The organism is Peribacillus acanthi, from assembly GCF_003073175.1.
Lineage (GTDB): Bacteria > Bacillota > Bacilli > Bacillales > DSM-1321 > Bacillus_BN > Bacillus_BN acanthi.
In genome coordinates this window covers 15,654-110,085 of sequence record NZ_QBBX01000006.1, presented here as the reverse complement: position 1 = coordinate 110,085, position 94,432 = coordinate 15,654, and the positions used below count along the sequence as shown (strand labels likewise).

Sequence of the window (94,432 nt, the reverse complement as noted above, 5' to 3'; positions counted from 1 at the left end):
CATCCCTACTAAAGGGAGAGCTAAGAGAAGATGATGAAGTCATCTACTTTACATCCAAAAAGGTCAACATTTCTTCGAACCAAACACTTGTCACAAATGTTGATGGTGAAGAAGGTGAACAGTTGCCTGTAAAACTTGAAGTTCTTCGTAAGCATATTGAAGTAATCGTGCCAAAGTGACAATATAGCTGCTGACATTCTGCTTGTGATTGGATGATAGAATCCTTATCCAAAATATCAAGAGCAAGTTTAAGAAAATATAAAAAAAATAATAGAATTTCGAAAGATAGTAGAGGTAAGATTCTGGTAATCTAGCTTCTACTATTTTTAGCTTATTGTTATAGTTCTTTTATATCATTGTAAGAAGTAATAGTTTCCAGTAAAATAGGTCTATAAATTTATACTATTTTAAATATACATGATGAATTCGAAGAGTTTATGCAAGGGGATTATAAAAAGTAGGTATATAGTATGAAAGTGTCTGGGGATTCGACCCCATTACACTTCCTAAGTTAATAAAAGAATTTGCTAGTCTTCCAGGGGGATTATACTATGAGGAGATTTTTAAAGGTAGGATCAAAGCTTGCTAGTTCCTTCGCAATTATAATGATTATGATGTTGATTATGGGGTTAGTAGGTTTATTCAATATGAACAAAATGAACCAAAAATCCAAAGAAATGACGGAAGAATGGCTTCCAAGAGTAGAACAAGTCAATCGCATCAACTATTTAACTGAACATATGTTAGCCATAGAATTAAAGTATATAACTGAATCTGATGTAAACAAAAGAACACGTCTTGATAGTGATATTCGAGTCACGACAGCATTAATGAATCGTTCGTTAAAAGAATATTCCGATTCTGCAACTTCAAGAAGGGAACAAGAATCGATTGCAAACTTATCTAATGCTTGGAATGATTACTTGAAGTTTCATGATGAATTCATGACGTTGGCGCTTTCTAAGGATTTATTGGCTCCTGAAAACCGTTCAGAGCTATCTAACCAATATATTAAATCAGAGGCTATTTTTAATAAGATAGAAGAGCATATAAAAGAACTTATTGTTATTAATACTAATGGAGCATTAAAGGCAGGGAATGAGAGTGAAAAGTTATTTCAAGCCACAAGAGTAAATACAATCATTATGCTGTCAGTGGCAATTTTGCTTGGAATCATCCTTGCTACATATTTGACTAGAAATATCCGTATACCATTACAAAAGCTAAATAAAAATGTTCGAATCGTTGCTGAAGGGGATTTTACAATCGATCCAATAGATGTCAAAAATAGAGATGAGATTGGTGAACTTGCTGAATCATTCAATACAATGGGCTTTAATTTAGCACGGTTAATTCGTGAAGTTAGCCTAACGTCAGAACAGGTAGCTGCATCAGCGGAACAGCTAACGGCAAGTTCCGAGCAAACAAGCTTAGCGACGCAGCATATCGCATCTACGATACAAGAGGTAGCGTCTACAACTGATATGCAGTTGCAGAGTGTCGAAGAAAGTTCCAAGGCGGTATCCAATTTATCTAACGAGGTATTCCAGGTCGCCAAAAGTGCACAAACAGCTTCGCAAATTTCAGAGAATGCCTCAGGACTTGCAAAAGAAGGTGAAATGTCCATCAAACTGGCTGTCACGCAAATGAATTCCATTTACAATACTATCGATGAATTGGCAACAGTGATTCAAAACTTAGGGAAACATTCCCTAGAAATTGGACAAATCAGTGGTGTCATTACTGGAATTGCGGATCAGACGAATCTTTTGGCTCTTAACGCAGCGATCGAAGCTGCTCGTGCGGGAGAACAAGGTAGGGGATTTGCTGTAGTGGCCGATGAAGTTAGAAAATTGGCAGAACAATCTTCTTTATCAGCACAAAAAATTGGGGATTTAATAAAAACCATTCAACTAGAATCTCAAAATGCAGAGACTGCTATGAGATTAGGAACCCAAGAAGTTAATGAGGGTATCCAAGTAGTCAATAAAACGGGTAATACCTTCAACCATATTATTGAAGCAGTTGAGCAAGTAGTAAAACGAATTCAGGAAGTCTCACAAGCTTCTCAACATATGTCAGTAGGTGCTTCAGAAGTAGATGCATCGATTAAAGAAATAGCCGGAACTGTTGCTAATACTGCATCAGGAACTGAAGCTGTTTCTGCATCCACAGAAGAACAGTTAGCATCGATGGAAGAAATTTCAGCTTCAGCATCGTCCTTATCTCAAATGGCTGAGAACATGCAAGATTTAATCAAAAAGTTTAAAGTATAAACCAAAACAGCCGTACAAGGAATATATCTTGTCGGCTGTTTTGTTAATCTTTAAAAATGTAATATTGAAAGCAAGAACTAAGGTGAGCTCGTGGACAATTAATTGATTAAGGAATAAATACAACAAGACTATCGCCACTTTAGACTTGGTGATTGCCTAGTTTTCTAAAAACGTAACTCTTCTGGGTCTCCATCTATATTCATCAAACGAATATATTGGGGTTGGATTTCAAGGATGATGAGATTCGGATCATCTTTTCCATCAAACCATTTTTCCAATTCTTCATTCCAAATCTTATCGATCGTTTCTTTAGAGTCTGTCAAGTGAGCTTTTCCTTCGTACTCAATAAAAGAATCACCAAGACCTTCCCCGTTATATCCTAACAAAATATGAACGAATGGATTCTTCTCCAGCTCTTCCACTTTATGCGTCAGTTTGCTGGTTGCTGTATATAAAACCAATTCGTCATGAAAAAAAGTCATATACCTAGAATGTGGCTTATTGTTCTGTACGGTTGCTAAAGTCCCGACCTTATTAGCTTCTAGTACCTTTAACACATTTTCTTTTGTATTAGTCATGCAAAGACCTCCTCATAAATTTACATAATATTACTGTTCCTTTAAGTGGAGGAAAGTAAACATGATTTTGTTCTTCCAAAAAAAAAATGAGGTTAATCACCCTCATTCGGTAATCATCCTCATAATTTATTTTTATAATTATTCATCCTCATTTTCTTCGTCATCCTCAGGTTCAACGGCGTAAACAATCAAGAATTCGTGCTCTTCTTCTTCTAGTTTGTTTAATTCATTTTCATTTCCACGTTCAAGGGCATCATGAACCTTTTTACAAATATAATGAACCGTGCCGTCAACTTTAGCTAGTTCAACAGTTTCTTGGTTGTCAAATTGAAGAACTAGAAGGCTATTACAAACCCCGCACTTTCCGATGTCGTAATGACCAAATCCTGTTTTTACACCTTCAATGAAGCAGGAGGAACAGTAGGATTTTACACCAGCGTCATCTTTGAATTCATCCGTCAATATTAATTCACTATGATCAAAGTCTTTATTACATTTTGCACATACAGCCATGAAATATCACCTCAAATTAAAATCGTACAAATAGAATAACACAATAGAGTGGCAATCATGAAATGAAAGCTATGACGATTTAGGAACAATTTGAGTAGGAGAAAGAGATGTTGCTGACGTGCTTATTAAGGAGCCCCTAGATTTTCATTGGAAATTTAATAGAGCGATTACATTAAATAACCCTGAATCGCCAGAAAGCTCTTCAGGGTCTAAAATTATTTCTTGTTTTGAATGCTTTCCAGCATTGCCCACATATTTGGACCTAATCCTTCTGCAGCCTCTTTAGCAGGGAGAAACACCGTCAACACATATGGGTGATTGTTAAATTTCTTTCCTACATAAATTACGGATGTTCTGACATCTGAATTTTCTTCTGTAATGATGTAGAACTCTGCATCATGGAAAGACTTAAGGAAAAGTTTCTTTGGATCTTCCTCAATGGCTTTGCCTTTATAAGAATCAAGAAGGTTTTTCTTGATTTTACTTAAATCAGTGTCAGGCGACAGTTTTTCAATTCTAGCAAAAAAAGAATCATCGTAAGTAGATGTGAGTATGTCTTTATTTGGTTCTTCAGCGTCTAGGTTAAAGTTATCTAATACATAAATATAGTAGCCTAGTTCACTTTCATTTAAAGTAGCTGGCCGCTTTTCTATTTGCCCTTCAACGTGAACCTCAAGGTCCTTAGTCTTTGGTAATGAGGAATCAGAACCTACAGCTTTCTCACTATCATTTTCTGTTACTTCTTCAGAATCTTTAGAAGAAGAGTCTTCCCCGCTAGTTTCTTTATCGCTTGAATCGGAATCCGTTTCCTCATTAGTTACTGGTTCTTTTGATATTACTTCTTTCTGTACGTCTTCTGTTTGTTCAGATCCACATGCAGTTAACAATAGAGCAGCCAATATGCTAATGGAAATTTTATATAAACCTTTCATTTCAGTAACACTCCTTAGTGAAATTTCTTTTTTCCGGAAAAAGAAAATTGTTATGCATTCAAGAGGTTAGACGGACGGTTACTTGAAAATGTTTCTATAAATCGTAAAATAATCAAAAAATAGGAAATTAGGAGGGGGCGACAATTTCTACTTTCATCCGTTCTGGATCTTCAAAATAAACTGCATAATGGGAAGGACCACCTGCGTAGGGGTGCTTGTCCTTATACAGGATGGTAATGTTTTTATGTTTTAATTTTTCTGTGAACCTATCAACCTCCTCACGACTCTTTGCCCAGAAGGCAAGATGATTTAAACCAGGTCTGCAACGATGATAGGGGATATCCAAAAAACGATCTTCGGCTTGTACAAATACGAGATATGTACTGTCCATTTTATAACTAAACCCTTGATCCCATTCTTGAAATAAACTATAGCCTAACTCTTCTAATAGCCACCCCCAGAATCTTTTTGAATCAGGAAGAGATCGTACATAGAGCTCAACATGATGAAGCATAACAACACTCCTTATTTTGGTATATACCCATATTAACATGAAAAATTCGTCAATTTGGAAGAAGTCCTTCACTAATGAAAGAAGGACCCGAATAGATTCAGGCCCTTCGCTAACGTCATTGTAATAAGGAATTTAGTGTTGATAAATGTCTGTGATCACGATCAATAATCTCTTGCACAATCCTGTTGCTTTCAGGATCTAAATCACCTTGTACCATTTTCTCTGAAAGACTAATACCATAATAGCCTTCACCAACAATTGCTTTTTTGATTAGCTCATTCCGGTTTTTTGGTGTGGTGAATTTACTTATGAAATCAGCAACAGAACCGATGATCCCCTCGTCCGTAACAGGTGTCCCACCAAGATTCTGTATTCGTTCTGCTACTCTCATCGCATGGAATTTATGTTCTTGCTGAATTTTTTGGAAGGCTCTCTTTACATCGTGGTCGTCTGTATTTTGGATGAAATGTTCATACGCATGAATTCCCATGTATTGTCCTTTTAAAAAGCTATTCAATTCATCTATAACATCTTGATTATCGTTTTGCACAACCATCACTTCCTTTCCTCATTATTATCTTTTGGTTTATGGAAGTTATCCAAGTTTTTCAATGGTTGCATCTTGAATTTCAACAATTTCATGAAAGTATTGACTAATTTGTCCCCATCTTTCTGGGTAAAGCTGTTTGAAAGAAGCGGTTGCATCTGAAGAGTATGTAATAAGATAGTCATAGGTTTTATTTTTTTTATGAAGGTCATGATGTAAGGCATGAAGAAGGGTATAATGGCTATGAATTTGGTATGGATTGATTGTTACCTGTTCGATACCGTACGCGTGTATATATTGCTGAATAGAAGATAATTGAATCTCGACACTTTTTTCTCCAGATTCACCGTTAATCGGTAATTTCCCGTTAATATAAGTAATGCCTTTCATTGTAATCACCTCAACCTCCATTGTTGACGGAGAAAGGCTTCAATATACCAGTAACTGTATTCTTCATACTCGGATTTCGTGGATAATTCTTTTTTACTACATGGATGTTCTTTAATGCTTAGTTAATTTATATACTGTAGTAAGTAAAAAGGAGGTGGGATAATGGGGATTAAGTTAATCAAAATATCAACTTTGTATTTTGTGATTGGTGTATCGCTTGGCTATTATATGTCTGTTGCGCATAACTATGAATTAACTGGAGTGCATGTTCATATTAATTTGCTAGGCTGGACGGCACTAACATTAGCAGGACTCATTTATCATACGTTTCCTAACCTTGCGAACAGCAAATTAGCCAAGTGGCATTTCTGGCTTCATAATCTGGGTCTACCCATCATGATGATAGCCCTAGCTTCATTAATTCTTACTGGAAATACAGCACTGACAGCAGCAATAGCTACAGGTGCTACACTTACCGTTTTAGGGATTTATATATTCGCATACAATGTATGGGCCAATTTAAAGAGTGAATAAAACATAAGAAAGGAGATGCCACCTAAGCATCTCCTTTTGTTATTTACCTAATGTGAATCCTTCAAATAATCTGTCGCCATATGGTTGTAAAGCTTGATCAACTAATTTTTATGATGAGGTCTTTATTGTCTGTTCCATAAAACGTATCAAATGCTTTAACGTATTCACCTGATCAATTGATTTTAACCTCTTCATATTTTATATTCTCCTCGTTCTGTATTTCTCAGGCGGAAACCTGTTTTGGATGTTTTCTTGTGTTTGAGAATCGGAACTGTGGAATGACAATGCCAATTACAATTAATCCAATCCCAAACCATTGTAAAGCTGAAATATGTTCATGCAAAAAAATCATCGCACAAATGATCGATGCTGGAAGTTCAGCAGATCCAATGATGGATGCATGACTAGCCTCGACTTTTGGAGCAGCAATGGCAAACAAAGCTACCGGGAATACGACACCGAAAAGTCCGGTTAAAAAGGAGAATTTCCATAAACTTGTTTCAAAAAGGGTACCGTCAAAAATAAAAGCTGGGCTAAAAACAACTAAGACTAAGAGAGACCCTCCCATCGTCAAGATCACACTACGTTCTAAACTCGGTATTCTTTTGGCTACTTTTCCTCCGGCAAAAAGGTACAATGAAAAACAAATTGCTGATAATAACCCATAAATTAGACCATCAAGAGAGACGTTACCAATGCCTTCCGTAAATAATTGTCCTGCAAATCCTGTACCTATTAATAAGAGTAGAATAGCAATACCTTTTTCGATGGAAGGAAGCTTTTTTTCCCAAATGGATTCTAGTAAGATGCCTATCCAAGAAAATTGGAATAGTAAGATGATAGATAATGAAGCAGAGTTTCTTTCTAAACTTAATGCATACATAATCCCTGTCATGCTTAAAAAGGTACCTACAAGCATGAGCATAGATAGCTCTTTTTTGGTTGGCTTGATTTTTTTGAAAAATGGCAACATAAATACCAGCATGATCAAGCCGAATAAATATTGATTTCCTGTCACATGTTGAATGGAGAAACCTTCATCAAGTGCAAGTTTAACCATGGATGCATGTACCCCATAGCTAGAGGCACCAAGAAGTAATAAAAAGGGGTATAGCATCTTATTCATATGTACGACTCCTTACGTGATTATGCTCCTTTTATTATAGTACAAGAATGTTTCGGATGGCGTAAAAAGTTTGAAGCTCATAATCCTCCTTAAGCAGAACATATTAACGATAGAGAAAAAAATGATGAGGTGAGAAAATGGACCTTCAAACTGGGAAGTTCTATTGGCCAGAAACAATTAAAAATAAGCCTGCATTTCCTGTACTTAAGGAGGATATTGAATGTGATGTGTTGATTATAGGAGGAGGAAGTTCAGGTTCTCAATGTGTATTCTATCTTATGGACAAAGGATTGGACGTGGTTGTTGTTGAGGCAAACCATGTCTCATCTGGAAGTACTGCTACAAACACGGCGTTGATTCAATATTTAGGAGAGAAGTTTTATCATGAGTTAGTTCATACGTTTGGTGAGGAACGTGCTACTAGGCATGTAAAGCTATGTGAACAAGCCATTACCGATTTAGAGACTGCTAGTAAGACTATACCAAGAGATGCTCAATTTGTACGTAGGGATAGCCTTTACTTTGCTTCAGATGAGGAAGGCGCTATCAAGCTTGAAAAGGAATATGAGTTGCTAGTCAAACATGGTTTTAATGTGGAGATGTGGGATGAAATTAATATAGAAAGCCACTATCATTTCAAAAAACAAAAAGCCCTATACCTAAGTGATGATGCCGAGTTGAACCCTGTTGCATTGACCTATGGATTGTTCGAAATGGCACGAGAAAAAGGTGTTCGGATTTTTGAACAAACCTTAATTAACGGGAAGAAATATGAAAATGGTATTTGGACCTCTTACACAGCGAATGGCAACACCATTAAGGCCAAACACTTAATTATTGCGGCAGGGTACGAAACGCTAGAATTTAAGAAACATAAGAATTTAGCGATTGAAAGTACATATGCAGTTGTGACAAATGTAATAGATGATCTATCATCCTGGCATAATCGGACTTTAATATGGGAAACGGCTAGACCCTACATTTATTTGAGGACCACTCCAGATCAACGTGTCATCATCGGAGGATTGGATGAAACAACAGATATTGCGGAAGAAAGAGACTCAAAACTACATAGCAAAAAAGAAAGGTTAATTGTGGAATTTAATAAGCTTTTCCCTCATATCCAAGCAAGGGCGGAATACTTCATAGGTGCAGCATACGGCGGGACAACCGATGGGCTTCCAATGATTGGTTGTTACGATGACATGCCGAATTGTTATCATATTTATGCCTATGGTGACAACGGAACGGTCTACAATATGGTTTTAGGAAAAGTTGTAGGGGAGATGATTGTAACTGGACATAGTCCTAATTTTGATTTGTATGTCCAGACACGGAGTACCATAAATGGGTATTAATTGGGGTATGGGACTTAACTTGGTACGAACATGAATAATCTGCAAGTGGGGGATATTTTTCACTACCTCTTTTAGCAATGCGATTATAGTACATAACATGCGGAAAAGAAATTTAAAAAGTTTCATTTCACCAAAAATGGGTTTTTGCATACACATAGAGAGAACATTTGAGGTGAGGTGTATATCATGCAAGATGATCGACAGATGTTACCACCATTTGGTCCTGGAGGATTTCCATCACTGCCACCTTTTGGAGGAGGAGGGCCTTCTCAACCACCTTTTGGAGGGGGAGGATTCCCGTCTTCACCCCCATTTGGAGGAGGACCGGGTCAAGGTCCGGGTGCAGGTCAAGCTGCACCACCACAAGGACCACCGCCTTCATTCGTTCCTAATCAGACTACTGCAATGTCCGGTCCTAGTGCCTTTGCAGTTGATCCTGGAGCAATGAGGGGATGTCTATTCCGATTTACGTATGTTTGGTTAAATAATGGAAGTTCATTTTGGTTTTATCCAACCTTTATTGGTAGGAATTCCGTAGCTGGATATCGTTGGAGAAGAAGGCAAAGAAGATGGGTTTATTTCGGGATCGATACAAGACAAATACGTAGTTTTCAATGTTTCTAATATTAAACAAGAGGGTGACCGCCCTCTTGTTTATTTATACCATTCAGGATAATCTGTAGCAATTCCATCTACATTCATTTGGTGAATTTTTTTCTTTACATTTTTTGTACGTACAGTCCAAACAATACATTTCATGCTGTGTTCATGGATAGTTTGGATGAATCTCTTTGTTACAATGGTGTATTTGGGATTGAGATAGGAAATGTAGCCACTTAATCGTTCTATTTCCTTTAAATTTGGGAGTTTCTTGATCAATAATCCTAACGGAAGATTTGGCATCATTTTATTGAAACTCAGTAAAAACTCCTTATCGAAGGATTGAACAATGATTAGGTGTTTTCCTTTTTTTCTTCCTGAAAAATCCTCTAAGGTCGTTTTTAGTTTTTGCCCAATTTCAGGTTGTTCTTTTGGGTATTTTACTTCTATTAGAAATCCAATTTTTCCATTATATTTTTCTAATACCTCATCTAAAACAGGTATTCTTTCCTCGCAAAATACCTTTGAAAACCAAGTCCCTGCATCTAGTTTTATAAGTTCATCTTTTGTATAATTATCGACTAGTCCTTCGCAATTCGTAGTTCTTTCAAGTGAACGATCATGTATGACCATCAGTTCTCCATCCATAGAAAGCTGGATATCGAGCTCAATCATTTCAGCCCCATCTTCAAGTGCTTGATCAAATGCAGAATAGGTATTTTCTGGACAAGCCCCACTTGATCCGCGATGAGCGATGATTATAGGAGGGGACACAGGTTCAATACTTCTATTATTCAACTTATTAACCAATATGTAGAGGACTAGTAATAAAGCTAGACCTAATGCTATCCATTCCATCTAAACCTCATTCCTTTCTATCCTCCTATTTTAACCCTATCTATCGGCTATTTACCTCTCCATGAAAAAAACAAACAAAATTTTAGTGGCGACGCCCCTTTTTGCTATTGAAAGTATATAACAATAGCGAAGGAGGTGATACAAATGGCAACTAAAACAATCGTTTCATATTCACTTCGATTAACGTTTGATGGTGGAGTAGACGGAAAAGGAAATCAAATCTTCAAGAGAAAAAGCTTTTCAAACATTGATGTGACTGCAACACCTGATCAGCTTTTTGCAACTGGTAATGCAATTGCGGTCCTTCAAGGATATCCGCTATTATCGATTGACAGTCAAGAATTACATGAACTAATGGCGTAGGAGGTAGGTTTCTAGTCTAGCAGAGAGGAGGAGAAATGAAATGGCAAAAACACTAGAATTATTGTTTGTATCGGAACAAGGAAAAAATTTAACTATCGCTATAGATAACCCTAAGGAGCCAATCGATGTTGAAACTGTAAAAAGCTCCATGGATACGATTATCGCACAGCAGGTTTTCACTTCTGCAGTAGGAAAACCAGCTGCCAAAAAAGGGATCAGAGTTGTGGAACGTAATGTTAATGATTTAGAAATGTAATACTGAAGGAGGGTGACTCTTAGTTTTGAGTCATCCTCTTTTTTAAAAAGAAAGGAGTGAGAGGAGATGGAGCAGTTATTTCCGTTCATTAGCGATGTGGGATTTCCAATTGTCGTGACTCTTTATTTACTTCATAGAATTGAAGGTAAACTAAATGTGCTCATTGAAACGATGCAAACCCTGCCAAGCAAAATGAAAGAAGAGCTCTCAGGTCGTGATATTTAATTGTTGTTGAGGGATTGTCCATAGCATTTGCTATTGGAGATAACCATAAATTTATTGACTATCCAACTAATTATTAATGATTGGGCCCCTGATGGTATCTCGCTGTCAGGGGTTGCGTATTTTATTGTTAATTTTGAAAGCATTACAGGATTTTTTATGTACGAAACGGAATAAATATAACATATAAAAAGAAAGGATGTGGAATATGGAAATTAGCCCGAATACTAACAAAACAAAACCAAAAAACAATCTAGGTCTTTATTTATCTTTACCTGTACTATCCTGGGCATTATATGATTTTGCTAATACGATATTTTCATCAAACATTAATACCATTTTCTTTCCATTTTATTTAGAAGAGACGATAGGGAAAAACGAAGTCCTCGATCAAATCGCCAGTACCTTCATCTCGTATTCGAATGCTTTGGCTAGTTTGTTTCTTGTCCTATTCTCACCACTATTTGGAGTGTTAATTGATCGTACAGGGAAGAAGAAAAAGTACATCGGGATATTCACACTGATTACAGTTGCTTGTACATTCTCAATGGGTCTTGTTGCAGCTTCTTCTATGAAAGGGGAGATATTTGGAATTCCCATAGTATTAGCCATGGTCATATTACTGTTTGTGATTGCGAAATTCTTTTATCATTCAAGTCTAGTCTTTTATGACACCATGATTTCTGATATTGGCAATAAAGAAACACTTCCGTTAATCTCAGGTTTCGGTGTGGCAGTAGGGTACGTAGGAACATTAGTTGGTTTATCGGTGTATCCGTTTGTGGGGGATAATGGCTCACATGTAGCTTTTATTCCAACTGCTCTATTATTCTTGGTTTTTTCCCTTCCTTTGTTCTTCTTTGTTAAAGAGCCGAAGGTAGTCCCAAAGAAAAAGGAATCATTCTTATCAGGGTATAAAGAAATTTATACAACGTTCAAAGAAATGCAGAATCATAGAAAGGTATTTATTTTCATGATTTCTTATTTCTTTATCAATGATGCCATTTCTACAGCAATTGCAATGATGGCGATTTATGCTAAAACGGTTGTTGGTTTTTCAAGTGGTGCATTTATTTTGCTCTATCTCGTTTCTACAGTTTCAAGTATTATTGGTTCCTTTATCTTTGGTCATATTACAAAGGCAAAAGGAGCTACGAAGTCTTTTGCTTATGTGGGAGTCTTGTTGCTGGTAGCATTGGCTGTGGCGACATTTGCGTTCCATCCTGGTCTTTTCTGGATTGCAGGCAGTTTATTTGGGGTAGCACTCGGATCTATGTGGGTTACGTCTAGGACATTAATTGTCGAATCCACTCCAGAAGAAAAAAGAGGTCAGTTTTTTGGGTTGTTTGCCTTTTCTGGTAAGGTTTCTGCCATCATTGGCCCACTAGTTTATGGAACAGTAACGTATCTGTTCGCGGACTATGGAACTTTGGCCAGCAGAATGGCTCTCGGTTCATTGATGGTTATGGCACTGATAGGGTTGATGGTTCATAGAAAAATAATTGATTTAAAAGTTTAATAGATTAGCCCCAGTTTGTTTTGCTGGGGCTTTTCCTATTCTAAAACATATAAAGCAGAAGAGAAAAAATTGACAAACAAAAAGGTGCTACCGGAAACCGGTAACACCTTGATCATTTGTATGGTTAGAATCGAGAATTAAAGTTTTACCACGTTTTTAGCTTGTGGTCCACGGTTACCTTCTTCGATTTCGAACTCAACTTCTTGACCTTCGTCAAGAGTTTTGTAGCCTTCACCTTGGATAGCAGAGAAGTGTACGAATACATCGTTGCCACCTGGTACTTCGATGAAACCGAAACCTTTTTCGCCGTTAAACCATTTTACTTTACCTGTTACTGTCATACTGTGAATCCTCCTAAAAGTTAAACAAAAATTAATATGTAATTTATTTCCTATAAGGAAAATAAAATTCACACATTATCAAGCATCAGAGTTTTACATATTATCCTTTGGTGTTTGATAATATGTGAATTTAGAATAATTAATTTTGTTCTTATATTTTAATATAACTGATTATATCGTACAAATCGAAAAATAACAAGAATATTAATGAAAATTTTCCAAACTGATGCATATATTTCTAAACAATGTGAACAGCTATTTTTAAGTATTTTTATTAAAAAAAACGAGTAATAATCATGTATTTGGACACACTTCTAACGAGATATACTTTAGAAAAGGAGAGTAATTTTACAATGGGAAAATATATATTAGCTTTACCCCTACTATTATTTATTTGTGGATGTACATCAGTTGATAGAGAGGTAGAAAAAGAGGTAATTGAAACTTCTCTATCAAATAAAGATGTCCAAGCTAGCTTGTCAGAAATCATAGAAATATTGAATCAATTCGAAAAGGATCTAGAAAAGAAAGCAGACAAAGAGATTATCAATAAATATGGACAACAAATAGAAGAGAAGTGGGATAGCATAGAGAAACAAGTCGAAACAAAATACCCCGATGAATATGTAAATGTAGAAAAAAGTCTTTATCCACTAATAGGTGAGGCTAAATCTCCTGAATTTAATCTAGAAAAAGTAAAGGTTTATTTAAAGGAATCAATATTTAAAATAAGTAATCTAAAAGAAAAATGGGGATCACATTAAGTTGAAATTGACAATTTTGCATTCGCATCCAATTATAAAGATTAAAATTCATTTTAATGGCCATCTGCACGTGGGCCATTTTTTTTTACCTCATGGCTTGAAGTGTTAGTAGTAAACGAACCCCAAAAAATAGTTGTTAAAAAAATCTGTTTCCCATACAATTATTGGTAACTGATATGAATGGAGGAATGTTGTGAAATGGAGTAGATATCTTATCTTTACACGGCAAAGCAATAAACCGAGAGTCAAAGATAGGATTAGTCTGACCCTTTTCATGCGTTCAAGGTTTGGATTGGAGAAGGAATATTGCTTTGCCCATTTTTATAAAAATGGGGAGGTATTTTCATGAGAGAAACTAAACTGATTATCGTTGAAGGAATTTGGGGCTCTGGTAAAACAACCACGGCTCAGAATATACAAAAAAAGCTTTTAAATCGTGGGAAGAATCATGAATTATTTGTAGAAGGCAATTTAAAGCACCCGGCAGATTTTGATGGAGTAGCTTATTTAAGCGGAAATGAGTACAGAGAATTAACAAAACTATTCCCAAATTATGTGAGGGTAATTGGAAAATACACGGAAGAAGAAGGAGGATATCAGTTAGTACATTATAAAAAGCTGCTTCAAGAAAATAATGAAGTAAATCAAGAATTTACTTCATACATTTCTCAATTCGATGTGTACGATGGCAATCTATCCATGGAAACACATATCCATGTGGTACTTTCGCAGTGGAGAAAGTTTGTCGAGAACGCAAAAGTTTCAGATAATATCTGGATTTTTGAGTGTTGTTTCTTGCAAAATCCTTTGACTGCCATGTTAGCAAAGTACAATGCGACGGATGATACAATTAAAAATTATATACAAACCTTGGCTAAAACTATTGAACCATTGAATCCCACTGTCATTTATCTTTACCAAACAAATATTAATGAGACATTTGATAAGGCATGCCAAGAAAGATCGCTCGAATGGGTTGATGGAGTGACTCATTATGTAACGAGCCAAGGGTATGGGAAAGCAGCAGGTTTAGCAGGGAAGAGTGGAACAGTTGCATGGTTAGAAAAACGAAAACAATTAGAGCTCGAGGTCCTTACTGTTCTACCATTTGAATCTTTTATCATCGAAACTAGTGATCAAAATTGGTCTCGTATTGATATAGGAATTGAACAATTTTTATCCCTATAAAGATTTGGAGGATAGGCTTAAATTATGGCCTATCCTCTTCTATATTTATATCTTTTTTTCAAAGCATTCGACAAAGGTATTCTTGAATGGTTTATCTGTATAATAGTTGAAGCCTAGACGTTTCCAAAAGTTCTTCGCAGAGTCATTTTCTTTTAGAACTGCTAAACGAATGATTTCCACGCCTCTATTTCTCATTTGTTGTTCATAAAGCAGATAAGCACTTGTACCATATCCATAACCTTGATAGTCCCCGTGGATCATTAAGTATCCAAGCCATGGATAGCCATCTTTTTCATTTAACATCATATAGTCAATCAAGCCAATATAGGTATCATCGGCTTTAATAAAAAAGGCTTCGGATTTTTCATTTAATAAATCTTCTTTAACCTCTTCAGTCGATCTCGATTCACAGCCATTTTCCATTTTATTATAGGCAGGATTAGAATTAACAATTTCCTCGGCAATGTAAATGTTTTCTACGGTTAACTTTTCAAACGTGACCATTTGTAGCTCCTTTCATATCCAACACCAATTGTACACAGATTCGATGGACGAGGAAAGGAAATTTCAGATAACTGGAATATTATACTACGTCTCCATCTGGTTTTTAATGGTTTTGGAGGGATATATATATGGTAGAACAAAAACAAAGGAAGTGATCTCAATGAAAAGAAGATTATTGAAAAGGGTTGCGGTCGCAGTTATGCCTTTTGTCATTAAAGGGGCAAAGAATTACTGGAGAAAACGTAAAATGACAAAATCATTAATGAAATAAAAAAAACGAGTCGACAAAAATTCGTCGGCTCGTTTTTATTTTTGTAGGTACACTTTCCAATGTAAAGAAACCAGTTAAAGTTTAACCATACAGAATTAAGGAAACAATTATGAAAAAACAAAGTAATGAGGGATCAATATCTATGGATGAATACTGTACTGATTTGAATTTGTTTAAAGGCTTACTTTGGGGAACGGCTTTAAGTATCCCACTTTGGTTATCGTTTTTTGGGTGGCTTAAATTATTTATTGGATTTTTAGAATAATCCTTTACGCTTTATACAAACACTGATTCACTATTCCATCTGGTTTTTTTCCATATATTCAAATAAAAAAGATTGACCGTTTCGATAAAATCTGGGGTCATAAACTCCAAGAACATTGTCATCATTTACGATTACTACAAATGGTGACCATTCATACAAGGTTTTCGCTTTTGGATTATGCTTGAATAAATCATCTAGTTCAGCTTGTTCATAAGAGTGCAATTTGTATTTTATGATTGGATCAGAAAGTAATGAATCTCCATAGATAACTACATCTTCACCATTTTTCGTAATAACATCATACTTCCATGGAAGGAAGGTAGCCGAAAGTGCTACCTCATCATGTGATTGTTGATAGGAATGAAATAAGGTGTACCCTTGAGCAGATTGCAGAAAAATATGGAGCAGGATAGCGATCCAAGCATATTGATAATACCTAGGCGCATTTAATTTGTTTCGTTTACTGAGAACAAAGGTCACAAAAATAATGAACCATATCACAAAATCAATGATAGGAATGGTTCCGAATGTGATACGGACTTGAGAAAAAGGTTCCAAGTAGCCTGTACCCCAGGCATTGAATAAATCACTAGTGTCATGGATGAAGACTCCAATTAAGGAAAGCCAAAAAATTTTCTTGTCCTTTATCTTAAATATAAGAGCAATGAGAAAATAGATTAGTAATGCCCAAAGAGGGGCCATTAGGATAGAATGGGTAATACCACGATGCCACATTTGGTATTGACCAGCAGTATCCCAAAGCCTAGATACCACATCAATTTCAGGTATTTGGTTTGCGACCAGGGAAGCGGTCAGGAAGGCACGTCTCTCACGTTTTGACAGCTTCTCTTTTTTAATGACGCCATATTGGCAGATTCCAAATAGTGTGTGCGTAATTGAATCCATTGTAACAATCTCCGTTCTATCTGTAGACATTGAGTAGCCAATGTATAAGTGTATATGATATATTTTTTAAGTTAGTAATGTATCAGAATCAACATGATTACTATTTATTTTATATGATAAAGGATGTTATGAATGAAGTCTTCTATAAAGGATGAAGTGCAATCCAGAAAAACGTTTGCAATCATTTCCCACCCGGATGCAGGGAAAACGACGCTAACAGAAAAGCTACTACTATTCGGTGGAGCTATTCGTGATGCCGGAACAGTAAAAGCAAGAAAAACAGGGAAATACGCGACTTCCGACTGGATGGAAATTGAAAAGCAAAGGGGGATTTCCGTAACTTCTTCTGTAATGCAGTTTGATTATGACGGATTCCGCGTCAATATATTAGATACCCCTGGTCACCAGGATTTCAGTGAAGACACGTACCGTACATTAATGGCAGTAGACAGTGCTGTCATGATTGTCGATTCTGCAAAAGGTATTGAGGATCAAACCATCAAGCTATTTAAAGTATGTCGCATGCGTGGAATTCCTATTTTTACATTCATTAATAAAATGGACCGTCAAGGTAGAAATCCGCTTGATATTCTTGCTGAATTAGAAGAAGTATTAGGAATTGAATCGTATCCAATGAACTGGCCAATAGGAATGGGGAAGGATTTCCTTGGTATATATGATCGTTTTAACAATCGAATCGAGCAATTTAAGGAAGAGGACAATCGTTTCGTACCTTTAAATGAAGAAGGTGAAATCGATGGTGAGCATCCAATCAAGCATTCTCCACTTTACGAGCAAACATTAGAAGAAATCATGCTGCTGAGTGAAGCTGGGAATGAGTTTTCTGAGGAAAGAATCGCAAACGGGTTATTAACACCAGTATTCTTTGGTAGTGCATTGACTACATTTGGTGTGCAAACCTTCCTAGATGCATATTTAAAATTTGCTCCATCTCCACAACCGAGACAGTCCACTAATGGTGAAATCGATCCATTATCAGAGGATTTCTCAGGATTTATTTTCAAAATCCAAGCAAACATGAATCCAAAGCACCGTGATCGAATTGCATTTTTACGTATTTGTTCTGGTAAGTTTGAACGCGGAATGAGTGTGAATTTGAGTCGTACTGGAAAAGCCATTAACTTATCTTCCTCGACTCAATTCATGGCGGACGATCGTAATACAGTTAATGAAGCGGTGAGTGGTGATATCATTGGACTATATGATACCGGGAATTATCAAATTGGGGATACATTGACGACTAGCCGGGATATGTTCCAATTTGAACGTCTACCACAGTTCACACCTGAATTATTCGTAAAAGTTTCAGCAAAGAATGTCCTGAAACAAAAGCACTTCCATAAAGGAATCCACCAGCTTGTACAAGAAGGTGCAATCCAGCTATTTAAGACGGTTACAATGGAAGAGTATTTGTTAGGTGCAGTTGGTCAACTACAATTTGAAGTGTTCGAACACCGTATGCGTAATGAATACAATACAGAAGTCATCATGGAACGTGTCGGTTCTAAAATCGCACGTTGGGTTGAAGACGAAAAAGTTGACGAAAGACTAACGAACGCAAGAAGTATATTAGTAAAAGACCGTTATGAGCAATATGTATTCTTGTTTGAAAATGAATTTGCTTTAAGATGGTTCTCTGAAAAGAATCCAGATGTGAAGCTTTATAATCCAATGGATACAAAATAATATGAAATCCCCTCTGCCATAACTAGGCTAGAGGGGATTTTTTGTTAGGTATTAATTCAGGACTATACTTTGCAACAAATGGAATAATAGAAAGTGTAAACACCGCAATAGAGGTCATCACTCCTATATCTATGTAAATGGAAAATGGCATTCTAGGTGCCACCATAAACCCATAAATATATAAAGGAACAACAGTATAAATCGAAATCCATAATCTCGAGAACCCCGTTACTGCATATGATGTGCCACATTTTTCACAATCGATGGGCTTATAAGCTAATAATATTGACCAAAAAAGCGTTTTCCAAGAGAATTGAAAGTTGCATTTTTGACATTTTTGCATGCTAAGTTTTCCTCCTTTGCGTAAAAAATTGAATAAAATCCATTAACCATCAAACACTATAATGACTTAAATATGGGAGGTTACTTGGATGGAAGTTAACAGAGTAAAACAAATTCTATCTTCTTCAGCTGATATTGATGTAAGGTACCATGGCGCATCAGTCTGGATTGATCAATTACATGAGGATGGAAGAACGGCAACTGTACACTTACGAGGTCCTTTAGAAGAACGGACCCAAGTTGATATAGCTGAACTGGAAGAAGCTTAAACATTCCACCACCCTTTAATTTCAAAAAGGGTGGTTTTTTACTTAATAAACGCACCGACAAACGAAGTCACTGTGATTACTAAAACAAAATATATTAATTTAATTTCCCTGTTATATCTACCGATTAGCTTATCAATAACAATCTGAAGGATTCTGGAAATAACCAAAACTCCTAAAAAGTATGGAAGTATTAAAATAGGATGATTTAATATAAATTTTGGATTAGTTATATTTATTAGTACTAATAAGATAAGGATTACTAATAATTCACTTAAATCTCTTCGAATATTCCGCTTAAAAAGCCAAGCTATCCATTTAATCGAAATCACCTCTTAAATGTTATTCTCTTTAGGTGAAAGAAAATCCTTTTTGTACTTCTAGGGAAAACTTCAATAATGAAGTTAAAGGATTAATCATAGCTATCCTTTTGACTCAATCTCTGCAGTGGGTGTGTTAATTTGTGAGGCATTTATTTTCTTCATATTAAACGTATGAGCAATTATTCCGATGATAATTAAAAGAATTCCCAAAATAGTAAGACCAGAAGGTAAGGGGCTTGCTAAAAGAATAGACTCCCCTCCAATAACAAAAAGTATCTGAGAAGATTGTGTAGACTCCACAGATGCAAGTTTACCTTGATGATTCCTTACACGATTCGTGGCAATAAAGAATAAAGAGGTAGCAATTACTCCTGAACAGATTGCCACAATCAATGATTGAATCACTTGGTCTGAGCTTGGTGGACCCACTTTTATGTAAGCTATACTACTGATCAATAACCACACGGGTAAACTTGCTAAAGTCATTCCTAATATCCTCTGAAAGGTATCTAGTTTCCCATTGCAAAGTTCCATCATCTTTCGATTTCCAAGGGGGTAAGCAAATGCAGCAATTACAACGGGTAGAATTCCTAATACCATTTCAGATAAGGATAAAGTACTGTTATTTTGTAACTGTATGAACATAACACCTACCAAAATTAAAGTGGATATGGCTAAAGCTCTTTTATCAATTGAATATCTTTGTTTGACTGTTCCTGAAGAAGTTTGAATAACAGTATAAAATAATGGGGCTATTAAAATCCCTGCTACAATCGTGAATTGCCAAGTACCTGCTATTAACCAACCAGGTCCATATGATGCAGCAAAAGTAATCGGAGCGTAAAAAAGCACAAAGCCAACACAGCTCCATCCAAACCATTCTATTGGTGCTTTATTTATCTCTTTAAAAACTTGTGTACCATTTTTTCTTATAAATACAATCAAGAATAAAAATGGTAGCATGAACAAAAATCTTAAGGAGGAGCTCCACATCCAACTTCCTCCTGACAGTTCCATGGATCGATTTAAGACGAATGTAACTGCAAAAAACATCGATGAAACAATGCCAAGGGTCAGCTCTTTCAAAAAAAATTCCTCCTTTCTGAAATGGAAATGCCATCCTATTAATAAGGTACAATATAAAGGTTTTATCAGTATATATAAAGTTCATCTTCTGGGGAAAATTTTAAAATTTGATTAGTGTTTCAGCTTTTGCTAAAAAAATTTCTTGACCACTTGTAGGATATCAGCTATATTACTAATATGCTTTACCGCTTAAAAGCGTCTAAGTGTAAATGAATATCTTTCTTGTTAGCAGTTTGAAGTAATGATTCTGGATGCAGCAAATAGAAACCGGATGGGTGATGGAAGTCCGGGCAACAGATGATTGAAATACACCTGCATGCAATTGAACAAGATTTTAAAGAGTGGTTGCTTCAATTTGAAGTAGCAATTAGGGTGGTACCGCGAAGCTTCTTCGTCCCTATGTGGAGATGAGGCTTTTTTGTGTTTTTTGCTTTTACTAGTGGGGCAACAGATGCAAAGGCCAATTCTACTTTTATTAATACATCATAGAAGGGTTGGTTTGTCATGCAATTAGCAGATGCAAAAATTAAGCTTACTACAATGGAAGCAAGTATATTAATTTTATTGATTTTAGGAATCATCAGTAGTGGGATCATTTTTCTTGGTGTTGTTCCACATTTGCCAATAATAATGTCTATAGTTCTATTAATGGTTTATGGAAGAAGGAAGGGCTTAAGCTTTGAAGAATTAGAAGGTGGATTAATTAAAGGTGCCACCACTGGATTGGGAGCAGTATACATTTTCTTCTTCATTGGAATGTTAATCAGTAGCTGGATGGCCAGTGGAACGATTCCAACTTTAATGTATGGTGGATTTAAGTTATTTTCTGGTACTCCTATTTATCTAGCTGCTTTTATCATTTGTTCTGTCCTTGGTATAAGTATTGGTAGTGCTTTTACCACTGCAGCCACAATTGGTGTAGCTTTTCTCGGAATGGCTGCTGCAATGGATGCCTCATTAGCCATTATGGCTGGAGCGGTTGTTTCAGGAGCGTTTTTAGGAGATAAAATGTCACCAGTTTCCGATACTACAAACTTAGCTTCTGGGACATTTGGTGTTTCACTCTTTGAACATATTAAAAATATGCTTTGGACAACTGTCCCTGGATTTATTATATCCGCAATATTATTCTGGATTCTCTCACCAGGAACTGAAACGAAAACAGGGGAGATTAAAAACTTCATACAAGCACTACAAGCCGAAACTTCAATTGGTTGGACAAGCTTAATTCCATTTATTTTGGTAACAGTATTTGCCATTAGAAAAGTTTCTGCCATTCCAACATTGTCGGTTAGTATTTTAAGTGCAGTGGCGATCAGTTTTATGAATACGAAAGAAATGACACTTGCAAAAATGTCTTCTATTCTTTTTTCAGGCTTTGTTATGGAAAGTGATTTCGAACAGCTAAATACGATTCTCTCAAGAGGTGGAGTCGAGAGCATGATGTTCTCTATTTCATTAGTGCTTTTAGCTTTAGGACTTGGCGGATTACTCTTCATGCTTGGAATCATTCCTGCACTATTAAAATTTATCGAAAGATTTTTAACGTCAACACTTAAATTAGCTGCATCAACTGTAGCAACAGCTATTTCTATTAATGTTTTAATTGGTGAACAGTATTTATCTATCCTTTTAACAGGAAGCACCTTCCAAAGTCATTTTGAAAGGTTAAAGCTTTCGAAAAAGACTTTATCCAGGATTTTGGAAGATTCAGGAACTGTTATCAACCCTCTAATTCCTTGGGGGGTGTCAGGAGTGTTTTTGACAGAGGTTTTAGGAGTATCCACGCTTCAATATGTACCATTTACATTCTTCTGCCTACTTTGTCCAATTCTGACATTAGTCAGTGTGTCTACAAAAATAGGTATCTCAAACACTGAATCATAAACATTAGGAGCTATTCCTTCGTCAATCAATTGGCTTAAGGTAAATTAGCTCCTTTTTTAGATTTGACTATCAAGTCACTGACTTTATAAACCCCCAACAGGTATCCCTCATTGAAATCAACTATCACTTTAGATATAGTTAATTTAATATTTCCCAAAAATGAATTGACTTAATGGTCAAATACATCATGTACCAAGAAAGGTGACTCAGCTTTGAAAATAAGCGCTTTCTCTATTAGAAGACCAGTTTTCACACTTGTAACGATGGTGTTATTACTCGTTTTAGGTGCGGTATCCTTATTAAATATCCCAGTGAAATTAATTCCGGAAATCAAACCTCCCGTTGGAGTAGTCGTAACCACCTATGAAGGTGCGAGCCCTATAGAAGTTAACGAGAAAATTACCAAGCCTTTAGAAGCAAATTTGTCGACACTACCTGGATTAAAAACCATTACTTCCACATCACAGGAAGGCGCAAATTTTACCCTTTTACAATTTTCTTGGACTACTGACATTGATGAGGTGCAGTCAGATGTTCTACAGAGAATCGATGGAACTCCTCTACCAGATGATGTAGAAAAACCAAGATTTCTAAAATTTGATCCGGCACAATTCCCTATCATCCAACTTTCTTTGCGTTCTGAAAGTAATCCAAAGGCTCTACGAAGCCTTGCAACGGATTTGCAAAAGGAATTAACGAAAGTAGAAGGTGTAGCAAGTGTTACAATCTCAGGATCACTGACAGAACAAATTAGAATTAATCTCAACCAAGATAAGCTAAAGACCTATGGACTAAGCCAAAGTGACTTAGTAGCAGTAATCCGTTCCAATAATGTTTCGATGCCAGGAGATCCAGTACTTACAGATGGCAAACAATTAACAACAAGAATTATTAGTAGCATTTCTTCTATTGAAGCAGTCAAAAATTTGGTTGTAACAGTAAACCCAATCAACGGTAATAAAGTCACCATTAAGGATGTTGCCTTAGTAGAATTGGTTAATACATCTGATGGAACTATGACAAGGACTAATGAAACTCCTTCTGTCCTTATAAGTGTATTACAACAATCAGATAGCAATACGGCGACAGTGTCCAAAGCGTTCCAACTGAAGCTGAAAGAGCTATTGGAAAAAGATAAATATAAGGACATTGAATCTGATGTATTATTTGATCAAGGAGATTATATAAAACGTGCCATCGGAAACATCTCTACATCCCTTGTCTTGGGGGGAGCACTAGCGATGGTCGTATTATTCTTATTTCTCCAGAATGTAAAAAGTCCAATTATTATCGGTATTGCCATCCCATATTCAGTAATCGTCACTTTTGTCCTCATGTTTTTCTCGGATTTCACATTGAATATCATGACACTTGGTGGATTGGCACTTGGAATTGGGATGCTAGTAGATAACTCAATTGTGGTTATTGAAAATATTTACCGTCATCTTTCAATGGGTAAGAATCCAAAAACCGCTGCAGCTGATGGAGCGCGTGAAGTTGGAGGGGCAATTACCGCTTCCACATTAACCACTGTTGCTGTTTTTTTACCAGTAGTGTTCGTATCAGGTATCATCGGAGATTTGTTCACTGAATTTGCTCTTACGATTTCATTCAGCTTAGTTGCATCTCTATATGTGGCTCTGACGGTCGTCCCAATGTTAGCAAGCCGCTGGTTAAGAGGGGGAAACGATAGGGTAGAGGAAAAAAGGAAACATTCTTCATTTATGAAAGGACTGGATCGTTCTATTAGATGGTCGCTACATAATAGAGTAAAGGTATTACTAATCACCGTTCTATTTTTGGTGATGGGGGGATTCGGATTAACGACAGTAGGAACCCAGTTCTTGCCTAGTACAGATGAAGGATATTTTTCAATCAAGATTAAGCTTGAAAATGGTGCTGCGATAAGTGAAACAGATAAAGTTGTTTCGGCATTGGAATCACAATTGAAGAATCAAGAGGATGTAGATGTGTATGTTGGGCTGATTGGTACGACTCAAGAAGAATCTTTCCGAGGAACAACAAAGGCAAACACAGCTGAAGTTTATGTCAAATTAAAACCTTTAGAAAAAAGGGATAAAAGTGTTTTCCAATTTGTCGATGATGTGAAAGCGAATCTTGAAAAGGCTGCCCTTGATGCTAATCCAACTACAGAATTAAAGTTCATTTTGCAATCTACTACCGGATCTGAACAATATACATTGACCTTTAATGTAAAGGATACTGATCCTATTCGTCTAAAAGAAACGGTGAAGAGGATAAGTTCTTCCTTAAAGGAAATTAAAGGTGTATCTGATCTGTCTACCGATTTGAATGAGACTGTTGAGGAGATTCAAATCCAAGTCAATCGGGATAAAGCACTCCAGGCTGGAATGCCCCCTGCAAGGATTGCGATGTTGGTTAATGATGCGACAAGGGGAGTCACTGCAGCTCAAATCGTCGATGAAAATGCAAATGTATATTCCATTTTAGTGGAGTATGATCAGAATATCACTCAAAATATCAATAAATTGAAAACACTCAGTATAAAAAAACCTAATGGTACGTTCACCACATTAGGTGAATTAGCTTCATTTACAATTGGAAAAAGCCCATTAAAAATACAAAGGATTAATCAGCAGGATGCTATCCAGTTTACTTTGAAATATAAAGCAAAAACGAATTTAGGGGACATATCCGATGCAGTAGATAAAAAAATTAAACAATTAAAGCTGCCAGATGAAACTGAAATCGTCTTTTCAGGAGACCGTGAACTATTGGATTCGTCCATGAATGACCTATTCTTAGCTTTGAGCTTAGCAATTTTATTTATCTATTTAGTCATGGCTGCTCAATTTGAATCGTTAAAATACCCATTCGTGATAATGTTTAGTGTTCCACTTATCATTATTGGTGTATCCATTGCCTTGACGATCACTAGGACCCCAATTGGCTTGACTGCTATTATTGGTGTGATTGTACTTGCAGGAATAGTAGTAAACAATGCTATCGTCATCGTTGAATATATCAACCAACGAAAGGGAATGGGCATGGTCACCTTTGAAGCAATCGTAGCATCTGTACTTGATCGTGTTCGCCCCATCCTTATGACTGCACTTACTACGATACTTGGTCTCATCCCGTTAGCGCTAGGAATAGGGGAAGGAGCAGAAATAAACCAACCAATGGGAATAACAGTCATTGGAGGACTGATTAGCAGTACGTTCTTGACCCTGTTTATTATCCCGATTATTTATAGTTATTTTGATAAAGAAACTAGAAAATCAAAGAAAAGATTCAAAAGGGCTAACCAAAAGGTATTAATAAATGAGGAAAGAGAATTGGAAGACCTATTCAGACTCCTTAAGAAATAAAGAGCATTTGATTAGTCCACTATTAGGATGTGTAAAATAGATGAATGATAAAAAAGCATTAATTCTTGATACGGCATTGGAGCTGTTTTCAGAAAAAGGATACCATTCTACTTCCATGCAGGATATTGCATCGAAATGTAAAATTGCTAAGGGTTCCTTGTATACGTATTTTGAATCAAAAGATGAATTGTTTATGTCGATCATAAAGGAAAGCTATCTAACCTTTACCGAAAAAATGATGGATGTTGATCATGAAGCAGGCTTAACGGTACGTGAAAAATTCGAGAAACAACTATATTTACAATTGAACAATTTCATGAAATATCGGGATTTCATTCAAAAACATATGCATGATCCATCCATTTTTAAGAATAAAGAGATGGGTACTTATATGATGGACATGAGGACTAAATCCTTAAAATGGACCGTTGAAAAAATAATTAAGTTATATGGTAAAGAAGCAAGGGAAGTATCCTTTGATGCTGCTGTTATCTTCAGTGGCATAATGAAGGAATATGTTTTCATCCTATTATTCGAAGTCAAGGAACAGGATTTGTATCGACTTGCCCGTTTTTTGATGAGCAAATTGGACGATATTATAGCAGGTTCATTGAAGAAAAAAGACCAATATCTTTCTGAAGACAATTTCTTGCAATCCCTTCAAATTGAAGAGAACCACGAACCTTCTAAGCAAGAGCAAATGAACAAGTTAATACTTGAATTGAAAGAATTGTCTCAATCTCTGAACCTTGGCAAGGATAAAATGGAATTTGTCCAGACCGCCATCAATCAAATTGAAGATCAAGTTCATGCACATGGAATCGATAAAGAAGTAATCCTTGAAGGCATGTTACTTTACTTAGAAAAGTGGGACATCCCTGAAGTAAGCAACTGGGTCACTTTGTTTCGTAAGTATAAATAAGAAATCTTGCTAATCCTCTGATACTAGAGGATTTTTTGTTTTTATGAAGAATAGATTTAGAACAGGTTATTTTAATGGGGAAGAAGGGTGAAGGATGTCTCATGTTTATTTCATGACTGGTTTTCCAGGATTCATTTCCAATCAGTTGATTAGGCAATTGATTAAAACGGATCGAGAATTTTATAAAGCTTATATGCTGGTAATGCCATCAATGATAGATAAGGCGAATGAAGAAATTCGAATGATTCTGAGGGAGTTCAATTTACCTGAGGGCTCTATTAAAACCATCAAAGGGGATATTACAAAGAAAGACTTGGAGTTGCAGGAAACCATTAATTCTAATCACATCACCCATGTATTTCATCTGGCAGCCATTTATGACTTGGCAGTGCCTGAAACAGTAGCATACAACATAAATGTCAATGGTACTAAAAATGTAAATGAATGGGTAAAATCCTTGACGTCATTAAAAAGGTATGTGTATTTTAGTACGGCATACGTTGCTGGAATGCGGGAAGGGAAATTGTATGAAAACGAACTCCTAAGGCCACCAACATTCAAGAATCATTATGAAAAAACCAAATACGAAGCAGAAGTTTTGGTGGAACAACTGAAATCTCAACTACCTGTGACCATCATCAGACCCGGTATTGTAAAGGGGCATTCTGTTACAGGGGCAACCAATAAATTTGATGGTCCTTATTTTATATTAAATTTTTTAGATTCATTATCCTTTCTTCCAATCAAGCCTTATATAGGAAAAGGAAATGCAAAAATCAATCTTGTTCCGATTGATTTTATTATCCAATCAGTTGCTTATGTGTCCTTTTACGATGGTGGGAAAGGAAAAACATATCACTTAACCGACCCAAATCCATATACAGCTTCACAAGTGTATGATATGTTCGTTCAAGAATTATTTGAGCAACGGCCTATAGGGAGGCTACCTCTTTCATTAAGTAAAGCGTTTCTTTCGATTTCAACCGTTCGTAAATGGCTTCAAGTAGAAAAAGAAGCATTAGATTATTTTACATGGAAAGGTGATTTTGACTGTCAACAAGCGAAACGGGATTTAGCCACGGCAGGAATTATTTGTCCTGATTTTAAAGACGGTGTACCAGCTATGGTAAAGTTCTTTTTGGAAAATAAAGAAAATAAACAGTATCAAATTCAAATTAGATAAAGGATGTTCACATGAAACAACAAGGAATATTAAAAGTACAGTCTCCTGCAACGGGTGAGTTTTTTGCCGAGATGTTTGAGACAACTATAGAAGAAACCTCTTTTATATATGAAAAGTCAAGGAAGGCATTTCCTACTTGGTCAACCATGACCATTGATGAAAGGTTGGTTTATTTTCATAATCTTCGAAGAATCATGGTTGAGCAAATGGATGACCTGGCTAAAAAGATTTCTTTAGACACTGGCAAGGTAAAGCTTGAGGCTTTAGTGGCAGATATTATGCCTGTGTTGGATTTCTTAAAGTCACTTGATAAAACTGCAAAAAAAACCTTGGTAAGACAAAAGGTTTCTACCCCGTTATTGTTAATGGGAAAAAAATCTTATATTGAATATATGCCAAGAGGAACTGTGCTCGTCATATCACCATGGAATTACCCTTTTCAGCTAGCGATGATTCCAATTTTAAGTGCATTAGTAGGTGGAAACTGTGTCATTTCAAAACCGTCTGAAGTTACTCCTTTTGTTGGTAAAGTGATGGAAGACTTGTTTAAATTGGCTGAATTCCCAGAGGGTGTCGTTTCATTTGCTCATGGGGGGAAGGAGCTTGGGGCTACCTTGACTGAACATGGGCCGGATTATATCTTCTTCACTGGATCTGTCCGTACGGGTAAAATCATAGGGCAAGTAGCTGCGAAAAAGCTGATTCCAACTACGCTTGAATTAGGTGGAAAGGATCCAATGATTGTCCTTTCAGATGCACATTTGAAGCGTGCAGCAAAAGCGGCCGTATGGGGTGCATTTACAAATAGTGGCCAAGTTTGCATGAGTGTTGAACGGGTATATGTGGACCGTTCCGTTTACAATGAATTTTTACGTCTTGTAAAGGTAGAAGTATCACAAATGAAACAAGGACAAAGCAATTCAGATGATGTGGGTTCCATGACCTTTCCTGCACAAATTGACATTGTAAGAAACCAAATTGAAGATGCATTGTCACAAGGCGCTACTCTGGAAACCGGTATAGAGCCTAGGCATTGGAAAGAGGGAGAAATGCATGTACCGATGATGGTACTCTCTAATGTCTATAAAGGAATGAAAGTCCTTAACGAAGAGACTTTCGGTCCCATCATGCCCATCGTGCCGTTCGACACAGTGGAAGAAGTGATCTCACTTGCCAATGATAGCGAATATGGGTTGAATGCAAGTGTATGGTCAAAGAATATACAACTAGCGCAAACAGTCGCCTCACAAATTGTGTCTGGTGCTGTTGTCATCAATGATGTCATTGTGACTGCCGCAAACCATCATTTACCTTTTGGTGGAGCCAAACAAAGTGGGGTTGGCAGGTATCATGGAGAAGCAGGATTAAAGATATTCTGCCATGAAAAAGCCGTCATGGTTGATTCAGGTTGGAAATCAAGTGAAATCCAATGGTATCCCTATCATGGAAAGTACGAACTCTTTTTAAGCCTATTTAAAAGCTACTTTAAAGATCGAGTAAACTGGTTTACGTTTTTACAATCATTCCAAAAATTAATCAAGCTTTCAAAAAATAAATAATTAATAAAATATGATGTTTTTTGTTGCATGGACCTTCCACACTTAATATACTAAGAGTATAATCAAATATAATTTATTCCTTTAACAAAGGGGAGTAGCGTTAGGGTTCGCCCTAAAACAAAGTCGTCATTTCATGGAATTGTTTCCATCGGCTTTGTTGGCATATAAAAATGTGCTCAGCAAGACCTTTGCCACTAGCGGCATCGGTCTTTTTTGTTGTTTTCAAAACAGATTGGACTCATTCTCCCAAGTTTTGGATTGCAGCTAGTGGGAAAAAAGAAGAACACTAACTACAATTGGAGGTTGATTGAGAAATGGATGCTTCATTACTGTTAGAGTATGGATGGGTATTACTCGTATTAGTTGGGTTAGAAGGGATTTTAGCTGCCGATAATGCAGTAGTAATGGCTGTTATGGTCAAACATCTGCCTAAGGATCAACAAAAAAAGGCATTATTTTATGGTTTGCTGGGGGCATTCGTCTTTAGATTTGCAAGTTTATTCTTAATTTCCTTCCTAGTGGATGTATGGCAGGTTCAAGCGGTAGGTGCAGCGTATCTATTATTTATTGCCATTCATCACTTGTATAAGAAATACACTCATAAAGAAAAATTGTATGATGAAGAAAAACCACATAAGGGATCAGGTTTTTGGATGACAGTACTTAAAGTAGAGTTAGCGGACATTGCATTTGCTGTTGACTCAATGCTAGCAGCGGTTGCATTAGCAGTAACACTACCAAAAGCAGGTTGGTTCGAAATTGGTGGCATCGATGGCGGACAATTTACGGTAATGTTCCTTGGTGGTGTAATAGGCCTTGTCATTATGCGTTTTGCGGCCAACGTATTTGTTAAACTGCTTCATGATAAGCCTTCTTTAGAAACAGCAGCTTTCTATATTGTTGGATGGGTAGGAGTTAAATTAGCAGTGTTCACACTTGCTCACCCTTCTATCGCAATCCTCGATGAGCACTTTCCAGAATCTAAACCTTGGAAGATTGTATTCTGGGGTGTACTAATTGCAATCGTCGTTGCCGGCTTATTACTTTCAAGTAGAAAGAATGAAGAAAGAGAAGAAGGGTTAATGGAAAAATAGAGTGACAAAAGCTGACTATGACAAGTCAGCTTTTTCTTTTGATCTAGACTTTGTTTTGTCTTTAAATATTTCAATTATATAGACAGTAATTTACAAAAGCAGTAATATACTTAGTATTACGAAATAAAAAAATAAGGCTGTGATACGGAATGTTTCGAAATAAAAATATATGGATTTTAATGGCGGGAGAGTTCATAGCCAATCTTGGAATGTGGGTAGGAATTATTGGGAATCTTGAATTTTTACAAAAACTAGTACCATCAGATTTCCATAAATCTTTAATATTGTTTGTAGGGTTGTTCATTGGGGTGCTTTTTGGACCGATGGCAGGAAGAATCATTGATCGATCATCGAAAAAGAAGGTCATGATTTATGCAGGAATGGCACGTATTTTAGCTGTTGTATTTATGTTTGTCGCAATATGGACAGAACAGGTACTCTGGATGAGCGTTTATATGTTGGTGCTTGGAATTTCAGCTGCCTTTTATTTCCCTGCTTTACAGGCAGCAATTCCGCTAATTGCTAGAGATGATCAACTTCTAAGTTTAAATGGTTTACATATGAATGTAGGAACCGTTGCAAGAATCTTTGGTACTGCGTTAGCTGGAATGCTTCTATTGTATATTTCCTTATTCAATATGTATTTTCTAACGCTACTCTCTTATGTTCTAATACTTATTTGTACTTTAATGCTCGACATTAAGGAGGACATTCCTAAACAAAATCCAAACAAAGCACAAAAGCAAAAGGGTGGATTCAAGGAGGTATGGCCGATAATCAAATCCAATCCTCCAGTGGTGCTAGGATTGGTACTAATGCTTGTCCCAACTATGTTTATTGGAAGTTTTAATTTGATGGTTTTAAAAATCAGTGAAATGCAGCATGACCCTACAATCAAAGGCTGGTTATATACAACCGAGGGAATTTCTTTTATGATCGGGGCCTATTTCATTAAGCGCTTTTCACCAGGTCGTGATTCTGTGAAAATTCTAATGGTATGCGCAGCAGGAATCGCATTTTCACACTTGTCTCTCTTTTTTGCAGATGACAAAATCCCATCCATCATTTCTTTCGCAATATTTGGAATAGCGGCAGGCTCATTTTTTCCTGTAGCCGCCACCATGTTCCAAACCATGATTAACAGAGAATTTCATGGCCGCTTTTTCTCATTCCGAGGTATGATGGACAGAATTCTCTTCCAACTTATTCTGGTGAGTGCAGGATTCTTTTTAGATACAATTGGCTTTAAGAAAATGGTGCTCTGTTACGGAGGATTGTCGATGGCACTTGTCATTGCATTTGCAATTCGTCAAAAACAGACGAAAACAGTAATAGATAATCAATCTACTTCCATATGATAAATTGACCCTTTACCAACAGGTAAGGGTTTTTTTGTATAAAAAGTATTCTCAAAGAAAATTTCCTGATTTTTATTTAGTAAGAATCTCCCAAATGAAAAAAGAATTATTTTTAATATTTCTTTTGAAAACCCTTATATATCAACGATTTTACCTATAGGAAAATAGTTGCCATTATTTTTTGACAAACTTTTACCCCCATAAAAAATTTGTCACATAGCGTATTAGTTTCATGAAATATATTTCATACAAAAATTACAAAATTCTTATGAGGTGACACAATCATGAAAAAAGATCCTGTACGCAACGTGAAAAATTTAAATAAGCTAGCAAAGTCTACGTTAGCTTTAGTAATGGCTGGAACATTTACATTCTCTGGAGCATTTTCTGCTTTAGCTGAAGAAAACACTGCAACAAATACGGTGGAAACTGTAGACTTACAGAATATCGATTTAACAGAAACAACTGAGAAATACGAAGCTCCAGCTTTAGTACCGGGAGATTTCTTATACTTCACAAAAACGATTATCGAAAAAATCCGTTTAGCATTAACAGTTAACGATGTAAAGCAAGCAGAATTACTCTCAGAATTTGCATCTGAGCGTCTTGCTGAAGCACAAGCATTATTCGCTGAAGGCAAAAAAGAAGAAGCAATTGAAACAATTAAACTAGCAATGGGCAATATGGAAGCAGTTGAGGAAGTTGTAAAAACTGAACCAGCAGAAGAGCCAAAAGCTGAAGAACCAAAAGCTGAAGAACCAAAAGCTGAAGAACCAAAAGCTGAAGAACCGAAAACTGAAGAGCCAAAAGTGGAACAACCAAAAACAGAAGAGCCGAAAACTGAAGAGCCAAAAGTGGAACAACCAAAAACAGAAGAGCCAAAAACAGAAGAACCAAAAACAGAAGAACCAAAAGTAGAAGATGGAACGACTTCAGACGATACTGCTAAGGTAGAGGAAGATAAAGAAACAACAGAAGCTACACCTACTGAAGATTTGGCAGAATTGAAAGAATTAGAAGAAATGATGAATCAAAATTATTTCGCTTTAATGGCAGTATTGAAAAAGATGGAAGAAAAACAAATTGGTAGTCCAAAAGCATATGATGCTATAGAAAAGAACATCAAGAAAGCTTTCGATAAAGTAGCAAAGAAACTTGAAAAAATTGAAAAGAAATATGCTGAAAAAGAAGAAGAAAAACAAGAAGATCAGGCTACTACCGCACCAGTAACGGAGGATACAACTAAACCTGAAGAAACTACTTCTGAAGATAAAACAAAAACAGAAGAAACTACTGTAGTACCAGTGGTTGCTCCGGTGAAAAAAGACATACAAAAACCAGTAAAAGTTAAGCATGAGCATAAGAATGAAGAAAAACCAGCTAAAGAAAAAGTAAAGCATGAAAAAGTAGTAAAAGAAAAAGCCGTAAAACCTATAAAACCAGAAGTGAAAACACCTACAGTGCCAAAGCATGAGAAACATGAAGACAAAGGCAAAAAATATGATAGAGACCATAATAAACAACACAATCATAAACAAAAAGATCATAAAGAATCTAAATACCAAGGTAATCAAAAAGGCAAAGAGAACAGACATGATGACCACAAAGGTAATGGACACTCAAATAGAGACAAGCATGACAATAAGTAAGGTATAATTGGCCTATAAGCAACTGAAAAGATAGTCCATTTGGAACTGTCTTTTCAGTTGCTACCCCTTACAATGATAATATCGAAACTTTTGATGTTGCAATGAATTGAGGTGAGGCCAATGCTAAGTTTATTATTTTCAGCTTTAAGTAGTAAAAAAAGAAATCTAGAAGAATCCATATTCAAGATACAAGATGGCGATCTTCATCTAAGGAATGAAATCATCAAATCGTTTAAGCCCTTTATCGCGAAAACGGCATCTTCGGTGTGTAGAAGATATATTAGAGAGTCAGATGATGAATTTAGCATTGGTCTTATCGCTTTTAATGAAGCACTGGATAAATATGACCGTGAAAAAGGTAGTTCACTCATCTCTTTTGCAGAAACGCTAATAAAACGTAGAGTCATTGATTATTTACGTAGTCAGTCGAGGAAGCAACAAGATCTGCTGATGGACATGCAAAGCAATGATGAAGAGGAACAAGCACAAAATTACCTCGAAGCGGAACAATCAATGCAACAATTTCAACTGGAACTAGAGTCACAGAAACGGAAAGATGAAATTCTTCAATATACAAAAAACTTAAAGGAATTTGATGTTTCTTTTTCAGATTTGGTGGAATGTTCACCAAAACATGTGGATTCTAGGCAAAGTGCCATTTTTATCGCGAAAACCTTAATTAACGATCCAGAGATGCTTCAGGCATTATATGAAAAAAAGAGATTGCCAATTAAGCAGCTGGAAAGCAAGGTAGACGTTAGCAGGAAAACGATTGAGCGCAATAGAAAATATATAATAGCGCTAGCCATTATTTTATGCGGGGATTATATCTATTTAAAGGATTATTTAAAAGGGGTGCAGGATTAATGAGAAAGGGAATTATCATGGAAGTTGACAATCATTTTGTCACTTTACTTACCCCTGAAGGTGAATTTCTAAAATCAAAAAAAACTTATAGAGAACAACCATACATGATTGGAGAAGAAATTACTTTTTCTCCCGTTTTGAAAAATAAGGTTAATAAATGGAGTCATTTCTCCGGAACTAAAACACTAATTGCCGGAATGGTAGCATGTATGATCTTATTTTTCTCCTTATTCCCAGCGTTTAACAAAGATGAAGCATATGCTTATATGACCATCGAAGTGAATCCTGGTGTTGAAATGGCACTTGATAAAAATCTTCACGTGATTAAGTTAAGAGCACTGAATAAAGAAGGTAAAAGCATTGTCGAAGGGATAAAAGATTGGGAGGACAAGAGTGCAACTACAGTCTCTCATTTAATATTAAATTCAATGAAGGACAATGGTTTTTTAAAGAATCCTGATCAAGTGATTTTATCCACTGTTGGATTAAAGGATAAGGAAAAGAAGCAACAACTTGTTCAGTCCGTACAAAAAAGCTTACCTGTCAAAAGTGAAGTGACTGTAGTGGAAGCTACAAAAAAAGAGCGGAAAATAGCTAAAAAGCAAGGTGTTGCGACTGGTCAGTATGTAAAGTCTAAGGCAGTTGAAAAAAGTAAGCCAGAAATTAAGAAAGAACCACAAACAAAGCCGGCTTCTTCTTCAACTAAGACAGAGGAAAAAAATATACCAGTTAAACAATCATCCATTGTTAAACAAAAGAATGCTGAGAAGAAGGAAAAACCAGTTCAGCACCCTGGAAAACCTGCTACTATTACACATCCTAGGTCAAATGATTCGCATAAGAAAAATGTTCCAAATAATAATGAAAGACCTAAGAGTAATGGTGTTCGTGTTAATGAAAAACAGGATAAATCTAAGTTTAACCATTCTAATAAGGTAAAAGAAAACCGTGAAAATGATGTAAAAAAAAATAGTCATATGAATCCTCATGGAAATAAAGAAACAAATTCCCATGGCGATAGGCGCTCTGATCATAAAAGAAATTATCATAATAAAAACAAACAATCCAAAAACAACGATCCGGACAAAGAAAATCATGATTCCGGCCGTGAAAAGAAAAAAGATAATAATAGAGACTAAAACAGACAAGACCCCGGCAATCGCTGGGGTCTTTTTGCCATTGTATTCAATTATTGTCCGCGAAGTTGAGACTGTGCTTGTTGCACTAAACGCTTTGTAATTTCTCCACCTACAGATCCATTTGAACGAGAGGCAGTGTCAGAACCTAAAGAAACACCGAATTCTTGTGCAATTTCATATTTATATTGATCTAATGCTTGTTGAATCCCAGGGACTAATAGTTTATTTGAACTTCTTGCCATGATTTTTCACTCCTAAATGTTATTGACAGGTATGTAACCTGTATCCCTAGTATGAGAGGAAAGAATCTTGATTATGTTTCATTAAAAACGATGTTTGGTGGAAGGATATCCTTATATTGTGAAAGCTGGAACGTTTTTGTGTAGTTTGAAAACAGGTTAGTTTAGGGTAGATAAATTGCATTATTAATATAGGTAGGGGAATGAAAATGGATTTAAAAGATGGAAAAGCTTTATGGCCCAATATTTATAAACCATATACTGGATTCAGCCCGCTGGAAGAAGATATAGAATGTGATGTATGTATAATCGGCAGTGGGGCATCCGGAGCGCATGCAGCCTATTTTTTGGCCGATACTGGTTTAAGGGTGGTAGTTGTTGATAAACGTGGAATAGGCGAAGGAAGCACTAGTGCTAATACAGGCTTGCTTCAGTATTCTAATGATAAAACTTTAACGTCCACCATCCAGAGCTTTGGAGAAGAAATTGGTGTTCGTCACTATCAATTGTGTTTTGATGCCATTGAAATTTTGAAAAATAAAGTCGTTCCAAGCTTTGACGAAAATCCTGATTTTATAATTAGGAAAAGCTTGTATTTAGCATCCTCTGAAAAAGGAAAGCCGTTGTTGGATAAAGAATTTGAACTATTTAATAAATACGGTTTTCCAACAGAATATTACGATAAGGATATGATTGAATCAAAGTTTGGATTTTCCCGATGTGCAGCTTTAGTTACTCATAATGATGCAGAAGTCAATCCATATCGACTAGTTCATTCTTTATTGCAGTATGCCCATACTAGGGGCACTCGAGTTTATCCTCATACTCGCATCAATGGTAAGAAACTGGGGAAGGATCAATCCATCCTATACACCGAAAACGGAAATGAAATTAAAACGAAATATATCATTTTCTCAACTGGTTATGAAGCACAGGAGGAAAAGCGTGACCCTAATGCCATGATTGTTTCTTCTTATGCAATCGCAACCAACTCTCTAAAAGAAAGTGATATGTGGTATGACAAAATGATGATATGGGAAACTGATCGACCTTATATGTATGCAAGAACAACAAAGGATAACAGAATCATCATGGGTGGATTGGATGTGAAAACACCATTTCCTGAGAAACGAGAGTCGATGTTACTAAGGAAGCGTGATATTTTGCTTGAAATGATTGGTAAGTACTTTCCGAAACTATTAGGAAAAATTGAAGCAGAATACTACTGGGGAGCTTTTTTTGGAGAAACACATGATGGTTTGCCTACAATAGGTATGTATGAAGACTATCCGAATAGTTACTTTATGCTTGGCTACGGAGGAAATGGAACGGTCTACAGCATAATTATGGCGCAAATCATACGTGATTTAATCACTAAAGGCTCAAACAAAGATCTTGAGATGTATTTAAAAGAAAGACCAGCCTCAAAAGGATCAGTTTTAAGACATGAGTAAAATGAGGCTAGCACTAAGAAAAAATGATAGTGTTATCCTCATAATGGTTAATACTTTAATTTGGCATTAATTGGCAGTAAAGAGGTATGGCGGCGCAGTGGCCAATTTTAGGAATAAAGGATAAATGCAACAAGGCTTTCGCCAGCGAAAGCCTTGTTCTCTATGGAGTAATTGCTTCAACTAAAAAATCCACAATATGAAGGGCACGGACCTTTGCACTCAATCCTTCTCTTTCGATCCCTAGTTTCATTTGTAATAGACATCCCGGATTAGCAGTAATGACTGTATTAGCGATAACGGCTTTCGTTTTCTGCATCTTGTCTTCCAATATTTTCATCGACATTTCGGATTCAACTATATTATATATCCCGGCAGATCCACAACAACGGTCTGCATCTTCCATTTCCCTAAACTCGATACCATTTATGGAGTTTAGAAGTTGACGAGGTGCCGAGGATGTTTTCATCACATTTCGCAAGTGACAGGAATCTTGATACGTAACAATCTGATGTGGTAGTGACAATGAGTATTTTTGATGTAAATTCATTTCCATTAACATTTCGGAAATATCCTTTATTTTTGACACGAATTCTTGCGCTTTTTGCTGCCATTCTGGTTCATCATCCAATAAATGATCATATTCAACAAGGAAAGCTCCACAGCCACCAGCATTAGTGATGATGTAATCAACTTCCAACTCTTGGAATGCTACAATATTCCGTTTGGCTAATTCCTTTGCACCTAATTTCTCACCACTGTGACTGTGCAAAGCCCCACAACATGCTTGAGTCTTAGGGATAACGATTTCACAACCCGCTAATTGTAATAGCTTTAATGTATTATTGTTGGTCTCTAAAAACATCGTATCCATCAGACAGCCTGAAAAGAATGCCACACGTTTTTGTTTTGCACCAATGGGTGTTAGAAAATCAGGGCGATTTTTCATATCTTGCATGGATGGGACCTGTGGTAGAACTTTTTCCATTTGGGCAAGGTGTTTAGGGAACAACTTCATAAAGCCAATTTTTCTAACGGCTGTTTGAAGGCCAGATTTTTGATATAAACCAAGCAAACCGGTCATAGTCCTCATCCGATCTTGATTTGGAAACAATCCATCAAAAACAGCTTTTCGAACCAGCTTTGTTGAAAATGAGTGTTGTTTGTTTTGGTGGATGATATCCCTTGCTTCCTCTAATAGGTGGCCATATTTGACTCCCGAGGGACAAACAGGCTCACATGCCCTACATCCAAGACACAGATCTAAAGACCGTTCAACATCCTCGTCAGGTGTAATAATACCATCTACAATTGCTTTCATTAGAGCTATCCGACCTCGGGGGGAATGAGACTCTTTAAAACCAGATTCAATGTAGGTAGGGCACGATGGCAGACAAAATCCGCATCTCATACAGTTTAATAATTCATCTTCATTCATTCGTTCCTTGAATTGGTCCTGGATGATTTGCTTTTCTTTGACTGTCGTCATTTCGTTAACACCACTCTTTTACGAGTTTCTTTTGCAAATACCTTACCGGGATTCATAATATTATTGGGATCAAAACTCGTCTTAATGGCACGCATGATGGTCATGCCTTCAGCACCGAGCTTCCATTCTAAGTATGGAGCTTTCATCATCCCAACTCCATGTTCTCCAGTAATGGTTCCTCCTAGATCAATCGCAGCTTCAAATATTTCAGCGAATGCTGCCTCCACTCGCTCCATTTCGTCATGATCCCTTGCGTCAGTAGGGCAGGTAGGATGAAGGTTACCATCGCCAGCATGTCCAAAGGTACAAATCTTTACATTGTATTTTTCCGCAATTTGATTAATAGCAGCTACCATTTTGGCAATTTCGGACCGGGGAACGGTAGCATCTTCTAAAATGGTAGTAGGTTTAAGTCTTGCAAGAGCAGACAACGCATTTCTTCGAGCTGTTCGAAGTCCTTCTGCTTCGGCTTCGGAACTCGCAACCTTAACTGATATTGCCTTTTGCTCCTTGCATATATCTGCCATCCTTAACATATCTCGCTCCACAACCTCTAAAGGTCCATCTTGTTCTATTAGCAGAACGGCTTTGACATCAGTTGGCAAACCAATTTGAGCATGGGCTTCAACAACTTCAAGAGTTGGCTGATCTAAAAATTCAAGTGTAGCAGGGATAATTTTGTTTGCAATAATCTTTGACACAGTTAGTGCTGCAGCCTCTAAATCTTGGTATAGAGCCAGCATGGTTTTCTTCGTTTCAGGCAATGGAATTAGTTTTAAGGTCGCCTCAGTGACAATTCCTAGTGTGCCTTCGGAACCAACCATTAATCGTGTAAGGTCATAGCCGGCAACGTCTTTGGCTAGCTTTCCTCCTGTACGAATGATATCTCCATTAGGAAGTACAACTTCAAGTGCCAATACATAGTCTCTCGTTACTCCATATTTCAATCCGCGAAGGCCACCGGAGTTTTCGCTAATATTTCCAGCAATAGTGGATATTTTCATCGAGCTTGGATCGGGTGGATAGAATAATCCTTTTGCTTCGACTGCTTTTATCATATCCAAGGTTATGACTCCAGGTTGTACAGTGACGGTCAGATTTTCTTCGTCAATTTCAAGAATATGGTTCATGTGCTTGAAAACTAGGACAATGCCTCCCTCTGTTGGAGTGGTACCTGCACACAAGTTTGTGCCTGAACCTCTAGGAACAATCGGAACTTTATGGTCATTGCATATCTTAACTATCCGAGATACCTCTTCGGTGCTTCTGGGACAAACGACGGCATCTGGCATTGCTTGAAAATTAGGAGTAGCATCATATGAATAAACCAATCTTTCAACCTGTGTATCACTATAATTATCAGGACCAACAACGTTTATTAATTGTTGCTTAATATTTTGCAACAGCATTACATTCCTCCTCATTCATGACATAACATTGTTTATTAGGAAACTGCCATAGGGCTGCTGGCGAAATCTTAATCTCACTTTATTACTAAAATTGACCAATACGTCAAAATTACTTCTATATTGCCATTTAAACTACTTAAAGTATAAAAAAAACAGATGAAACTAACTATGTAGTTTCATCTGAATAATCGAGTTGTATTGGTTTTATTTTTGTATCTTTATCCAATAATTGAATGGCGATATACAGTGTGGCTAAATCTTTTATATGTTTTGGATTTAAGTTACATATGTCTTCAATTTTTTTAAGTCGGTAATGCAAAGTATTAATATGGATATTAAGATTTGATGCTGTTTTTTTCAGTGAAAGATTATGATGAAAATAGCTTCGTAAAGTTTCAATCAATTCCTCATCAACATTTAGAGGGGAGAGTGTGCGTTCTAAAAATTCATTTCTAGTCGTGAATTGGATATCGTCTAGTAACATCTCTAGAGTTAAATCCTCATCCATAATTATAGAATGGTTAGTACTTGCAACATTTAATGCCCTTTCAGCTTTTTGGAACGAAAGTCTAACTTCTATTGGTGGTACGATTGGTCCAATACCAATCGAGATGGTAGTATTCAATTTTTCTTCGAGATAGCCTTTAAAAGCATCCATACGATTTTTTACACGATCCTGTTTAGGGTATAGAGACGCAATTAGTAAAACAAATCGATCGTTTCCCCATCTTACTATCAGATCTTCTTGTTCTTGAAAAACCCATTGAGAAATTTGACGCCATAAGTGTCTATCGACATTACCTATTCCATCTACTTTCCCAATAACAACTTGTCGATTGACCTGTAAATTGATTTGTAAGAGGCTTGCTCTATTTACAAAAGAGTCATCCCACTCCTTTTGCTGAACCCAATCGAACACAAATGATTCAATCACCCGAATCCTACCTTCATCTTGTTCCATAAGATAGTTTTCTTGAATCATAAGTTCTGTCATCTTTTTTACTATCTCCCCATAGGAAGCCACTTTTTCTGGCAAACCAGTAATTCCTAGAACACCAACTACATCATGATTGACAAAGATAGGTAAATTAATTCCAGCTTTCACTCCCGTAAGTCTTTTCTCATCTTCAACTGTAATGATACGTTTTTGTTTGTCTTTAGAAACTAAATAAGCACCTTCATGAAAGGAACCTATTCTCTGCTTATCCGAACTAGCTATTATCGTTCCATCAATATTCACGATAATCAGCTCTTCATCCAATAATTTCCTTACATCATGGATGATTTTATTAGCTAGTGATTGGGGTAAAAACATACAAACCTCCAAAAAACCATTTTTTTCATTATATAACTGTCATCATGACATGGACAAACCCTATTGTGATTCATTACAATGGAAGAGATGTTTTCGTTCGGAAAGGATTAGTGATATGTGGAAAAAAACAAAGGAAATAGTAAATAAACTAACTCCAGCACAAATGATCGTCATTTATTATTTCCTCGCCGTTACCATTTCTACCATCATGCTAAGGATTCCATTAGCGTTGAACCCCGGTGTTAAACTTGAATGGATTGATGCATTATTTGTAGCGGTCAGTGCGGTTAGTGTGACAGGATTATCTACAGTGGATGTATCACAAACATTTAGTGTGCCAGGTATATTTATATTAATGTTTGTATTACAATTTGGTGGAATTGGTATTATGACCCTTGGAACCTTTCTATGGCTCATTTTTGGCAAGAAAATCGGCTTCAAGGAAAGACGGTTAATCATGGCTGATCAAAACCAAGCAACTTTTTCAGGCTTGGTTGATTTATTGATACAATTGCTTAAAATCATTCTCCTAATTGAAATAATAGGTGGGCTGGTATTAAGTTTTTATTTTTTACGTTATTTCCCAGATTGGAAGGAAGCATCTTTACATGGTATATTCGCCTCCGTAAGTGCAACTACTAATGGTGGATTTGATATTACAGGAGCTTCACTAATTCCTTATGCAGACGATTATTTTGTCCAGTTCGTTAATATCATTTTAATAATTTTGGGAGCCATTGGATTTCCAGTATTGATTGAACTGAAAAGGTTTTTATTTGAACGTCCGGCAGATTATAAGTTCCGTTTCTCCTTATTCACTAAATTAACATCCATGACATTTGCCTTCTTAATCATAGGAGGAACTATTCTTATCTATCTATTGGAAAGGGAATATTTCTTTTCGGATAAATCTTGGCATGCTAGTTTTTTCTATTCACTCTTTCAATCAGTGTCCACTCGAAGTGGTGGGTTATCAACTATGAATGTCTCAGATTTCACTGAGCCAACTTTACTCTTATTAAGTGGATTAATGTTCATTGGAGCTTCTCCTAGTTCAGTAGGAGGGGGGATTCGAACTACTACTTTCGCTCTGAATTTGTTATTTCTATATCATTTCGCCCAAGGAAACAAGAGCATAAAGATATTCAAAAGAGAAATCCATGAGGAAGATATCAAAAAATCATTGGTCGTATCCATGATGGCTATCATCATTTGTTTTTCTTCAATCTTGATTCTCATTATAACCGAACGATTTACCCTAATTGAAATCATTTTTGAGGTTTGTTCTGCATTCGGTACGACCGGAATGTCGATGGGGATTACCTCGGATTTAACGACATTTGGCAAATTTGTCATTATGGTTTTAATGTTTATTGGTCGTGTAGGAATCATCTCATTCCTGTTTATGATCGGTGGTAAAGAAAAGAAAATTAGCTATCATTACCCTAAGGAAAGAATTATTATTGGGTAATCCTGTTTATTTTGTCTATTGAAAAGGCCCGATTCAATTATGAATCGGGCTTTAAAATTATGTTTCACTAATAAGAGGAACCAGTTTTTCTTCTGCCGGCTTTTGTAAAAATTCTTTCAACACAATCCTATTTTCGACGACGTCCTCTAAAGTATAAGCGTCTAGTACATGTAAAAAGGCTTGCTTTGCTTGAAAGAATACCCCTTTTAAATTACATACTGGTGAAATGGCACAATGACTATGATCCTTTGAAAAACATTCTACGATATGAAAGTCTTCTTCCGTTTGCCTAATTAGTTCTCCTAAATTAATCTCCTTTGGAGCTTTTGCAAGTCGAATGCCGCCATTTCTACCTCGGATCGTTTCTATATATCCTAATTTTCCAAGATTATAGATGATTTTCATTAAATGGTTTTTGGAAATTCCGTATACATGGGCAATGTCTTTAATATTATTTAATCGTTCATGATGAATGGATAAATAAATTAGTACTCTTACTGAGTAATCACTATAACTAGTTAGTCGCATAACAATCCCTCATTCCTAGATTAATTATATAGTAACATAATCATAGATATGTGAAAAATAAGTGAACACTTTCTTCAAGCCATTGATTATTGTAACATTCAATCCTATACTAAAGATGTATTTAAAATACCACTTTAAAAGTTGAGGCGAAATCATATGTTATCTCAAAAAACGATTGATATTGTGAAATCTACTGCACCGATTTTAGCTGAAAGAGGAACTGAAATCACTTCTGTATTTTATAAAAACATGTTTACTAGTCATCCTGAATTATTAAATATCTTCAACCATGCAAACCAAAAGCAAGGTAGACAACAAACTGCACTTGCAAACACAGTTTATGCTGCGGCAAAATATATCGATCAACTACATGTATTATTGCCTGCAGTAAAGCAAATCGCTCACAAACACCGAAGTTTGGTCATTAAACCAGAACATTATCCGATTGTTGGAGAGAATCTACTTGGAGCGATTAAAGAAGTTCTTGGAGATGCAGCAACTGATGAAATCATTGGAGCATGGGCGGAAGCTTATGGAGTTATTGCTGATGTATTCATAAGTGTTGAAGAGGAAATGTATCAAGATGCAGAAAATAAAGATGGTGGATGGCGAGAATTCAAAGAATTTAAGGTTATTAAGAAGCAAAAAGAAAGCGAAAATATTACATCATTCTACTTACAAACGGTTGATGGTTCAACTATACCTGATTTTAAGTCTGGACAATATATTACAGTGCGAGTTCAAATTCCAGGAGAAACCTATTTAATGAATCGACAATACAGTTTATCGGCTGCTCCTGGGGAAAATTATTTCCGAATCTCGGTGAAAAGAGAGAAATTGGAAGGGACTCCAGATGGCAGGGTGTCCAATTTCTTGCATGACTTCATTGAGGAAGGCAGTATTTTAGAAGTGACTGCCCCAGCTGGTGATTTTATTCTTCTAGATAATAGTGCACCAATCTACTTCTTCGCTGGCGGTGTAGGAATTACACCATTCATGAGCATGTTGAATGATCTTAAGAAGAAGTATCCTAATAAAATCGCAACACTGATCCATTCGGTTAGAAATAAAGAGCTTCATGCTTTTGAAAAGGAAGTTGAAAGTGTAGCTAATGTAATGGAGAAGCTAGGATATACCTTCTTATATGAGAATGCAGAAGGTAACCTTGATAATCCAAACGTTCAAGAGGGAAGAGTAACAAAACAAATGCTACAAGGTATGGTATTAAACGAACAAGCACACTATTATGTATGCGGACCTGTTGGATTTATGAAATCCGTCATTTTATCGCTTAAAGAACTTGGAATTCAAGAAGAGAACATTCACTTCGAATTCTTTGGGCCGTCGATGAACCTAGAAGCGGATACAGTAAAAGCATAAAACACAAAAATAGGATGCCTCTTGTGGGCATCCTATTTTTCACTAATTAATTTAGGTGAAAAGTATAAGCACAACTAGCAAGTTGCCGAAATAAAAATATTTAGCACGCTTTTATCAAAATAGTTCTTTCAAATAGAATTTAATGCCTTCGATTTAATCCACGTCTTTACCCGTATCATGGGTAGGATGCATAAAAGGAGCAGCTTGTGGGTTCCGTTTTTCTTCAAGTAGCTCTCTATTTTCCTCAGTGTTCCACCCAATATCGTTTGTTGGGTGAATCCACTGTTCACCAGCCATTATCTCAGGATCTGTATTTACTGACCAATTCTCTAGTGGTGAATTTTCAGATGCATATAAGCTGTCTCCAATCACTACATTATGAATGTTAGTGAAAGGTGCTTCCATTTTTATCCCTGTCCCTTTAAAACTTGGTGCGTTGATTTGATGAGGCAAAGTTTCATCTATAAAGGGGATTTCTAAATTTTCATCTTTATCTTGCATTTGCTTATCCTCCTGTCAGCTTTTGTACTCTCTGTTTTCTGTTAGCTTTTGTTATATTTCAAAAAATATCCTATCTTCACCATGAATAAAGATGCCCCTAAAAAACTCAAGCTAAGAATCCATTCTTCAAAATTTAGGAGGCACTTTCATGAAAAGAAAAGCCCAGTTTAACGCTGCAGAAAAAACGGCAAAAACTCCAAAGAAGAACCTAGCTGAAGCAGAATTTTCCACAGAATATACAGTTGGAGAAGATCCAATGAAGGGTGCGAACCGCAACTCTAAACAAGGCAGAAAAGGTAGAGGATAATGAGTAAAAATCGTGGCAATTCAAACGAAAACGATGTTTTGTCAAATATTAGAGAAGAATTTGGAACAGAATTGGTGGGCGGAATGAACGCTGCAAAAATGTATGATCTGTTCCAAATGACAGGAAAGCCTCAAAAAGAAAAAGAAAATAAACAAAAGCGATAAAAATAGAGGATGCGGTATATAAACATCGCATCCTCTACATGTGTTTAATTATATGGTTACAAATGCTTTTTTAGGGGTAGAGAATACTTTTGCTCCATTTCCATTAGGGTCAAAGTATACAAGCATCAAAGAAGGCTCCTGATCGACTGTCGCTTCTTCTAAATAGCTTCTCATATTAATGGATGTTTCATCTAGTACAGTGTGTTTATATAGATCTTTTTCATGCAAACCTAACTTCGTAAATTCACTTCCAAGCATGTCTGGATTTTCAAGGATTGCTTGATAAAGAATAGAGCGATCCTGCTTTTCCATGTCTTGATTCCACCAAGGTTTTCTAGGCTTATAGCGCTGATTTGAAAAATAATCTAATTTCATTAAATCAAATACAGTTTCAAGCTCATTAAATCCACTCTCTTGAAGGAATTGATATAGACGTCTGAACAAATCCTCAAGCTGGTGTCCAATTCGGGACCAACCTTTTTCTTCCCAGAAGGAACCAAATGATTGGAAGAAATCGAATGGAGATGGAAAACCGATAGTCGTTAAATACTCAATGGTATGATCCATGCGATGATCATTCCAATATTTCTCCAGTACATCTTCAACTTGTTTGATTCGTACAATGTCATCAAAAGACAAAACATTATTGCCAAGTATTTCATAGGGAGCATGATCTGAATAGATATAGCCGTGATCTGAAGCTCGTAAGCGAAGTCCAGTCCCTCTTAGCATTTTTAAGAATCCAAGCTGTAATTCTTCAGGACGTAATTCGAAAACATCATTAAATGTTTTCTTAAATGTATTGTAATCCTCCAAAGGTAACCCTGCGATTAAATCGAGATGCTGGTCGATTTTACCTCCGTCCTTTACAAGTGTGACGGTTCTAGTCAGTTTCGCAAAGTTTTGTTTCCTCATGACAAGTTCGTTCGTAGGATCGTTCGTGGATTGAACACCAATTTCAAATCGGAATAAGCCAGTTGGTGCATTTTCATTTAAAAATTCAATAACCTCAGGACGCATAATATCAGCTGTTATTTCAAATTGGAATACTGTCCCTGGATGATGTTCATCAATTAAGAATTGGAACATCTCCATCGCGTAACTTCGGCTAATATTAAAGGTACGGTCTACGAATTTGATAGTTTTTGCACCATTCTCCATCAAATAACGAATATCTGCTTTTACCTTTTCTCTATCAAAGTATCTTACGCCTACTTCAATTGATGATAAACAAAATTGACAGCTGAACGGACATCCACGGCTTGTCTCGATATAGACGACACGCTTAGCAAGCTCAGCTCGGTCTTCCTCGAATCGATAAGGCGTTGGAATATCCTTAAGGTTCAATTTATCAGATTGAGGTTGGATGACGGGTTTGCCATCCTTGATATAAGCTATCCCACTCACTTCTTTTAGTTCTCCATTACCAGACAGATACGTTAAGAGCTGTTTAAAAGTAAGCTCACCTTCACCAATAACGATGTAGTCTACATCGGTTAGCTTTTGAATCCACTCTGCCACATCATAGGTCACTTCTGGTCCACCTAAAACAATCGTTAAATTAGGATTAATTTTCTTTAACATTCCAACGACTTTAAGGGTTTCTTCAATATTCCAGATGTAACAGCTGAAGCCAATAACATCTGGCTTCTTTGAAAAAAGATCGCTTACGATATTCATGACAGGATCTTTAATCGTATATTCAGCTAAATCCACTTCGAATTCTGGTGCGGCATATGCCTTCAAATAACGAATGGAAAGACTTGTGTGTATATATTTAGCATTTAAGGTTGCAGCAATAATTTTCATAGTTGAATCTGCTAATCTCCTCTCGATTCACTAATAAATCTAACAAATCATTCTACCATAATTAGTCTCAATAAAAAAGTAGAGTCGGAGTAAATTAAGGTTTTCCTAGAAATGGAATTCTAATTGTCGTACAATTATGTCATTAATGAAAGAGGATGAGGTGACGTTTTTGACAGTAACTCTAGTGCAAATTAACAGGGATAATTGGGAGGAAGCAATCAGTTTATCTGTAAAAGAAGAACAGAAAACCTTTATGGCTTCCAATTTATATTCGATTGCAGAAGTACAATTTTTGAATGATTTCCAAGCTATGGGTGTGTATCACGGGGAAGAAATGATTGGGTTTACAATGTTTGGAATAGACCCGGATGATGGAAACTACTGGATCTATCGACTTATGGTCGATGAAAAGTTTCAAGGGAATGGATTTGGGGCTCAAGCAGTGAAAAAGGTTATTGAATATATTAAAACCAATAATGAAAGTCAAATCCCATTTATAATGATAGGATATCAACCGAATAATCAAGGGGCAAGAATGACATATAAAAAAGCTGGATTTAAGGAAACGGAAGTAGCTCCTTGGGGAGAACAACTAGCAACCTACCCCTTACTATAAAGAAAGAAGAGAGGATATCCTCTCTTCTTTCTTTGTTAGATTCTCACTATTCCTCGGGGGGAGAGTATAAATGTCATTATGATTAAGCAGTAGGGGACTTTTTTTCTTCTTCATCTTTAAGCATTTGCATGTGTGATTTCCCCCAGGCGCTCATTAATGTTAATAAAGGGGTAACGCTTGTTCCGTATTCAGTTAATGAATATTCCACCCTCAATATTTTTTCTTTATACTCCATTCTGTTAATTAATCCATCCTTTTCAAGCTCATGAAGGACTTGTGAAAGCATTTTTTTTGAAATTTCAGGGATTAGCCTAATGAAATCACCATAACGATAGGTTTGATGACTCAAATGCCACATTATTCTAGATTTCCATTTTCCCCCAACTGCATCCACAGTCGCTTCTACCGGACAATAGTATTTTTTTTTGTTCAATTACCTTCACCGCCCATTAAATTGTTAATAAAACACTTAACTGGATACAAAAAAGTGACTACTTGAGTGAAATTCATCCGTCCCTTATGATGGTGAAAGGGAGTGGTATCTAATGGAAAAAGTAATAGATAATAACCATTTAAGGAAGGGTTTTACATCTTCTGTTAAATTTATTTTACTATGGAATATGCTTTTTTGTCTGGGGTTAAGTGTATATACTGTCCTCTATAATTTGTATTTAAAAGAAATCGTGACTATTAATCATATCGGGAACCTTGTGGGCCTAAGTTACTTATCCTATGCATTGTTTTCAATAGTTGCTGGTTTTTTCTCGATGAGACTGGGGCCAAGGTATGTTTTACTAACAGGAATTCTCATTTTGCTTACTGGTGTTGTAGGTAGTGTATTTGCACGGTCATTACCACTTTTATATTTTTGGGCTTTTTTCACTGGTATTGGGCAGGCATCAACGAATGTAATGTTTGTTCCTCTATTGACACAATATTCGAAGGAAAATGAAAGGGTCAAGCTATTTAGTTTCGCTTTTGGTACAGGGAATGTTTTCATGTTTGTAGGTACATTGGGATCTGGAGTAATTGCTGACAAAATTACTTCTCTATATTCTATTTCTTCCATGTTAAGTCTTAGAATGGTTATTCTTTCTGCAGCAGGTATTTTGATAGTAAGTAGTATTCCACTGTTATTTGTAAAGGAAAATCATCCAAATAAAAATGAAAAAGTGAGTGAAGAGAAGCAAAAATTAGATAGAGGAACCATCAAAAAATTAGTTTCTTATGGCGGGATTAAACTTTTTGAAGGGATTGGTATAGGTCTTACAATCCCTTACTTCAATCTCTTTCTTTCTGATCGATTTGAAATCAATACTACATCCATTAGTATCATATTATCCATTGCAGCTTTAGGGACAGTTGTCTTGATTTTTATTAGTCCAAGGGTTACAAAAAAATGGGGAGAAAATCATCCGATCTTGGTTTACCAACTAATAGGCTTACTATGTCTTGCGTTTTTATGTTATACCAAAAATATAATATTAGCTTCAATTCTCATTCTGTTCATTAGGGCCACCTTATTTGGGAAGGCTCCAATGCAATCAAAAATTGTGATGGGAAGTTTCCCGGAAAAGGTAAGAGGTTTAACCAATAGTCTTGGGTCCATGACGTTAATGTTAGGAACTGGGGGCGCTGGATTCGTCAGTACTAAGCTTGTTTATCACTTGGGGATTGATAGGGGATACACGATTCTTTTTCTTTTCTCATCCATTTGTATAGGGATTTCAGCATTTCAATTTTATGTAATTTTTAAATCTCAACCTATTACTGAGATAAATACTTGTGAGACACATGCTTCATAAAAAAACTCTGTAACGAGACGACTCGTTACAGAGTTTTTTTAATATCTTTTCACTTCATTTCTTCTAACGAAGTAGTTGGAATACAGAGATAGTTTATTCATTAAATGTTTCCAACCGCTTGTTCGAAGTTCAATGATAGGCTGTGCCAAGTTCGCTACAAATTGACTAGAAAGCATAATAGTTAATAATAATGATATTCCGGCAAGTAGGATGAAGTTTTCTAAGCTTGAGAAATATTCACTGACTTCACTCTCACGGAAGAAACGAACGAAAAATCCGTGTAATAGATAGACGTAAAGAGTTTGTTTCCCCCAATTTGTAAAGAAATAATATCCTTTTGGTACGAAGGAAAGGAAGCTAGTTACCATAATTAAACTAAGTCCATAAAATCCTAGTCTCTTAACCATTGCCAGAATATTAACTGAATCAAGTTCTGCATAAGGTTTTGATCCTAAAAGCCACTTATAATTGATATCAGGTAACAGGTAGAATCCTATGAAAACAACGGCAAACATAATTAAGGAACCGATTCTTACAGATTTTGTAGTAAGTTTATTGATTGTCTCACGATTCACATGGTAGCCTAACAGGAACATTGGGAAAAACACAATGGTCCTTGACAAGCTTAAATAGTTGGATACCCAATCTACATATCCAATTAACAATGCAAGCACAAAAGAAATAGTAATGCCAATAGTTGGCTTGAATTTTGAAAATCCTAGCAACATGATATTCCAGAAAAATAAACTAATCAAAAACCATAATGACCAATGAGGGTTTAATGGATCAACGGTTAATGAATTTTTATGGAATAGGAAAAAGTAAAAGATAGAGTAAACGATTTGAAAAATTAAATAAGGAAGAATCAGTTTTTTAGCGATTTTTCCAATATAGCCTTTTTCATAGATTCCTTTTGCAAAGAAACCAGATACAAATATAAAGGCTGGCATATGAAATGTGTAAATGGTTTTATACAGTGCTAATATGCCTTCATGGTCACTGATAAAATCTTTTAGAAGATGACCAAAGACTACAAAAAACATTAAAATGAATTTTGCGTTATCAAAGAAGTAGTCTCGTTTTTTCATTTTTTGTCCTCCAAGGTTTGTAGCCGTATTGAAAGTTAATGGGAACAATTTTTCATTCATACGTTATATAAGAATAAGATTCTTGTGCCTTGTTCTTTACCCCGAATTCACATTATAAAACGAAATGTATGTATTTTTCTTAGAAAACCCCTATTTTTAAGAGGAATGAAACGATTGTAATAGATTTGTTATTTACAAGTAGATTGTTAATATTTAGACAATAATGTGAAACTAATGTAGGATTTTTGTGTTGAAAAATAGGATTTTTTGTTACTTATGTAGAATAAAAATGGGAGGTAGTAATCGGAGGTGGGCTAGACGATGTTTACGAACCAGACAAATGAAATTCAAAAAGTAATCGATCATGATATTTCAAAGCTTAAGAGTGAATTGCTCTTATATAAAAAAATTCTCAATTCATCCATGGAAGCCATTATTCTATTAGATAAGGATAAAAACATTCTTAATGCCAACTCAGTGGCATGCAATTTATTACAAGTTCCTAATAATGAAGTGGAAGGGACTTCTTTTCTTGATTTCTTGACGATGGTACCCAATCAAATATTGACTTACCAAGATGAACAATTAGTTCTTCATCATGAGTTCCAGGATGAATGGCTAATTTGTCTAAAAGATGGGACGGTTAAGCACGTCGAATTCCAAGCATTCCTTGAGCAAGAAAAGGTCCTTTATAAGCTTAAAGATATCACGATTCAAAAGCGAGCTGAAAGGGAACGTGATATATCCTTTCATTTGTTTAAAGATGTCTTCCAACAAGCAGTAGAAGGAATTGTCATATACAATCAAATAGGAGAAATTATTGACGCTAATCCTTCCTTTTTAAAGCTTGTAAATAGTCAAAGAGACCAAGTAGTGGATAAAACGATTCACGATTTCATTGCCGAGCATTCTAAAAGGGAATGGAAAGAAAAATGGAAAGAACTACTATCAAAAGGAACTGCTCAGGGAGAGGTTACTTTAGACGTTAGTGATAATTGTAGATATGTGGAATTTACGACAAGCTCGAATGTATATAACGGTCATTTTATGTCTATATGCCGTGATGTGACAGAAAAAAGACTGATGGAGCAACAACTTAATAAAAGTGAAGAATTATTTTCAATCTTGTTTGAACAGGCGATTGATGGAATTGTTATCACAGATGGTAGAGGACTGATTTTAAAGGCGAATAATTCAGCTTGTAAAATTTTTGAGTCTCCACGAGAGAGTTTAATAGGAACAAGTGTTCAGGACTACGTCATGAATAGGGACCGCCGATACCAACGGTTAATTCAATCGTTTAAAGAAACTGGAGCCATCCGTGACGAGCTTTTTTATTTGATGCCAAATGGCCAAAAGAAACTTCTCGAATTCACATCTAAAATGCTTCAAGAAGACCAAGTAACTTTAACGATTTATCGAAATGTCAGTGAGCGCTGGGATATGGAGATGAAGTTAAGGAAGAGTGAAAATAAGTTTCGGAAAATTTTCGAAGGATCGATGGACGGGTTGATCTTATGGAATGAAAAAGGCTTAGCTAATATTAACGAAGCGGGTTCTGCCATTTTTGAAATGTCTAAAGAAAGACTATTGAACACGCCGATTGAAGAATTAATGAGCTGTATACCAGAAAACAAAGATGAATTAGAAAGAGTCATGAAACGAGTACAAAAACAAAATAAACTTCATACAACCACCGTATTACATTTTAAGGACGGACGAAAAAAGTATATAGAGTTTTCTACAAAATTAAACTTAATTTCAGGTATGCATTTAACTGCATTTAAAGACGTAACGGAAAAACTTGACATGCAGGAACAGCTTAGGAAATCAGATACTTTAAATGTGGTAGGAGAATTGGCTGCTGGGATTGCCCATGAAATTAGAAACCCAATGACAGCTCTAAAGGGGTTTATTCAATTACTTCAAGGTAGTGTAAAAGAAGACTTTTCTACTTATTTCAGCGTGATTAATTCAGAATTGAATAGAATAGAATCTATTATTACAGAGTTTTTGATCTTAGCTAAACCACAGGCTACTCAGTATTTACAAAAAAATATGAATGTAATTATACAAGAGACTGTTGATTTGCTAAGGGCACAGGCTTTATTGCAAAATGTCGTAATTAAGCCAATTATAAAACAACCCATATATTTGTATTGCGAGGGTAACCAATTAAAGCAGGTCTTGATTAATATCATAAAAAATGCGTTAGAAGCAATGCCTATCGGCGGTAATATTACGATTGAATCTATGGTCTGGAAAGAGGAATTTGTCAAAATATCTATTAAGGATGAGGGGTGTGGAATACCAGAAGAGAAAATAAAGAAACTAGGAGAACCTTTTTATACAACAAAAGATCGAGGTACAGGCCTTGGTTTAATGGTAAGTTATAAAATCATTGAAGAACATCATGGATGGATTGAAGTTGAAAGTGTTATCAACCAAGGGACTACATTCCATATTTACTTACCTTTGAATCAACTTCAGGAGGAAGAATGATGACAACGAGGATATTTTATAATAAATTCTATCATCCTATTATCGGAGACCTTTGGATGGTGGCTAATGATAAGGAATTAATTAGGCTCCTTTTCGAGAAGGAAGAATTAGAAAAGATATTCGGATCTAAGCTGACCGAATGGAAGGAACATCCGATTTTTATTCAATTATCGAAAGAATTAACTGGCTATTTTCAAGGTGAAGACGTATCATTTTCAGTCCCTTTTTCGATTCAAGGTACCGATTTTCAAAAGGATGTTTGGAATGTTATGTGTAAAATTCCATATGGAGAGACGAAATCCTATAAAGAGGTAGCGGAAATAATTGAACGTCCTAAAGCGGTACGTGCGATTGGACAAGCATGCAAGGCAAACCGATTCCCATTTATCATCCCGTGTCACAGAATCATAGGGAAATCTGGAGCACTTACGGGCTATGCAGGTGATAAAACTAGTATTAAAGAGAAGTTGCTTAAGTTAGAAGGACATCTTCAATAGAGTAGATAGTTTTGAGAACTGAAATAAACAAAAAGATGAGTTGTATAAGAATCGAGTATAGCCGCCATCAAAATGGCTATACTCGATTTTTTTGACCGGTAAAATCAATAGGAAAACTTTAAAGTATAATTCAATAATTTACTAAACGAGCCTTTCAAAAAATGATATTAATTCATTGAATTAGCCCCGGTTAACTCCCACTCAATCTGGATTTTAATAGCTTCATGAAACAGGTTTGTCCGTGCCTCGTTAGCCGATTTACACTTACTAATACATTGGGACATACGGAGTAAAACCGTTTGTATGAAAGGAGAATTTGAACTAGCTCCATTCATAAAGTGGCATGCACTTAAGAGCTGATTTTGTACTTCCTCTAATGTTGGTTTTTCATATTGGTAGACGAACAGCACGATGCCGTATGCGGTCAAAATCGATGCTTTACCTTGTTTTTCTACTTGATAATAACTAACATATTCGCCTACATCTGCTAATGAATACAATTGAATGGGCTCAACAGAATCTGCCATCATGCTAATGTGGTTATCCTTCCATTCGATCATACTTTCTGCATTGTTCACGTTAAGTCCTCCTCCATTAGTCACGAAGGGCGAAGAAATATTCCAGAAATAAAAAACCTCTTCCCATGGGAAAGAGGTTTGAAGTCTATCTTCGCACCTCTCATCTTCCGAATTAATCCATTCGGTGGAATTAGCACCGTGCCTTAATAGGATCTAATATCCTGGCGCAATACAAAGCGCCCCATTTCACAATGGAATTACGGTCGGTTGCTGGGCTTCATAGGGCCATTATCCCTCAGCCTGCTCTTGATAAGAGTATAATCATTCAATTTTTCACTTGAGTTGAATATTATCAACTAGTGGCATGATTTGTCAATAATAAAATTCAGTCTTTCTGTCTTGGAAAACAGGAATTTGTTTTCGAATAGCTACAGTATCCCCAATGTTTATTTCTGCAATTAGTAATTCTTCTCCTTCACCAGCTTCAGCTATTACATTTCCCCATGGGTCAATGACCATGGAGTGACCTGCAAAAATATTGTTTGGATCATGACCTGAACGGTTGCATGCAATGACAAATGCCTGATTTTCAATTGCTCGACTAATCAACAATGTTCTCCAATGTGATAAACGTGGCAATGGCCATTCAGCGCATACGAATAATATTTCTGCACCTTGAGAAGTATGCTTTCGAATCCATTCAGGAAAGCGGATATCATAACAGATAAATGCAGCACAAGAAGTATTTTCAAGAGTAAAGTGGCCATCGGATGTTCCAGGATGAAGAAATTTATGTTCATCCATTAACTGAAACAAATGAAGTTTATCATATTGCTTAATGACAGAACCGTTTGAATCAATAGCTAAGAAAGTATTAAATACTCCATCATGCCGTCGATTGGCTACGGAACCTCCGAGAATGGTGACATTATGCTCTTTTGCACAATTTGACAGAAACTCAATGGTTTTTTCAGCATCTTGATCAGCAATTTCTTCAAGGCGAGTAAGGTCATATCCAGTAGTCCACAACTCTGGTAAAAGGATAATTTCAGCTCCTAGTCCAGCAGCATGAGCTATCTTTTCTTTTGTAGTTTTGAAATTTTTTTGAACGTCTCCAAATGCAATATCCATCTGGATACATCCGATTTTCCATGTTGTCATGTAGACACACCACCCACATTTTTATCTTTACATTTTGTCTATAACAATATAATAATTGTGACTATAATTTCAAGAAATTTCAGAGAAGGTGTAATTTATGGTGCAATTCCAACATTCTGATTTATTAAAAACCTTACCGAAACAGTTTTTTGCGTCCCTTGTACAAAAGGTAGGGAAGATGACTGCTCAAGGACATGATGTAATTAACCTCGGACAAGGAAATCCTGATCAACCAACTCCAAAACATATTGTGCAAAAGTTACAGGAAGCTGCTGAGAATCCTATCAATCATAAATATTCACCATTTCGTGGATATCAGTACTTTAAAAAGGCTGCAGCTGATTTTTATAAAAGGGAATACGGAGTTGAAATCAATCCAGACGAAGAAGTGGCAGTACTTTTTGGAGGAAAAGCAGGATTAGTGGAACTCCCACAATGCTTACTGAATCCAGGTGATATAGCCCTAGTCCCTGATCCAGGTTACCCTGACTATTGGTCCGGAATGGCGCTTGCGAAGGCGGAAATGACTTATATGCCTTTACTTGAAGAAAACAATTTCCTACCAGACTACTCAAAGATTCCAGAAGAAATTCTAGCAGATGCCAAGCTCATGTTCCTAAATTATCCAAACAATCCTACTGGAGCGACTGCCTCGAAGGAATTTTTTGAAGAAACGATTACTTTGGCGAAGAAAAATAATATTTGTGTCGTCCATGATTTTGCGTATGGGGCGATTGGCTTTAATGGACAAAAGCCAATTTCTTTCTTACAGTGTAACGGAGCGAAAGAAATTGGCATAGAAATATATACACTCTCTAAAACATATAATATGGCAGGCTGGAGAGTGGGGTTTGCTGTTGGTAATAAAAGTGTTATCTCGGCGTTAGAACTGATGCAGGATCACTTATATGTTAGCTTATTCCCTGCTGTTCAAGAAGCTGCTGCAGAAGCTTTGTTACAGTCTCAACAATGTGTGGACGAGTTAGTTCAAACTTATGAGTCCAGGCGCAAAATCCTAATTGAAGGTTTGCAAGAAATTGGTTGGGAAGTAAAAGCTCCAGACGGATCATTCTTCGCCTGGTTAAAGATTCCTCCAGGGTATACCTCTGAATCCTTTGCTGATTACCTACTCGAACATGCTCATGTGGCAGTCGCGCCAGGCATAGGGTTTGGGAAGCATGGCGAAGGATATGTTCGAGTCGGATTATTAAGTGACGAAGAGAGATTAAAAGAAGCTATTGAACGAATAAAAAAATTGCAACTATTTCAATAATAAGTATTGACAATTAATTAAAATGTTGCAATAATTCAAATTACTTTGAACAACTAATTTCACAAAATTTAAAAATATATATTTACATTTTCTTATCAAGAGCAGGTGGAGGGAATTAGCCCGATGAAGCCCGGCAACCGACCGTAATACCATTGCAAAATGGGGCGCGAATATATGCGCCGGATGTCAAAACATCCGCAAGGCACGGTGCTAAATCTAACAGCATTTTTGCTGATAGATGAGAAGATGGCTTATTAAGTAGGCCTCTTCTCTATGAAGGGGCCTTTTATGTTGGAGATTTTTTGGAGGTAAAATGATGAATGAAATCAGAGCGACTTATTTAATACATGATCCATCACATAATCCAGAGAAAAAAGCAGAGGAAATTGCACTAGGATTAACAGTCGGTACTTGGACCAATCTTCCTGCCTTAGAGAAGGAACAGTTAAAGAAGCATAAAGGTCGTGTACTATCAGTCCAGAGATGGGAGCAAGACGAAAAAATCAATCAGATATTTGGCAAACCTTTAACTAGGGCAAAAATCGAGATTGCTTATCCAACGGCTAATTATTCTGCAGATTTGCCAGCCATTTTAACTACTGTATTCGGAAAGCTCTCATTAGACGGGGAAATCAAGTTATTAGATTTAGATTTTGTCGGAGATCTTGCTTGTCATTTTCCAGGACCCAGGTATGGAGTTGAAGGAATTCGTAGACTAATAGGAGTACATGATCGACCACTAGTCATGAGTATCTTTAAAGGTGTCTTAGGCAAGGACCTAAATTATTTAGCAACACAGCTAAAACAACAGGCATTAGGTGGAGTCGATTTAGTCAAGGATGACGAGATTTTATTTGAACAGGAGTTAACTCCTTTCGAAAAACGAATTACAAAAGGGAAAGAAGTATTGACAGAAGTTTATCATGAGACGGGTCACCGTACTTTGTATGCGGTGAATTTAACGGGGAAAACATTTGAGTTAATCGATAAAGCTAGAAAGGCTGAGGAATTAGGAGCAGATGCATTATTGTTCAACGTGTTCTCTTACGGGTTAGATGTACTACAGGCAATACGAGAATCAGGAGTCCAGTTGCCAATTATGGCTCATCCAGCATTCAGTGGAGCGATTGCTTCTTCCAAAATATATGGTGTTTCTTATGGGTTGCTGTTAGGTAAATTAGTTAGGGCTGCTGGAGCTGACTTTTCCTTGTTCCCTTCACCGTACGGAAGTGTAGCCATCCCTAAGGAAGATGCATGGAGCATTGCCAAAGGTTTAACTGAAAAGTCAGTTGAATGGAAAACAGCATTCCCAGTCCCATCTGCAGGTATTCATCCTGGGTTAGTTCCACAGCTTATTGAGGACTTTGGTCTTGATTGTGTCATCAATGCTGGTGGAGGGGTGCATGGACATCCAGAAGGAGCAATTGGTGGAGGTCGTGCGTTCAGGCAAGCAGTTGACGCTAAGTTGAATGGAACAGGACTGGAAGGAAAGCCCGAGTTGGAAAAAGCATTGAATTTATGGGGAGGGTCAGTATCAAACAAATGAGACCAATCATCTTTTGTGACTTCGATGGTACCATCACGAAAAGTGATAACATCGTAGCAATAATGAAGCAATTTGCCGATGAAGTTACTGCTCCTATCAAGGATGCAGTGTTAAATAAAGAGATATCAATACGTGAAGGCGTTGGAAGGATGTTTGCTCAAATAGATAGCGGGTTGCGTGAACAAATCATTGAGTTTGTCGTTGAAAATGCTGAATTACGTAAAGGGTTTGAAGATTTCGTGGATTATACAAAACAACAAGGAATTCCTTTCTATGTTGTTAGCGGAGGGATTGACTTTTTCGTAGAACCAATGATTAATGGAATCGTCAATCATGAGGAGCTTTTCTGTAACAGTGCAGATTTTAGTAGTGAACATATCCAGATACTTTGGCCTTACAGTTGTGATAAAGAATGTTCCAACGACTGCGGCTGTTGTAAGCCAACTGTAATAAGAAAACTGGCACATGATGGTGATTTCAAAATCGTCATCGGTGATTCTATCACGGATTTAGAAGCAGCCAAGATGGCAGATTTAGTGCTAGCTAGAGATTTTTTAATAGATCTTTGTGAAAAGGATGGGATTAAATATCAATCATTTGAAACCTTCCATGATTGTATAAATATTATCAAAAAAAAGTTGGAGGTGAGAGTATGAATAACTATCAAAAACAATGGGATGAGTTAGCGGATATCAAAGATGAACTTTCAGGTAGAGATTGGTTTTTCGGAACGAGTGGCAATCTCTCCATTAGAGTAGGTGATTTACCAGTATCATTTCTTGTAACTGCAAGTGGAAAGGATAAGCGAAAAAGAACGAACGAAGATTTCTTACTTGTTGACGGTTCAGGTAAACCTTTGGAGGATACTCATTTAAAGCCATCAGCCGAAACTTTGTTGCATGCACATTTATATTCAAAAACAAACGCAGGATGCTGCTTACATGTTCATACGGTTGAGAACAATGTCATATCTGAAGTGTTTGCGGAGCAAGGAAAGATTGTATTCAAACAGCAAGAATTGATCAAAGCCTTCGGAAAGTGGGAAGAGGATGCTACATTGGAAATCCCCATCATTCCAAATCATGCACACATTCCAGCATTGGCAGAAGAATTTAGTGAAAATATTAATGGTGATCAAGGTGCGGTCTTAATCCGAAACCATGGAATTACAGCATGGGGGCGTAATGGTTTTGAAGCAAAAAAGGTGTTAGAAGCATGTGAGTTCTTATTCCGCTACGAATTAGTACTCTATCAAACAAAAGCATTATTAAATTCAAAACCAAGTAGTTACCGTCTAAGTGTATAAAAGAAATCAAATTTTAGGAGGAAGTAAGCATGGCTTATGTAACTTTTCATAATGGAGCTATTGAAATCAGAGAACAACAAGAGGTTTTAGAGTTTTTAAACGGTGCAGGCGTCATATATGAACAATGGAATATTTCCAAGCTCCCAGAAAGATTGCAAGATAAGTTTAATTTGATTGATGAAGAGAAAAGTGAAATTCTAGATGTGTTTAAAGAGGAAATTGCAGATTTGTCCGCACGCCGTGGATATCATGCCCAAGACATCGTGTCACTCTCAGATTTAACACCAAACCTTGACCAACTTTTAGAGAATTTCAAGCGTGAACACCATCATACTGATGACGAAGTTCGATTCATTGTTAGTGGCCATGGAATTTTTGCAATCGAAGGAGAAAACGGAGAGTGGTTTGATGTCCACTTGACACCTGGTGATTTAATATCTGTTCCTGTGAACGTTCGTCATTACTTTGAATTGGAAGCAGATCGGAAAGTGGTAGCAGTTCGTATTTTCGTAACGACGGAAGGATGGGTTCCGATTTACGATAAAGATGAAGTGGAAGCTTAAGGATTTAATGAAAGAGGATGGCCAATTAAAATGGTCATCCTCTTTTCTATATACCAATTATGATGCCTTTTTTGGTGCTAGTTTGGCAAATGAATATGCACGTTTCGTAGTGAAAAAATAAACCCCAACGATTACAACGAACGCACCTATAATTTGGCCAGTCGTCATAGTTTCCCCAAGTAAAAAGTAAGCCAAAATAGCTGTGAATATTGGATTGAAATTTAGGAACATCCCTGATTTTGTACTTCCTACTTTTTGTACACCAATATTCCAAAAGACCATCCCTAGAACTGTGGCGCCAATACCTGTGTAGAGGGATGCAATCCAAAATGAAGCAGTAATATGGCTAAATTGTACACCATCCAATAAAAATGGAAGTACCAAAATATTCCCAAAAACTCCAGCCCAAAAGGTGGTTACTAAAGGTGACAATTCAGACATCACCTTTTTTCCAAGTACAGAATACAATCCCCAACTAACTACGGCTAATAACATGTAAATATCGCCAATATTCGCTTCAAGTGTAAGTAACCTATTTAGATGACCATTGGTTAAGACAACGAGGATGCCGAAGAATGAAACGATCATTGCTGACAGCTGTCTTGCAGAAAGCCGATCCTTCATAATAAAAAAACTGAAAATTGCAATGGATATAGGGTTTAAGGTAGAAATAAGTCCGACGTTATCTGCTGAAGTATATTCTAGGGCAAGGAACATAAAGAAATTAAAAAGGGCAATCCCAGTTGCACCCATCCCTACCAAGAGCCAAAAATGTTTTCTTTGGAACCGTAAAGTCTTTTCTTTCCATAATAAAAAGGGTAATAGTACTATGACTGCAATCCCCCATCTTATGATAATTAATGTGATATGGTCTGTATGTCCAACTAGAAACTTTCCAGCCACAAAATTTCCTGCCCAGAGCATGCTCGTTAAAAATAGAAGAAAATAGTACAAATAATCACCGCATCTCCATAGAAGTTATCTTTACTATACTCCGATTATTTATTTTTGCAATCGAAATAATTATAAAAGTAGTTGGGTGAAATATATGTACTGTCGTGATTTGTATTCCAAAAAAATACAGCCAAGAGGCTGCATTAATTTTCCACAGTTTCACTAAAAATGGGTGCGTGAATCGTATTCTTGTTCCTACTGTGCCACTCTGAAAATTTAACTAGGTCCTTGTCCACTTGTTTAACGATAAAAGCAATCACTGCTGCATCATCCAATAATCCGAGGCCCATTAAAAAGTCAGGAACGATATCAATCGGTGATACAAAGTATAATAGTCCAGCAAACATCATAACTAATGTCCGATATGGAATCTCTTTGTATTCACCTTTTGTCCAAGATTTTAGCATTTGGAAAAGGAGTTGGAGCTTGGACCAAAAACCCTTCAATGATAGTTGATTTTTGTCTGCCTTTAAAGCTGCCTTTGTTAATAGCCCTTGTGCTTCTTCTTTATTACTACTGTATTTTTTTGCCTCATCTTTGAACATGGAGTAGGCAAGCTTTGTGAAAAAAAGCCGTTTTAACATAACCATCACCTCTGGCTTTTCTATTTTCATGTAGTTTACCCTAATCAAATCCATTCAAACTATTGAAAATTGAATTTTCCTGATTTGAAAACCAATATAAGACGTGTCATGATAAGAGCAAATAGAAATTGAGCGGAGGAGAAATTTTGTTAAAACTAGCAGAGGAATACTTACAAAAGTTTTTCGGATATTCAAAGTTTCGAAAGGGTCAGGAAGAAGCCATCGTAAATGTCTTAGAGAAAAAGCAATCCTCAGTTTGCATCATGCCAACGGGCGGAGGGAAATCCATTTGTTATCAAATACCTGCTCTTTTGCTAGAAGGGACAACTCTAGTTATTTCACCATTGATTTCTCTAATGAAAGACCAAGTGGATGCATTGAATATGAACGGAATTCCGGCATCGTATATTAATAGTTCATTATCCAGTCAAGACATAAATGAGAGGCTAGAGCTTACAAAGCAAGGTAGATATAAGCTTTTGTATATTGCTCCTGAAAGATTGCAATCCTTTGATTTTATTAAAGAAATAGAGAAGCTTAAAATTCCTCTTGTTGCTGTGGATGAAGCTCATTGTATATCACAATGGGGTCATGATTTCAGACCTAGCTATATGCATATTAATGAGATGATTAAGAGATTGAATGGAGAACCCATTGTACTCGCCCTGACAGCAACTGCTACACCTATCGTAAAAGAGGATATTTGTCGATTATTACAGATAGATGAAAAAAATGTAGTTCTAACTGGCTTTAGTCGAGATAATCTATCGTTCCACCTTGTAAAAGGAGAGGACAAGATGGCCTATCTCGAAAGGTACATAGAGAAAAATATCAGTGAATCTGGAATCATCTATGCTTCAACTCGAAAAGAAGTAGATCGAATATCAGCACATCTTCGGAAAAAAGGCTTAAAGGTTGGACGATACCATGCCGGAATGAATGATGAGGATCGGAGCATTGAACAAGAGGATTTCCTCCAAGATCGACTAAGCATCATTGTTGCAACTTCAGCATTTGGTATGGGAATCAACAAGTCTAATATAAGATACGTAATCCATTATCAAATGCCAAAGGATATGGAAAGCTATTATCAAGAAGCGGGTAGGGCAGGCCGTGATGGGGAGCCGAGTGAATGTTTGCTTCTTTATTCTCCACAGGATGTACAAATTCAACGTTTTTTAATTGAGCAAACTACATTCGATCGAGAACGGCTCGTTCAACAGTTAGAGAAATTAAGGCAGATGATGGATTACTGCCATACAGAAAGTTGCCTTCAGTCCTTCATTCTACGTTACTTTGGCGAAAATAATCCGATTGATTGTGGAAAATGTAGCAATTGTACGGATACCCGTGAGCTTACTGATGTTACAAGGGATGCACAAATCGTCCTTTCTTGTTTAATTCGCATGGGCGAAAAATTTGGCAAGACGATGGTAGCACAGGTATTAACTGCATCTAAAAATAAGAAACTGATGGAAAGCAATTATCAAACTTTAACTACTTATGGAATGATGAAGGATAGGTCCGTACAGGAAGTAAATGAATTCATAGAGTTCTTAACTTCGGAATTATATATAGGAGTAACAACAGGTCAATTTCCCACTTTATTTGTTACCAATTCGGGAAAGGAAGTTCTGTTAGGGAAAAAGAGTGTTTTACGTAAAACAAGAATGCTAACTAGAAAAGTTGTACAGGATGATGAACTATTCAATCATTTGAGAGAACTTCGGAAATCCATCGCATCGCAGGAAAATGTACCACCATTTGTCATCTTTTCAGACGTTACACTGCGTGATATGTGCAGCAAGCTACCCTTTACTTTAGATGAATTTTTAAGAATTAAAGGCGTCGGGGAACAGAAAATGCAAAAGTACGGTGAAACATTTATCGGTGAGATACGAGATTTTTGTGAAACGAATCCCGATAGAGTTCGCCGGGAAGTAGATGAAGAGCCAATAATCAAACCAAAGGCTAAAACACCAAAAGATTCACACTTAGAAAGCTATAAAATGTTCCAATCGGGAATGGGAACTACAGAAATTGCTCATCTACGTGAAATCACAGAAGACACAGTTGGGAGCCATCTGCTCCGATGTATTGAAGAAGGTTATGAAGTGGATTGGAATCGCCTTGTCTCAGACGATACAGAAAAAATTATTCAAGCAGCGGTTCAGAAAGTTGGGAGTGATAAGTTAAAACCTATTAAAGAAGAAGTTCCGGACTATATTTCATACAGTACGATTAAACTTGTATTAGGCAAATGGAGAATCGGAGTGAATAGTTAGGTATTATGACTGGAGCTATTGAGTAGGCTATAAATTATAAGATTTCTTTATTTCATGAATAACACCCATTGACCATAAGGGGGATAAGATGGATCATCATGCTTCTGTAACATCCTTAGTGATAGTAATGACTGTTGCATTTTTAACACCAATACTCATGCATCGACTTAAGCTAAATTTTATACCTGTGGTAGTTGCGGAAATATTAATGGGATTAATGATTGGTAAAAGTGGACTGAATATCGTTCATGATGATGTGTGGTTAGGTACATTATCCACTCTTGGTTTCATATTTTTAATGTTTCTAAGTGGGCTAGAGATTGATTTTACAACCTTTAGTAGGAAGAATGATAAGGAAAAACAATCAGAAGGAGAATCACAACCTAATACTTTTATAGTTGCAAGTATAATATTTGTCGGTATCTTTCTATTATCATTGGGTTTATCCTATTTATTCGTTTACTTAAAATTTATCGAAAATGCATTCTTGATGACCCTTATCATTTCTACCATCTCATTAGGCGTTGTACTTCCTACCCTAAAGGAAGCACATTTAACAAAGACAAATATTGGCCAGATCATTCTTTTGGTTGCTGTAATTGCTGATTTAGTGACTATGATATTATTGGCCGTATTCGTTTCTCTGTATGATAAAAACGGAGGAAATACATGGTTATTACTCGTACTGTTTGTCGCAGGTGTCGGTTTGTACTTCATAGGAAAGAAGTTTAAAAATGGAAAGTTCTTTGAAGGCATGTCAAAAGGAACCGTTCAGATTGGTACAAGAGCTGTTTTCGCCTTAATTATCATTTTAGTAGCTGTATCCGAAACGGTAGGTGCTGAAAATATATTAGGTGCTTTTTTAGCTGGGGTGTTGGTGTCTCTACTATCACCTAATCAAGAGATGGTCCATAAGCTCGATTCGTTTGGTTATGGGTTCTTAATCCCAATATTTTTTGTAATGGTTGGAGTTAATTTGGATATTTGGTCTTTATTCAGTGATCCAAAGTTGCTGTTATTGATTCCAATATTATTCTTTGCTTTGCTAGTATCCAAACTTATCCCTACGTTAGTTCTGTTCAAATGGTTTGATAAAAAAACGGTAATCGCATCTGGTTTTCTGTTAACCTCTACGCTATCACTTGTAATAGCAGCGGCCACCATTGGTGAGAGAATGACCATCATTACTCCAGAAATGAATGGGACACTTATTTTAGTCGGTATTTTAACGAGTGTGATAACACCAATTGTATTTAAAAAGCTATTCCCACAAGAAGATATCAAGGAACGTAAATTCAAGGTTGCTTTTGTTGGTACCAATCAGTTCACTATGCCGGTTTCACTTGAGTTGAAATCCAACTTATATGAACCCACTTTATATCATGTCAAACAAGAAAAAGCTGAGCTCCAAACGGCAGATACGGTATTTGATATCGTTGAGATTGAAGACTATTCTTTAGAGTCACTAGAAAAGACCACTCTCTTACAATCCGATATTGTAGTGGTTTCTACAGGTGACGATATATTAAATGCTAAACTAGCCATAGCGATAAAAGAAAAAGGAATTGAAAGAGTAATTGTTCGAATCGAAACATCACTTTATGAAGAGAAGTTAAAAGAAAAGGAAATTGAGGTTTTCTCGGTGTTAATGTCTACGAAAATATTGATGAGAGCGATTATTGAATCGCCAAGCTTAATGGATATATTATCTAATCGTGAAACTTCATTGTATGAAATCAAAATGATGAATGATCAATATGTAGGTTTAAGTATAAGAAGGTTTCCTTTTACTGGCGATGTGATTTTTGTAAGAATCTTTAGAGGAAAAGATAGCTTAGTTCCACATGGAGATACGGAAATGAAAATGAATGATCGCTTGATTGTTACTGGATCGAAAGAATATGTAGATGAATTAAAACGTGAATTAGAATTTTGCGAAAGATGTTAATCGAAGAAACAGCCGCTATGGGGAAATCCATAGCGTTTTATTTTGTATTTAATGTAAGAAGATAGGCAGCAAAGAAGTAGTGGACAAGTATAAATACAACTAGACAATAGTTAGCACTCGGGCATAAGTTATCCAAGTTTTTTGAACGATGTTTTTATAAGCTAAATTCCAAAACAAAGACTTGTAAATCTGTGTTTAAATATTACAAAAAATCCCAAAATCTACCTAACAAATCGAAAGAAACTTGTCGAATTTTAGTGTAAAAACGGAGGTGTTTTAGGGCTTTTTAGTTCTTTTTGTCTACTTTTGCGATTCTGTTTACATCGTGTTAAATATTTGTAATAATCCTAAAGTAACTACAGAAAGTACAGTTTAATTTGAGAGGAAGACGTGCAAAATCATGAGCGAAAAATCCATTGAAATGATGGAATTGGAGATTCAAAAATTGCGGTATCGAATGATTACACATGCGAATGAATTCGGGTATACAGATGAGAAAACGATTTCTTTCAGCCAAGAATTGGACAAGCTTCTTAACGAATACCAGGTGCGAACTCAGGAAAAACAGGAAGATCGAGAAATTAGGATTTGCTTAAAAAAGATGACCATCATCCTAAAAAAATCTTTTTTTGGGTTAGAGGTTCAATCAATGTAAGTTTCTTTGATATAATGATACCCAGTTATGGAAAAAGGCTGGTATATCAAATGGAAGAAATATGGATTATAACAAATGAAAAAGTTATACCCACGGCTCTTTTTTTTATCGAAGGAGAGCTAATGAATGTGATCGTTAAAAAACCTGAATTATTTGAGACAGGTGAAACAATTACTTTCTTAATTGACCAAAAGAGAATAGAAGCAAAATTAATAAAAAAGCAAGGCTACAATTTATATTTATATTTATCCTTATCTGAGGATTTGCTTGATAATAAGAGGCGAAGAGCGGTAAGAAGTCAAATCAAAGTAAGTGCAAAATTGACGAGTAGGTTAAACTCCTGGGAAGCAGAGGTCCTAGATATCAGCATGAAGGGGATTGCCTTTACAACAAGAGCTGAGCTTCAAGATGGAAGCTATTCTTTAGCCTTTTTAATAGAAGAACAACCAGTATCAATGACGGTAAACATCATTAACAATACAACATGGCATAACTCGATTCGTTACGGTTGTACCATTGAAGGAATGGATCAAACGAGTCAGTATGCAATAAGAAGATATATATTAATGGACCAACTGGAAAAACTGAATACTGCAGAAAGACAATAACGTCTTGTGCAAGCGATTGTACATAATTTTGATGAATAAAGGGACTGATTTAATGTGTCAAAACCATGACCACTAGATCAGTCCCTTTTTGTTTTTCTATTTTAGCTAAAGACGTTTCAAATGCGTCCAATCAACATTTGACCATATTGAATTATATCCCTAATAGTAAAATCATAAACAATAATCCTATTATGAAAGAGTAAGTGGAGGTTCGTTCGTTTCCGTCTCCATGACTTTCTGGTATTAATTCTTTGTAAATGATAAAGAGCATAGCTCCTGCGGCAAAGGAAAGTCCATAAGGTACAAGATTTTGAACAAAAGAAGTTAATGAATAACCTAATAAGGAAGTGACAATTTCGATTGCACCCGTCAAGGTAGCGATGACAAATGCTTTAAATTTACTAATTTTTTGATTGACTAGAAATAGAGCAACTAACAATCCTTCAGGAGCATTTTGAAGACCGATTGCAAAGGCAATCAAGTTTCCTGTATCACCTGTAGCGGATGCATAGCTTACCCCTACTGACAATCCTTCGGGTATGTTATGAAGGGTAATGGCAGAAATAATAAGCATTGCTTTTTCATCGAATTCAATTCCTTGTCTTGAATGTTCCAAATCAATGTGTGGAATGTTTTTTTCTAAAAAAGTTAAAGTCACTACCCCTAGAAATACCCCGATACACAATGGAATAAAGCCACCAAGGGCAAGCGCTTCTGGAATGAGCCCCATCAATGATGCTGCCATCATAATTCCTGCTGTAAATGCAAGCATGGTATCTCTCCATCTATGCGTGATAGTGCCAGAGATGAATAAAATGATAGCTGCACCAAGCCCGGTGGACATGGCAGACAAAATACTTCCAACTAGTACATCTTTCATACGATTCTCCTTAACAGATTATGTGATTTTAACAATGATCGTTCATTATTCTAAATAATCCACGTATTTTACTGAATATTTATTACATTATAATCAAGAAATTTTCTATTCTAAAGGATTTTATCTCCATTTCCCTTAATAAGTTATCCTCTTCCACACACTTTCCAGTCTAATTCTGCACCATAATACTATTTTATCCTTTTAGCCCATTTTTGTGACTTGTTCATGCAATGATTCAATTGTAGAACGAATAAGTCATGCGTCTAATTTAGCCGGGATTGGAATATATGTTAATGATACTACATAAAATTCCAGCTAACATAATTCATCCATTATTGTTCAATAGCACCTTAAATTGCGTTAGGAGTGAGACTTTTACATGCATATAGTGGTTTGTGTTAAACAAGTGCCCGATACGAAAATCATTAAGATTAATCCAAAAACGAACACGTTGGACCGAAGAAGTGCGCCGGCTATTTTGAATCCGTATGATGCCCATGCAGTTCAAGAGGCAGTCAAGTTAAAAGCAAAACATGGTGGTGAAGTTTCAGTGGTTTCCATGGGACCTCCACAAGCAGTGGATATCATTAAGAAAAGTGTAGAGATTGGTGCGGATCAAGGATATCTCATTACAGATCGAGCCTTTGCGGGAGCAGATACACTCGCTACTAGCTATGCTTTGTCTAAAGCACTTGACCGCATTTCTAAAGAAAAGCCCATTGATTTAATTATTTGTGGAAAACATGCTATTGACGGTGATACAGGCCAAGTAGGACCAGGTATTGCAAGAAGATTAGATATTCCTCCTGTAACCAATGTTATTGAGGTTTGTGAGATGAATAAAGCGGAAAAAACTGTCGTGATTAAAAGGAAAATTTCTAATGGTTACGAGCTTATACAGTCCCAAACTCCTTGTCTATTAACAGTAGAAAAAGAGATTAATGAAATTGAATATTCTCCTATGCCCAATATGATTAAGGCAGCAAGATATCAACCAATTATTTGGAGTGTAAATGACTTGGAAAACGTGGACAAACTGCAATTAGGATTAAAGGGATCTCCTACCATCGTTGGTAAAATGTTTTCTCCTCCAAAATTAGAAGGGGGAAAAAGGATTGAAGGAGATGTCACAAGTCAAGTGAAACAATTAGTAACATTGTTGATAGAGAAAAAGGAGCTGTTCAAGTAAAGAGAAAGATTCGGAGGGTTGAAACATGTTTGAGGATTATAGAGGGGTATGGGTATTTATAGAACAAAATGAAGGGAGTATAGAAGGGGTTTCTTTGGAGTTGCTTGGAGCTGGAAAAAAACTTGCAGAAAAATTGGAGGTACCGTTGGCTGGGATCCTGCTTGGCCATCAAATTTCTGCATTAGCGAATGAAGTCATCTATTATGGAGCGGATAAAGTATTTGTCATCGATCATCCAGTGCTTGAAACCTACCGAACGGAGTCGTTTATGAAAGGCGTCAATGACTTAGCGAGAAAATATAAACCTGAAATATTCCTTTATGGTGCAACACCAAATGGAAAAGATCTTGCTAGCGCAGTTGCTACAGATTTGAGTACAGGATTAACCGCTGATACCACCATGCTAGATGTTGAACCAACAACTAGATTATTAGAAGCAAGTCGACCGGCATTCGGAGGAAATATTATGGCGACCATCCTTTGCAAAAAACATCGTCCACAGATGGCTACCGTACGCCCAAAAGTAATGAAAGCATTGGAAAGAAATAGTGAAAGAACCGGAGAAATAATTCAAGAATCCATTGATTTGTCTGAAGAAACGATGAGAACGAAAGTATTGAAGATTGTAAGAGATACTGCAAAAGCTACCAATCTTGCAGATGCACACGTGATTGTATGTGGTGGAAAAGGGATGGGAGATCCAAAAGGGTTTGAATTAATCCACGAGTTGGCGGAAGTATTAGGTGCCAGTGTAGGAGGAACACGGGACGTCGTGGAGGCTGGATGGCTCCCACATGAACAGCAAGTAGGTCAGACAGGTGAAACAGTTACTCCAAAACTCTATTTTGCAATCGGTATTTCTGGAGCGATTCAGCATGTGGTAGGAATGAAGAATTCAGAAATGATTATAGCCATTAATAAAAATCCTGAAGCAGCCATATTTGATGTAGCCACCTATGGCATAGTTGGTGATGCACTTGAAATTTTGCCTATATTAATTGAAGAACTGAAACAGGAACTTCATGTAGAAGGAGGGGAAGTGAACTATGCCGGAAAAGTTTGATGTCATCGTCGTTGGTGCAGGCCCAGCAGGAACCTCTTGTGCCTACACGTGTGCGAAAGCGGGATTAAAGGTTATGCAAATCGAACGTGGGGAATATCCTGGTAGCAAGAACGTAATGGGAGGTGTTCTGTACAGAAAACAGATGGAAGAAATTATCCCAGAATTCTGGAAGGATGCACCACTGGAGCGACCGGTAATAGAACAGCGCTTTTGGATGATGGATCAAGAATCGGTTGTTACATTTGGTTACAAAGATTTGGAGTGGGGCAAAGAGCCATTCAACAATTTCACAGTATTACGTGCCAAATTTGATCAATGGTTTGCCTCAAAAGGTGTGGAGGCTGGAGTCCTTCTCATCAATGAAACCGTTGTCACAGAATGTCTTGTCGAGGATGGAAAGGTGGTGGGAGTAAAAACAGATCGACCAAATGGTGAGGTTTACGGGGATGTCGTTGTTTTAGCGGATGGAGTTAACTCATTATTAGGAAAGCAGCTTGGTTTCCATAAAGAGTTCCGTCCCGATGAAGTGGCTTTAACGGTAATGGAAGTTATTAATTTGCCAAAAGAAAAAATTAATGATCGCTTTAATTTAGCCGATGACCAAGGATGTACAATTGAGATTTTTGGGGATTCCACTAAAGGGAATCTTGGTACAGCATTTATTTATACGAACAAGGATAGCATCAATATAGGGGTAGGTACGACTTTATCAAGTATGATTAAAGCTAAAATCAAACCTTATGACTTACTAGATTATTTAAAATCCCACCCAATGGTTAAACCTCTTATTGAAGGCGGTGAACCAGCTGAATATTTAGCCCATCTTATTCCCGAAGGGGGCTATTATTCTGTACCTAAAGTCGTAGGGAACGGAGTGGTAGTGGTTGGAGATGCTGCACAGTTAGTGAACGCGATACATCGTGAAGGATCAAACATGGCAATGGCATCTGGGAAAATGGCAGCTGAAGCTATTATATCCGCGAAAGAAATGGGTGATTTTAGCGAAGCAACACTTAGTAAATACAAAAATGATTTGTATGATAGTTTTATCATTAAAGATTTGAAGAAATATAAAGATGCTACTCATACATTTGAAAATAACCCTGCATACTTTAAAGAATATATTCCAATGATGAATAGAGCTATGAATAAATTCTTCTCAGTCGACGGAACTCCGAAAAAAGATAAGCAAAAGGAAATCATTCGTTCAGTCACTGAAGAGAAAGGTACTTTTAGTGTCTTAAAAGATGTCTATAAAGCTTGGAAGGCGGTGAAATAATATTGTCATCTATTGAAGAAAAACAATATTTAGTCCGATTCAAAGCCGGTAAAAAATCACACCTGACTGTCATGAATCATGATGTTTGTATGACGCAATGTCCAGATAAATTGTGTACCATTTTTTGTCCTGCTGAGGTCTATAAATGGGAAGACATAAGGATGCATGTAGGGTATGAGGGTTGTCATGAATGTGGAAGTTGCCGAATTGGATGCCCCTATGAAAACATTCACTGGGAATATCCAGAAGGTGGCAAGGGGATTATTTTCAGATTAGCTTAAAAGGATTCATCTGTAAAAGCTGTCAATAGGCAGCTTTATTTTTTTTACTTTCAAGCAAAAATGGGGGCAACAAAGAAGTATGTCGACAGAGCGATGCAATTTGGAATAAAGTATAGTTGCAACAAGGTTTTCGCCAATTTTGGTATGGAGCTATCCAATTTTTCTATGTTTTTTTAAAAGAATATGCCTTAAAAATGAAAAAAACCACTTTTCATGAAGGGTTTTACAGGTAAAACATTATGTAGGTTATTTCACATACTGTGTCAAAAAGAAGAGAAATGAAGCTATTTTTCTCTTTTTTGTTTGTTTAACTGATTTTTTGTTGAAAATAGGATTGGACTAAAGTGTCTGATAAAGCCGTATTTTCTATCGACCTCGCTAAATCTATGGCAGTATCGAAACTGTGGTGATAGCTTGAGGTATAATACGGCTTTGTATAATCAAATTCACCTAATTGATTAGTAGGATATACGACAACTTTCCATAAATAAAATTCACTATTTACTGATTCAGGATCTCCTTCAAGAGCAACTAACCAATGGGTAGCGAATAATTCCTCTGTATTTAAATCAGCGAATTTTTTACTATCTTCTAAACCAATTGGAATGATACCTCTTTGATAAAAATCACGATAATTGGCAAAGGCAACCATACAATCTTCCCTCCCCGGCAGAAATTTTTCTGTTCCTTTAATATATGCAGTTGAAAAGGAAAGAAGACTGATTCAATCGTTAATTTTTAGAATTTTTAAAAAATATACTTTTGAACTATATGAAAAATCTTTTTAGTATCGACAATTTACCAAATATTCATTTTTTTCTTAAAATACATTTCTAATTGTAAGGATGTATTCGTGAACATTAATTTGTTTCATAAAAAATAACATTAGCAAACTATTATTTCTCGCAATGGCCGAAAAAGCTAGCTACTATTGACTTGAAAATAGTGATTCTATATACTAATTTTGAAATCGAGACATTATTATTTGGTAAGTTAGGCGGTGTAGACATGAGCAAAGAATCCATCGAACAATCTTTAAAGCTGTTTATCGTTTTATCCAGAGCTCATCGATCTATCAATGATCACGTTAATACATTTATCGCTGCCAATGGTTTAAATCCAACTGAATTTGCTGTATTAGAGCTTTTGTACCACAAAGGCCCTCAACCTCTACAACAAATTGGAGGGAAAATCCTATTAGCTAGCGGTAGTATCACATATGTTGTGGATAAATTAGAGCAAAAAGAATATTTAGTCAGAGAAGCCTGTAAAAAAGACCGTAGAGTGACCTTTGCAACGATTACCGAAAAGGGGAAAGAGTTCATCGAAAGAATCTTCCCTAAACACGAAGAACAAATTGATCAAGTCATGAATGTTTTGACAGAAGAAGAAAAAGCTACGGCAATAACGTTATTAAAAAAATTAGGATTAAGCTTAAATTGATTTGTAGAAATACGAATTTGGTTTCTATCAAATTATCTACAAAAGGAATCGAGAGTACGTTCTCTTGATTCCTTTTGTCATTTTACATATATGGTAGGAGTAATGGGGAATTTCCGCCCCGGGCGCTTGCTTTATGGGGCATGCGTATAGACATGTTTAATCGTCTCCATGTGCTTCGCATTTATCTTTTTAAATTTTTCAAAATTTTCTTACATAAAAAGGATAATCAGTCTATTTTGTAGTATATTTATAGGGAATACATAAAAGGAAGTGATAGGATGAAATTCCAAGATTTTGAGTATAGAAGATTAGATGTTGACTCTATTAAGGAAAAGTTTAATTCCTCTCTTGAACAGTTTAAAAGTGCCGATACTTTTGAAGCTCAAAATGTAGTGATGGAAGAAATCAATGAGTTACGTAATGAAGTTGGGACAATGTTCAATCTTTGCTATATCCGTTATTCAATCAATACTGAGGATGAATTTTACAAACAAGAACAAGAATACATGGATGAAATTCAGCCACTTATGGACGATTTATATACTGAATTCTATAAAGCTCTTGTAGACTCGAAGTTCCGTTCTGAATTAGAGGAGAAGTGGGGGAATCAATTATTTAATTTGGCTGATTCTCAGTTGAAATCATTTAGTCCTGAAATCATTCCGCTTATGCAAAAAGAAAACAAGTTAAAAACGGAATATTCCAAACTGATTGCTTCTGCGAAAATTCAGTTTGATGGAGAAGAGAAAACATTGGCACAACTTGATCCTTATACAGAATCAGTGGATCGTGAAGTGAGAAAATCAGCAACTGAGACGAAATTCCAATACTTTAAAGATCATGAGGCTGAGCTTGACCGCATTTATGATGATTTAGTAAAAGTGCGTACAGAGATGGCTCAAAAGTTAGGTTATAAGGACTTTACAGAATTAGGGTACCATCGTATGCAACGTACAGATTATGATGCTGAGATGGTGGCTAATTTTAGAGACCAAATAAAAGAATTTATCGTACCAATCGTCTCTAAGCTTAAAGCAAGACAAAAAGAACGAATTGGTGTAGACGAATTGAAATTCCACGACATCGGATTCAAGTTCAAAACAGGAAACGCTAAGCCAAAAGGTAATCCAGATTGGATTATTGAAAACGGTAAGAAAATGTATGATGAGCTGTCACAAGAAACAAGTGAGTTTTTCCGTTATATGATTGATACTGATCTAATGGATTTAGTTGCTAAAAAAGGGAAAGAAAGTGGAGGCTATTGTACGTTTATTAATAACTACAAAGCACCTTACATTTTCTCCAACTTTAACGGAACATCTGGTGATATCGATGTACTGACTCACGAGGCGGGTCATGCATTCCAAGTGTATTGTAGTCGTGATATTGAAGTGCCAGACTATGTGTGGTCAACATCTGACGCTGCAGAAATCCACTCTATGAGTATGGAGTTTTTTACATGGCCATGGATGGACGTATTCTTTAAAGAGGACACAGACAAGTATAAGTTCTCTCATTTAGGTGGTGCCTTAACATTCCTACCATACGGTGTAGCAGTTGATGAATTCCAACATGTTGTGTATGCGAAGCCAGAAATGACTCCGGCTGAACGAAAACAAGCATGGAAAGAAATCGAGAAAAAATATCTACCAGAGTGGGATTACGACGGCATCCCATTCCTTGAAGAAGGTGGATATTGGCAAAGACAGGGACATATCTATAGCACTCCATTCTACTATATTGATTATGTATTGGCTCAAATTTGTGCTCTTCAATTCTGGAAACGATCAAGGGAAGAAAAAGAAAAGGCATGGGATGACTACGTGTACCTGTGCAAACAAGGTGGAAGTAAGTCATTTCTTGGATTAGTAGAGGATGCTAACTTAATATCTCCATTCAAAGATGGATGTGTTCAATCAGTGGTTGGTGAAATCGAAGCTTGGTTGGATTCTATAGACGATAAAGCACTATAATAGTGTTATTAATAAATATAATAAAAATGCACGAGCCCATTGGATTTAGAGGGATCGTGCATTTTTTTTGATAGGGAATGTAAGTATATCTTGGAGGATTTGATAAATTGCCGTCTAGTTTTATAAACCTGCCAAGCTTAATAAAAGGGCAACCCTAAAAAGGGATTGCCCACTAAAACTATAACGGGTTCTCTTTTGGAGTGCAAAATGTAAAAAATCAACAAAAATAGCATGCTAAATCGTATATGATTTAGCATGCTATTTTTTATTGGACTAACAACATTTATGGTATTTTAACCTGAGAATTAACACTGTAATTAGCATACCAATTAGCAAAGTGAGAATAAACATTCTCATGCTGTTAGTTTATATGCTAAAACGGTTGTTAATACTTCGATAAATTTGATAGGAAACTCGGCTGTATTTATGCTTCCTTAATTAAGTAACCAGCGAAGTAAAATAAGCGGAGATTTTCCGGTTAAATTCAGAGTGGAGCTCGTTTCGGGTTAAATAAGGGGAGGTTTTCCGGTTATACCAAGCAAAATCCCCTATTTTCATGTATTTCGAGTCAATAGGCGGAATCTCTCCGTCTAATTAAGCTATTTTCAATGCTATTTCCTAATTAAGCGGAATTTTTCCGTCTATTTATCTGATCGGGTAGGACGGAGAATACTCGGAGGCAAAAAAGCATGATGATTAAATTGCTAATCACCATGCTTTTTACTACGTTATTTGTACTGTTATTTACGATTTTGCACCTCAAAAGAGAACCCGTTACTAAAACTATACAGTTTCCTTTATTTTCTCCCTTTTTACAGCACGATAGAAGAATAATTCATAGATTACAGGAATTAAGATTAATGTTAGCAACGTTGACGATGTTAATCCACCGATAACCGTAATTGCAAGTCCTTTAGATATTAGGTTACCAGAAGAGGTAGTTAATGCTAATGGAATTAAAGCAGCAATGGTAGCGAAAGCAGTCATCAGAATAGGACGTAAACGTGTTTTTCCTGCTTCAATTAACGCCTCTCGTACAGACATACCTTTTTCTTCACGATTCTGTCCAATTCGGTCAACAAGAACGATTGCATTAGTTGTAACAATTCCTATTAACATTAATAGTCCAATCATAACACTTACAGACATAGGTTCGTTAGCCAAGTATAGTCCAAGGAAGGAACCTATCGGAACAAAGATTAAAGATGAAAGAATAATAAATGGAATTCTTGCTTTACCAAATGTTATCAACATAGTGATATAAACAAGGCCAATGGCGATAACCATTGCTAATCCAAGTGCTTTAAAGGTCTCGGTCGTTTCGTCACTTCCGCCACCACCTTCAAAGCTAACAGTATCTGGTAACTGGATGTTTTTCTCGACTCCACCAATGACGTCCTTTGTCACCGCTGCAACATTGTTCGATGTAACTTGAGCAGAGACTTGTGCAAAAATTTTGCCGTCTAGCTTTTGTAAAGATGTAAATTCATCAATTTCCTTAATGTCGGCAACATCCTCTAATAAAACAGGTCCCTTGGCAGTGAAAATCTTTAATTTCTGAAGTTTTTCAAGGTTAGGTGAATCTTGATCATATGACAAGATGACATTTCGATCGATTTTACCTAGCACCATAGAGCCAACTGTCATTGGTTTTGTTTGGTCAGATATCGTACCTAAGATTTGAAATCCGGAAAGCCCTAACTCGTCAGCCTTTGTAGAATCAATATCCACAACAATTTGTTTTTGTTTTTCAGAGAAGTTATTAGAAACATACTTTAAATCTTTTTGTTTATTTAAATAAGTTTCTACTTCCGATGCACTTTTCTGTAAATCATCTAGATTATTAGAATAAAGGTTAATGTTTACATTATTGTTAGAAGGAGGTCCACCAGTAGATAATTCCTGGATTCCTATTTTTGTCTCAGGTTCAGCATTTAAGACAATCTCTTCCATTGATTTTTCCAAACTCTTGATAAACGCAGTTACATCCACATTTTCAGTTAGGTTAATAAAATAACTTGCTTGGTTTTTACGTTTTAAACCTGTAGAAAAATCACGGCTGCCAATACCGGCCGTTACTTCTTTAATTTCCTCTTGATCAGCGAACATTTTCTCTATTTCAAGAGAGAGTTCATTCGTTCGTTCTAATGAAGTAGAAGAAGGGAGCTGCATACTTGCTACTAATGTTTTTTGTTCTTCATTCGGAATAAAAGTAAAACCTAACTTAGTTACTAAGAATGACGAACCAAGTAAAGTAAGTATGGAAAGGAAGATAATTAAACCTTTATGATTCAACGACCAAGCAATGCTTTTTCCATAGGCTTTCTGTAATCGTCCTTCTTTTTCTTCTTTTGGTACATGTTTAAACGAAAATTTTGCCAAGATTGGAACAATGGTAACGGAAACGAGTAAAGAAGTTAACAAAGAGAATACAATCGTTAAGGCAAAAGGAAGGAAAAATTCACCCGTAATACCTCCAACAAATCCTAACGGTAAGAAAACAACGACTGTCGTAATCGTAGAAGACGTGATAGCTTTAAGGATTTCTTGCGTTGAATCTAAAATAATCCGGTCATTCATCGTATTATTGGATTTACGAACTCTTCTAAAGATATTCTCAATAACAACGATACTATCATCTACCACACGTCCAACTGCAACAGCCATTCCACCAAGTGTCATAATGTTAAGTGATATATCTAACTGTGCAAGAAAAATAGAGGAAACGAGTAAAGACAACGGGATAGAAATTATGGCAATGATGGTTGCACGGAAATTACGTAAAAATACTAATACCGCTACAGATGCAAATAATGCTCCTAACAATCCTTCTTTAATTAGTGTTTCAATTGATTGTTCAATCCCAGCTGCAGAATCAAATCCAATTGCATAATCTAGTTCTTCCTTATGAGAATCCAAGACCTCACGAACTTTTTCTGCTACCTCTACTGTATTGGCATCTTGCTTTTTCGTGATGGCCATTGATAAGGAATCCTTCATGTTAAATCGTGTAAATTCCTCTTTTTCTGTAACCTCTTCAACAGTAGCAAGGTCTCCTAACTTAATTGAGGGACTGTTAGGGATAAACGACGATTTTATTGAAATATTCTTCAGTTTCTCGATGGTGTCTACCTTTTCCTGAACCCTTACTGGAACTTCCAATTGATTGTCTGAAATATTACCAGCAGGGAAAGAGAGGTTTTTCCCATTTATTTCATCTTTAATTTGTGATAATGAAATGCCATATTGTGAACTTTTAACAGAATCCACAGTAATTTGAAGTAGTTCTTCTTCCATTCCACCGACTGAAACGCTGTTTACTCCTGGAATCTTATTAATCTCTGGCACTATTGTATCTTCTACAATCCCCTGTAAATCTGATCCTTCTTTTGAAAATAAGGAGATATTGTAAATAGGGAATGTTCCAAACGAAAAACGATTAATTTTTGTTTGAACATTTTCAGGTAAATTAGCTTCTTTAATAATATTACTAGCAAGCTGTTCGGCATCATCCATATTGCTACTGAAAGGAAACTCCAGATTAATAATAGAAATGCTTTCAAACGAGGAACTTTGAATTTTTTTGACTCCATCTATTCCTTTTAATCGATCTTCTAATTTAGAAGTAACGTTTTCATTGATATCCTGTGGTGAAGCTCCAGGATATATAACTTCTATAGAGAGTTGTGGAAATTCAATATTCGGAAGTAAATCCACTTTCAATTGAGAAAAAGAAAATAACCCTCCTAATATTAACAGGAAAGAAATAATAAACACTGCTACAGCATTTTTTAAACTAAACTTAGTTAAAAAGTTCATTTTCCGACATCCCTCACTTTTAATTTTTTTTATTTGGATAGTAATTATTATACACTATGTATAACTTTTGTATAGGTGTAGAATGTTTTAATAAAAGTAAAATCACCTAGAAAATTTATTTTTTACCTGAACTTTTTTCAACTTCAATCGTTTAATGGGTACTTATAAGCAATGAAAGGGAGTAGGCGTTATGAGAAATATAGAAGTTGAAATTCATTCATCCGTATGTCTAAAAGGAACTTTATCATTTCCAGATATCAAGCAGGAGCAATATCCAGTGATATTAATATTACCAGGTTCAGGAAATAATGACCGAGATGGAAATAACATAAAAATGAAGCTAGTAGGTAATTTATATCAAAAAATAGCAGAGGAATTTGCAAGAATGGGATTTGCCTCTTTAAGATACGATAAAAGGGGAGCTGGAAAGAGCGGTGGGGAACCTTTAACAACAGGATTCTTGGATTTAGTGGAAGATGCTGATGTTGCATTCCAGTTCTTAAAGGAGCACCCAGAAGTAGACCCTACTAAGATTTTCTTATTTGGACATAGTGAAGGAAGCTTTATATGTCCTGCGGTCAGTCTAAAGCAACAAGCGGCTGGCATTATATTAGTGTCTGGTGGGGGAGAGACTATGGAAAGTTCAACAAACCACCAAAAACAAATGACTTACAAAGAGTTGATGGAAAACAAAGGGATCTTAGGATGGCTTGTCAGAACGTTCAAGCTCGTTGATAAAGCCATTAAAAAGGACAAAAAGGTAATGGCAAAAATTATGGAGTCACAGAATAACTCACTTCGGATTGATGGTAAAAAAATGCCCGTAAAATATATAAGAGAAGCATTCGGATATAACGTAATTAAAGACTTGGAAAAAGTAACATGTTCGGTATTAGCTTTAGGTGGAACGAAAGATTTACAAACTAGAGCGGAAAAAATGGAAAATCTTCGCGATTGGGTTAAGGGAGATGTTTCTATTCATACGATACATGACATGGGCCATGATCTTAAAATACACGAAGAAGAAGTAAAGTTTCTTAGCCTAATAAAATCCTTTAAAAATAAAATGCATGCTCCTTTGGCGCCTGAATTCGTTTCACAAATGGAAGAATGGTTGATTGCTAGAAAAATGTAATGGGAAAGGCTGGATTACTAAAAATCCAGCCTTTCCCATTACTACTTTTAACCATAAGCAATACTTGAAGGGCTAATGGGGAGGATGATTTCAACTGTTGTTCCTTTACCTGAGGTGCTAGAAATGGTTAAAGTGCCTTGATGCTGTTCAATGATTCGTTCAGTAATCATTAAACCAAGACCGGTTCCAGTATCTTTTGTTGTGAAGAATGGTTTACCAATATCACGCATTATCTCTTCAGGTATTCCAACTCCATTGTCCGAAACTACGAACTTCAATTTATTTTCATCTACTCTTGAGACTTGAAACTTTATGTAGCCACCATCTGGTATTGCCTCGATTGAATTTTTGACTAAGTTGATGAAAACCTGTTTTAACTGGTTTACTTCACATAATATTTCAAGATCGAAGTCCGTGTACTGCCTTACTATTTCAATATTCTTGTATTGTGCGTCTTGTTCAAATAGGACAATGACTTCCTCAAGTATCTTCCTGATTTTTTGAATACTAAAATTAGATACATGTGGTTTAGACAGAATTAAAAATTCACTAATGATACTGTTCATTCTTTTGATTTCTGACAATATTAAGGAATAATAGGTGGAATGTTTAGAATCCTCTTCGTTTAACATTTGTATAAACCCACTAATGACTTGTAAAGGATTACGAATCTCGTGTGCCACTCCAGCTGCAATTTCTCCAGTTACCTTTAATTTTTCAGAGTTTGAAATGTATACATCTAGCTTTCTCCGTTCAGTTACGTCTCTGATAATTAGCGATATAGTAATGATGGTATTGTTAGAATCATAAATAGGAGAAATGGTCGCCTCCCCAATTATAAGATCATTTTTACTATCGATTGTTTTCAGTTCTTTTCCTAAGACACTTTCTCCATCCAAGACGGATGAAAGGTAGGAATCTATTTCAAGCTGATGTTCTGGAAAGATTGAATAAAGCGAAATTTGATCTTTTGGACGATTTTTCATGTCATAAAGTTTGCTAAAAGCTTCATTGAATTCTAGGACCTTTCCTGTTACAGATAAGACGGCTATTGGATCTCGGGAATAGGCAAATATTGATTCATATAGAGATTTTGTCGAGTGCAAATCAGCCTTCGTTTTAGTAACGTGTCTCTCATTTTTCTCCCAAAGGTGATTGGAGTGAGTCACCATATATAAAAGGGTCAGGAAAGTGAAAATTGAAAACAATATAAAAAACGGTATCTCATAAATATCTGAGCGCACCATCATACTTGGTCCCACAAAAAGAGCAGCAATAATTTGTAAACTGATGGATGCTACCGTTGCATAAATTAAAATCGTCTTCTGTTGATAAAAAGTTGAGACAATTATGGCGAAAATCATAAAAATAAAATTACTGAAAAAAGGTTGGGTGATGGTTAAGTAAAAAGTAAAACCCAATAGTGAAGATACGATGATATACATTACAACCTTAGGATTCAGATTGGATATTACACAAACCCAAATTAGTCCTAATAATAGGTAACCATATGGTGGCCAAATGATAGCCAAATCTTTTTCGATTAGGATGTAAAATACTGTATCTACAAACAAAATTACAGTAAGTAGTTTTACTAATATAACATTACGATGACTAATCAATTCCATTTGCATAATGATAACTACCTTTCAATTCATTCCCCATTATTTTACCATGGTTTCAAGTATTAGGCAGTCAGTTATTATATGGCAGGTAATTTACGAAAAGACAAGTTTTGCTTGTCTTTTTTCTATATGAGGTTCATATACATGATGTGAAGGGGGAAGTGGACATGAAGGGGAGATGGTCAGGAGCTTTCCAAATTGCTGCTGTCTATGTTGGAACAGTAGTAGGGGCGGGATTTGCGACGGGAAAAGAAATAGTTGAATTTTTTTCAAAATACGGGTTGTTTGGTACGTTATGTGTATTAGTGGCAGGGTTCATTTTTATATACTTTGGTACCAAGATGATGTTGTTGGCCCTTCGAACTAAATCTGCATCATATCAAGAGTTAAATGAACATTTATTTGGAAGGAGACTGTCTTCTTTCATTAACCTTCTTTTTTTTATTATGTTGATGGGGGTTACCTCCGTTATGTTTTCAGGGGCAGGAGCGGTTTTTGATGAACAGCTAGGGATTGGGAAAACAACAGGTATATTTTTAACGATGATTCTTTCATTTATAGTTTTATCATTTGGGGTAAAAGGTTTGTTTGCAGTAAATAGTTTTGTCGTACCCGTAATGATATTTTTTAGTGTTTTATTATGTGTTGTCAGCGTTTCTCAAGGAGATTACAGGTCTCATTTTTTTGCCATTCCTGAATCGATTCCTATTTGGAAAATGATGTTATCGCCGTTGTCATATGCAGCATTTAATTTGGCGTTGGCACAAGCAGTTCTTGTTCCAGTGGCCAATGATATAAAAGATGAAAAGATAGTAAAGGCAGGGGGGATTCTTGGAGGTTTGTTGCTAACAATTATCCTATTAAGCAGCCATTTGTCCTTAATCACTTTACCAAATGTTGCAGGCTATGAGATACCTACAGCTGAAGTGATGAAGTTCTTAGCACCTCAGTTTTATTGGATTTATATCTTTATCATTTATGGTGAAATTTTCACCAGTATTATCGGAAATTCATTTGGATTGGAAAGACAGCTTAAACCTATATTAAAGATTCGAGGGAGTGTCATTATTGTAGGGATATTCGGAGTTTCCTTTCTTATTAGTAAAATACAATATGGGATTCTTCTATCGTTTTTATATCCTTTGTTCGGGTACATAAGTATTGTTTTTCTGTTTTTATTATTCCGAGATCACTCAACTGCAAAAATAACTTAGTCATCTAATCTTACTGACCTTTGGTAAGGAATCCATATTCTTTTTTAGCTTTGCTACAAAAAAACGAGCCACTAATTAGTTGGCTCGTTTCTATTCTCGCGTATCGACTATTGATTACGTTGTATGGTTTTTGCCATTTCCAAGAAAGCTTGTCTATGGTCTTCGCCCTGTTTGGTGAAGATTGTTAGCTTTATTGGATTTGTAGAATCTTTAATTAAAACAGTAGTTACTGTCTCTTCTTCATTGGATGCTTGGTAAGAAACACTATTTTCAAACTTGAAATATTCTTCCTCAGGTTGAAGTATTTCTGTGCTTATCGCTTTAAGATGAGATTTCATGTATTCTTCTTCCTGTACAAAGTCAGGAGTGTCCTCTAAAAGCTCAATTCGCATGAACACATCATCATGTTCTTTCACATAGAGAATATCCTTATACGGTTCTTCAGCGGATAACTCGTATTCTGGAAGTACAAACATCGAATAACCTTGATTATCACTATTCTGTAAGGAAGCAGTTTGTTCTTCTTCTTTACCATTAACCAATACAGTCAAAGGTTGTTCCTGTAATCTTTCTAAATCAGTTTCTGCAGTTGCTTCATTTGATTCCGAGTTTTTTTGCTCATTTTGTGAGGTAGTTTCACCGGAAGCAGTCGATTCTTTAGAAGCGTCGTTCGATCCACATGCAGCTAGTATCAAAGAACAAATCGCCAAGCTTGCAAAAGTCCATTTCCATTTCGTCATCCAGTTGTCCCCCTATTACAAAACTGTTTGCCATATTTTTATTATAGTAAAAGTAGGACAAGCTGTAACCAAAAAGTTACTGTAAAGGTAAGATTTTCAGTAATAACAAGTCAAAAACTAGATGTGAAATAATCACCAAGGGAATACTGCGCTTCCAGTGGTACAATGATGACCAAATGATGCCGCATACTAAACCAGCTAACAAAAGTACAAGATTTTGTGCGTAAAGAAGAGGCAAGCTATAAAATACAGCAGACAGAAGAATGATAAAAGTTGGATTTGAGAAATATTGATATAATCTTTTTTGGACAAACCCTCTCCAAAAGATTTCTTCACCGGGAATAATGATTAATATCAAAAGTGCAAAATGCCAAGCCATTGTCGGACTATAGGCATTATAGAGTTCCGCAATTTGATTTGATAAATAACGTAGGTTACCTAATTCAACAACAAAGTTTCCAATCCAAAATACTCCATATAAAAGTAGACCTGATATTACACCAAATGATAAATAGGATGCAATGGACAATTGATCGTCTATATTCTCTGAAATAATTGCAATACTAATTAAAAATAGTGAAGTGGCTGTATATAAATACCAAAAAACAACAGGACTTTCTTGGTAACAAAAAAACAACAAAATATGGGCGAAAAGGAGCCCGCCAATCAGACGAACGTCCGTGGCCAATTTACTCATAATGAATTTTCCCTCCTAACAACAAAGCTTATTCTATCAGAAATGAAAGTGGTTTTTAAAGAGAAGTAAGGCAAATGGGTAAAATTGGGGAGAAGTACAGTTCTCGTTTAGGACAAAATACTAATCTGGAGGTGATTTTGTGTCAAAGTCTAAAAAGGAAAAGGAACGTCAATGGACTGTTCGTAAACAAGATCAAAAACCACATGGAAAAGTAAAATCACTTAAACAGTTAGATCAAGAATAGACGGAAATAAAGAATTAGGCATGAAGAAAGCCGACCATCTTAAGGTCGGCTAAAAATTATGGAACGATTTGAAAACGTTTACTAAACTCTCTAAATAAGCAAATTAATTTTGGACGGATTGTTGTATTATTTTGTAATTCTTATGGTTCACAACCGTTTTTTGCTCAAGTTCAAGATCACGATAATTTTCCATGATAGTCAAATCAACTATAACGGAATTTTCGTTTACTTTTTCGACGACTCCCTTTAATCCATCTCTAAATTCAATTACATTACCAACTTCAGCAATCTTCATCCCAACTCACACCTTTATTAACTATTTGAAAGGAACAATTTTCGAAATACACGAAGGTGAAACATTTTTGAACCACTATAATCATTGAATGATAAGTGTTAATATATTATATTGTAATAATTGTAAAATTACAAACTATTATTTTGGATTTTTTGAGAATATTCAATTTAATATCTCACAATCTTTTGAACCAATGATTTTTCATGTAGAATACGAATGAAATTGAAGATTATCTAAGTGAAGGGGTATGCTTATGAGCCAAACTTTATATGAAGAAATCCTTGATAAACTTGCTTCAAAGGAGCTGAATGAATATACCGTATCTAAGGAAGACTTCCTGACTTTTAGGTTTTTCTTAGTGAAAAGAGAAGATTTTAAGCATTTTCGAGGCATCGCACAACAAGGTGGCAGTGTAAAATATCAATACATGGATGAAGCTAGAAGTTAATCTCGGCATAATGTTACAAATTTTGCGGTTTGATTTCGACACAATCCTCTTTTTTCTTGCTATAAAATTAGAAATACAAGCAAGAGAGGGAGGATGATTGTCGTTTGAAACGTTTTTATAGTAAATTTTCCTTTTATACGGTGTTCATAGTGACCATACTTGTATCCCATCTAACCATAACGAATGCAGATGAAGCAGCTTATATTTCTACCACGAACCATACTCCTATGTTTAGCTCTACAAGTGGAAAAATAGTTCTCGGTACACTCAATGCCAATCAAATATTGAAGTTGGAAAAAGAACATACAGATTATTTTCAAGTCAAGTTTGGGCAAACATCTGTTTATATCAGTAAAACAGATGCAATTTATAAGAGTGTAGAAGATTCTTCCCCGTTCCACGGAAACACAACAATCAAAGGGTCAATTACTATTAAAAAGGAAACAGAAATAAAGGATTCAACCTCCCTTAATAGTGATAAAAAAGGTTTATTACATAAAGGTGTAATAGTAAATTATATTGAAAAAAGCGACACTTATTATAAAATTTCCATTGGACAAAGGTATTTTTTATTAAATCGTAATGACGTTGCTGAGCCATTTACGAAAGATACCATCTATTTCTCTACTGATATCTATGATTTACCTATCTTCACAAAGAAGCAGGGAAAGCTTGTCAAAATTGGAGTAGCACATAAGGGACAGGGATTTCAAAGGAGCGCAGAAGAAGGTAACTATCATGTCATTCAATTGGGGAACGAAAAAGCATACATAGCTAAACATCATACTTTTAGGGAAGATAAACGTCCATTTGAAATCCAATCAAATAAACTTAAGAATTTGGGTGTTATACAAATAAAGAAAGACTCGATTGTCTATATCATTAAAAATGGAAAACAAAAACCATTCATCACCTTATATAAGGGTCAAACCTATCCATTTGTTAAAATGGATAGCTCCACCTTTACCATCGAGCTAGCTGGAAGAACCGGGTATATTTCCAAGTCGAATGCGATTGATTTATACTCACCGATTCGAGTAACGTTTGTTGGAGATGTTATGATGGATTGGTCAATAAAAAAATCCATTCAAAAACATGGGGCTGATTACCCTTTCAAATATGTTTCACCAGAATTGAAGAAAAGCCACTTTGCGATAGCAAATCTTGAAACAGCTATTACGGACCGTAGTGTAACCTACCCGAAAACCTACAATTTCAAATCCGATCCTGTAGCAATAAAAGGTATGTTAAATGCTAATTTTGGTCTCGTATCATTGGCAAACAACCATACACTCGATTATCGAAAAGAAGGTCTGCTGGATACGATAACACACCTAAAGAAATCGGGATTGCCATCTATTGGAGCTGGAAGGAATATGACTGAAGCATTCCGCTCCTATACTAAAGAAATAAACGGGAAAAAATTAAGGTTTGTAGCATTTTCGAGGGTATTACCTGACGGCAGCTGGAGAGCGGGAAACAATACTATGGGCATTGCTAACGGGTATGACTTAAGGAAAATCCAATCAATACTCCGCAAAGAAAAGGTTGGAGCGGATTTTTTATTTGTCTATATCCATTGGGGAAAAGAAAAGAGCAATCGCCCAGAAAGTTTCCAACGGGACTGGGCAAGGAAAATGATTGATTCTGGTGCAGATGGTATTATTGGTAGTCATCCCCACGTGTTACAAGGTTTCGAATATTATAAAGGAAAGCCCATCGCCTATTCCTTAGGGAATTTTTTATTTCCTGACTATGTTACCGGAGCGACGGCTCAAACTGGATTATTACATTTAGATATTAAAAATAAGACAATAACTATGAATTTTTCGCCTTATATAATCCACAAAGATCAAATCAAAACGCAATCTAATGATACAAAACAAGTGGTCTGGAAACACCTGCAAAACATATCCTACGGAGTAAAGGTTGAGAAAGGCCAGATAACAAATTATTGATTAATAAGGGTCAAGTTTACTAGATTTTATTAACTAGTAGGCTTGACCCTTATTTTTGTAATTAATTGTTAAAGAGTAATTCTAGCTTCCACCAGTCTAAAGAAATGGGAATCATTATTCGTAATTGTTTACATCATATTTGCTACCGCCCTTAAATTGGCTAGAGCCAGTTTTCTCCAGGATTTAACTGTTTCAACCGATACATGATGTTCAACTGCTATTTCTTTAATACCTTTTCTTTCTAATATACCTCCTTTAATCCACTTTTTTTGGTTTTCTGTAAGGTGATAACAATACTGCCAGACAATTTCTTCTTGAAGATATTCCGGAAGGTAGCTTAACTGTGAATAGTATTCCTCCACTTGTGGATCGTACGTCGGATTACAAGTCTCATATCGATGTTCTTTCCGTAGATGATTTAATATTCGTCCACGAATTATAGAGTACGCAAAGGTAGTAAAGCCCCCTTTACTAGAATCATATTTCTCAGTAGCTTCCCATAATGCAATTAGTCCAATTTGAAAGTACTCATCCTTGTTTTTGTAAATACCAAGTGATTGAATAATACTATTTATTATGGGAGAGCAGTTTTCTACTAAAATTTCGAATGAATCCAATCTTTCCACTTCCATAAGTGAAAAGTGCACTTTTCAATATTCCTAGGTAGGCCAACTATAAATAAATATTTGGTAATAAGGTAATCGTTCTTTAATTTATTTCCTTGGATAGAAAAGATTATTTCCAAGCGAAAATCTGTAGTTTTAAGTGAGAATTATTGTGTAATAGTGTAGAAGTGGCATATTTTTAAGTACTGTCATTTTGAATTAGACGGATGAAGAGTTAAATTTGTTAAGAGGAAGTAAAGTTCATGAAAGGAAGGTTTATATAGATGTCTAAAAAATTCGAAGGGCAAATAGTGGTTATTACGGGTGGGTCCAATGGAATTGGAGAAGGGATTGCCAAAGGATTTGCCCAAAAAGGTGCTACAGTTTGCATCGCAGATTTAGATGACGTTAGGGGCAAAGAAGTTCAAAAGGAAATTGAAGATGAAGGTGGAACTGCAACATTCTTCCATATGGATGTAAAAATTGAAGAAGATGTTAAGAGAATAATTCATCAAGTGGACAAGCAGTTTGGAAAAATAGATATTTTGATTAATAACGCAGGTATTTCTAAATCTATTCCTTTCTTGGATTTAACCCTTGAAGAATGGGATGATATTATTCACACTAATTTAAGAAGTGTATTTCTAGTCTCAAGGGAGGCTGCAAAAATCATGCCACCAGGTGGGAGAATCATCAATATATCATCAACTAGAGCTGAAATGTCAGAGCCAAATTCTGAGGCGTACGCTGCTTCAAAAGGAGGGATCGTCTCTTTGACGCATGCCATAGCAGCTTCCTTGCAAATAAAGGGGATAACTGTAAATTGCATTAGTCCAGGTTGGATTCAAACTGTGGGTTATGAGGGCTTAAATAAAAATGACCACCTTCAACATTGGTCAAATCGAGTAGGTCGACCAGAGGATATCGCGAAGGCATGTTTCTATTTTTCTGATCCAGAAAACGATTTTATTAACGGACAAAATATTATTGTGGACGGTGGCATGACTCGAAAAATGATATATGAAGAATAAAACAAAGGGTGAACCATGTTTGGTTCACCCTTTAATACAGTAAAATGGAAGATTGAATAATAGGTGAGCAATTAAATGAGTTACTGTAATTATTTACTAGAGTTAAGTTTTGTCAAATGAATACAATGGATGCCTTACTTCAGTCATTGCTGGTATCGTCTTTTTACCAAAATTCGTTTTTCCTTTTGTTTCGTACAAATTCTTTTACTTCAGTTAAAATCACTTTTTCCAATTCTTCATCGGTTTCTATGGAATAACCGTACTCATATAGTTTTAACTTTCTTTTTTTCCAGGCTATTTTTCCAGGCAGAGTAATAAGATTTCCGTTCAATGTTATGGTGATTTCAAACATAATTCCATTTGTAATTGGAATGTCCAATAGTGATTGGAATTTGCAGCCTCTTTGACTGATATCCAATAACTCGATTTTTCCTTTTTTACTTTGCCCAGATAATCCTTTAATGCTGGTAATAACAAAATGACCACTAATCGGTTCTGGGAATTGATAACGAAAAGGTTCGTCTCTTTTATATTTCATCATAGAAGTTCTCCAATTCAAAAATAGCCATTCTATAGCTACATTTTGCGAAAATTTACTTAAAAAAGCAATAAAATTATTATGAGTTCGACTTCCTGAACCCCGCTTCTATAGCTTCACCTTCAGTACAGAACCATCGTTCAGGTTTGGTGATTTTATAATATTGTCCGGATGGAATATGATAAATTTTTCCTCTGGAAGTGATATTTCCTTTAATTGTTGGATTAGAACATTTTGATGAAATGCCTTTCTCAGTATCCTTGGAAGTATTACCCGAAAAGTGCTTTGATTTAAATCCTGATTCAGTCGCATAGCTTTCTATAGACCAAATGCCTATACCCTTTTTCTGGGCATCACTTTGGAGTTTTTGTAATTCGTCTATATATTTCGTATTGGGTGGATAAATGTAAGCTACACGAGCCAGTCCTTTTTGTAAAAGGATAGCGTTAATCATTTCATTCTCTTTATACATATATGCTAACAATCTCCCATATTTATCCCTTTCTGATATCCCAAGCTCTATGGTGACACTTGTATTAGGTGGCAAAGTCTCTTTCATGAAAGAGCTTGCTTCTTTTCCATAGGGTTGAACAGGTTTCGAAGGATGAACGGTTTCAGGAGTATCAACCAATAAAAGTCTTATAGATTCTATGCTTCCATTATCCAGCTTCACCTGTATTGTATCGCCATCAATTACTTTCATAATTTCAACAGTTAAAACTTTACCAATAGGTTCTTTTGCAGATAATCCTTTTACAATTTGGACATAGGTCTCCTTTTCAGGAGCTTGTGTTTGAGTTTCCTTTAAATTACTTGAGGAATCTAAACAACCACTTAAAATTAATAGTATAAAAATCAATATAGGAAACATGAAATGTTTAAAGGAAGGTTTAGAGTAATGATGTTTTAGCATGTGAACACCTCGTTGTAAATGTTGGTTATCAATTATTACTTTAGATTGAAAGCAGGTTAAAATTTTTTAGCCCATTTTTTAATGTGGAGTGAATCTGTATCAATCCACATGGAAAATCTTATCACTAACATCTCTTTTAGACGACCTTTTAACTTAATTAGCAAACAATCTGTCATTTTTTTGAACAGAGTATAGACAGCGGTAAGAACTGATCACTTTCAATAATCAGTTGCACTTAATGACGTTCTAAATAAGTTTTCCAATCATAGTTTTTATACTACCTATAATTATCCTGGGTATAGCAAAAGAAGTGGCTGTTTAAAGTTCCCGAACAGAATATAGGGTAATAACAAGAAACTTAGGTGTAGTTTCTATTAACAAAATGGGGTGAAAACGATGAAGGATGAACTGATTTATGGTCGTATGAAAGATTTAAATGGAAGAATGCTACAATCCATATTAAATGAAAGTGAAGGAATTGATTCGAAGGATTTACGGAAGTCATTAGAACTGACTCTTAGAACCATGCAAAATCTGATTTCTATTCTTGAAAATCAAAATGTTAACTGTCTTCCACTTAAACAGGCTGCGCTTACTAAAACAAGGGTAGCTTTTAATGTATTGATTAAACCTCAATCGTCGAATCTTCTATGATAATCTCATTAAAACAATCCTTATTTTTCAGTTCTTCCCAGCATCTTCATAATGAAAGGGTTTTCACATAAAAATACAAGTTTCTGAATGCTAAATTAGTTGATTTTAAATTCATTCTTATGTAGGATTTCAAGTATAAGAAGGTATTAACCTTCCTTTAAAATCACAGCCGATTAATTGGCATAATCAATGCCCCAATCGCTAAACATACATTCTATTCAATTGGGGTATTCTTTAATTGTACATAGTTCAATTAAAGTAGATTAAAATATATTCTTTTTTAAAAAAGGAGATCAGGATCATGGTAGAAAAAACATTTAAAGTAACAGCAGAAACAGGAATTCATGCTCGTCCAGCAACTCTTTTAGTACAAGCTGCTAGCAAATTTGATTCAGAAATCAACCTGGAGTATAAAGGTAAAAAAGTTAACTTGAAATCTATCATGGGTGTTATGTCCCTAGGTGTAGGCCAAGGTGCCGATATTACAATTTCCGCAGAAGGAAGCGACCAAGAAGATGCTCTTCGCACTTTAGAAGAAACTCTACAACGTGAAGGCTTGGCAGAATAATGTCAACCATGCTTCAAGGAATCGCAGCATCGAATGGAATTGCAATCGCCAAGGCATACCGCTTGATTGAACCGGACCTTACTGTAACTAAAAATGAAATCGCTGACAGGGAGGCTGAAGTATCCCGGTTTAAAGCAGCAATGGAAGAATCTAAGTCAGAACTTCAATTGATTCGTGATCGGGCTGATCAAGAATTGGGTGCGGATAAGGCAGCCATTTTTGATGCCCATTTGTTAGTTTTAAGCGATCCAGAATTGATTAATCCTATTGAGGATCAAATTCATTCAGAGGGATTAAACGCTGAGGTTGCATTAAGGAATACTGCAGATATGTTCATTAATATGTTCGAGCAAATGGACAATGAATATATGAAAGAAAGAGCTGCCGATATTCGTGATGTGACAAAACGGGTTTTATCACACCTGTTAGGAGTTAAAATTCCTAATCCAAGCATGATAGCGGAAGAAGTGATTATTGTTGCAGAGGACCTGACACCATCGGACACCGCACAATTAAACCGTAAATTTGTTAAAGGATTCACGACTGATATTGGCGGACGTACATCCCACTCGGCCATCATGGCTCGTTCAATGGAAATACCTGCTGTAGTAGGTACGAAGGAAGCCACTAGTACCATACAAAATGGGGAAATCATTATTGTCGATGGATTGAATGGTCAAATTCATATTAATCCTACCCCTGAACTCTTGAAGCAATATGAAGAGATTCATTCTCAATATGAGAAACAAAAAGCTGAATGGGCTAAACTAGTGAACGAAAAGACGGTTTCATTGGATGGCCACCATGTGGAGCTTGCTGCCAATATCGGTACTCCTAAAGATTTAAAAGGAGTAATTGAAAATGGTGGTGAAGGAATAGGTCTTTACAGAACTGAGTTCCTTTATATGGGAAGAGATCAATTACCAACCGAGGAAGAACAATTCAAATCCTATCGTGAAGTTCTTGAAGGCATGTCTGGTAAGCCAGTTGTCGTTCGAACGCTTGATATTGGAGGGGATAAGGAACTTCCTTATCTAAATCTTCCAAAGGAAATGAATCCTTTCTTAGGCTATCGGGCGATTCGTCTTTGCTTAGAGGAACAAGAAATTTTCCGTACACAACTTCGTGCATTGTTACGTGCGAGTACCTATGGGAATTTAAAAATAATGTTCCCGATGATTGCGACTTTACAAGAATTCAGACAAGCTAAGACCATTCTTGAAGAAGAGAAACAGAATCTAGTGGCAAGCGGTGTTCAAGTTTCTGATTCGATTGAACTTGGAATTATGGTTGAGATTCCTGCCACGGCAGTTTTAGCAGACCAATTTGCTAAAGAAGTAGATTTCTTCAGCATTGGAACGAATGACTTAATTCAATACACGATGGCAGCAGACCGCATGAATGAAACAGTCTCTTATCTATATCAGCCTTATAATCCTTCGATTCTTAGATTAATTAAAATGGTAATTGATGCGGCACATAAGGAAGGAAAGTGGGCAGGAATGTGCGGAGAGATGGCTGGTGATGAAATCGCCATTCCAATCTTGCTAGGACTTGGATTAGACGAGTTCTCAATGAGTGCAACATCCATTTTAAAAGCACGATCATTGGTTCACCAATTATCTAAACAAGAAATGGAAACTCTAGCTAAAGATGTCCTTCAGCTTAGCACAAATGATGAAGTCATCGAAGCAGTAAAAAAAGTTGTAACTTTTTAATAATTTTGGTTTAGTAGTCAATCTATGGGGTAATAAATAATATGCACAGTAGTTTAGCTCTTTGTGGCTAACATTCTCATTTCCCCCATTGATGCCGATCGATTATTCGATCGGTTTTTTTATATTATAAATAAAAGAACCGGTATCTGACTAATGTTATAATACATAGTATAAATCACCTGTTTGGGGGCATATGGATGGATAATCAAAAAAATAAGATTGGTTTCATTGGTACTGGTGTCATGGGAAAATCCATGGTTAGAAATTTAATGAAAGCTGGATTCCCGGTAAGTGTTTATAGCCGAACTAAAGAAAAAGCGATTGAACTTCTTAATGAAGGGGCAATATGGAGTTCAAGCCCGAAAGAATTGGCCCAAAATATGGATGTGATTATTTCTATAGTTGGTTATCCAAGTGATGTTGAAGAAATCTACTTAGGAGAAGATGGGATTATCCATAATGGAAAACCAGGACTGACCGCTATTGATATGACAACCTCCAAACCATCTCTAGCCGTTAAGATATATGATGAAGCGAAGACCAAAGGCATTTTTTCTTTAGATGCTCCAGTTTCAGGTGGGGATGTTGGA

Annotated in this window: 93 protein-coding genes, 1 pseudogene and 3 riboswitches; of the genes and pseudogenes, 58 read left to right on the top strand and 36 right to left on the bottom strand. The window is 36.1% G+C overall.

Annotation, left to right across the window (positions count from 1 at the left end; genetic code table 11):
* Together DBX25_RS21275 and DBX25_RS07880 are read left to right on the top strand one after the other, a co-directional pair.
* A pseudogene (locus DBX25_RS21275) lies at window positions 1–179 on the top strand (diacylglycerol/lipid kinase family protein); the annotation flags it as partial.
* A gap of 372 nt (window positions 180–551) precedes the next feature.
* On the top strand, window positions 552–2,276 hold the full coding sequence (locus DBX25_RS07880) for a methyl-accepting chemotaxis protein (RefSeq protein WP_108670238.1): 1,725 nt from the start codon (window positions 552–554) through the stop codon (window positions 2,274–2,276).
* A gap of 164 nt (window positions 2,277–2,440) precedes the next feature.
* On the opposite strand, the gene DBX25_RS07875 is transcribed toward DBX25_RS07880, so the two are convergent.
* The 6 genes from DBX25_RS07875 to DBX25_RS07850 form a co-directional block, all read right to left on the bottom strand.
* A complete protein-coding gene (locus DBX25_RS07875) occupies window positions 2,441–2,854 on the bottom strand; it encodes a pyridoxamine 5'-phosphate oxidase family protein (protein ID WP_108670237.1) in 414 nt (137 codons plus the stop codon).
* A 138-nt stretch (window positions 2,855–2,992) separates the two neighbouring features.
* Window positions 2,993–3,367, bottom strand: a complete 375-nt coding sequence (locus DBX25_RS07870; RefSeq protein WP_108670236.1) for a hypothetical protein — start codon at window positions 3,365–3,367, stop codon at window positions 2,993–2,995.
* A 215-nt stretch (window positions 3,368–3,582) separates the two neighbouring features.
* On the bottom strand, window positions 3,583–4,299 hold the full coding sequence (locus DBX25_RS07865; protein ID WP_108670235.1) for a hypothetical protein: 717 nt from the start codon (window positions 4,297–4,299) through the stop codon (window positions 3,583–3,585).
* A gap of 127 nt (window positions 4,300–4,426) precedes the next feature.
* Entirely contained in the window at window positions 4,427–4,813 is a 387-nt protein-coding gene (locus DBX25_RS07860) for a VOC family protein (protein ID WP_108670234.1), read from the bottom strand.
* Window positions 4,814–4,928: 115 nt separating this feature from the next.
* Window positions 4,929–5,369 (bottom strand): ferritin-like domain-containing protein, encoded by a 441-nt coding sequence (locus tag DBX25_RS07855; protein WP_108670233.1) that lies wholly within the window; start codon window positions 5,367–5,369, stop codon window positions 4,929–4,931.
* A 39-nt stretch (window positions 5,370–5,408) separates the two neighbouring features.
* The gene (locus DBX25_RS07850; RefSeq protein ID WP_108670232.1) at window positions 5,409–5,759 is read right to left on the bottom strand and encodes a hypothetical protein; all 351 of its coding nucleotides are present in this window, start codon (window positions 5,757–5,759) and stop codon (window positions 5,409–5,411) included.
* Window positions 5,760–5,912: 153 nt separating this feature from the next.
* On the opposite strand from DBX25_RS07850, the gene DBX25_RS07845 reads away from it, so the two are divergent.
* Window positions 5,913–6,284 carry a cytochrome-c oxidase gene (locus DBX25_RS07845; RefSeq protein WP_108670231.1) on the top strand — a complete coding sequence of 124 codons (372 nt, stop codon included), beginning with the start codon at window positions 5,913–5,915 and terminating at the stop codon, window positions 6,282–6,284.
* Between the two features lie 223 nt (window positions 6,285–6,507).
* Here DBX25_RS07845 and DBX25_RS07840 read toward each other — a convergent pair whose 3' ends face one another.
* Window positions 6,508–7,410, bottom strand: a complete 903-nt coding sequence (locus DBX25_RS07840; RefSeq protein ID WP_108670230.1) for an EamA family transporter — start codon at window positions 7,408–7,410, stop codon at window positions 6,508–6,510.
* A gap of 137 nt (window positions 7,411–7,547) precedes the next feature.
* On the opposite strand from DBX25_RS07840, the gene DBX25_RS07835 reads away from it, so the two are divergent.
* Both DBX25_RS07835 and DBX25_RS07830 read left to right on the top strand, forming a co-directional pair.
* Window positions 7,548–8,768, top strand: coding sequence for an NAD(P)/FAD-dependent oxidoreductase (locus tag DBX25_RS07835; protein WP_108670229.1), 1,221 nt, complete (start codon window positions 7,548–7,550; stop codon window positions 8,766–8,768).
* A gap of 186 nt (window positions 8,769–8,954) precedes the next feature.
* A complete protein-coding gene (locus DBX25_RS07830; protein ID WP_108670228.1) occupies window positions 8,955–9,392 on the top strand; it encodes a transporter in 438 nt (145 codons plus the stop codon).
* A 30-nt stretch (window positions 9,393–9,422) separates the two neighbouring features.
* On the opposite strand, the gene DBX25_RS07825 is transcribed toward DBX25_RS07830, so the two are convergent.
* Window positions 9,423–10,226 (bottom strand): glycerophosphodiester phosphodiesterase, encoded by an 804-nt coding sequence (locus tag DBX25_RS07825; protein ID WP_108670227.1) that lies wholly within the window; start codon window positions 10,224–10,226, stop codon window positions 9,423–9,425.
* Between the two features lie 144 nt (window positions 10,227–10,370).
* Here DBX25_RS07825 and DBX25_RS07820 point away from each other — a divergent pair, with 144 nt between their 5' ends.
* From DBX25_RS07820 to DBX25_RS07805, 4 genes are all read left to right on the top strand, one after another.
* On the top strand, window positions 10,371–10,589 hold the full coding sequence (locus tag DBX25_RS07820; RefSeq protein ID WP_108670226.1) for a DUF1659 domain-containing protein: 219 nt from the start codon (window positions 10,371–10,373) through the stop codon (window positions 10,587–10,589).
* 40 nt (window positions 10,590–10,629) lie between these two features.
* The gene (locus tag DBX25_RS07815) at window positions 10,630–10,845 is read left to right on the top strand and encodes a DUF2922 domain-containing protein (protein ID WP_108670225.1); all 216 of its coding nucleotides are present in this window, start codon (window positions 10,630–10,632) and stop codon (window positions 10,843–10,845) included.
* Window positions 10,846–10,911: 66 nt separating this feature from the next.
* Window positions 10,912–11,070, top strand: a complete 159-nt coding sequence (locus DBX25_RS07810) for a YvrJ family protein (RefSeq protein ID WP_108670224.1) — start codon at window positions 10,912–10,914, stop codon at window positions 11,068–11,070.
* A gap of 205 nt (window positions 11,071–11,275) precedes the next feature.
* Window positions 11,276–12,586: an MFS transporter gene (locus tag DBX25_RS07805; RefSeq protein ID WP_108670223.1), complete on the top strand. Its 1,311-nt coding sequence runs from the start codon at window positions 11,276–11,278 to the stop codon at window positions 12,584–12,586.
* 137 nt (window positions 12,587–12,723) lie between these two features.
* Here DBX25_RS07805 and cspD read toward each other — a convergent pair whose 3' ends face one another.
* Window positions 12,724–12,927, bottom strand: coding sequence for a cold-shock protein CspD (gene cspD, locus DBX25_RS07800; protein WP_108670222.1), 204 nt, complete (start codon window positions 12,925–12,927; stop codon window positions 12,724–12,726).
* A 353-nt stretch (window positions 12,928–13,280) separates the two neighbouring features.
* Here cspD and DBX25_RS07795 point away from each other — a divergent pair, with 353 nt between their 5' ends.
* Window positions 13,281–13,691 (top strand): hypothetical protein, encoded by a 411-nt coding sequence (locus DBX25_RS07795; protein ID WP_108670221.1) that lies wholly within the window; start codon window positions 13,281–13,283, stop codon window positions 13,689–13,691.
* 345 nt (window positions 13,692–14,036) lie between these two features.
* Window positions 14,037–14,879, top strand: a complete 843-nt coding sequence (locus tag DBX25_RS07790; protein ID WP_108670220.1) for a P-loop NTPase family protein — start codon at window positions 14,037–14,039, stop codon at window positions 14,877–14,879.
* Between the two features lie 45 nt (window positions 14,880–14,924).
* Here DBX25_RS07790 and DBX25_RS07785 read toward each other — a convergent pair whose 3' ends face one another.
* On the bottom strand, window positions 14,925–15,383 hold the full coding sequence (locus DBX25_RS07785) for a GNAT family N-acetyltransferase (protein ID WP_108670219.1): 459 nt from the start codon (window positions 15,381–15,383) through the stop codon (window positions 14,925–14,927).
* A gap of 380 nt (window positions 15,384–15,763) precedes the next feature.
* Between DBX25_RS07785 and DBX25_RS20530 the strand changes: the two genes are divergently transcribed.
* Window positions 15,764–15,919, top strand: coding sequence for a hypothetical protein (locus DBX25_RS20530; protein ID WP_157950913.1), 156 nt, complete (start codon window positions 15,764–15,766; stop codon window positions 15,917–15,919).
* A 30-nt stretch (window positions 15,920–15,949) separates the two neighbouring features.
* On the opposite strand, the gene DBX25_RS07780 is transcribed toward DBX25_RS20530, so the two are convergent.
* The gene (locus DBX25_RS07780) at window positions 15,950–16,825 is read right to left on the bottom strand and encodes a metal-dependent hydrolase (protein ID WP_108670218.1); all 876 of its coding nucleotides are present in this window, start codon (window positions 16,823–16,825) and stop codon (window positions 15,950–15,952) included.
* Window positions 16,826–16,957: 132 nt separating this feature from the next.
* Here DBX25_RS07780 and DBX25_RS07775 point away from each other — a divergent pair, with 132 nt between their 5' ends.
* Window positions 16,958–18,532 (top strand): peptide chain release factor 3, encoded by a 1,575-nt coding sequence (locus tag DBX25_RS07775; RefSeq protein WP_108670217.1) that lies wholly within the window; start codon window positions 16,958–16,960, stop codon window positions 18,530–18,532.
* 22 nt (window positions 18,533–18,554) lie between these two features.
* Here the strand turns inward: DBX25_RS07775 and DBX25_RS07770 are convergent, their stop codons facing one another.
* Window positions 18,555–18,875, bottom strand: coding sequence for a TIGR04104 family putative zinc finger protein (locus tag DBX25_RS07770; protein WP_108670216.1), 321 nt, complete (start codon window positions 18,873–18,875; stop codon window positions 18,555–18,557).
* 88 nt (window positions 18,876–18,963) lie between these two features.
* On the opposite strand from DBX25_RS07770, the gene DBX25_RS07765 reads away from it, so the two are divergent.
* The gene (locus DBX25_RS07765) at window positions 18,964–19,143 is read left to right on the top strand and encodes an H-type small acid-soluble spore protein (RefSeq protein ID WP_108670215.1); all 180 of its coding nucleotides are present in this window, start codon (window positions 18,964–18,966) and stop codon (window positions 19,141–19,143) included.
* 419 nt (window positions 19,144–19,562) lie between these two features.
* Here DBX25_RS07765 and DBX25_RS07760 read toward each other — a convergent pair whose 3' ends face one another.
* Entirely contained in the window at window positions 19,563–20,549 is a 987-nt protein-coding gene (locus tag DBX25_RS07760) for a DMT family transporter (RefSeq protein ID WP_108670214.1), read from the bottom strand.
* Window positions 20,550–21,053: 504 nt separating this feature from the next.
* Here DBX25_RS07760 and nhaC point away from each other — a divergent pair.
* The 10 genes from nhaC to DBX25_RS07710 all read left to right on the top strand — a co-directional run bounded on the left by nhaC (window position 21,054) and on the right by DBX25_RS07710 (window position 35,560).
* Window positions 21,054–22,436, top strand: coding sequence for a Na+/H+ antiporter NhaC (nhaC, locus tag DBX25_RS07755; RefSeq protein WP_108670213.1), 1,383 nt, complete (start codon window positions 21,054–21,056; stop codon window positions 22,434–22,436).
* Between the two features lie 212 nt (window positions 22,437–22,648).
* Complete coding sequence (locus DBX25_RS07750) at window positions 22,649–25,789, top strand: efflux RND transporter permease subunit (RefSeq protein WP_108670212.1); 3,141 nt, start codon at window positions 22,649–22,651, stop codon at window positions 25,787–25,789.
* A gap of 40 nt (window positions 25,790–25,829) precedes the next feature.
* Entirely contained in the window at window positions 25,830–26,711 is an 882-nt protein-coding gene (locus tag DBX25_RS07745; RefSeq protein ID WP_108670211.1) for a TetR/AcrR family transcriptional regulator, read from the top strand.
* Window positions 26,712–26,805: 94 nt separating this feature from the next.
* Window positions 26,806–27,894 (top strand): SDR family oxidoreductase, encoded by a 1,089-nt coding sequence (locus DBX25_RS07740; protein WP_108670210.1) that lies wholly within the window; start codon window positions 26,806–26,808, stop codon window positions 27,892–27,894.
* Between the two features lie 11 nt (window positions 27,895–27,905).
* Window positions 27,906–29,453 (top strand): aldehyde dehydrogenase family protein, encoded by a 1,548-nt coding sequence (locus DBX25_RS07735; RefSeq protein ID WP_108670209.1) that lies wholly within the window; start codon window positions 27,906–27,908, stop codon window positions 29,451–29,453.
* Window positions 29,454–29,530: 77 nt separating this feature from the next.
* Window positions 29,531–29,631: riboswitch (yybP-ykoY riboswitch) on the top strand.
* A 136-nt stretch (window positions 29,632–29,767) separates the two neighbouring features.
* Window positions 29,768–30,547 (top strand): TerC family protein, encoded by a 780-nt coding sequence (locus tag DBX25_RS07730; protein WP_108670208.1) that lies wholly within the window; start codon window positions 29,768–29,770, stop codon window positions 30,545–30,547.
* Window positions 30,548–30,696: 149 nt separating this feature from the next.
* Window positions 30,697–31,905, top strand: coding sequence for an MFS transporter (locus tag DBX25_RS07725; protein ID WP_108670207.1), 1,209 nt, complete (start codon window positions 30,697–30,699; stop codon window positions 31,903–31,905).
* Between the two features lie 284 nt (window positions 31,906–32,189).
* Complete coding sequence (locus DBX25_RS20905; protein WP_205685191.1) at window positions 32,190–33,554, top strand: DUF5667 domain-containing protein; 1,365 nt, start codon at window positions 32,190–32,192, stop codon at window positions 33,552–33,554.
* Between the two features lie 111 nt (window positions 33,555–33,665).
* Complete coding sequence (gene sigI / locus DBX25_RS07715) at window positions 33,666–34,421, top strand: RNA polymerase sigma factor SigI (protein WP_240620208.1); 756 nt, start codon at window positions 33,666–33,668, stop codon at window positions 34,419–34,421.
* Window positions 34,421–35,560, top strand: coding sequence for an anti-sigma factor domain-containing protein (locus tag DBX25_RS07710; RefSeq protein ID WP_157950912.1), 1,140 nt, complete (start codon window positions 34,421–34,423; stop codon window positions 35,558–35,560). The genes sigI and DBX25_RS07710 overlap by 1 nt, the downstream gene beginning before the upstream one ends.
* Before the next feature lie 50 nt (window positions 35,561–35,610).
* On the opposite strand, the gene DBX25_RS07705 is transcribed toward DBX25_RS07710, so the two are convergent.
* Complete coding sequence (locus tag DBX25_RS07705) at window positions 35,611–35,802, bottom strand: alpha/beta-type small acid-soluble spore protein (RefSeq protein WP_108670204.1); 192 nt, start codon at window positions 35,800–35,802, stop codon at window positions 35,611–35,613.
* A 206-nt stretch (window positions 35,803–36,008) separates the two neighbouring features.
* Here DBX25_RS07705 and DBX25_RS07700 point away from each other — a divergent pair, with 206 nt between their 5' ends.
* On the top strand, window positions 36,009–37,253 hold the full coding sequence (locus DBX25_RS07700; protein ID WP_157950911.1) for an NAD(P)/FAD-dependent oxidoreductase: 1,245 nt from the start codon (window positions 36,009–36,011) through the stop codon (window positions 37,251–37,253).
* A gap of 160 nt (window positions 37,254–37,413) precedes the next feature.
* On the opposite strand, the gene DBX25_RS07695 is transcribed toward DBX25_RS07700, so the two are convergent.
* From DBX25_RS07695 to DBX25_RS07685, 3 genes are all read right to left on the bottom strand, one after another.
* Entirely contained in the window at window positions 37,414–38,739 is a 1,326-nt protein-coding gene (locus DBX25_RS07695) for a (Fe-S)-binding protein (RefSeq protein WP_108670202.1), read from the bottom strand.
* Complete coding sequence (glcD, locus tag DBX25_RS07690; RefSeq protein WP_108670201.1) at window positions 38,736–40,148, bottom strand: glycolate oxidase subunit GlcD; 1,413 nt, start codon at window positions 40,146–40,148, stop codon at window positions 38,736–38,738. The genes DBX25_RS07695 and glcD overlap by 4 nt, the downstream gene beginning before the upstream one ends.
* A 166-nt stretch (window positions 40,149–40,314) precedes the next feature.
* The gene (locus DBX25_RS07685) at window positions 40,315–41,463 is read right to left on the bottom strand and encodes a CdaR family transcriptional regulator (RefSeq protein ID WP_108670200.1); all 1,149 of its coding nucleotides are present in this window, start codon (window positions 41,461–41,463) and stop codon (window positions 40,315–40,317) included.
* A 115-nt stretch (window positions 41,464–41,578) separates the two neighbouring features.
* Between DBX25_RS07685 and DBX25_RS07680 the strand changes: the two genes are divergently transcribed.
* Window positions 41,579–42,934, top strand: coding sequence for a TrkH family potassium uptake protein (locus DBX25_RS07680; RefSeq protein ID WP_108670199.1), 1,356 nt, complete (start codon window positions 41,579–41,581; stop codon window positions 42,932–42,934).
* A 57-nt stretch (window positions 42,935–42,991) separates the two neighbouring features.
* Here the strand turns inward: DBX25_RS07680 and DBX25_RS07675 are convergent, their stop codons facing one another.
* The gene (locus tag DBX25_RS07675; protein ID WP_108670198.1) at window positions 42,992–43,462 is read right to left on the bottom strand and encodes an Rrf2 family transcriptional regulator; all 471 of its coding nucleotides are present in this window, start codon (window positions 43,460–43,462) and stop codon (window positions 42,992–42,994) included.
* A 156-nt stretch (window positions 43,463–43,618) separates the two neighbouring features.
* On the opposite strand from DBX25_RS07675, the gene hmpA reads away from it, so the two are divergent.
* Window positions 43,619–44,842, top strand: a complete 1,224-nt coding sequence (gene hmpA, locus DBX25_RS07670; protein ID WP_108670197.1) for an NO-inducible flavohemoprotein — start codon at window positions 43,619–43,621, stop codon at window positions 44,840–44,842.
* 153 nt (window positions 44,843–44,995) lie between these two features.
* On the opposite strand, the gene DBX25_RS07665 is transcribed toward hmpA, so the two are convergent.
* Window positions 44,996–45,343 (bottom strand): DUF3905 domain-containing protein, encoded by a 348-nt coding sequence (locus tag DBX25_RS07665; protein WP_108670196.1) that lies wholly within the window; start codon window positions 45,341–45,343, stop codon window positions 44,996–44,998.
* 148 nt (window positions 45,344–45,491) lie between these two features.
* Between DBX25_RS07665 and DBX25_RS20815 the strand changes: the two genes are divergently transcribed.
* A complete protein-coding gene (locus tag DBX25_RS20815; protein WP_170110122.1) occupies window positions 45,492–45,650 on the top strand; it encodes a hypothetical protein in 159 nt (52 codons plus the stop codon).
* Window positions 45,650–45,814 (top strand): hypothetical protein, encoded by a 165-nt coding sequence (locus DBX25_RS20525; RefSeq protein ID WP_157950910.1) that lies wholly within the window; start codon window positions 45,650–45,652, stop codon window positions 45,812–45,814. Before DBX25_RS20815 ends, DBX25_RS20525 begins: the two co-directional genes overlap by 1 nt.
* Window positions 45,815–45,862: 48 nt before the next feature.
* Here DBX25_RS20525 and DBX25_RS07660 read toward each other — a convergent pair whose 3' ends face one another.
* Window positions 45,863–47,623 (bottom strand): B12-binding domain-containing radical SAM protein, encoded by a 1,761-nt coding sequence (locus tag DBX25_RS07660; protein ID WP_108670195.1) that lies wholly within the window; start codon window positions 47,621–47,623, stop codon window positions 45,863–45,865.
* 169 nt (window positions 47,624–47,792) lie between these two features.
* On the opposite strand from DBX25_RS07660, the gene DBX25_RS07655 reads away from it, so the two are divergent.
* The gene (locus DBX25_RS07655) at window positions 47,793–48,239 is read left to right on the top strand and encodes a GNAT family N-acetyltransferase (RefSeq protein ID WP_240620207.1); all 447 of its coding nucleotides are present in this window, start codon (window positions 47,793–47,795) and stop codon (window positions 48,237–48,239) included.
* 82 nt (window positions 48,240–48,321) lie between these two features.
* Here DBX25_RS07655 and DBX25_RS07650 read toward each other — a convergent pair whose 3' ends face one another.
* Window positions 48,322–48,672, bottom strand: coding sequence for a winged helix-turn-helix transcriptional regulator (locus tag DBX25_RS07650; protein ID WP_205685190.1), 351 nt, complete (start codon window positions 48,670–48,672; stop codon window positions 48,322–48,324).
* Window positions 48,673–48,784: 112 nt separating this feature from the next.
* On the opposite strand from DBX25_RS07650, the gene DBX25_RS07645 reads away from it, so the two are divergent.
* Entirely contained in the window at window positions 48,785–50,044 is a 1,260-nt protein-coding gene (locus DBX25_RS07645) for an MFS transporter (protein ID WP_108670194.1), read from the top strand.
* Between the two features lie 38 nt (window positions 50,045–50,082).
* Here the strand turns inward: DBX25_RS07645 and DBX25_RS07640 are convergent, their stop codons facing one another.
* Window positions 50,083–51,132 carry an acyltransferase family protein gene (locus DBX25_RS07640; RefSeq protein WP_108670193.1) on the bottom strand — a complete coding sequence of 350 codons (1,050 nt, stop codon included), beginning with the start codon at window positions 51,130–51,132 and terminating at the stop codon, window positions 50,083–50,085.
* Between the two features lie 321 nt (window positions 51,133–51,453).
* On the opposite strand from DBX25_RS07640, the gene DBX25_RS07635 reads away from it, so the two are divergent.
* Window positions 51,454–53,634 (top strand): PAS domain-containing sensor histidine kinase, encoded by a 2,181-nt coding sequence (locus tag DBX25_RS07635; protein ID WP_108670192.1) that lies wholly within the window; start codon window positions 51,454–51,456, stop codon window positions 53,632–53,634.
* On the top strand, window positions 53,631–54,131 hold the full coding sequence (locus DBX25_RS07630) for a methylated-DNA--[protein]-cysteine S-methyltransferase (protein ID WP_205685189.1): 501 nt from the start codon (window positions 53,631–53,633) through the stop codon (window positions 54,129–54,131). Before DBX25_RS07635 ends, DBX25_RS07630 begins: the two co-directional genes overlap by 4 nt.
* 167 nt (window positions 54,132–54,298) lie before the next feature.
* Here DBX25_RS07630 and DBX25_RS07625 read toward each other — a convergent pair whose 3' ends face one another.
* Window positions 54,299–54,709, bottom strand: coding sequence for a hypothetical protein (locus DBX25_RS07625; RefSeq protein ID WP_108670190.1), 411 nt, complete (start codon window positions 54,707–54,709; stop codon window positions 54,299–54,301).
* Between the two features lie 97 nt (window positions 54,710–54,806).
* A riboswitch (SAM riboswitch) is annotated at window positions 54,807–54,965 on the bottom strand.
* Window positions 54,966–55,021: 56 nt separating this feature from the next.
* On the bottom strand, window positions 55,022–55,810 hold the full coding sequence (locus DBX25_RS07620) for a carbon-nitrogen family hydrolase (RefSeq protein WP_108670189.1): 789 nt from the start codon (window positions 55,808–55,810) through the stop codon (window positions 55,022–55,024).
* A 97-nt stretch (window positions 55,811–55,907) separates the two neighbouring features.
* On the opposite strand from DBX25_RS07620, the gene DBX25_RS07615 reads away from it, so the two are divergent.
* From DBX25_RS07615 to DBX25_RS07595, 5 genes are all read left to right on the top strand, one after another.
* Window positions 55,908–57,083 carry a pyridoxal phosphate-dependent aminotransferase gene (locus tag DBX25_RS07615; protein WP_108670188.1) on the top strand — a complete coding sequence of 392 codons (1,176 nt, stop codon included), beginning with the start codon at window positions 55,908–55,910 and terminating at the stop codon, window positions 57,081–57,083.
* An 89-nt stretch (window positions 57,084–57,172) separates the two neighbouring features.
* Window positions 57,173–57,328: riboswitch (SAM riboswitch) on the top strand.
* 71 nt (window positions 57,329–57,399) lie between these two features.
* Window positions 57,400–58,629 carry a 2,3-diketo-5-methylthiopentyl-1-phosphate enolase gene (gene mtnW / locus DBX25_RS07610; RefSeq protein WP_108670187.1) on the top strand — a complete coding sequence of 410 codons (1,230 nt, stop codon included), beginning with the start codon at window positions 57,400–57,402 and terminating at the stop codon, window positions 58,627–58,629.
* Window positions 58,626–59,285: a 2-hydroxy-3-keto-5-methylthiopentenyl-1-phosphate phosphatase gene (locus DBX25_RS07605; protein WP_108670186.1), complete on the top strand. Its 660-nt coding sequence runs from the start codon at window positions 58,626–58,628 to the stop codon at window positions 59,283–59,285. The genes mtnW and DBX25_RS07605 overlap by 4 nt, the downstream gene beginning before the upstream one ends.
* Window positions 59,282–59,935, top strand: a complete 654-nt coding sequence (locus tag DBX25_RS07600) for a methylthioribulose 1-phosphate dehydratase (protein ID WP_108670185.1) — start codon at window positions 59,282–59,284, stop codon at window positions 59,933–59,935. The genes DBX25_RS07605 and DBX25_RS07600 overlap by 4 nt, the downstream gene beginning before the upstream one ends.
* Before the next feature lie 29 nt (window positions 59,936–59,964).
* Entirely contained in the window at window positions 59,965–60,498 is a 534-nt protein-coding gene (locus DBX25_RS07595) for a cupin domain-containing protein (RefSeq protein ID WP_108670184.1), read from the top strand.
* 57 nt (window positions 60,499–60,555) lie between these two features.
* On the opposite strand, the gene DBX25_RS07590 is transcribed toward DBX25_RS07595, so the two are convergent.
* Together DBX25_RS07590 and DBX25_RS07585 are read right to left on the bottom strand one after the other, a co-directional pair.
* Window positions 60,556–61,452 (bottom strand): DMT family transporter, encoded by an 897-nt coding sequence (locus DBX25_RS07590; protein ID WP_276309594.1) that lies wholly within the window; start codon window positions 61,450–61,452, stop codon window positions 60,556–60,558.
* Window positions 61,453–61,595: 143 nt separating this feature from the next.
* Window positions 61,596–62,066, bottom strand: coding sequence for a YkvA family protein (locus DBX25_RS07585; RefSeq protein ID WP_240620206.1), 471 nt, complete (start codon window positions 62,064–62,066; stop codon window positions 61,596–61,598).
* Between the two features lie 116 nt (window positions 62,067–62,182).
* Here DBX25_RS07585 and recQ point away from each other — a divergent pair, with 116 nt between their 5' ends.
* From recQ to DBX25_RS07565, 4 genes are all read left to right on the top strand, one after another.
* A complete protein-coding gene (recQ, locus tag DBX25_RS07580) occupies window positions 62,183–64,321 on the top strand; it encodes a DNA helicase RecQ (protein ID WP_108670183.1) in 2,139 nt (712 codons plus the stop codon).
* Window positions 64,322–64,409: 88 nt separating this feature from the next.
* The gene (locus DBX25_RS07575; RefSeq protein WP_108670182.1) at window positions 64,410–66,269 is read left to right on the top strand and encodes a monovalent cation:proton antiporter family protein; all 1,860 of its coding nucleotides are present in this window, start codon (window positions 64,410–64,412) and stop codon (window positions 66,267–66,269) included.
* 400 nt (window positions 66,270–66,669) lie between these two features.
* Window positions 66,670–66,924, top strand: coding sequence for an aspartyl-phosphate phosphatase Spo0E family protein (locus DBX25_RS07570; RefSeq protein ID WP_108670181.1), 255 nt, complete (start codon window positions 66,670–66,672; stop codon window positions 66,922–66,924).
* Window positions 66,925–67,046: 122 nt separating this feature from the next.
* Window positions 67,047–67,532 (top strand): PilZ domain-containing protein, encoded by a 486-nt coding sequence (locus DBX25_RS07565; protein ID WP_157950909.1) that lies wholly within the window; start codon window positions 67,047–67,049, stop codon window positions 67,530–67,532.
* A gap of 151 nt (window positions 67,533–67,683) precedes the next feature.
* Here DBX25_RS07565 and DBX25_RS07560 read toward each other — a convergent pair whose 3' ends face one another.
* Window positions 67,684–68,412, bottom strand: a complete 729-nt coding sequence (locus DBX25_RS07560; RefSeq protein ID WP_108670179.1) for a ZIP family metal transporter — start codon at window positions 68,410–68,412, stop codon at window positions 67,684–67,686.
* A 379-nt stretch (window positions 68,413–68,791) separates the two neighbouring features.
* Here DBX25_RS07560 and DBX25_RS07555 point away from each other — a divergent pair, with 379 nt between their 5' ends.
* Genes DBX25_RS07555 through DBX25_RS07540 form a run of 4 tightly spaced genes read left to right on the top strand, consistent with a single transcriptional unit; the run spans window position 68,792 to window position 72,224 of the window.
* Window positions 68,792–69,601: an electron transfer flavoprotein subunit beta/FixA family protein gene (locus DBX25_RS07555; protein WP_108670178.1), complete on the top strand. Its 810-nt coding sequence runs from the start codon at window positions 68,792–68,794 to the stop codon at window positions 69,599–69,601.
* A 25-nt stretch (window positions 69,602–69,626) separates the two neighbouring features.
* Window positions 69,627–70,664, top strand: a complete 1,038-nt coding sequence (locus DBX25_RS07550) for an electron transfer flavoprotein subunit alpha/FixB family protein (RefSeq protein WP_108670177.1) — start codon at window positions 69,627–69,629, stop codon at window positions 70,662–70,664.
* Complete coding sequence (locus DBX25_RS07545) at window positions 70,648–71,943, top strand: FAD-dependent oxidoreductase (protein WP_108670176.1); 1,296 nt, start codon at window positions 70,648–70,650, stop codon at window positions 71,941–71,943. The genes DBX25_RS07550 and DBX25_RS07545 overlap by 17 nt, the downstream gene beginning before the upstream one ends.
* Window positions 71,925–72,224: a ferredoxin family protein gene (locus DBX25_RS07540; RefSeq protein WP_108670175.1), complete on the top strand. Its 300-nt coding sequence runs from the start codon at window positions 71,925–71,927 to the stop codon at window positions 72,222–72,224. The genes DBX25_RS07545 and DBX25_RS07540 overlap by 19 nt, the downstream gene beginning before the upstream one ends.
* A 307-nt stretch (window positions 72,225–72,531) precedes the next feature.
* Here DBX25_RS07540 and DBX25_RS07535 read toward each other — a convergent pair whose 3' ends face one another.
* Window positions 72,532–72,876, bottom strand: coding sequence for a hypothetical protein (locus tag DBX25_RS07535; RefSeq protein WP_108670174.1), 345 nt, complete (start codon window positions 72,874–72,876; stop codon window positions 72,532–72,534).
* Window positions 72,877–73,232: 356 nt separating this feature from the next.
* Here DBX25_RS07535 and DBX25_RS07530 point away from each other — a divergent pair, with 356 nt between their 5' ends.
* Window positions 73,233–73,667: a MarR family winged helix-turn-helix transcriptional regulator gene (locus DBX25_RS07530; RefSeq protein ID WP_108670173.1), complete on the top strand. Its 435-nt coding sequence runs from the start codon at window positions 73,233–73,235 to the stop codon at window positions 73,665–73,667.
* Window positions 73,668–73,945: 278 nt separating this feature from the next.
* A complete protein-coding gene (locus tag DBX25_RS07525; RefSeq protein ID WP_108670172.1) occupies window positions 73,946–75,640 on the top strand; it encodes a M3 family oligoendopeptidase in 1,695 nt (564 codons plus the stop codon).
* Window positions 75,641–76,423: 783 nt separating this feature from the next.
* Here DBX25_RS07525 and DBX25_RS07520 read toward each other — a convergent pair.
* Window positions 76,424–79,459 carry an efflux RND transporter permease subunit gene (locus DBX25_RS07520; protein WP_108670171.1) on the bottom strand — a complete coding sequence of 1,012 codons (3,036 nt, stop codon included), beginning with the start codon at window positions 79,457–79,459 and terminating at the stop codon, window positions 76,424–76,426.
* Window positions 79,460–79,649: 190 nt separating this feature from the next.
* Here DBX25_RS07520 and DBX25_RS07515 point away from each other — a divergent pair, with 190 nt between their 5' ends.
* A complete protein-coding gene (locus DBX25_RS07515; RefSeq protein WP_108670170.1) occupies window positions 79,650–80,594 on the top strand; it encodes an alpha/beta hydrolase in 945 nt (314 codons plus the stop codon).
* A 47-nt stretch (window positions 80,595–80,641) separates the two neighbouring features.
* Here the strand turns inward: DBX25_RS07515 and DBX25_RS07510 are convergent, their stop codons facing one another.
* A complete protein-coding gene (locus DBX25_RS07510) occupies window positions 80,642–82,228 on the bottom strand; it encodes an ATP-binding protein (RefSeq protein ID WP_108670169.1) in 1,587 nt (528 codons plus the stop codon).
* Window positions 82,229–82,386: 158 nt separating this feature from the next.
* Between DBX25_RS07510 and DBX25_RS07505 the strand changes: the two genes are divergently transcribed.
* Window positions 82,387–83,433: a YkvI family membrane protein gene (locus tag DBX25_RS07505; protein WP_108670168.1), complete on the top strand. Its 1,047-nt coding sequence runs from the start codon at window positions 82,387–82,389 to the stop codon at window positions 83,431–83,433.
* A 107-nt stretch (window positions 83,434–83,540) separates the two neighbouring features.
* On the opposite strand, the gene DBX25_RS07500 is transcribed toward DBX25_RS07505, so the two are convergent.
* Together DBX25_RS07500 and DBX25_RS07495 are read right to left on the bottom strand one after the other, a co-directional pair.
* Window positions 83,541–84,173, bottom strand: a complete 633-nt coding sequence (locus DBX25_RS07500) for a hypothetical protein (protein WP_108670167.1) — start codon at window positions 84,171–84,173, stop codon at window positions 83,541–83,543.
* 76 nt (window positions 84,174–84,249) lie between these two features.
* The gene (locus DBX25_RS07495; protein WP_108670166.1) at window positions 84,250–84,870 is read right to left on the bottom strand and encodes a CPBP family intramembrane glutamic endopeptidase; all 621 of its coding nucleotides are present in this window, start codon (window positions 84,868–84,870) and stop codon (window positions 84,250–84,252) included.
* 139 nt (window positions 84,871–85,009) lie between these two features.
* On the opposite strand from DBX25_RS07495, the gene DBX25_RS21270 reads away from it, so the two are divergent.
* Entirely contained in the window at window positions 85,010–85,114 is a 105-nt protein-coding gene (locus DBX25_RS21270; protein ID WP_240338518.1) for a DUF6254 family protein, read from the top strand.
* 103 nt (window positions 85,115–85,217) lie between these two features.
* Here DBX25_RS21270 and DBX25_RS07490 read toward each other — a convergent pair whose 3' ends face one another.
* The gene (locus DBX25_RS07490; RefSeq protein ID WP_108670165.1) at window positions 85,218–85,409 is read right to left on the bottom strand and encodes a YkvS family protein; all 192 of its coding nucleotides are present in this window, start codon (window positions 85,407–85,409) and stop codon (window positions 85,218–85,220) included.
* A 253-nt stretch (window positions 85,410–85,662) separates the two neighbouring features.
* Between DBX25_RS07490 and DBX25_RS07485 the strand changes: the two genes are divergently transcribed.
* On the top strand, window positions 85,663–85,857 hold the full coding sequence (locus DBX25_RS07485; protein WP_108670164.1) for a hypothetical protein: 195 nt from the start codon (window positions 85,663–85,665) through the stop codon (window positions 85,855–85,857).
* A 104-nt stretch (window positions 85,858–85,961) separates the two neighbouring features.
* On the top strand, window positions 85,962–87,815 hold the full coding sequence (locus DBX25_RS21265) for a CapA family protein (RefSeq protein WP_240620205.1): 1,854 nt from the start codon (window positions 85,962–85,964) through the stop codon (window positions 87,813–87,815).
* 128 nt (window positions 87,816–87,943) lie between these two features.
* Here DBX25_RS21265 and DBX25_RS07475 read toward each other — a convergent pair whose 3' ends face one another.
* The gene (locus DBX25_RS07475) at window positions 87,944–88,432 is read right to left on the bottom strand and encodes a sigma-70 family RNA polymerase sigma factor (RefSeq protein ID WP_157950908.1); all 489 of its coding nucleotides are present in this window, start codon (window positions 88,430–88,432) and stop codon (window positions 87,944–87,946) included.
* A 272-nt stretch (window positions 88,433–88,704) separates the two neighbouring features.
* Between DBX25_RS07475 and DBX25_RS07470 the strand changes: the two genes are divergently transcribed.
* Window positions 88,705–89,451: an SDR family NAD(P)-dependent oxidoreductase gene (locus DBX25_RS07470; protein ID WP_108670162.1), complete on the top strand. Its 747-nt coding sequence runs from the start codon at window positions 88,705–88,707 to the stop codon at window positions 89,449–89,451.
* Between the two features lie 163 nt (window positions 89,452–89,614).
* On the opposite strand, the gene DBX25_RS07465 is transcribed toward DBX25_RS07470, so the two are convergent.
* Both DBX25_RS07465 and DBX25_RS07460 read right to left on the bottom strand, forming a co-directional pair.
* A complete protein-coding gene (locus tag DBX25_RS07465) occupies window positions 89,615–89,992 on the bottom strand; it encodes a PilZ domain-containing protein (RefSeq protein ID WP_108670161.1) in 378 nt (125 codons plus the stop codon).
* A gap of 76 nt (window positions 89,993–90,068) precedes the next feature.
* Entirely contained in the window at window positions 90,069–90,902 is an 834-nt protein-coding gene (locus DBX25_RS07460; protein ID WP_240620204.1) for a thermonuclease family protein, read from the bottom strand.
* Between the two features lie 396 nt (window positions 90,903–91,298).
* Between DBX25_RS07460 and DBX25_RS07455 the strand changes: the two genes are divergently transcribed.
* From DBX25_RS07455 to DBX25_RS21260, 4 genes are all read left to right on the top strand, one after another.
* Window positions 91,299–91,556, top strand: coding sequence for a hypothetical protein (locus DBX25_RS07455; RefSeq protein WP_108670160.1), 258 nt, complete (start codon window positions 91,299–91,301; stop codon window positions 91,554–91,556).
* A gap of 301 nt (window positions 91,557–91,857) precedes the next feature.
* Window positions 91,858–92,124, top strand: a complete 267-nt coding sequence (locus DBX25_RS07450; RefSeq protein WP_108670159.1) for a phosphocarrier protein HPr — start codon at window positions 91,858–91,860, stop codon at window positions 92,122–92,124.
* Window positions 92,124–93,842, top strand: a complete 1,719-nt coding sequence (gene ptsP, locus DBX25_RS07445) for a phosphoenolpyruvate--protein phosphotransferase (protein ID WP_108670158.1) — start codon at window positions 92,124–92,126, stop codon at window positions 93,840–93,842. The genes DBX25_RS07450 and ptsP overlap by 1 nt, the downstream gene beginning before the upstream one ends.
* Before the next feature lie 197 nt (window positions 93,843–94,039).
* The coding region (locus tag DBX25_RS21260) for an NAD(P)-dependent oxidoreductase (protein ID WP_240620203.1) at window positions 94,040–94,432 on the top strand (393 nt) is incomplete at its 3' end.

What these genes read in the sequence shown, in the direction of transcription:
- DBX25_RS07775 (WP_108670217.1), top strand. Translation starts at nt 16,958, where the DNA reads ATGAAGTCTTCTATAAAGGATGAAGTGCAATCCAGAAAAACGTTTGCA.
- DBX25_RS07560 (WP_108670179.1), bottom strand. Translation starts at nt 68,412, where the DNA reads ATGAAAGATGTACTAGTTGGAAGTATTTTGTCTGCCATGTCCACCGGG.
- DBX25_RS07870 (WP_108670236.1), bottom strand. Translation starts at nt 3,367, where the DNA reads ATGGCTGTATGTGCAAAATGTAATAAAGACTTTGATCATAGTGAATTA.
- DBX25_RS07840 (WP_108670230.1), bottom strand. Translation starts at nt 7,410, where the DNA reads ATGAATAAGATGCTATACCCCTTTTTATTACTTCTTGGTGCCTCTAGC.
- DBX25_RS07640 (WP_108670193.1), bottom strand. Translation starts at nt 51,132, where the DNA reads ATGAAAAAACGAGACTACTTCTTTGATAACGCAAAATTCATTTTAATG.
- DBX25_RS07600 (WP_108670185.1), top strand. Translation starts at nt 59,282, where the DNA reads ATGAATAACTATCAAAAACAATGGGATGAGTTAGCGGATATCAAAGAT.
- DBX25_RS07620 (WP_108670189.1), bottom strand. Translation starts at nt 55,810, where the DNA reads ATGACAACATGGAAAATCGGATGTATCCAGATGGATATTGCATTTGGA.
- DBX25_RS07550 (WP_108670177.1), top strand. Translation starts at nt 69,627, where the DNA reads ATGTTTGAGGATTATAGAGGGGTATGGGTATTTATAGAACAAAATGAA.
- DBX25_RS07785 (WP_108670219.1), bottom strand. Translation starts at nt 15,383, where the DNA reads ATGGTCACGTTTGAAAAGTTAACCGTAGAAAACATTTACATTGCCGAG.
- glcD (WP_108670201.1), bottom strand. Translation starts at nt 40,148, where the DNA reads ATGCTGTTGCAAAATATTAAGCAACAATTAATAAACGTTGTTGGTCCT.
- DBX25_RS07500 (WP_108670167.1), bottom strand. Translation starts at nt 84,173, where the DNA reads ATGACGAAATGGAAATGGACTTTTGCAAGCTTGGCGATTTGTTCTTTG.
- DBX25_RS07875 (WP_108670237.1), bottom strand. Translation starts at nt 2,854, where the DNA reads ATGACTAATACAAAAGAAAATGTGTTAAAGGTACTAGAAGCTAATAAG.
- DBX25_RS07605 (WP_108670186.1), top strand. Translation starts at nt 58,626, where the DNA reads ATGAGACCAATCATCTTTTGTGACTTCGATGGTACCATCACGAAAAGT.
- mtnW (WP_108670187.1), top strand. Translation starts at nt 57,400, where the DNA reads ATGAATGAAATCAGAGCGACTTATTTAATACATGATCCATCACATAAT.
- DBX25_RS07460 (WP_240620204.1), bottom strand. Translation starts at nt 90,902, where the DNA reads ATGCTAAAACATCATTACTCTAAACCTTCCTTTAAACATTTCATGTTT.
- DBX25_RS07725 (WP_108670207.1), top strand. Translation starts at nt 30,697, where the DNA reads ATGTTTCGAAATAAAAATATATGGATTTTAATGGCGGGAGAGTTCATA.
- DBX25_RS07465 (WP_108670161.1), bottom strand. Translation starts at nt 89,992, where the DNA reads ATGATGAAATATAAAAGAGACGAACCTTTTCGTTATCAATTCCCAGAA.
- DBX25_RS07665 (WP_108670196.1), bottom strand. Translation starts at nt 45,343, where the DNA reads ATGCAAGATAAAGATGAAAATTTAGAAATCCCCTTTATAGATGAAACT.
- DBX25_RS07495 (WP_108670166.1), bottom strand. Translation starts at nt 84,870, where the DNA reads ATGAGTAAATTGGCCACGGACGTTCGTCTGATTGGCGGGCTCCTTTTC.
- DBX25_RS07705 (WP_108670204.1), bottom strand. Translation starts at nt 35,802, where the DNA reads ATGGCAAGAAGTTCAAATAAACTATTAGTCCCTGGGATTCAACAAGCA.
- DBX25_RS07450 (WP_108670159.1), top strand. Translation starts at nt 91,858, where the DNA reads ATGGTAGAAAAAACATTTAAAGTAACAGCAGAAACAGGAATTCATGCT.
- DBX25_RS07810 (WP_108670224.1), top strand. Translation starts at nt 10,912, where the DNA reads ATGGAGCAGTTATTTCCGTTCATTAGCGATGTGGGATTTCCAATTGTC.
- DBX25_RS07855 (WP_108670233.1), bottom strand. Translation starts at nt 5,369, where the DNA reads ATGGTTGTGCAAAACGATAATCAAGATGTTATAGATGAATTGAATAGC.
- DBX25_RS07860 (WP_108670234.1), bottom strand. Translation starts at nt 4,813, where the DNA reads ATGCTTCATCATGTTGAGCTCTATGTACGATCTCTTCCTGATTCAAAA.
- DBX25_RS07745 (WP_108670211.1), top strand. Translation starts at nt 25,830, where the DNA reads ATGAATGATAAAAAAGCATTAATTCTTGATACGGCATTGGAGCTGTTT.
- DBX25_RS07820 (WP_108670226.1), top strand. Translation starts at nt 10,371, where the DNA reads ATGGCAACTAAAACAATCGTTTCATATTCACTTCGATTAACGTTTGAT.
- DBX25_RS07835 (WP_108670229.1), top strand. Translation starts at nt 7,548, where the DNA reads ATGGACCTTCAAACTGGGAAGTTCTATTGGCCAGAAACAATTAAAAAT.
- DBX25_RS07630 (WP_205685189.1), top strand. Translation starts at nt 53,631, where the DNA reads ATGATGACAACGAGGATATTTTATAATAAATTCTATCATCCTATTATC.
- DBX25_RS07770 (WP_108670216.1), bottom strand. Translation starts at nt 18,875, where the DNA reads ATGCAAAAATGTCAAAAATGCAACTTTCAATTCTCTTGGAAAACGCTT.
- DBX25_RS07660 (WP_108670195.1), bottom strand. Translation starts at nt 47,623, where the DNA reads ATGAAAATTATTGCTGCAACCTTAAATGCTAAATATATACACACAAGT.
- DBX25_RS07740 (WP_108670210.1), top strand. Translation starts at nt 26,806, where the DNA reads ATGTCTCATGTTTATTTCATGACTGGTTTTCCAGGATTCATTTCCAAT.
- DBX25_RS07780 (WP_108670218.1), bottom strand. Translation starts at nt 16,825, where the DNA reads ATGGATTCAATTACGCACACACTATTTGGAATCTGCCAATATGGCGTC.
- nhaC (WP_108670213.1), top strand. Translation starts at nt 21,054, where the DNA reads ATGCAATTAGCAGATGCAAAAATTAAGCTTACTACAATGGAAGCAAGT.
- DBX25_RS07515 (WP_108670170.1), top strand. Translation starts at nt 79,650, where the DNA reads ATGAGAAATATAGAAGTTGAAATTCATTCATCCGTATGTCTAAAAGGA.
- DBX25_RS07545 (WP_108670176.1), top strand. Translation starts at nt 70,648, where the DNA reads ATGCCGGAAAAGTTTGATGTCATCGTCGTTGGTGCAGGCCCAGCAGGA.
- DBX25_RS07615 (WP_108670188.1), top strand. Translation starts at nt 55,908, where the DNA reads ATGGTGCAATTCCAACATTCTGATTTATTAAAAACCTTACCGAAACAG.
- cspD (WP_108670222.1), bottom strand. Translation starts at nt 12,927, where the DNA reads ATGACAGTAACAGGTAAAGTAAAATGGTTTAACGGCGAAAAAGGTTTC.
- DBX25_RS07700 (WP_157950911.1), top strand. Translation starts at nt 36,009, where the DNA reads ATGGATTTAAAAGATGGAAAAGCTTTATGGCCCAATATTTATAAACCA.
- DBX25_RS07575 (WP_108670182.1), top strand. Translation starts at nt 64,410, where the DNA reads ATGGATCATCATGCTTCTGTAACATCCTTAGTGATAGTAATGACTGTT.
- DBX25_RS07635 (WP_108670192.1), top strand. Translation starts at nt 51,454, where the DNA reads ATGTTTACGAACCAGACAAATGAAATTCAAAAAGTAATCGATCATGAT.
- DBX25_RS07570 (WP_108670181.1), top strand. Translation starts at nt 66,670, where the DNA reads ATGAGCGAAAAATCCATTGAAATGATGGAATTGGAGATTCAAAAATTG.
- DBX25_RS07795 (WP_108670221.1), top strand. Translation starts at nt 13,281, where the DNA reads ATGGGAAAATATATATTAGCTTTACCCCTACTATTATTTATTTGTGGA.
- DBX25_RS07830 (WP_108670228.1), top strand. Translation starts at nt 8,955, where the DNA reads ATGCAAGATGATCGACAGATGTTACCACCATTTGGTCCTGGAGGATTT.
- DBX25_RS20905 (WP_205685191.1), top strand. Translation starts at nt 32,190, where the DNA reads ATGAAAAAAGATCCTGTACGCAACGTGAAAAATTTAAATAAGCTAGCA.
- DBX25_RS07645 (WP_108670194.1), top strand. Translation starts at nt 48,785, where the DNA reads ATGGAAAAAGTAATAGATAATAACCATTTAAGGAAGGGTTTTACATCT.
- DBX25_RS07845 (WP_108670231.1), top strand. Translation starts at nt 5,913, where the DNA reads ATGGGGATTAAGTTAATCAAAATATCAACTTTGTATTTTGTGATTGGT.
- DBX25_RS20530 (WP_157950913.1), top strand. Translation starts at nt 15,764, where the DNA reads ATGAAAAAACAAAGTAATGAGGGATCAATATCTATGGATGAATACTGT.
- DBX25_RS07585 (WP_240620206.1), bottom strand. Translation starts at nt 62,066, where the DNA reads ATGAAAATAGAAAAGCCAGAGGTGATGGTTATGTTAAAACGGCTTTTT.
- DBX25_RS07805 (WP_108670223.1), top strand. Translation starts at nt 11,276, where the DNA reads ATGGAAATTAGCCCGAATACTAACAAAACAAAACCAAAAAACAATCTA.
- DBX25_RS20525 (WP_157950910.1), top strand. Translation starts at nt 45,650, where the DNA reads ATGAGTAAAAATCGTGGCAATTCAAACGAAAACGATGTTTTGTCAAAT.
- DBX25_RS07695 (WP_108670202.1), bottom strand. Translation starts at nt 38,739, where the DNA reads ATGACGACAGTCAAAGAAAAGCAAATCATCCAGGACCAATTCAAGGAA.
- DBX25_RS07735 (WP_108670209.1), top strand. Translation starts at nt 27,906, where the DNA reads ATGAAACAACAAGGAATATTAAAAGTACAGTCTCCTGCAACGGGTGAG.
- DBX25_RS07595 (WP_108670184.1), top strand. Translation starts at nt 59,965, where the DNA reads ATGGCTTATGTAACTTTTCATAATGGAGCTATTGAAATCAGAGAACAA.
- DBX25_RS07815 (WP_108670225.1), top strand. Translation starts at nt 10,630, where the DNA reads ATGGCAAAAACACTAGAATTATTGTTTGTATCGGAACAAGGAAAAAAT.
- DBX25_RS07520 (WP_108670171.1), bottom strand. Translation starts at nt 79,459, where the DNA reads ATGAACTTTTTAACTAAGTTTAGTTTAAAAAATGCTGTAGCAGTGTTT.
- DBX25_RS07865 (WP_108670235.1), bottom strand. Translation starts at nt 4,299, where the DNA reads ATGAAAGGTTTATATAAAATTTCCATTAGCATATTGGCTGCTCTATTG.
- DBX25_RS07510 (WP_108670169.1), bottom strand. Translation starts at nt 82,228, where the DNA reads ATGCAAATGGAATTGATTAGTCATCGTAATGTTATATTAGTAAAACTA.
- DBX25_RS20815 (WP_170110122.1), top strand. Translation starts at nt 45,492, where the DNA reads ATGAAAAGAAAAGCCCAGTTTAACGCTGCAGAAAAAACGGCAAAAACT.
- DBX25_RS07555 (WP_108670178.1), top strand. Translation starts at nt 68,792, where the DNA reads ATGCATATAGTGGTTTGTGTTAAACAAGTGCCCGATACGAAAATCATT.
- DBX25_RS07455 (WP_108670160.1), top strand. Translation starts at nt 91,299, where the DNA reads ATGAAGGATGAACTGATTTATGGTCGTATGAAAGATTTAAATGGAAGA.
- DBX25_RS07490 (WP_108670165.1), bottom strand. Translation starts at nt 85,409, where the DNA reads ATGAAGATTGCTGAAGTTGGTAATGTAATTGAATTTAGAGATGGATTA.
- DBX25_RS07675 (WP_108670198.1), bottom strand. Translation starts at nt 43,462, where the DNA reads ATGCGACTAACTAGTTATAGTGATTACTCAGTAAGAGTACTAATTTAT.
- DBX25_RS07710 (WP_157950912.1), top strand. Translation starts at nt 34,421, where the DNA reads ATGAGAAAGGGAATTATCATGGAAGTTGACAATCATTTTGTCACTTTA.
- DBX25_RS07505 (WP_108670168.1), top strand. Translation starts at nt 82,387, where the DNA reads ATGAAGGGGAGATGGTCAGGAGCTTTCCAAATTGCTGCTGTCTATGTT.
- DBX25_RS07565 (WP_157950909.1), top strand. Translation starts at nt 67,047, where the DNA reads ATGAATGTGATCGTTAAAAAACCTGAATTATTTGAGACAGGTGAAACA.
- DBX25_RS07470 (WP_108670162.1), top strand. Translation starts at nt 88,705, where the DNA reads ATGTCTAAAAAATTCGAAGGGCAAATAGTGGTTATTACGGGTGGGTCC.
- DBX25_RS07790 (WP_108670220.1), top strand. Translation starts at nt 14,037, where the DNA reads ATGAGAGAAACTAAACTGATTATCGTTGAAGGAATTTGGGGCTCTGGT.
- DBX25_RS07825 (WP_108670227.1), bottom strand. Translation starts at nt 10,226, where the DNA reads ATGGAATGGATAGCATTAGGTCTAGCTTTATTACTAGTCCTCTACATA.
- DBX25_RS07530 (WP_108670173.1), top strand. Translation starts at nt 73,233, where the DNA reads ATGAGCAAAGAATCCATCGAACAATCTTTAAAGCTGTTTATCGTTTTA.
- DBX25_RS07535 (WP_108670174.1), bottom strand. Translation starts at nt 72,876, where the DNA reads ATGGTTGCCTTTGCCAATTATCGTGATTTTTATCAAAGAGGTATCATT.
- DBX25_RS07680 (WP_108670199.1), top strand. Translation starts at nt 41,579, where the DNA reads ATGTGGAAAAAAACAAAGGAAATAGTAAATAAACTAACTCCAGCACAA.
- DBX25_RS07765 (WP_108670215.1), top strand. Translation starts at nt 18,964, where the DNA reads ATGGAAGTTAACAGAGTAAAACAAATTCTATCTTCTTCAGCTGATATT.
- DBX25_RS07525 (WP_108670172.1), top strand. Translation starts at nt 73,946, where the DNA reads ATGAAATTCCAAGATTTTGAGTATAGAAGATTAGATGTTGACTCTATT.
- hmpA (WP_108670197.1), top strand. Translation starts at nt 43,619, where the DNA reads ATGTTATCTCAAAAAACGATTGATATTGTGAAATCTACTGCACCGATT.
- ptsP (WP_108670158.1), top strand. Translation starts at nt 92,124, where the DNA reads ATGTCAACCATGCTTCAAGGAATCGCAGCATCGAATGGAATTGCAATC.
- DBX25_RS07485 (WP_108670164.1), top strand. Translation starts at nt 85,663, where the DNA reads ATGAGCCAAACTTTATATGAAGAAATCCTTGATAAACTTGCTTCAAAG.
- DBX25_RS07880 (WP_108670238.1), top strand. Translation starts at nt 552, where the DNA reads ATGAGGAGATTTTTAAAGGTAGGATCAAAGCTTGCTAGTTCCTTCGCA.
- DBX25_RS07685 (WP_108670200.1), bottom strand. Translation starts at nt 41,463, where the DNA reads ATGTTTTTACCCCAATCACTAGCTAATAAAATCATCCATGATGTAAGG.
- DBX25_RS07730 (WP_108670208.1), top strand. Translation starts at nt 29,768, where the DNA reads ATGGATGCTTCATTACTGTTAGAGTATGGATGGGTATTACTCGTATTA.